The organism is Pseudonocardia sp., assembly GCF_035305885.1.
GTDB lineage: Bacteria > Actinomycetota > Actinomycetes > Mycobacteriales > Pseudonocardiaceae > Pseudonocardia.
On the sequence record NZ_DATGOP010000102.1, the window covers coordinates 1 to 109,802 of the forward strand.

The 109,802-nt window shown below is 74.8% G+C and carries 110 protein-coding genes, 3 pseudogenes and 2 riboswitches (1 of these 115 running past the window's edge); of the genes and pseudogenes, 48 read left to right on the forward strand and 65 right to left on the reverse strand.

The window, feature by feature from the left end:
- The 4 genes and pseudogenes from VKZ81_RS21015 to VKZ81_RS21030 form a co-directional block, all read left to right on the forward strand.
- Positions 1–301, forward strand: a pseudogene (locus VKZ81_RS21015) (hypothetical protein); the annotation flags it as partial.
- Entirely contained in the window at positions 298–1,542 is a 1,245-nt protein-coding gene (locus tag VKZ81_RS21020; protein ID WP_324243339.1) for a glycosyltransferase, read from the forward strand. The pseudogene VKZ81_RS21015 and the gene VKZ81_RS21020, both read left to right, overlap by 4 nt.
- A complete protein-coding gene (locus VKZ81_RS21025) occupies positions 1,539–3,428 on the forward strand; it encodes a right-handed parallel beta-helix repeat-containing protein (protein WP_324243340.1) in 1,890 nt (629 codons plus the stop codon). Before VKZ81_RS21020 ends, VKZ81_RS21025 begins: the two co-directional genes overlap by 4 nt.
- Positions 3,425–4,360: a right-handed parallel beta-helix repeat-containing protein gene (locus tag VKZ81_RS21030; RefSeq protein ID WP_324243341.1), complete on the forward strand. Its 936-nt coding sequence runs from the start codon at positions 3,425–3,427 to the stop codon at positions 4,358–4,360. Before VKZ81_RS21025 ends, VKZ81_RS21030 begins: the two co-directional genes overlap by 4 nt.
- A gap of 10 nt (positions 4,361–4,370) precedes the next feature.
- Here VKZ81_RS21030 and VKZ81_RS21035 read toward each other — a convergent pair whose 3' ends face one another.
- Genes VKZ81_RS21035 through VKZ81_RS21045 form a run of 3 tightly spaced genes read right to left on the reverse strand, consistent with a single transcriptional unit; the run spans position 4,371 to position 6,713 of the window.
- Positions 4,371–5,600, reverse strand: a complete 1,230-nt coding sequence (locus VKZ81_RS21035) for a DUF4232 domain-containing protein (RefSeq protein ID WP_324243342.1) — start codon at positions 5,598–5,600, stop codon at positions 4,371–4,373.
- 2 nt (positions 5,601–5,602) lie between these two features.
- Complete coding sequence (locus VKZ81_RS21040; RefSeq protein ID WP_324243343.1) at positions 5,603–5,965, reverse strand: hypothetical protein; 363 nt, start codon at positions 5,963–5,965, stop codon at positions 5,603–5,605.
- Position 5,966: 1 nt separating this feature from the next.
- Complete coding sequence (locus VKZ81_RS21045; protein ID WP_324243344.1) at positions 5,967–6,713, reverse strand: FadR/GntR family transcriptional regulator; 747 nt, start codon at positions 6,711–6,713, stop codon at positions 5,967–5,969.
- Between the two features lie 293 nt (positions 6,714–7,006).
- Here VKZ81_RS21045 and VKZ81_RS21050 point away from each other — a divergent pair, with 293 nt between their 5' ends.
- The 4 genes from VKZ81_RS21050 to VKZ81_RS21065 are packed head-to-tail and all read left to right on the forward strand — an operon-like array spanning position 7,007 to position 11,300.
- On the forward strand, positions 7,007–8,191 hold the full coding sequence (locus VKZ81_RS21050; protein ID WP_324243345.1) for a mandelate racemase/muconate lactonizing enzyme family protein: 1,185 nt from the start codon (positions 7,007–7,009) through the stop codon (positions 8,189–8,191).
- Positions 8,192–8,193: 2 nt separating this feature from the next.
- On the forward strand, positions 8,194–9,498 hold the full coding sequence (locus VKZ81_RS21055) for an ABC transporter substrate-binding protein (protein WP_324243346.1): 1,305 nt from the start codon (positions 8,194–8,196) through the stop codon (positions 9,496–9,498).
- Positions 9,499–9,501: 3 nt separating this feature from the next.
- A complete protein-coding gene (locus tag VKZ81_RS21060; protein WP_324243347.1) occupies positions 9,502–10,449 on the forward strand; it encodes a carbohydrate ABC transporter permease in 948 nt (315 codons plus the stop codon).
- Positions 10,450–10,451: 2 nt separating this feature from the next.
- On the forward strand, positions 10,452–11,300 hold the full coding sequence (locus VKZ81_RS21065) for a carbohydrate ABC transporter permease (RefSeq protein WP_324243348.1): 849 nt from the start codon (positions 10,452–10,454) through the stop codon (positions 11,298–11,300).
- A gap of 563 nt (positions 11,301–11,863) precedes the next feature.
- Here VKZ81_RS21065 and VKZ81_RS21070 read toward each other — a convergent pair.
- The 5 genes from VKZ81_RS21070 to VKZ81_RS21090 form a co-directional block, all read right to left on the reverse strand.
- On the reverse strand, positions 11,864–13,066 hold the full coding sequence (locus tag VKZ81_RS21070) for an ROK family protein (protein WP_324243349.1): 1,203 nt from the start codon (positions 13,064–13,066) through the stop codon (positions 11,864–11,866).
- Positions 13,063–14,586 (reverse strand): sugar ABC transporter permease, encoded by a 1,524-nt coding sequence (locus tag VKZ81_RS21075; protein ID WP_324243350.1) that lies wholly within the window; start codon positions 14,584–14,586, stop codon positions 13,063–13,065. The genes VKZ81_RS21070 and VKZ81_RS21075 overlap by 4 nt, the downstream gene beginning before the upstream one ends.
- Complete coding sequence (locus VKZ81_RS21080; RefSeq protein WP_324243351.1) at positions 14,586–15,359, reverse strand: ATP-binding cassette domain-containing protein; 774 nt, start codon at positions 15,357–15,359, stop codon at positions 14,586–14,588. Before VKZ81_RS21080 ends, VKZ81_RS21075 begins: the two co-directional genes overlap by 1 nt.
- A 72-nt stretch (positions 15,360–15,431) precedes the next feature.
- On the reverse strand, positions 15,432–16,559 hold the full coding sequence (locus tag VKZ81_RS21085) for a sugar ABC transporter substrate-binding protein (RefSeq protein ID WP_324243352.1): 1,128 nt from the start codon (positions 16,557–16,559) through the stop codon (positions 15,432–15,434).
- A gap of 294 nt (positions 16,560–16,853) precedes the next feature.
- The gene (locus tag VKZ81_RS21090; RefSeq protein WP_324243448.1) at positions 16,854–17,672 is read right to left on the reverse strand and encodes an EamA family transporter; all 819 of its coding nucleotides are present in this window, start codon (positions 17,670–17,672) and stop codon (positions 16,854–16,856) included.
- Positions 17,673–18,027: 355 nt separating this feature from the next.
- Here VKZ81_RS21090 and VKZ81_RS21095 point away from each other — a divergent pair, with 355 nt between their 5' ends.
- Positions 18,028–18,213, forward strand: coding sequence for a DUF7455 domain-containing protein (locus VKZ81_RS21095; RefSeq protein WP_324243353.1), 186 nt, complete (start codon positions 18,028–18,030; stop codon positions 18,211–18,213).
- Positions 18,214–18,478: 265 nt separating this feature from the next.
- Here the strand turns inward: VKZ81_RS21095 and VKZ81_RS21100 are convergent, their stop codons facing one another.
- Positions 18,479–20,194: a DEAD/DEAH box helicase gene (locus VKZ81_RS21100; RefSeq protein WP_324243354.1), complete on the reverse strand. Its 1,716-nt coding sequence runs from the start codon at positions 20,192–20,194 to the stop codon at positions 18,479–18,481.
- Between the two features lie 257 nt (positions 20,195–20,451).
- Here VKZ81_RS21100 and VKZ81_RS21105 point away from each other — a divergent pair, with 257 nt between their 5' ends.
- Positions 20,452–22,128 carry a PHA/PHB synthase family protein gene (locus tag VKZ81_RS21105; protein WP_324243355.1) on the forward strand — a complete coding sequence of 559 codons (1,677 nt, stop codon included), beginning with the start codon at positions 20,452–20,454 and terminating at the stop codon, positions 22,126–22,128.
- A gap of 7 nt (positions 22,129–22,135) precedes the next feature.
- Here the strand turns inward: VKZ81_RS21105 and VKZ81_RS21110 are convergent, their stop codons facing one another.
- Positions 22,136–22,783, reverse strand: coding sequence for a class I SAM-dependent methyltransferase (locus VKZ81_RS21110; protein WP_324243356.1), 648 nt, complete (start codon positions 22,781–22,783; stop codon positions 22,136–22,138).
- A 45-nt stretch (positions 22,784–22,828) separates the two neighbouring features.
- A complete protein-coding gene (locus VKZ81_RS21115) occupies positions 22,829–23,089 on the reverse strand; it encodes a DUF3039 domain-containing protein (protein ID WP_324243357.1) in 261 nt (86 codons plus the stop codon).
- A gap of 10 nt (positions 23,090–23,099) precedes the next feature.
- Between VKZ81_RS21115 and VKZ81_RS21120 the strand changes: the two genes are divergently transcribed.
- Complete coding sequence (locus VKZ81_RS21120) at positions 23,100–24,032, forward strand: pseudouridine-5'-phosphate glycosidase (protein WP_324243449.1); 933 nt, start codon at positions 23,100–23,102, stop codon at positions 24,030–24,032.
- Positions 24,029–24,874: a carbohydrate kinase family protein gene (locus VKZ81_RS21125; protein WP_324243358.1), complete on the forward strand. Its 846-nt coding sequence runs from the start codon at positions 24,029–24,031 to the stop codon at positions 24,872–24,874. The genes VKZ81_RS21120 and VKZ81_RS21125 overlap by 4 nt, the downstream gene beginning before the upstream one ends.
- 120 nt (positions 24,875–24,994) lie before the next feature.
- Here the strand turns inward: VKZ81_RS21125 and VKZ81_RS21130 are convergent, their stop codons facing one another.
- The 8 genes from VKZ81_RS21130 to VKZ81_RS21165 all read right to left on the reverse strand — a co-directional run bounded on the left by VKZ81_RS21130 (position 24,995) and on the right by VKZ81_RS21165 (position 29,748).
- On the reverse strand, positions 24,995–25,696 hold the full coding sequence (locus VKZ81_RS21130) for an ArsR/SmtB family transcription factor (protein WP_324243359.1): 702 nt from the start codon (positions 25,694–25,696) through the stop codon (positions 24,995–24,997).
- A gap of 17 nt (positions 25,697–25,713) precedes the next feature.
- Complete coding sequence (locus tag VKZ81_RS21135) at positions 25,714–26,028, reverse strand: DUF3099 domain-containing protein (protein ID WP_324243360.1); 315 nt, start codon at positions 26,026–26,028, stop codon at positions 25,714–25,716.
- Between the two features lie 68 nt (positions 26,029–26,096).
- Positions 26,097–26,939 (reverse strand): energy-coupling factor ABC transporter ATP-binding protein, encoded by an 843-nt coding sequence (locus tag VKZ81_RS21140; RefSeq protein WP_324243361.1) that lies wholly within the window; start codon positions 26,937–26,939, stop codon positions 26,097–26,099.
- On the reverse strand, positions 26,936–27,670 hold the full coding sequence (gene cbiQ, locus VKZ81_RS21145; protein ID WP_324243362.1) for a cobalt ECF transporter T component CbiQ: 735 nt from the start codon (positions 27,668–27,670) through the stop codon (positions 26,936–26,938). The genes VKZ81_RS21140 and cbiQ overlap by 4 nt, the downstream gene beginning before the upstream one ends.
- Complete coding sequence (locus VKZ81_RS21150) at positions 27,670–27,960, reverse strand: energy-coupling factor ABC transporter substrate-binding protein (protein ID WP_324243363.1); 291 nt, start codon at positions 27,958–27,960, stop codon at positions 27,670–27,672. The genes cbiQ and VKZ81_RS21150 overlap by 1 nt, the downstream gene beginning before the upstream one ends.
- Positions 27,960–28,634 (reverse strand): energy-coupling factor ABC transporter permease, encoded by a 675-nt coding sequence (locus VKZ81_RS21155; protein WP_324243364.1) that lies wholly within the window; start codon positions 28,632–28,634, stop codon positions 27,960–27,962. The genes VKZ81_RS21150 and VKZ81_RS21155 overlap by 1 nt, the downstream gene beginning before the upstream one ends.
- 58 nt (positions 28,635–28,692) lie before the next feature.
- Complete coding sequence (locus tag VKZ81_RS21160) at positions 28,693–29,091, reverse strand: ArsR/SmtB family transcription factor (protein ID WP_324243365.1); 399 nt, start codon at positions 29,089–29,091, stop codon at positions 28,693–28,695.
- Complete coding sequence (locus tag VKZ81_RS21165) at positions 29,092–29,748, reverse strand: HhH-GPD-type base excision DNA repair protein (RefSeq protein ID WP_324243366.1); 657 nt, start codon at positions 29,746–29,748, stop codon at positions 29,092–29,094.
- A gap of 79 nt (positions 29,749–29,827) precedes the next feature.
- Here VKZ81_RS21165 and VKZ81_RS21170 point away from each other — a divergent pair, with 79 nt between their 5' ends.
- From VKZ81_RS21170 to VKZ81_RS21185, 4 genes are all read left to right on the forward strand, one after another.
- Positions 29,828–31,300, forward strand: a complete 1,473-nt coding sequence (locus VKZ81_RS21170; protein WP_324243367.1) for a DUF7782 domain-containing protein — start codon at positions 29,828–29,830, stop codon at positions 31,298–31,300.
- Positions 31,297–31,722 carry a D-aminoacyl-tRNA deacylase gene (dtd, locus tag VKZ81_RS21175; protein WP_324243368.1) on the forward strand — a complete coding sequence of 142 codons (426 nt, stop codon included), beginning with the start codon at positions 31,297–31,299 and terminating at the stop codon, positions 31,720–31,722. The genes VKZ81_RS21170 and dtd overlap by 4 nt, the downstream gene beginning before the upstream one ends.
- A gap of 149 nt (positions 31,723–31,871) precedes the next feature.
- Positions 31,872–32,945 (forward strand): sigma-70 family RNA polymerase sigma factor, encoded by a 1,074-nt coding sequence (locus tag VKZ81_RS21180; protein ID WP_324243369.1) that lies wholly within the window; start codon positions 31,872–31,874, stop codon positions 32,943–32,945.
- 209 nt (positions 32,946–33,154) lie between these two features.
- Positions 33,155–33,667: a flavin reductase family protein gene (locus VKZ81_RS21185; protein WP_324243370.1), complete on the forward strand. Its 513-nt coding sequence runs from the start codon at positions 33,155–33,157 to the stop codon at positions 33,665–33,667.
- 67 nt (positions 33,668–33,734) lie between these two features.
- On the opposite strand, the gene ptsP is transcribed toward VKZ81_RS21185, so the two are convergent.
- From ptsP to VKZ81_RS21205, 4 genes are read right to left on the reverse strand one after another with little or no spacing between them, the layout of a single operon-like run.
- Positions 33,735–36,206 (reverse strand): phosphoenolpyruvate--protein phosphotransferase, encoded by a 2,472-nt coding sequence (gene ptsP / locus VKZ81_RS21190; RefSeq protein ID WP_324243371.1) that lies wholly within the window; start codon positions 36,204–36,206, stop codon positions 33,735–33,737.
- Complete coding sequence (dhaL, locus tag VKZ81_RS21195) at positions 36,203–36,847, reverse strand: dihydroxyacetone kinase subunit DhaL (protein ID WP_324243372.1); 645 nt, start codon at positions 36,845–36,847, stop codon at positions 36,203–36,205. Before dhaL ends, ptsP begins: the two co-directional genes overlap by 4 nt.
- The gene (gene dhaK / locus VKZ81_RS21200; protein ID WP_324243373.1) at positions 36,847–37,848 is read right to left on the reverse strand and encodes a dihydroxyacetone kinase subunit DhaK; all 1,002 of its coding nucleotides are present in this window, start codon (positions 37,846–37,848) and stop codon (positions 36,847–36,849) included. Before dhaK ends, dhaL begins: the two co-directional genes overlap by 1 nt.
- A 39-nt stretch (positions 37,849–37,887) precedes the next feature.
- Positions 37,888–38,496: a TetR/AcrR family transcriptional regulator gene (locus VKZ81_RS21205; protein WP_324243374.1), complete on the reverse strand. Its 609-nt coding sequence runs from the start codon at positions 38,494–38,496 to the stop codon at positions 37,888–37,890.
- A 64-nt stretch (positions 38,497–38,560) separates the two neighbouring features.
- On the opposite strand from VKZ81_RS21205, the gene VKZ81_RS21210 reads away from it, so the two are divergent.
- A complete protein-coding gene (locus tag VKZ81_RS21210; protein ID WP_324243375.1) occupies positions 38,561–39,727 on the forward strand; it encodes an FAD-dependent oxidoreductase in 1,167 nt (388 codons plus the stop codon).
- Positions 39,728–39,785: 58 nt separating this feature from the next.
- On the opposite strand, the gene VKZ81_RS21215 is transcribed toward VKZ81_RS21210, so the two are convergent.
- Together VKZ81_RS21215 and VKZ81_RS21220 are read right to left on the reverse strand one after the other, a co-directional pair.
- Positions 39,786–40,757 carry an endonuclease/exonuclease/phosphatase family protein gene (locus VKZ81_RS21215; RefSeq protein WP_324243376.1) on the reverse strand — a complete coding sequence of 324 codons (972 nt, stop codon included), beginning with the start codon at positions 40,755–40,757 and terminating at the stop codon, positions 39,786–39,788.
- Positions 40,758–40,882: 125 nt separating this feature from the next.
- Positions 40,883–42,103 (reverse strand): PucR family transcriptional regulator, encoded by a 1,221-nt coding sequence (locus VKZ81_RS21220; RefSeq protein ID WP_324243377.1) that lies wholly within the window; start codon positions 42,101–42,103, stop codon positions 40,883–40,885.
- A 161-nt stretch (positions 42,104–42,264) separates the two neighbouring features.
- Between VKZ81_RS21220 and VKZ81_RS21225 the strand changes: the two genes are divergently transcribed.
- The 8 genes from VKZ81_RS21225 (at position 42,265) to VKZ81_RS21260 (ending at position 49,845) form a co-directional block, all read left to right on the forward strand.
- The gene (locus VKZ81_RS21225) at positions 42,265–43,050 is read left to right on the forward strand and encodes an ABC transporter ATP-binding protein (RefSeq protein WP_324243378.1); all 786 of its coding nucleotides are present in this window, start codon (positions 42,265–42,267) and stop codon (positions 43,048–43,050) included.
- A gap of 88 nt (positions 43,051–43,138) precedes the next feature.
- Entirely contained in the window at positions 43,139–43,858 is a 720-nt protein-coding gene (locus tag VKZ81_RS21230; RefSeq protein ID WP_324243379.1) for an ABC transporter ATP-binding protein, read from the forward strand.
- An 8-nt stretch (positions 43,859–43,866) separates the two neighbouring features.
- On the forward strand, positions 43,867–44,745 hold the full coding sequence (locus tag VKZ81_RS21235) for a branched-chain amino acid ABC transporter permease (protein ID WP_324243380.1): 879 nt from the start codon (positions 43,867–43,869) through the stop codon (positions 44,743–44,745).
- Positions 44,745–45,839, forward strand: coding sequence for a branched-chain amino acid ABC transporter permease (locus VKZ81_RS21240; protein WP_324243381.1), 1,095 nt, complete (start codon positions 44,745–44,747; stop codon positions 45,837–45,839). Before VKZ81_RS21235 ends, VKZ81_RS21240 begins: the two co-directional genes overlap by 1 nt.
- Complete coding sequence (locus VKZ81_RS21245) at positions 45,836–47,152, forward strand: ABC transporter substrate-binding protein (protein ID WP_324243382.1); 1,317 nt, start codon at positions 45,836–45,838, stop codon at positions 47,150–47,152. Before VKZ81_RS21240 ends, VKZ81_RS21245 begins: the two co-directional genes overlap by 4 nt.
- Positions 47,153–47,180: 28 nt before the next feature.
- Positions 47,181–48,224 carry an NAD(P)-dependent oxidoreductase gene (locus VKZ81_RS21250; protein ID WP_324243383.1) on the forward strand — a complete coding sequence of 348 codons (1,044 nt, stop codon included), beginning with the start codon at positions 47,181–47,183 and terminating at the stop codon, positions 48,222–48,224.
- Between the two features lie 50 nt (positions 48,225–48,274).
- On the forward strand, positions 48,275–49,243 hold the full coding sequence (locus VKZ81_RS21255; RefSeq protein ID WP_324243384.1) for an ABC transporter substrate-binding protein: 969 nt from the start codon (positions 48,275–48,277) through the stop codon (positions 49,241–49,243).
- A 77-nt stretch (positions 49,244–49,320) separates the two neighbouring features.
- On the forward strand, positions 49,321–49,845 hold the full coding sequence (locus VKZ81_RS21260) for a group II truncated hemoglobin (protein ID WP_324243385.1): 525 nt from the start codon (positions 49,321–49,323) through the stop codon (positions 49,843–49,845).
- On the opposite strand, the gene VKZ81_RS21265 is transcribed toward VKZ81_RS21260, so the two are convergent.
- The 4 genes from VKZ81_RS21265 to idi form a co-directional block, all read right to left on the reverse strand.
- On the reverse strand, positions 49,790–50,920 hold the full coding sequence (locus VKZ81_RS21265) for an NAD(P)/FAD-dependent oxidoreductase (protein ID WP_324243386.1): 1,131 nt from the start codon (positions 50,918–50,920) through the stop codon (positions 49,790–49,792). The two genes, VKZ81_RS21260 and VKZ81_RS21265, sit on opposite strands and share 56 nt — an antisense overlap.
- 450 nt (positions 50,921–51,370) lie before the next feature.
- Entirely contained in the window at positions 51,371–52,366 is a 996-nt protein-coding gene (locus tag VKZ81_RS21270) for a hypothetical protein (RefSeq protein ID WP_324243387.1), read from the reverse strand.
- 2 nt (positions 52,367–52,368) lie between these two features.
- Positions 52,369–53,316, reverse strand: coding sequence for a ribose-phosphate diphosphokinase (locus VKZ81_RS21275; RefSeq protein WP_324243388.1), 948 nt, complete (start codon positions 53,314–53,316; stop codon positions 52,369–52,371).
- Complete coding sequence (idi, locus tag VKZ81_RS21280) at positions 53,313–53,846, reverse strand: isopentenyl-diphosphate Delta-isomerase (RefSeq protein WP_324243389.1); 534 nt, start codon at positions 53,844–53,846, stop codon at positions 53,313–53,315. Before idi ends, VKZ81_RS21275 begins: the two co-directional genes overlap by 4 nt.
- 56 nt (positions 53,847–53,902) lie before the next feature.
- On the opposite strand from idi, the gene VKZ81_RS21285 reads away from it, so the two are divergent.
- A complete protein-coding gene (locus tag VKZ81_RS21285) occupies positions 53,903–54,475 on the forward strand; it encodes a TetR/AcrR family transcriptional regulator (protein ID WP_324243390.1) in 573 nt (190 codons plus the stop codon).
- A complete protein-coding gene (locus VKZ81_RS21290; protein ID WP_324243391.1) occupies positions 54,472–55,662 on the forward strand; it encodes an MFS transporter in 1,191 nt (396 codons plus the stop codon). The genes VKZ81_RS21285 and VKZ81_RS21290 overlap by 4 nt, the downstream gene beginning before the upstream one ends.
- Here VKZ81_RS21290 and VKZ81_RS21295 read toward each other — a convergent pair.
- The 4 genes from VKZ81_RS21295 to VKZ81_RS21310 all read right to left on the reverse strand — a co-directional run bounded on the left by VKZ81_RS21295 (position 55,632) and on the right by VKZ81_RS21310 (position 60,184).
- Positions 55,632–55,976, reverse strand: a complete 345-nt coding sequence (locus VKZ81_RS21295) for an antibiotic biosynthesis monooxygenase family protein (protein WP_324243392.1) — start codon at positions 55,974–55,976, stop codon at positions 55,632–55,634. The genes VKZ81_RS21290 and VKZ81_RS21295 overlap by 31 nt on opposite strands.
- A 571-nt stretch (positions 55,977–56,547) precedes the next feature.
- Entirely contained in the window at positions 56,548–57,396 is an 849-nt protein-coding gene (locus tag VKZ81_RS21300; protein WP_324243393.1) for an amidohydrolase family protein, read from the reverse strand.
- Positions 57,393–59,306, reverse strand: coding sequence for an enoyl-CoA hydratase (locus VKZ81_RS21305; RefSeq protein ID WP_324243394.1), 1,914 nt, complete (start codon positions 59,304–59,306; stop codon positions 57,393–57,395). Before VKZ81_RS21305 ends, VKZ81_RS21300 begins: the two co-directional genes overlap by 4 nt.
- Before the next feature lie 26 nt (positions 59,307–59,332).
- The gene (locus VKZ81_RS21310) at positions 59,333–60,184 is read right to left on the reverse strand and encodes an NAD(P)-dependent oxidoreductase (RefSeq protein WP_324243395.1); all 852 of its coding nucleotides are present in this window, start codon (positions 60,182–60,184) and stop codon (positions 59,333–59,335) included.
- Positions 60,185–60,348: 164 nt separating this feature from the next.
- Here VKZ81_RS21310 and VKZ81_RS21315 point away from each other — a divergent pair, with 164 nt between their 5' ends.
- Together VKZ81_RS21315 and VKZ81_RS21320 are read left to right on the forward strand one after the other, a co-directional pair.
- Positions 60,349–61,035 carry a GntR family transcriptional regulator gene (locus tag VKZ81_RS21315; RefSeq protein ID WP_324243396.1) on the forward strand — a complete coding sequence of 229 codons (687 nt, stop codon included), beginning with the start codon at positions 60,349–60,351 and terminating at the stop codon, positions 61,033–61,035.
- A gap of 48 nt (positions 61,036–61,083) precedes the next feature.
- Complete coding sequence (locus tag VKZ81_RS21320; RefSeq protein WP_324243397.1) at positions 61,084–61,995, forward strand: helix-turn-helix transcriptional regulator; 912 nt, start codon at positions 61,084–61,086, stop codon at positions 61,993–61,995.
- Here VKZ81_RS21320 and VKZ81_RS21325 read toward each other — a convergent pair.
- From VKZ81_RS21325 to VKZ81_RS21335, 3 genes are read right to left on the reverse strand one after another with little or no spacing between them, the layout of a single operon-like run.
- Entirely contained in the window at positions 61,890–62,807 is a 918-nt protein-coding gene (locus VKZ81_RS21325; protein WP_324243398.1) for a fumarylacetoacetate hydrolase family protein, read from the reverse strand. The genes VKZ81_RS21320 and VKZ81_RS21325 overlap by 106 nt on opposite strands.
- Positions 62,807–63,730 carry an MBL fold metallo-hydrolase gene (locus VKZ81_RS21330; RefSeq protein WP_324243399.1) on the reverse strand — a complete coding sequence of 308 codons (924 nt, stop codon included), beginning with the start codon at positions 63,728–63,730 and terminating at the stop codon, positions 62,807–62,809. Before VKZ81_RS21330 ends, VKZ81_RS21325 begins: the two co-directional genes overlap by 1 nt.
- Positions 63,727–64,923 carry an MFS transporter gene (locus tag VKZ81_RS21335; RefSeq protein ID WP_324243400.1) on the reverse strand — a complete coding sequence of 399 codons (1,197 nt, stop codon included), beginning with the start codon at positions 64,921–64,923 and terminating at the stop codon, positions 63,727–63,729. Before VKZ81_RS21335 ends, VKZ81_RS21330 begins: the two co-directional genes overlap by 4 nt.
- Before the next feature lie 95 nt (positions 64,924–65,018).
- On the opposite strand from VKZ81_RS21335, the gene VKZ81_RS21340 reads away from it, so the two are divergent.
- Entirely contained in the window at positions 65,019–65,627 is a 609-nt protein-coding gene (locus VKZ81_RS21340) for a TetR/AcrR family transcriptional regulator (protein ID WP_324243401.1), read from the forward strand.
- On the opposite strand, the gene VKZ81_RS21345 is transcribed toward VKZ81_RS21340, so the two are convergent.
- Positions 65,618–66,127 (reverse strand): hypothetical protein, encoded by a 510-nt coding sequence (locus tag VKZ81_RS21345; protein WP_324243402.1) that lies wholly within the window; start codon positions 66,125–66,127, stop codon positions 65,618–65,620. The two genes, VKZ81_RS21340 and VKZ81_RS21345, sit on opposite strands and share 10 nt — an antisense overlap.
- 166 nt (positions 66,128–66,293) lie before the next feature.
- Here VKZ81_RS21345 and VKZ81_RS21350 point away from each other — a divergent pair, with 166 nt between their 5' ends.
- Positions 66,294–67,457 (forward strand): Gfo/Idh/MocA family protein, encoded by a 1,164-nt coding sequence (locus tag VKZ81_RS21350; RefSeq protein ID WP_324243403.1) that lies wholly within the window; start codon positions 66,294–66,296, stop codon positions 67,455–67,457.
- 96 nt (positions 67,458–67,553) lie between these two features.
- On the opposite strand, the pseudogene VKZ81_RS21355 reads toward VKZ81_RS21350, so the two are convergent.
- Positions 67,554–67,760 (reverse strand): annotated as a pseudogene (locus VKZ81_RS21355) (EamA family transporter); the annotation flags it as partial.
- 23 nt (positions 67,761–67,783) lie between these two features.
- Between VKZ81_RS21355 and VKZ81_RS21360 the strand changes: the two are divergent.
- Entirely contained in the window at positions 67,784–68,251 is a 468-nt protein-coding gene (locus VKZ81_RS21360; protein WP_324243404.1) for an aminotransferase-like domain-containing protein, read from the forward strand.
- 84 nt (positions 68,252–68,335) lie between these two features.
- A complete protein-coding gene (locus VKZ81_RS21365) occupies positions 68,336–69,907 on the forward strand; it encodes a tannase/feruloyl esterase family alpha/beta hydrolase (RefSeq protein WP_324243405.1) in 1,572 nt (523 codons plus the stop codon).
- Positions 69,908–70,003: 96 nt separating this feature from the next.
- On the opposite strand, the gene VKZ81_RS21370 is transcribed toward VKZ81_RS21365, so the two are convergent.
- From VKZ81_RS21370 to VKZ81_RS21410, 9 genes are read right to left on the reverse strand one after another with little or no spacing between them, the layout of a single operon-like run.
- Complete coding sequence (locus tag VKZ81_RS21370) at positions 70,004–71,320, reverse strand: ABC transporter substrate-binding protein (RefSeq protein WP_324243406.1); 1,317 nt, start codon at positions 71,318–71,320, stop codon at positions 70,004–70,006.
- A gap of 9 nt (positions 71,321–71,329) precedes the next feature.
- On the reverse strand, positions 71,330–72,142 hold the full coding sequence (locus VKZ81_RS21375) for a carbohydrate ABC transporter permease (protein WP_324243407.1): 813 nt from the start codon (positions 72,140–72,142) through the stop codon (positions 71,330–71,332).
- Positions 72,139–73,011, reverse strand: a complete 873-nt coding sequence (locus VKZ81_RS21380) for a carbohydrate ABC transporter permease (RefSeq protein ID WP_324243408.1) — start codon at positions 73,009–73,011, stop codon at positions 72,139–72,141. Before VKZ81_RS21380 ends, VKZ81_RS21375 begins: the two co-directional genes overlap by 4 nt.
- Before the next feature lie 38 nt (positions 73,012–73,049).
- Positions 73,050–74,225, reverse strand: a complete 1,176-nt coding sequence (locus VKZ81_RS21385) for an acyl-CoA dehydrogenase family protein (protein ID WP_324243409.1) — start codon at positions 74,223–74,225, stop codon at positions 73,050–73,052.
- Between the two features lie 9 nt (positions 74,226–74,234).
- Positions 74,235–75,428: an SfnB family sulfur acquisition oxidoreductase gene (locus VKZ81_RS21390; protein WP_324243410.1), complete on the reverse strand. Its 1,194-nt coding sequence runs from the start codon at positions 75,426–75,428 to the stop codon at positions 74,235–74,237.
- Positions 75,425–76,804 carry an LLM class flavin-dependent oxidoreductase gene (locus tag VKZ81_RS21395; RefSeq protein WP_324243411.1) on the reverse strand — a complete coding sequence of 460 codons (1,380 nt, stop codon included), beginning with the start codon at positions 76,802–76,804 and terminating at the stop codon, positions 75,425–75,427. Before VKZ81_RS21395 ends, VKZ81_RS21390 begins: the two co-directional genes overlap by 4 nt.
- On the reverse strand, positions 76,801–77,604 hold the full coding sequence (locus VKZ81_RS21400) for a carbohydrate ABC transporter permease (protein ID WP_324243412.1): 804 nt from the start codon (positions 77,602–77,604) through the stop codon (positions 76,801–76,803). Before VKZ81_RS21400 ends, VKZ81_RS21395 begins: the two co-directional genes overlap by 4 nt.
- Positions 77,601–78,539 carry a carbohydrate ABC transporter permease gene (locus VKZ81_RS21405; protein ID WP_324243413.1) on the reverse strand — a complete coding sequence of 313 codons (939 nt, stop codon included), beginning with the start codon at positions 78,537–78,539 and terminating at the stop codon, positions 77,601–77,603. The genes VKZ81_RS21400 and VKZ81_RS21405 overlap by 4 nt, the downstream gene beginning before the upstream one ends.
- Positions 78,536–79,870: an ABC transporter substrate-binding protein gene (locus tag VKZ81_RS21410; RefSeq protein WP_324243414.1), complete on the reverse strand. Its 1,335-nt coding sequence runs from the start codon at positions 79,868–79,870 to the stop codon at positions 78,536–78,538. The genes VKZ81_RS21405 and VKZ81_RS21410 overlap by 4 nt, the downstream gene beginning before the upstream one ends.
- Positions 79,871–80,180: 310 nt before the next feature.
- Here VKZ81_RS21410 and VKZ81_RS21415 point away from each other — a divergent pair, with 310 nt between their 5' ends.
- The gene (locus VKZ81_RS21415; RefSeq protein ID WP_324243415.1) at positions 80,181–81,335 is read left to right on the forward strand and encodes an LLM class flavin-dependent oxidoreductase; all 1,155 of its coding nucleotides are present in this window, start codon (positions 80,181–80,183) and stop codon (positions 81,333–81,335) included.
- A gap of 102 nt (positions 81,336–81,437) precedes the next feature.
- Here the strand turns inward: VKZ81_RS21415 and VKZ81_RS21420 are convergent, their stop codons facing one another.
- The 12 genes from VKZ81_RS21420 to VKZ81_RS21475 all read right to left on the reverse strand — a co-directional run bounded on the left by VKZ81_RS21420 (position 81,438) and on the right by VKZ81_RS21475 (position 94,382).
- The gene (locus VKZ81_RS21420; RefSeq protein WP_324243416.1) at positions 81,438–82,568 is read right to left on the reverse strand and encodes an LLM class flavin-dependent oxidoreductase; all 1,131 of its coding nucleotides are present in this window, start codon (positions 82,566–82,568) and stop codon (positions 81,438–81,440) included.
- Positions 82,569–82,740: 172 nt separating this feature from the next.
- Complete coding sequence (locus VKZ81_RS21425; protein ID WP_324243417.1) at positions 82,741–83,283, reverse strand: NAD(P)H-dependent oxidoreductase; 543 nt, start codon at positions 83,281–83,283, stop codon at positions 82,741–82,743.
- Complete coding sequence (locus VKZ81_RS21430) at positions 83,280–83,750, reverse strand: flavin reductase family protein (protein ID WP_414709437.1); 471 nt, start codon at positions 83,748–83,750, stop codon at positions 83,280–83,282. The genes VKZ81_RS21425 and VKZ81_RS21430 overlap by 4 nt, the downstream gene beginning before the upstream one ends.
- Positions 83,751–83,773: 23 nt before the next feature.
- Positions 83,774–84,592, reverse strand: coding sequence for a DUF1684 domain-containing protein (locus VKZ81_RS21435; protein ID WP_324243419.1), 819 nt, complete (start codon positions 84,590–84,592; stop codon positions 83,774–83,776).
- Positions 84,589–85,902: an LLM class flavin-dependent oxidoreductase gene (locus VKZ81_RS21440; protein ID WP_324243420.1), complete on the reverse strand. Its 1,314-nt coding sequence runs from the start codon at positions 85,900–85,902 to the stop codon at positions 84,589–84,591. Before VKZ81_RS21440 ends, VKZ81_RS21435 begins: the two co-directional genes overlap by 4 nt.
- Positions 85,899–87,032: an LLM class flavin-dependent oxidoreductase gene (locus VKZ81_RS21445; RefSeq protein ID WP_324243421.1), complete on the reverse strand. Its 1,134-nt coding sequence runs from the start codon at positions 87,030–87,032 to the stop codon at positions 85,899–85,901. The genes VKZ81_RS21440 and VKZ81_RS21445 overlap by 4 nt, the downstream gene beginning before the upstream one ends.
- Positions 87,029–88,231 (reverse strand): LLM class flavin-dependent oxidoreductase, encoded by a 1,203-nt coding sequence (locus VKZ81_RS21450; protein ID WP_324243422.1) that lies wholly within the window; start codon positions 88,229–88,231, stop codon positions 87,029–87,031. The genes VKZ81_RS21445 and VKZ81_RS21450 overlap by 4 nt, the downstream gene beginning before the upstream one ends.
- Positions 88,228–89,331, reverse strand: coding sequence for an LLM class flavin-dependent oxidoreductase (locus VKZ81_RS21455; protein ID WP_324243423.1), 1,104 nt, complete (start codon positions 89,329–89,331; stop codon positions 88,228–88,230). Before VKZ81_RS21455 ends, VKZ81_RS21450 begins: the two co-directional genes overlap by 4 nt.
- Positions 89,328–90,974, reverse strand: a complete 1,647-nt coding sequence (locus VKZ81_RS21460) for an ABC transporter ATP-binding protein (protein WP_324243424.1) — start codon at positions 90,972–90,974, stop codon at positions 89,328–89,330. The genes VKZ81_RS21455 and VKZ81_RS21460 overlap by 4 nt, the downstream gene beginning before the upstream one ends.
- Positions 90,971–91,777: an ABC transporter permease gene (locus VKZ81_RS21465; RefSeq protein WP_324243450.1), complete on the reverse strand. Its 807-nt coding sequence runs from the start codon at positions 91,775–91,777 to the stop codon at positions 90,971–90,973. The genes VKZ81_RS21460 and VKZ81_RS21465 overlap by 4 nt, the downstream gene beginning before the upstream one ends.
- 71 nt (positions 91,778–91,848) lie before the next feature.
- Positions 91,849–92,784 (reverse strand): ABC transporter permease, encoded by a 936-nt coding sequence (locus VKZ81_RS21470; RefSeq protein ID WP_324243451.1) that lies wholly within the window; start codon positions 92,782–92,784, stop codon positions 91,849–91,851.
- A 2-nt stretch (positions 92,785–92,786) separates the two neighbouring features.
- Complete coding sequence (locus VKZ81_RS21475) at positions 92,787–94,382, reverse strand: ABC transporter substrate-binding protein (RefSeq protein ID WP_324243425.1); 1,596 nt, start codon at positions 94,380–94,382, stop codon at positions 92,787–92,789.
- Between the two features lie 188 nt (positions 94,383–94,570).
- Positions 94,571–94,665, reverse strand: a riboswitch (SAM riboswitch).
- Positions 94,666–94,806: 141 nt separating this feature from the next.
- Between VKZ81_RS21475 and VKZ81_RS21480 the strand changes: the two genes are divergently transcribed.
- The 5 genes and pseudogenes from VKZ81_RS21480 (at position 94,807) to VKZ81_RS21495 (ending at position 100,260) form a co-directional block, all read left to right on the forward strand.
- The gene (locus VKZ81_RS21480; protein WP_324243426.1) at positions 94,807–95,430 is read left to right on the forward strand and encodes an FAD-dependent oxidoreductase; all 624 of its coding nucleotides are present in this window, start codon (positions 94,807–94,809) and stop codon (positions 95,428–95,430) included.
- A 67-nt stretch (positions 95,431–95,497) separates the two neighbouring features.
- Positions 95,498–96,304: pseudogene (locus tag VKZ81_RS35180) on the forward strand (SAM-dependent methyltransferase); the annotation flags it as partial.
- A gap of 129 nt (positions 96,305–96,433) precedes the next feature.
- A riboswitch (SAM riboswitch) is annotated at positions 96,434–96,547 on the forward strand.
- Between the two features lie 43 nt (positions 96,548–96,590).
- The gene (locus VKZ81_RS21485) at positions 96,591–97,943 is read left to right on the forward strand and encodes an aminotransferase class V-fold PLP-dependent enzyme (protein ID WP_324243427.1); all 1,353 of its coding nucleotides are present in this window, start codon (positions 96,591–96,593) and stop codon (positions 97,941–97,943) included.
- 99 nt (positions 97,944–98,042) lie between these two features.
- On the forward strand, positions 98,043–98,915 hold the full coding sequence (locus tag VKZ81_RS21490; protein WP_414709435.1) for a pentapeptide repeat-containing protein: 873 nt from the start codon (positions 98,043–98,045) through the stop codon (positions 98,913–98,915).
- 109 nt (positions 98,916–99,024) lie between these two features.
- On the forward strand, positions 99,025–100,260 hold the full coding sequence (locus tag VKZ81_RS21495) for a flavin-dependent oxidoreductase (RefSeq protein ID WP_324243429.1): 1,236 nt from the start codon (positions 99,025–99,027) through the stop codon (positions 100,258–100,260).
- A gap of 5 nt (positions 100,261–100,265) precedes the next feature.
- On the opposite strand, the gene VKZ81_RS21500 is transcribed toward VKZ81_RS21495, so the two are convergent.
- Entirely contained in the window at positions 100,266–100,859 is a 594-nt protein-coding gene (locus tag VKZ81_RS21500; RefSeq protein ID WP_324243430.1) for an amino acid synthesis family protein, read from the reverse strand.
- A gap of 52 nt (positions 100,860–100,911) precedes the next feature.
- Positions 100,912–101,652, reverse strand: a complete 741-nt coding sequence (locus VKZ81_RS21505; protein ID WP_324243431.1) for an SDR family NAD(P)-dependent oxidoreductase — start codon at positions 101,650–101,652, stop codon at positions 100,912–100,914.
- A gap of 254 nt (positions 101,653–101,906) precedes the next feature.
- On the opposite strand from VKZ81_RS21505, the gene VKZ81_RS21510 reads away from it, so the two are divergent.
- Complete coding sequence (locus tag VKZ81_RS21510; RefSeq protein WP_324243432.1) at positions 101,907–102,275, forward strand: hypothetical protein; 369 nt, start codon at positions 101,907–101,909, stop codon at positions 102,273–102,275.
- A 12-nt stretch (positions 102,276–102,287) separates the two neighbouring features.
- On the opposite strand, the gene VKZ81_RS21515 is transcribed toward VKZ81_RS21510, so the two are convergent.
- Positions 102,288–102,878: a TetR/AcrR family transcriptional regulator gene (locus tag VKZ81_RS21515; protein ID WP_324243433.1), complete on the reverse strand. Its 591-nt coding sequence runs from the start codon at positions 102,876–102,878 to the stop codon at positions 102,288–102,290.
- 71 nt (positions 102,879–102,949) lie between these two features.
- On the opposite strand from VKZ81_RS21515, the gene VKZ81_RS21520 reads away from it, so the two are divergent.
- From VKZ81_RS21520 to VKZ81_RS21535, 4 genes are all read left to right on the forward strand, one after another.
- A complete protein-coding gene (locus VKZ81_RS21520) occupies positions 102,950–103,777 on the forward strand; it encodes an alpha/beta hydrolase family protein (RefSeq protein WP_324243434.1) in 828 nt (275 codons plus the stop codon).
- Positions 103,774–104,904: a YbfB/YjiJ family MFS transporter gene (locus VKZ81_RS21525; RefSeq protein ID WP_324243435.1), complete on the forward strand. Its 1,131-nt coding sequence runs from the start codon at positions 103,774–103,776 to the stop codon at positions 104,902–104,904. The genes VKZ81_RS21520 and VKZ81_RS21525 overlap by 4 nt, the downstream gene beginning before the upstream one ends.
- 90 nt (positions 104,905–104,994) lie before the next feature.
- Complete coding sequence (locus VKZ81_RS21530) at positions 104,995–105,288, forward strand: hypothetical protein (protein ID WP_324243436.1); 294 nt, start codon at positions 104,995–104,997, stop codon at positions 105,286–105,288.
- Positions 105,289–105,369: 81 nt separating this feature from the next.
- Complete coding sequence (locus VKZ81_RS21535; RefSeq protein WP_324243437.1) at positions 105,370–105,831, forward strand: DoxX family protein; 462 nt, start codon at positions 105,370–105,372, stop codon at positions 105,829–105,831.
- Position 105,832: 1 nt separating this feature from the next.
- Here the strand turns inward: VKZ81_RS21535 and VKZ81_RS21540 are convergent, their stop codons facing one another.
- A complete protein-coding gene (locus VKZ81_RS21540) occupies positions 105,833–106,492 on the reverse strand; it encodes a response regulator transcription factor (protein WP_324243438.1) in 660 nt (219 codons plus the stop codon).
- Entirely contained in the window at positions 106,489–107,610 is a 1,122-nt protein-coding gene (locus VKZ81_RS21545) for a sensor histidine kinase (RefSeq protein ID WP_324243439.1), read from the reverse strand. The genes VKZ81_RS21540 and VKZ81_RS21545 overlap by 4 nt, the downstream gene beginning before the upstream one ends.
- A 133-nt stretch (positions 107,611–107,743) precedes the next feature.
- Here VKZ81_RS21545 and VKZ81_RS21550 point away from each other — a divergent pair, with 133 nt between their 5' ends.
- On the forward strand, positions 107,744–108,148 hold the full coding sequence (locus VKZ81_RS21550) for a hypothetical protein (RefSeq protein ID WP_324243440.1): 405 nt from the start codon (positions 107,744–107,746) through the stop codon (positions 108,146–108,148).
- Here the strand turns inward: VKZ81_RS21550 and VKZ81_RS21555 are convergent.
- Positions 108,135–108,335, reverse strand: a complete 201-nt coding sequence (locus tag VKZ81_RS21555) for a hypothetical protein (protein WP_324243441.1) — start codon at positions 108,333–108,335, stop codon at positions 108,135–108,137. The two genes, VKZ81_RS21550 and VKZ81_RS21555, sit on opposite strands and share 14 nt — an antisense overlap.
- A 211-nt stretch (positions 108,336–108,546) precedes the next feature.
- Between VKZ81_RS21555 and VKZ81_RS21560 the strand changes: the two genes are divergently transcribed.
- The 3 genes from VKZ81_RS21560 to VKZ81_RS21570 all read left to right on the forward strand — a co-directional run.
- Positions 108,547–108,753, forward strand: a complete 207-nt coding sequence (locus VKZ81_RS21560; protein ID WP_324243442.1) for a DUF7455 domain-containing protein — start codon at positions 108,547–108,549, stop codon at positions 108,751–108,753.
- 119 nt (positions 108,754–108,872) lie between these two features.
- The gene (locus VKZ81_RS21565; protein ID WP_324243443.1) at positions 108,873–109,622 is read left to right on the forward strand and encodes an enoyl-CoA hydratase-related protein; all 750 of its coding nucleotides are present in this window, start codon (positions 108,873–108,875) and stop codon (positions 109,620–109,622) included.
- 28 nt (positions 109,623–109,650) lie between these two features.
- Positions 109,651–109,802 carry the 5' end (the start) of a class I SAM-dependent DNA methyltransferase gene (locus VKZ81_RS21570; RefSeq protein ID WP_324243444.1) on the forward strand. Its footprint extends 166 nt past the window's final position, so 152 of the gene's 318 nt are visible here — the first part of the coding sequence; the start codon lies at positions 109,651–109,653; its stop codon lies off the right edge, out of view.

Sequence of the window (109,802 nt, forward strand, 5' to 3'; positions counted from 1 at the left end):
CGTCGACCTCGACCCGATCGCCGCCACCGTCGCGCGCTCCGCGGAGGGCTCGATCAACCCCGAGTACGGCATCCGCGGCGGCGCCCCCTACGGCGGCGTCTGCCTGCCCAAGGACACCCAGGGCTTCCTCGGCTTCGCCGACGCCATCGGCGTCGACATGCCGCTGCTGTCGGCCGTGGTGGAGACCAACGACCGGATCGCCGTGATCGTCGACCACGAGATCGACCGGGTGGCGCACGCCGGCGCCGGCGACCTGCGCGAGCAGAGCACGGCCGCGACGGGACGGCGCGAGTCGGCATGAACCTACCGATCTACTACTACCTGCTCGGCACCCCGCTCGGGGTGCTCGGCCTGATCCGCTGGGGCACCTGGCTGGTGCGGCGGATCCCCGCGGTGGTGTACCAGCCCGTGATCAACGATCACCGGCTGCCGCTGTCGATCGTGGTGCCGGTCTACCAGGAGGACCCGCAGATCCTGGCGACGGCGATCGAGTCGTGGCTCGCCAACGACGTCGAGGAGGTCATCCTCGTCATCGACGCGTCCGACACGTCCAGCCAGGACGTGGCGGCCCGCTACCCGGTCACCGTGCTGATCACGGACGTGCCGGGCAAGCGCGACGCCCTCCGCAGGGGCTGGCGCGCGGCCCGCACCGAGCTGGTGGCCCTGGTCGACTCCGACACCATCTGGGCCGACGACGTGGCGGTCGAGGTGGCCAAGCCGTTCGCCGACCCCCGCATCGGGGGCGTGGGCACCCGCCAGTCCGTCTACGGGTCCACCGGCTTCCTGGCCCGGATCACGGACATGTTCCTCGACCACCGCTACTTCGACGAGAACGCCGCCCAGAGCGTGCTCGGCAAGGCGGTGTCGTGCCTGTCGGGGCGCACCGCGGTGTACCGCCGCGAGCTGCTGCTGGAGATCGAGGACGACTTCATGAACGAGACGTTCTGGGGCGTCCGGTCGCTCTCCGGCGACGACAAGCGGCTCACCACGCTGATCCTGGAGCGGGGCCACCTCACCTACCTGCAGCGCAGCGCGGAGGTGTGGTCCACTTTCCCCGACCGGTGGCGCACGTTCTTCCGCCAGCGGCTGCGCTGGGCGCGCAACACCTGGCGGTCCGACCTGCGCGCGCTGTCGCGGCCGTGGGTGTGGCGCCACCCGTTCCTCGCCTACACGATGATCGACAAGGGCGTCTCGAGCTTCACGCTGCTGCTCGGGCCGATCGCCATGGGCGTCGCCCTGGCCACCCAGAGCTGGGTGTTCGCCGGCGTGCTGCTGTTGTGGTGGCAGGTGAGCCGGGCGGCGAAGCTCGCCCCGCACATCCGGCGCCGGCCCTCGTCGTTCTTCTTCGTGCTCGGCTACGTCGCCGTCTCGTGGGTCATGGCGATCATCAAGATCACCGCCCTGCTCACCATCCGCAAGCAGGCCTGGCTCACCCGCCAGGTCGCGGTGGAGAACGGCGAGGTCGTGCGCACGGCGCAACCGACCGAGGCCCTCGGCGACGAGCACGACAACGTCATCCCCCTGCGGAAGGCCGCGGCATGAGCGGCGACACCACCAGCGGGCGCTGGGTCGGGCGGGTGCTCGCCACCGGCCTGACCGCCGCCGTCGGGCTCGGGCTGACGGCGGGCGTCGCCGCGGCCGATCCGACCGCGGCCCCGGCGGCCACCCAGCCGGTGGCGGCGCCCACCCAGCTCGTCATGCCGGACACGGCGGCGTCGGTGCGCCGGGCGTGGGAGTCCCGCGGGCGGCCGCACCGGATGGCCGTCGTCCGCGACCACCGCATCGACGTCGCCACCGAGGGCCGGGTCACCCGCCAGGTCGGGCGCGCGGGCGGCCCTCTGACCCTCGCGACCCTCGACCGGGCCCTGCCCGCGAACTGGCTCACCCTCGACGGCGACACCGCCACCCTGGACACCACGCTCGTGCTCACCCGGGGCACCTCGCTGCGCCTGGGCGGGAACGGCAGCCCGCGCACCCTCCAGCTCGTCGGCGGCGCCGAGCCGTCGGACGCCGCGTCGATCCACACCGGCGGCGGACGGATCGAGCTCACCGGGGTCACGGTCACCTCGCTCGAGCGCGAGACCGGACAGCCGCTGCCTGCCACCGCGAAGGGCCGCCCGAGCATCGTCGTCTCGGGCGGGGGCCGGCTGGACGCCACCGACGTCACGATCACCGACCTCGGCACGGTGTCGGAGGGCACCCCGGGCGCCGAGGAGGACGGCGCGGCCGCCGTGGAGTTCCGCCGCGGCAGCACCGGCTCCCTGGTGCGCACCACCGTGACGCGGGGCAGCACCGGGGTGAGCCTCTCCCACGCCGAGGGCGTGCGCCTCGAGCAGCTCACCGTCTCCGACAACACCGAGGACGGCCTCGTGCTCGCCGGCGACCGGGGCACCGAGATGAGCGGGATCCGCGCCACCGGCAACGGCGGCAACGGGGTCCTCGCCTCCGGCGAGACCGCTGACCGTCCGGTCACCTCGATCAGCACCAACGCCAACGGCGCGTTCGGCGTCGCCGTGGTCGGCGAGACCGGCACCCGGGTGAGCGACGTCGACACCACCGCCGACGACGCGGGCGGGCTGCGCATCTCCCGCTCCACGGACGTCACGGTCACGAACTACACCGCCACCGACCAGCGGATGGGCGTGTTCACCCACGTCCACAGCACCGGCGTCGTGCTCGACGGGGTGCGGACCATCGGGGGCGGCCGGGGGCTGGTGGTCGAGAAGAGCACCCGCGGGCTGGAGGCGCGCAACTCCACGTTCGACGGCGCCCGCGTCGCGGGCGTGGCCGTGGGCGGCGCCGACGTCGCGCTGAACGCCGTGCACGTGTCCGAGTCGCGGTCCGCTGTGCGGATCGAGCGCGGCGCGCACGACGTCCGCCTGGCCGGGCTCACCGTCGACGGCGGGCGCGACGGGCTGGTCACCGCGGGCGGCACGTCCGGCGTCGTCGTCAGCGACCTGACCGTCAACGACGTCGAGTCGGACGCCGTGCGCAGCTTCACCCCGGACGCGCGGATCACCGGCGCCGCGATCACCGGCGGCGGCACCGGCTTGGACCTCGCGGCGGGCGCAACGATCACGAACACGACGATCGTCGCCGCCCGGGAGGGCATCCGCTCCCGCTCCCCCGAGCCGGTCTACGCGTCCCGGGTCACGGTGGACACCACGGAGCTGGGCGTCAACGCCGCGGAGGGCAGCCCGTTCACCCTGGTCGACTCGAACGTGCACGCGCTGGAGTCCGTGCGCGGCGCGATCGAGCAGCGGGGCACCAACGACCTCAGCCTGCCCCCGCTCAACCTCCTCGGCGCCATCGGCATCCCGCTGATCGTCCTCGCGGTCGTGCTGGAGGAGCTGCACACCCGGCGACAACGGCGCATCGGCGGCACCGCCCGGCGCCGCCGCCCACCGCTCCCGGCGGAGGCGTCGTGAGGTCGCGCATCGTCCGGCTGATCGTCGCGGCCGCGGCCGGGGTGGTCCTGCTCGCCAGCTCGGCGTGGCTGATCGTCATCCGGGCGCCGTCGCGGGCGAGCAGGAAGCTGCGGCCGTCGTCGTGGGCGGTGTCGACGGTGCCCTGCGCGGGGTCCCACGACGTGACGCAGCTGCACTTCCTCGGCCACGGCGACGTCGAGTCCTACGGTCTGTCCTGGCGCACCGCGGGCACCGGCGGGGCGATCACCGACAGCCTCGTGTCGCACCTCTACTACGGCCTCTACACCTACCAGGTGAGCGGGCTCGAGGTGCTCGACAACGAGTTCCGCGACAACGTCCTGTACGGGATCGACCCGCACACCGGGTCGTCGAACCTCGCCATCGAGCGCAACGTCGTGCACGACAACGGCAAGCACGGGATCATCCTCGCCGAGGACTGCGTCGACAGCGTGATCCGCGACAACGTCGTCTACCGCAACGCCCACCACGGGATCGTGCTGTACCTGGGCTCGGACCACAACGTCGTGGCGGGCAACGCGACGTTCGCCAACGCCTCGCAGGGCATCAACGTCAACGAGTCCGCGGGCAACGTGCTGCGCGGCAACGAGGTGTACGGCAACGGCGAGACCGGCGTCGGCGTCACCCAGCTCGCCGAGGGCAACGTCGTCGAGGGCAACCAGGTGCGCGACAACCGGCAGGACGGCGTGCGCGTGGTCAGCGAGTCGGCCGGCACGGCGGTGCGCGACAACGTCATCGCCGGCAACGCCCGCTACGGCGTCTACGTCGACACCAGCGGGGCGGTCGACCTCACCGGCAACACGATCACCGGCAACCGGTCCGGGATCATGTCCACCGGGGCGCCGGTGGCGCCGGAGGACGCCAACGACGTGCGGGGCAACGAGGAGTCCGACGTGGTGGCCGACCGGGGCTGACGGCCCCGGCTCACGGGAAGGCCCGCCACGGCCCCACCTCGATCGTGGCCCCGTCCACCAGGTCGAACGGGGCGGGCCCGGCGCCCAGCGGCACGGTGCTCGGGTCGCCGTCGTCGACGACGACGCGCAGCTCCTGCGGGGTGTCCGCGTCCGCGGCCGCGCCGTGGCCGGCCCAGATCAGCGGGAAGGACGCGCTGCCCCCGGGTGCCAGCCCGACCCGGCCCGCCGGGCCCGGCCCGGCGGTGGGTTCGGTGGTGAGCCGCAGCTCCCGACCGCCCTGGGCGATCGCGACCCCCGGGGTCCCGTCGAGGTAGCAGGGGTGGTCCGCCCGGCTGGTGGCGACGACCGTCACCGCGCGGGTCCCCATCGCTGCGTCCCACCCCGTGGTGCTCCACGCGAGCTCCGCGGGCGCGCAGGCCACCCGGGGGTCGACCGGGGTGCCGGCCGGGGCGGGCGGGGACGACGGCCCCGGGGCCGCCGGGGCGGGCGCTGCGGCCCGCGGCGAGGGGCGCGGCTCGGAGGACGGCGCGGCGCGGTCCACCCGGTCGGCCGCGGTCGACGCCCCGACCACCACCACCGCCGCCGCGCCGAGGACGCCGAGCACGCCCGTCGCGGCGCGCCACGGCCGCACGCCGCCTGCGGCGGCGCGCCGGACCAGCAGGGCCAACGCGACGGCGGCCCCGTCGACGACCGGCACGGCCTCGACCGGCCCGCGCAGCGCGACGACCCACCCCACCACCGCGACGACCGCGACCGCGCCGACGACCAGGCCGGTGCACCACCCCCGGGCCGCCGTCGGCTGCGGGACCGTCCGCCACTGCAGCCCGGTCACCGCGGCGGCGTGCGCCAGCCAGAACACCGTCACCGCCGCCGGGACCGCCTGCTCGGACAGGAGCACCCCGACCAGCGCGAACAACCCCGCGATCGGGCCGACGACCGCGCCGGCGAGCGCGCCCGCCGCCACCTCGGCCCACGCGGGCGCGGGGTGCGGGACCCGCGGGGCCGGCGCCCGGCGCAGCAGCCACCCGGTGCGGAGGAGCCCGGCGAGCACGAGCGCGAGCCCGACCGCCTCGAGCCCCCACCACACCGCGGGCGGCACCGCCGGGTGCGCGGGCCCGTCGTCCGGGTCGAACCCGGGCGGCGAGTACCGCGAGGCGGTGACACCGGCGCCGACCATCACGAACACGCCGGCGGCGGTCCCGGCCACCCAGGGCCCGACCCGCGGGAGGGACGAGGCCATCGCTACGGCTCCGCGGTCCGGTCGAGGCCGGTGATCACGATGTCGAGGCCGGCGCGGAACTCGGCCACGGGGTTGCTGGTGGTGGTCGCGGCGCCGACCAGGCGCGGGTACCGCCCGGGCGGCAGGGCGAGCACCTGGTCGACCAGCCCGCCCCGCTCCCCGCCCGCCACCGCGCTGGCGAACTCGACCTGCGCGAAGCCGTTGGCGAACGCGGTCACCGCGCGGAAGGCGGCGAGCAGCGCCGGTCCCGGTGTGTGCGGCGCCCCGAACCCCATGTTCTTGCCTCGGCCACCCGTCAGCGCGCCGACCGCGAGCAGGATGAGCACGGCGCTCGTGGCATCGAGGGCGCCCCGGCCGCTGATCACCTCACCGTGCCGCGGGTGGGGAGGGTGTGGCGGCGAAGAGGTTGCGCTGCACCTCCGCGCGGTAGCCGGCCAGCGCATTGTCGATGTGGAGGCGCATCGCCGACTCCGCAGCCGCCGGGTCGCCATCGGCGACGGCGTTGGCGACGGCCTGGTGCTCGGACGCGCCTCGACGCATCCCTGCACCGGGCTCGTCGCCGAGCCCGACCGTCAGCACCCGTCGTTTGAGCGTCGTGACCGTCTCCACGATGGATGCCAGGAACGTGTTGTGCGCGGCCTCCGCGAGCGCCTGGTGGAACCGCTCGTCCGACTCGGCGAACGCGGCCGGGTCATCGTCGTGGGCGGCGCTGAGCGTGCGTTCCGCGAGCTCCCGGAGGGCCCGGACCTGCAGCGGGGTGGCGCGCTGAGCTGCCAGCGCCGCTGTCTGCCCCTCGACCGTCCGGCGGCACTCGAACAGCATCTCCACGTGCTCGAGGTTCTCGACCAGCAGACTGCCCCAGACCTCCGGTGGTAGCCGGTCCTCCGGCTGCCCCACGAAGATCCCCGCGCGTTTGCGGACGGTGAGGTGACCGCGCGCACACAGCAGTTTGACGGCCTCGCGGGCCACCGTGTGGCTCACCCCGAGGTCGGCGGCGAGCTGCTTCTCGGTCGGCAACCGGTCGCCCGGGTTCAAGCCGGCCGAGCGGATGTGCGCCAGTATCCGCTCCGCCGCGATCTGGTAGCCCGGGCGGTAGGCCCGCTCATCGGTCACGTCCACCTCACCGTTCCTCGTGCGGCCGCCATCCTCCCGCAGGGCATATTTGATAGCAACCATTGACCCGCGCTCCTCGGGGATCTACTGTCGCGCAGCGTTAGTTGGTATCTAACTGCAGCGGATCAAAGGAGACCGATGCGACCCGACCTCGCCCGGGCAAACGCCGTCCGCTGCTGCCTGACCGCCGCTCCCCGCGCCGTTCCCGGCCCCGCGCAGCGCGGTCCCATCCATCCATGCCCCCCGGCGCCCCGGGACGACCGGCGCGCCGCGGCACGACCCGAGGAGAAGACGTGGTTGCCGTCACCGGTGTGACAACCAGGGTTTTCGAAGTTCCCTACCAACGCCCGATCGGCGACGCCAACGATCCCGTCGGACGCAGTCGGACCACGGCCCTGGCGGTGCAGCTGGAGACCGATGAAGGGCTCACCGGTCTCAGCGTCGGGAACCCGGCGGCCCGCCAGACCGTCATCGAGTTCGCGGAGATGCTCAAAGGCGAGGACCCCGCAGGCGTCCGGGGGCTCTGGCAGCGGATGGTCGATCGCGCTTTCAAGGGCGGTGTCGAGGGGATCGTCAAGGAAGCCATCTGTCACCTCGACGTCGCGCTGTGGGACCTCAAGGCCAAGGCCAACGGCGAGCCGCTGTGGAAGACCCTCGGCGCCTCGTCCGGCCAGGTCCTGGCGTACGCGAGCGGAATCGACATGCCGCTTCCGGACGAGGAGATCACCGCGTTCTACCGGCGGATGGCCGACCACGGGATCACCCTCGGCAAGCTGAAGGTGGGCCGCGACCTCGATTCCGACCTGCGGCGGCTCGAGCTGATGCGCCAGGCCCTGAGCACGGGCGGGCGCACCGCACGCCTGGCCATCGACGCCAACGAGTACTGGTCGCCGAAGGAGGCCGTGCGGTACGTCCGCGAAGTCGAGAAGACCTTCGACCTGGAGTGGTGCGAGGAGCCGACGCGCCGGTGGGACGTGCGCGGTCTGCGCACGGTGTCGCGCCAGATCAGCACCGCCGTCGCCACCGGTGAGAACCTGAACGGCACATGGGACTTCCTCCCCCTCATCCACGGCGAGGCCGTCGACATCGTGCAGGTGGGCCAGTACACGAGCGGCATCACCGGGGCATTGCAGGTGGCGGAGCTCGCGGCGGCGTACGAACTGCCGGTGGCGACCATGAACTGCCCCGGCGACTTCATGGCGCACATCGGAGCGGTCATGCCGCAGCACCTGGGCGTGGAGCTGGTCTGGCCGGGGTGGGACGCGATCGTCGACAACCACCAGGTGGTGGCCGACGGCTGGATCACCCTGAGCGACCGGCCTGGCCACGGGGTGGAGCTGCGCGCGGACGCGGGGCGGTACGAGCTGGCCGAACTCCCGTTCGGCGCAATGGTGTCCACGCAGGGACGGCGCCGCAAGCACTCGTGGTCCGACCACGTCGAGCCGGCCTCACCGGCCACGACGGCCAAGGGGGCGTGACGATGAGTGCCCAGAAGACGAGCATCAGCCGGCGCACCCTGCTCCGCGGAGCGGGACTCGCGGCAGCGGGAACCGCCCTGAGCGCCTGCATCCCGGGACCGGGCACGGGGGGTGGCGGTTCCTCCGGCGGATCGCAGAAGCTGCGCCTGCGCTACTGGGCGTGGGTCGACGACCCGACGTCCCGCGTGCTGAGCGACCTGGCAGACCGGTTCAACGAGAACCACCCGTCGATCGAGGTCGACGTGGAGCTGATGCCGGCGAGCGCCGTGTACGAGCGGCTGCTGGCCGCGATCAACGCGGGCGACCCGCCGGACGCCTCGGCGATCCACGTGAACAACGTTGCGGACATCGCCGCGATGGGCGCGCTGCACCCGCTCGACCAGTACTTCGACGCGATGCCGGACAAGGACGACTTCGTTCCCACCGCCGTCCTGGGTTCCCGCCTCGGAGACGAGAGCGCCCCACTGCACACGATGCCGTGGTACGGGCTGGTCAGCTACCTGTACTACCGGCCCGACTGGTTCCGGGACGCCGGGCTGCCCGAACCGCGGACCACCGACGACTTCGTGTCGGCCTGCCGCGCCGTCACCGACCCGGCTGCGGGCCGGTACGGTTACGGGCTGCGCGGCGCCACCCACGGGCACATCCACTACTTCATCTGGCTCGCGACCCTCGGCGGGCTGGAAGCGGTACAGGGACCCGACGGTGCGCCGGTCTTCCACCAGCCCGAGCACATCGCGGGTACCGACTGGTTCCTGGACCTCGCGCGCACGCACCAGGTCGTGCCGCCCACCGCGTCCGGCGACGGCTTCGAGCAGCTGATGAACAACATGAAGGCAGGCGTCACCGGCACCGCCATCCACCACATCAAATCGTCGGAAACCCTCGTCGCGGCGCTCGGTGCGGAGAACATCCGGGCGGTCCCGATGCCCGTCGGGCCGTCCGGGCGACGTTGGACTGAGTTCGGGCCCAGCATGAACGCGGTCTACGCAGGCGGACAGGATCCCGAGGCCGCGTGGGAGTGGGTGTCCTACCTGGCCTCCCCCGAGGCGATGCGGATCTTCTGCACGGAGGACGGCGGGCTGCCGGTGCGGCAGTCGGTCGGCGCCGACCCGTACTTCCAGGAGAACCCGTTCGCGAAGGTGTCGATCGACAGCCTCCCCGACGCGTACCTCATCCCGTTCACCGAGCGCCCCGGCTACGCACGGCTGGCCGAGCAGACGTGGCCGCAGCTCACCCAGCCCGCCCTGGCCGGCGAGATGACCAGCGCGGAGTTCGCCGGCCGGCTCGCCGAGGACGTGCGGTAGACCGTGAGCGCTGGCGCAACCGCCGGCGTCGCGTCCCGTCGCACCGGCCCCCCGGCCGCGCCGGTGCGGCGGGCCCGCCGCCGACCTCGTGACCTGTTGCTCCCGTACCTGCTGCTGCTCCCGGCCTGCGGCATCGTCGCGCTGGTGGTGGCCTTCCCGATCGTGCAGTCGATCGGCTACAGCCTGCACCACTACAACCTGCGTGAGCCGGACAACGCCTACTTCTCCGGCCTGGACAACTACATCCGGGCGCTGACCGACGAGATGTTCTGGCGCGCGCTGCGGGCGACCGCGATCTGGGTCGGCGCGGTGCTGCCGATCCAATTCGTGATCGGCATGGCGATCGCGGTGCTGATGAACCGGGCCTTCCCCGGTCGGCTCGTGCTGCGCGCCTCCGTCCTGCTGCCGTGGGTTGTACCCAGCGCTGTGGTGGCCCTGCTGTGGCGCTGGCTCCTCGACGGCAACCTCGGCGTCATCAACGACCTGTTGATCCGCGTCGGCATCATCGACACCGGCATCCCGTGGCTGAACGACCCGAGCACCGCCATGGCCGTGGTCGTGATCGCGATGACCTGGCACGGCATGCCGTTCTTCGCGCTGATGCTGCTGGCTGCCCTGCAGGCGGTGCCCGCGGAGATGTACGAGGCTGCACACCTGGACGGTGCCTCCGCCCTCCAGCGGTTCCGCTACATCACCTGGCCCAGCATCATCGACACGATCCGCACGACGACGCTCCTGCGGATCATCTGGCTCGCCAACTCGATCGAGATCATCTGGATCATGACGGCGGGTGGGCCGAACTTCGCGACGACCACTCTGCCGGTGGTCACGTTCTTCGAGGCCGTGCGCGGACTCGACTTCGGTTACGCGTCGGCGGTCAGCGTGCTGCTCGCGCTGATCCTGCTGGCCGTCGTGCACCTCTACGTCCGGCAGATGCGGAAGGACGACTGACCATGGCAACAGCTTCCCCAGCCGCCGCACGGAGGCGCCGCAGCATCGTGGTGATCTGGCTGCTGGCGCTCCCGGTCATCCTGTTGTCCCTCGGTCCGTTCCTGTGGCTGCTGAAGACGTCGCTCGTGCCGGAGTCGCGTATCTTCGTGCGCCCGCTGGAGTACCTGCCGTCGACGGTGACGCTCGAGAACTTCGTGATGCTCTTCGAGCGGATGAACTTCTTCGGCTACTTCGCCAACAGCTTCGTCGTCGCGCTTGGAAGCACCGCGCTCGGACTGATCATCTCGATGTCGTCGAGCTACGCGTTCGCCCGGTTCCGGTTCCGGGGCCGGCGCTTCTTCATGACCCTGTTCCTCGTCATCCCGATGTTCCCGACGGTGCTGATCCTCATCCCGATCTACGACATCATGCGGGTGACGGGGCTGCTGAACACCTACGCGTCGTTGATCGTCGCGTACAGCTCGTTCACGATCCCGTTCGCGGTCTGGATGATGACCGGCTACTTCGCGGCCCTGCCGGTCGAGATGGAGGAAGCCGCCCGGGTGGACGGCTGCAGCCGGTTCGGCGCCTTCGTGCGCGTGCTGCTGCCGACCGCCGTTCCCGGGATCTCGGCGACAGCCCTCTACATCTTCATCGTGTCCTGGAACGAGTACACGTTCGCGGCGATGCTCGCGCAGGACGAGGCGGTGCGCACCTTGCCCGTCGCACTGCAGTTCTTCATCACGGAGTTCACCGTGAACTGGGGGCTGCTGGCCGCCGGAGGCGTGATCGTCTCGCTCCCGGTGATCCTGCTGTTCATCGTGTTGCAGCGGCAGCTGATCGCGGGCCTCACCGCCGGAGCCGTGAAGTAACGGCCGCCCGGGCCGCGCGCTACCTGGACCGGACGGAACCGGGCGAGCGCGGCCGCCCCGGCGGCACGCCACTCCTCGCACGAGGGGCGCGGCCCGGGCCTGCGCCGCCGCGCTCGTCCGGCTGCACGACCGGTACCGCGCCGACCTCGCCGCCATCCGCCGGGACGTCGAGCGCGTGCTCGCCGGGGAGCAGACGGCGCTTCCGGCACGGGAGACCTGGAGGCGCACTGCCTGGCGTTCTGCACCCGGCTGCACGAGCACCACGGCGTCGAGGACTCCACGCTCTTCCCGACCTCGCCCGCGAGCGCCCGAGAGTTGGTGCTGCACCGGCTCGGCGGCGAGCACCGCCAGGTGGCCCGCGGGCTGGACGCCCTCCGGGAGGCCCTCTCCCGGTTCGCGGCCGCCGAGGACCCGGGCGCGGCGCGGGCTGCGCGACGAGGTCGGGCGCCTGACCCGCGTGGTGGAAGCGCACCTGGACCACGAGGAGACCGACCTCGTGCCGCTGCTCGACCGCCCGACGTCCCTCCCCGACGGGGTGTGACCGGCGGCACCCACGGTCGGGCCTACATCGCGCCCAGCACCGGCTCGAACGCCAGCTCCGCGGCCCCGACCAGCTTGGCGTCGCGGCCGAGCGGGCTGGTCTCGATGCGGGTGCCGCCGACCGCCCGGCTGACCAGGCTGCGCTCGTGCACCCGGGCCCGGACGTGGTCGACGACCGCGGGCGGCAGCGCCGTGAACAGGTCCCCGAGCACCACGAGGTCCGGGGCGGTCACGTTGACCACCGTGACGAGGCCGGTCGCGAGCCACTCGGCGAACTCGGCGAGGGGACCGAGGCCGGGGTCCTTCTCCAGGGAGCGCAGCTCGGCGACGATCACACCGCGGGCGGTGTCCTCCGGCAGCCCGAGCGCCCGGCACACGGCCGCCTCCCCCACCTCGGTCTCCCAGCAGCCGCGGTTGCCGCAGTAGCACTCGCGACCACCGGGGCGGACCACGATGTGGCCGATCTCGCCGACGTAGCCCCGGGTGCCCCGCAGCGGGCGGCCGGCCGCGATCACCCCGCCGCCGACGCCGCGGTCGGCGGAGATGTAGACGAGGTCGTCGACGTCGTGGGCCTGGCCCCGGACGTGCTCGGCGAGCGCGCCGAGCTCGGCGTCGTTGGCGACCTGCACCGGGATCCGCAGCACCGCCCCCAGCCGGGTGCCGAGCGCGACGTCGCGCCAGCCGAGGTTGGGCGCCTCGTGGACGAACCCGTCGTCGCGGCGCACCACGCCCGGCACCGACACCGCCGCGGCGCGTGCCGTCACCGCGAGCTCGTCGGCGAGCAGCTGCGCCGACTCCGCGATGTGCGTGATCACCTCGCCCGGCGTGCGGGTGCGGTGGTGCAGGTTCCAGCTGTGCCGGCCGAGCACCTGCCCGCCGAGGCCGACCATGGCCATCGCGACCTGCTCGACGCGCACGTCGATCGCGAGCACGACGGCCGCCTCGGGCTCGGGCAGCACCATGAGGGACGGGCGGCCCGCCCCGTTGCGCTGCGCGGGCACGGCCTCGGTGACGACCCCGGCCTCGGCCAGGCCGTCGACCACCGCCTTGATCGTGCTGCGGTTGAGCCCCAGCTCCGCGGCCAGCGTGGCCCGGGTGCAGGGACCTGCGACGTGCAGCCGGCGCAACAGGGCGGCGCGGTTGTGCCGGCGGGCTTCGTCCGGCCGGGCTCCCGCTGTGCCGGACGGTGCCCCGCCACCGCCGTCACCGCCCCACGTGCGACTCACCTGCCGGCGACCGCCGATCGCCGCCGGGACAGGACGTCGACCCCCGCCGCGAGCAGCAGGACCAGCCCGTTGACGAGGAACACCACCGACGCGGGCTGGCCGAGCAGGCCGAGGCCGTTGTTCACCGTCGCGAGCACCGCGCCGCCGATCACGGCGTTGCTGACCCGCCCGCGGCCGCCGAAGAGCGACGTGCCACCGATGACCGCCGCGCCGACGGCGAACAGCAGGGTGTTGCCGCCGCCGGACGCCGGGGAGACCGACCCGACCTTCGACGAGTAGACGATCGCGCCGAGCGCCGCGCACGCCGAGCCGATGACGAACACCGTGGCCCGCACGCGCGTGACGTCGATGCCGGCCCGGCGCGCCGCCTCCCGGTTGCCGCCGACGGCGTAGACGTGGCGGCCGAAGCGGGTGCGGTCGAGCAGGTAGGTGCCCGCGACCAGCAGCGCCAGCACGATCGGCACCACGTAGGGCACGCCCGCGATCGGCGTGGCGCCCGGCGAGCGGTCGAGCGTGAGCAGGAACGTCGCCACCGCGCCGAGCAACACCACGGCGCCGACCTTCAGCAGCACCAGGCCCGTCGGCTGCGCCACCAGCCCGAGCTTGCGCCGCGACCGCTGCCGGTTGAGCAGCACCGCGGCGTAACCGCCCGCGGCGACCACGAACAGCAGCCAGCTGGCGAACGTCGAGAGGTTCCCGTTGGCCACCGCCATGATCACCGGGTCGCGCAGGCCGAGCGTGCCGCCGTCGCCGATCAGCTGGAGGGTCACGCCCTGCCACGCGATGAACAGCGCGAGCGTGACGACGAACGAGGGCATGCCGAGCTTCGCGACCGCGAATCCGGTGAGGCAGCCGATCGTGATGCCGACGCACACCGCGAGCAGCATCTCGAGCCACGGGTTGGGCGGGAACCCGACCAGCATCAGCACGAGCGCCAGCGCCGAGAGCGCCGCGCCGAACCAGATGCGCAGCATCAGCGCGAGCACGATCGCGAGCACGATCGCCAGGCAGAACAGCACGAAGACCGTGGTGCCCATCCCGCCGAGCAGGTTGCCGCCGCTCACCAGGTGCAGCGCCATCACCGCGGCGGCGAGGCCCGAGGCCGTGCCGGCCGCGAGGTCGATCTCGCCGGTCAGCAGCACGAACACCAGGCCCATCGCGATGATCGTCTGGCCGGCGCCCTGCTGGAGCAGGTTCGCGAGGTTCAGCAGGCTGAGGAACGTGCCGCCCGAGTCGAGCACGGTGAACAGCACGAACAGCGCCGCGAGCCCGAGCAGCGCGGGCAGCGCACCCAGCTCGCCGTTGCGCAGGTTGCGCACGTAGGCCTGGATGGCCTCGCCGGTGGTGCGCGCGGTGGTGTCGATGCCGAAGTCGGCCGCGCGCGCCGACGCGGGCGCGGCGCGCTCCGCCGCCCCGGCGGCACCGGCCGTCCGCTCCACCCGGGTCTCCTCCGTGCGCGTCTTGTCCGCGCCCGTCTCCTCGGGGCGCGACTTCGCGGTGTCGATGTTCTCAGGAGGCATCAGATGGCCACGCTCTCGGGACGCTGCAGGCCGAGGTCACCCGACCGGCCCGCGGTGATCAACTCGACGACCTGGCCGTGGGTCACGTCCTTGGTCTGCACCTGCGCGACCATCCGGCCCAGGTAGAGGGTGGCGATCCGGTCGGCGACCTCGAAGACGTCCGCCATGTTGTGGCTGATGAGCACGACGCCCAGGCCCTGCTCGGCCAGCCTCCGGACCAGGTCGAGCACCTGCCGGGTCTGGGCGACGCCCAGCGCGGCCGTCGGCTCGTCCAGCAGGACGACCTTCGAGTCCCACAGCACGGCCTTCGCGATGGCCACCGTCTGGCGCTGCCCACCCGACAGCGCCGCGACCGGCATCCGGACCGACGTGACGGTGCGCACCGACAGCGACGCGAGGGTGCGCCGGGCCGCCTGCTCCATGTCGGCCTCGTCGAGCAGCCACGGCTTGCCGCGCTCCCGGCCGAGGAACATGTTCTGGACGATGTCGAGGTTGTCGCACAGCGCGAGGTCCTGGTAGACGACCTCGATGCCGAGCCGCGAGGCGTCGGTGGGTCCGTGGATCGTCACCGGCTCACCGGCGAAGCGGATCTCGCCGCTGTCGATCGGGTGGATGCCCGCCACGCACTTGACCAGCGTCGACTTGCCCGCACCGTTGTCGCCGACGAGCGCGGTGACCTCGCCGGCCCGCACGTCGAAGTCGACCTCGTGCAGCACCTGCACGGCGCCGAAGCTCTTGTTCACCCCGCGCAGCTGCAGGATGGGTTCGCTCATGATCTCCTCCGATGCCCGTGCGCGGAGGGCGCCGCTCGTGGCGACGCCCTCCGCACACGCGGGGTCGACGGGTCAGCTGGCGCTGATTCCCAGCTCCTGACACGCCGCGGCGGTCTCCGCGACGCAGATCTCCTCGGCCTTCACCTGGCCGTCGTCGACCACGGTCTTGACGTTGTCCCGCGTGATCAGCTGCGGCTCGAGCAGCACCGACTTGACCTGCCGGTTGCCCTGCGGGTCCTCCACCGAGTCGGTGGCGAGCGCGTCGGCGGCGGCCGTGTCACCGTTCGCGAGGGCCGCGGCGAGCTTCGCGGCCGCCTCGGCCTCCTGCTTGATCGGCTTGTAGACGGTCATGTACTGGTCGCCGCGCAGGATCGCCTGCAGCCCGTCCGGGGTGGCGTCCTGGCCGGTGACCGGGACCTGGCCGTTGAGGCCGTACTTCGCGAGCACGGTGATGATCGCGCCGGCGAGCCCGTCGTTGGCCGCGACGACCCCGTCGACCCGGCCGCCGTTGCCGGTCAGGATCTGCTCGAACGTGGTGCCGCCGATCTGGTTGTCCCAGTCCTCGATCTTCTGGCTCTGCACGAGCGTGTACTCGCCGGACTGGTACTTCGGCCCGAGCACCCGCTGCTGGCCGTTGTAGAACAACGTGGCGTTGTTGTCGGTCGGCGCGCCCTCGATCTCGATGATCTGCGGGTTGGCGACGCCCTTCTCCTCCAGCGCCTGCACCAGGCCCTGACCCTGCAGCTCGCCGACCTTCTCGTTGTCGAACGAGACGTAGTAGTCGCTGGACCCGCCCAGGTTGAGCCGGTCGTAGTCGATGGTCGGGATCCCCTGGGCCTTGGCCTTCGCCGCGACCGCCGAGCCGGACTCGCTGCTGATCGAGGCGATCACGAGCACCTTGACGCCGCTGGCGATCATGCTGTCGGCCAGCGTGGAGAACTTCTGCTCGTCGCCGAGGGCGTTCTGGATGTCGGCGTCGAGCCCCTCGGCACGCATCGCCTCCTCCAGCAGGGGCTTGTCGAAGCCTTCCCACCGCGCGGAGCTCTCGGTCTCCGGGAGGATCACCCCGACCTTGACGCCGCCGGAGGGCGCCTCGCTCTCGGCTGGCGCGGACGGGGCGGCAACGTTCTGGCCACAGGCGGCGAGCACGAGGGCGAATCCCAGCCCTGCGGCCGCGAGCGCGGTTCTCCTGATGCGCATGGTGGTCCTTCCACAGCTGCGGGGAATGTTGTGACCGACAACGTATGCCTCCGATCCGGGTGGCGCCAAGCACACTGGATCGTTACAGGCCGGCCTCGACGGTCACATTTCGGTCTCGTCGGCGGGTATTTGTTGCGACCACCGCGCTTCTGGGCGCCTCGCCGTGCACATGCCCGGTGCAATCGCACGGCAACGGGTGATCGCGTTCGAAGTTCACCCGGACCGTCGCGCGGTCACTCGATCAGGCGGAACCGCATGACAGATCGTGAGGCCTCCGGCGGCTACCGAGCGTCATCATGCTCCCGTTCGGCCCACCGCCTCCGGGGTGTCCCCGTCGCGGGATCGCAGCGCCACGGCCGCAACGACGGCCGCGATGCCGAGCGCCTCCGCGAGCGTCGGGATCTGCGCCAGCCCGAACAGCCCGACCACGGTCGCGGTGGCGGGCAGCAGCGCGAGCAGGACGGCGAACCGGGCCTGCCCCAGCCGGCGCAGCACGACCTGGTCGAGCACGTACGGGATCACGCTCGACAGCACGCCGACCCCCACCGCGAGCAGGAGCACGACCGGGTCCGCCAGCGCCGACAGCGCCCCCGTCCCGCCGAGCAGCAGCAGCGGCGAGAGCACCACGGTGGCCGCCGCGAACCCGACCGTCATGTCGTCCACGCCGTTGCCGGCGGCCGCCACGCGCTTGCCGAGCACGATGTACGCGGCCCACATCGTGGCCGCGCCGAGCGCCCACAAGACCCCCGAAGGGCTGCCTGACCAGCGCACATCCGCGATGAGCAGCACCCCGACCGCGGCCGACAGCAGCGCGGCGACGTCCCGGGGGCGACGGGTGGCCACCGCCGCGACCACCACCGGGCCGCAGAACTCGATCGCCACCGCCGTGCCGAGCGGCAGCCGGGCGATCGCCTCGTAGAACGCGATGTTCATCAGCGCGGTGGCGAGCCCGAACGCGGTGGCCCGCCAGAACCGGGGCCCGCGCCACGCCGCCCGCGCCGGGCGACGCCAGGCCAGCAGCACGAGCGCGGCCCCGAGCAGGCGCAGCACCGCCACCGCGGAGGGCAGCAGCCGCTCGAACAGACCCACGGCGAGCGCAGCGCCGACGTACATCGACAGGGCCCCGACGACGAACAGGAGGGGCGCCGGAACCCGGGTGGCCACGGTGCTGCGCACGTGTGCTCAGAGTAGTCAGCGCAACAGAAGTGTTTACACGGGCAGTGTTGCGGCATCCCGTGAGGGACCGCATCATTCACTCGTAGTCAACTGGATCTGCAGGAGTCACCGAAGCGCTACCAGCGCGACAACGGGCTCGGCCACTCGGACGAGCGTGACGTCCGTCGCGACGCGCCACGGGAACACGTGCAGGGGTGCTGAACGTCTGGGAGAGTGGGCGCACCGCGCGAGCGGTCGTCACAGCAAGCGATCCCGGGTCCACCGCCCGGGGTCGAGACGGAGGGAGACCGCTATGCAGCCAGGAACCCTGACCAGGCCCGCGTTGACCGCCGCTGACCGCTGTGACCGGTGCGGAGCGGCCGCGAAGGTCCGGGCCGTGTTGCCGAAGGGCGGCGAGTTGCTGTTCTGCGGTCACCACGCGCGGGCGCACGCCGACAAGCTCCGCGAGCTGGACATCGACGTGCAGTCGGGCAGTTGACCAGGCCGGCTCCGGCCGGCTGATCAGAGACGACGTCCACGACGGGGCGGGGACCACTGCGGTCCTCGCCCCGTCCTTTTTCGTGTCTCGCCCGCGCTCGGAGCGCGACTCGCACGCACTCTCGGCGCGACTCGCCCACACCGAGAGCGCGACTCGCCCACATCGAGGGCGCGACTCGCCCACATCGAGGGCGCGACTCGCGGAGTGTGGGACTTCTCACGTCGGCGAGTCGCGGGCTGGGTGCGGGCGAGTCGCGCTCGGGGTGTCAACGCCAGGAGCGGAGGGTCGCGATGCGCTCCTCGAGCTGCTCGATGGTCGCCATCGCCGTGGGCGGGCCCCCGCAGGTCTTGCGCAGCTCGCTGTGGATCACGCCGTGCGGCTTGCCGGTGCGGTGGTGGTACAGCGCCACGAGCGTGTTGAGCTCCTTGCGCAGCTTCGCCAGCTGCTCGCGGACGGTCAGCTGGGGCCGCTCGGCCGGTGGGGGCGGCTGCACCGCGGGCGCCTTCTTCTGCGCCCGGGTCATCCACTCCTTCTGCCGCTGGTTGAGCAGCGTGCGCACCTGCTCGGGGTCGAGCAGGCCCGGCAGGCCGATGTAGTCCTCCTCGTCGGCGGAGAACGACGTGCCCTCGTAGATGAGCTGGTCCAGCTCGGCCTGCGCGCCGAGCGCGGTGAACGACTTCTCGTCCTCCCCCGGCTCGTCCTCCCGGCGCTGGGCGCGGGCCAGCAGGTCGTCGTCCCAGCCCTCCTCGCCGCGGTGCGGCTTGCCGAGCACGTGGTCGCGCTGGGCCTCCAGCTCGCTCGCCAGGCCCAGCAGCACCGGCACGCTCGGCAGGAACACCGAGGCGGTCTCGCCCGCCCGCCGCGACCGCACGAACCGGCCGATCGCCTGCGCGAAGAACAGCGGCGTGGACGCGCTCGTGGCGTACACGCCGACCGCGAGCCGCGGCACGTCGACGCCCTCGGACACCATCCGGACCGCCACCATCCAGCGGTCGTCGGACTCGGCGAACCGGGCGATGCGCTCGGAGGCCCCGGCCTCGTCGGAGAGCACGACGACCGGGGGCGTGCCGGTGATGCCGGCGAGGATGTCGGCGTAGGCGCGCGCGGTGGTCTGGTCGGAGGCGATGACGAGCCCGCCCGCGTCGGGCATCCCGCCGGTCCGGTGGGCGGTGAGCCTGCGGTCGGCCGCCGACAGCACCGCGGGGATCCACTCGCCCGCCGGGTCGAGCGCGGTGCGCCAGGCCCGCGCGGTCTGCTCGGCGGTCATGGGCTCGCCGAGCCGGGCGGTCATCTCCTCCCCCGCGCTCGTGCGCCAGCTCGACGTGCCGGAGTAGGCGAGGAACACGACCGGGCGCACGACGCCGTCGGCGAGGGCCTCGGCGTAGCCGTAGGAGTGGTCGGCGCGGCTGCGCAGCGTGCCGTCGGCGTCGGGGACGTACTCGACGAACGGGATCGGGTTGTCGTCGCTGCGGAACGGCGTCCCGGTGAGGCAGAGCCTGCGGGTGGCGCCCTCGAACGCCTCCCGCACGCCGTCGCCCCACGAACGCGCGTCGCCCGCGTGGTGGATCTCGTCGAGGATCACCAGCGTGCGCCGGTTCTCGGTGCGGGCGCGGTGCAGCAACGGGTGGGACGCGACGCCGGCGTAGGTGACCGCGATACCCCGGTAGTCGGCCGAGGTGGCCCCGGTGGAGTTGCGGAAGTCGGGGTCGATCGGGATGCCGACGCCCGCCGCCGCGGCGGCCCACTGGTGCTTGAGGTGCTCGGTGGGCGTCACCACGGTGATCGCCTCGATCACCCGGTCGGCCAGCAGCTCGGAGGCCACCCGCAGCGCGAACGTCGTCTTACCGGCGCCGGGGGTCGCGACGGCGAGGAAGTCCTTCGGGGAGGCCGCGAGGTAGCGGGCGAGCGCGCTGCGCTGCCACGCGCGCAACGGCCGGGCGGAGGGAGCGATCTGCTGGGACTGAGGGGTCGGTGCGGACACACATCTCCCTGACGTCTCGACTGCTCACCGAACGGCCCGGTGCGCAGGACCCCGCGTCGACACCGTTGAGGTCGCGGGGAGCGGCTGCGGGGCGCGGATCAGGTTAACCGCCGCGGGGCGCGGAACCGGTGGGACCCGCCGATGGTGCATCCTGACCGCGGACGCCGCCGTCCGGCCCTCCGGGTGGGCGCCGGCCCGCCCCGCGGCGGGAGCTGGGACGATGCCCGCCACCGCCGCCGGCCACCGAGGAGCCCGCGATGACCGACCAGCACCAGCCCGCGACGGCCGCCGCCGAGGCCGCCGCCACGGGCCTGGACGCGCTGATCGGCCAGTGGCCGTCGGGACCGCTGGGCGTGCTGCCGGCGGGCCCGGCGGTACGGATGGCGGCCGCGCTCGCGGCCCGACCCGGCGCCCTGGTCCGGCGCGGCGCGGGCCTCGCCGCCGAGCTGGCCCGCATCGGTGCGGGGCGCTCCCGGGTGCTGCCGGGCGCCGACGACGAGCGCTACGCCGACCCGGCGTGGACGCGCAACCCGCTCCTGCGCCGCCTCGCCCAGGCCCACCTCGCGGCGAGCGCCTCGGCCGAGGCGCTCGTGTCCGACGCCGGGCTGGGCGCGGACGACGAGGCCCGGCTGCGCGCCGCCGTCTCCCTGTTGTCCGGGGCGCTGTCCCCGGCCGCGTCGCCGCTGAACCCGGCCGTGTGGCGGGCGGCGGCGGGCAGCGGCGGGGCGAGCGCGGTGCGCGGGGCCCGCAGGCTCGTGGCCGACGTGAGCGCCCCGCCGCGCGCCCCCGTGCCCGCCGCGGGCCCGCTCGAGGTGGGGTCGGACGTCGGAGCCACGGCGGGTGCGGTCGTGCTGCGCACGCCCGTCTTCGAGCTCATCCAGTACCTGCCGCGGACCGAGCTCGTGCACGACGTGCCGCTGCTCGTCGTGCCGCCGGTGCTGAACCGCTTCTACCTCGCCGACCTCGCGCCGGGGCGCAGCTTCGTCGAGCACCACGTGCGGGCGGGCGTCCAGGTGTTCGCCCTGTCGTGGCGCAACCCGCAGCGCGCGCACGCCGACTGGGACCTCGACACCTACGGCCGCGCCGTGCTCGAGGCGATGGACGCCGCCCAGCACGTGGCCCGCACGGAGCAGGTGTCCCTGATGGCCTTCGGCGCGGGCGGCACGATCACCGCGATGCTGCTCGCCCACCTCGCCGCGACCGGCGCCCAGCACCGCGTCGCGGCGGTGACGCTCGCCGGCGCCGCGCTCGACGCCGTCGGCCGGCCGCCGGAACCGCTGGCGGCCCGGGTGGCCGTGGCCGAGTCGCAGCGCACCGGCCACCTCGACGGCCGCCCGCTGCTCGCCGAGCTGGCCCGCCGGGCTCCCGACGCCCTGCTGTGGCCGCAGGCCGTGCGCACCTACCTGTGCGGCGACGAACCGCCGTCGTCGGAGGTGTTGTTCTGGCTCACCGACACCACCCGAGCGCCCGCGGGGCTGCACCGCGACCTCGTCGACGTCGCCCTGCGGACCCCGCTGTCGGTCCCGGGCGCGGCGAGCCTGCTCGGCACCCCGCTCGACCTCGCGAAGGTCGACCGCGACTGCTACGTGGTCGCGGGCGCCGGCGACCCGGTCACGCCGTGGCGCGCCACGTACGCGGCGGCGGGCCTGTTCGGCGGCGCGTGCCGGTTCGTGCTCGCGACGGGCGGGCACGCGGCGTCGCTGGTCAGCCCGCCGGACGGCGTCGGGGCGGGCTACCGGGCGGCGGCAGCGGTGCCCGGCGAGCCGGAGCGCTGGCACGCCGGCACGGAGGAGGAGCCGGGGTCGTGGTGGGCCGACCACCTGACCTGGCTCACCGCGCGCAGCGGCCCGCTGCGCGACGCCCCGCCCGAGCTCGGCGGGCGCGGGATGCACGCGCTCGCCCCCGCGCCGGGGGCGTACGTGCTGGACCGCTAGCGGCCCGTCAGGCGGCCTCCGGCACCCGGGCGACGGCCAGCCGGTAGGACGAGTGGCTGGTGCCGCGCATCGTGGTGAGCTCTTCGATCTCGACACCCGCGTCGGCGAACGCCTTGCGGAACTCGTGCTCGTAGGTCACGCGCCCGAAGTGGATCGTGGTGACGTGCTGGGCGAGCGGCTTCGCCCACTCCAGCAACGCGTTGCGCCGGTGGTGGAACGTCTGCGTGGCGAACAGCCGCCCGCCCGGGGCGAGCAGGGAGGCCACGTGCGCGATGGCGGCGGCCGGGTCGGGCAGCAGCATCAGGCTGGCGCTGAAGTACACCGCGTCGTAGGGCCCGCCGCGGTGGTCGTAGACCGAGCCGAGCACCGGGGTGACGCGCCCGGTGAGGCCGGCCCGCTCGAGCGCCGCCCGGCACCGCGCGAGGTAGTCGCGGTCGATGTCGAGGCCGACGACGGTGAGGTCCTTCGCCCGCACCAGGTCGGCGCACCGCGCGAGCGCGGCCCCGGTTCCGATGCCCACGTCGAGCAGCCGCGCGCCGTGCGGGAGCCGCGTGAGCACCTCCCGGTACCACGTCGCCGTCATCCCGGCGATCACGCGGTCGTACACCCAGGCGCGGACGGCACTGCGCAGGGGAACCCGGTCGGAGGACGACATGCCGCCGGGTACCCCGCTGGGTTCGTCGGTCAACTGCCCGGCCGCTCAGTCCCCGCCGCCGTCGCCGTCGTCCTTCCGGAAGGTGTCGTAGATCTCCTTGCACTCCGGGCAGACGGGCGAACCGGGCTTGGGCGACCGCGTGACGGGGAACGTCGCGCCGCACAACGCGACCACGTGGCTGCCGAGCACCGCGCTTTCGGCGATCTTCGCCTTCTTCACGTAGTGGAACAGCTTCGGCGTGTCGTCACCCGAGGTCTCCGTACCCTCGGGCCGGGTGTCGACGTCGGGCAGAACCTGCGTGGCCATGTCATCCATGATGCCCCACGTGTCCGTTCCCGTCTCCCCACGTGATCCGTTGCGGATCTCACCCGAGGTCGCCGACGCCGTCGCGGCCGGCCGCCCCGTCGTCGCCCTGGAGAGCACGCTGCTCGCCCACGGCCTCCCGGCCCCGCAGAACCGCGCGGCGGCCGAGGAGCTGGAGGACGCCGTCCGCGCGAACGGCGCCGTCCCCGCCACCGTCGCCGTCCTCGACGGGGAGGCCAAGGTCGGGCTGAGCGCCGCCGAGCTGGACCGCGTGTGCGCGGGCGGGCTCGCGAAGCTCTCGGCGCGCGACCTCGGCGCCGCGGTGGGCCTGCGCCGCGACGGTGCCACCACCGTCGCGGCCACGGCCGCGCTGGCGCACGCCGCGGGCGTGCAGGTGTTCGCGACCGGCGGGCTGGGCGGCGTGCACCGCGGAGCGCGGGAGAGCTGGGACGTCTCCGCCGACCTCGCCGCGCTCGCCACCACCCCGGTGCTCGTCGTCTGCTCGGGGGTGAAGTCGATCCTCGACGTGCCGGCGACCCTCGAGGTGCTCGAGACCGAGTCGGTGCCCGTGCTCGGCTACCGCACCGACGCCTTCCCCGGCTTCTACCGGCGCGACTCCGGCCACCCGGTGCCGTGGCGGGCCGACACGCCCGCCGAGGCCGCCGCCGTGTGGCGGGCGCACCGGGCGCTGGGCAGGCCATCGGGCGCCGTGCTGGCGCAGCCGGTGCCCGCCGATGCCGAGCTGGACGCCGTGCTGCACGACCGGCTGCTCGACGAGGGCCTCGCGCTGGTGGCCTCGCGCGGCGTCACCGGCAAGGACGTGACGCCGGTGCTGCTCGAGCACTTCCACAGCGGCAGCGGCGGCGCGAGCCTGAAGGCCAACCTCGCCCTGGTGCGGGCCAACGCCGAGCTCGCCGCGCAGGTGGCGGCGGCGCTCGCCGCATGACCCGGCCCCGGGTCGTCGTGGTGGGCGACGTCGCGGTCGACGTCCTCGTCGAGCCGTGCTCGCCCGCGGTCGCGGGGGCCGACGTGCCTGCCCGGATCCGCATGCGCGCGGGCGGGGCGGGCGCGAACACCGCCGCGTGGCTCGCCCACCTCGGCGCCGACGTCACGCTCGTCGCGCGCGTCGGCGACGACCCGGCCGGCCGCGGCGCGGTCGACGACCTGCGGGCCGCCGGGGTCCGCGTGGCAGCGGCCGTCGATCCGGACCTGCCGACCTGCACGGTGGTCGTCCTGCTCGTCGACGGCGACCGCACGATGCTGTCCGACCGCGGCGCCGCGGGCCGGCTCTCCCCCGCCGACCTGCCCGCCGTCGACGCCGCCGACCACCTCCACCTATCCGGCTACGTGCTGCTCGACCCGGCGACGCGCGCGGCCGGCCGGGCGGCGCTGGACCGGGCGCGCGCCGCCGGGCTCACCACGTCGGTCGACCCGCAGGCCGCCCCCGCGCTCGGGCCCGGGTTCCTCGACGACGTGCGCGGCGTCGACCTGCTGCTGCCGAACGCGGCGGAGCTGGCCGCGCTCGGCGGGCTCGACGGGGTGCGCGCCGCGACGGGGGCCGTCGCGGCGACCGACGGCCCCGGCCCGGCGCGCTGGACCGACCGGAACGGGACCTGGACCGCCGAGCCGCCGCCTGCCGACGTGGTGGACCCGACGGGGGCGGGGGACGCCTTCGACGCGGGCGTGCTCGTCGCCTGGCTCGGTGGGGCGGACCCGGCGGCCGCCCTCGCGGCGGGCTGCGCCGCCGGAGCCGCCGCGGTCGGTCGCCTCGGCGCGCGGCCCCGCTGACCAGCGGCGGCCGGGCTGACCGCCTGCTGGTGGCGCCGCGCGCCCCGGGCGGGCAGGCGCCGGCCTGCCCGTGAGCGCCTGCCCGGAGGGGCCGCAGAGCACAGGTCGCCCCGGGGCGGCTCAGGCACCCACCGCCGCGAGGTCGAGCGCCAGCCACTCGTCGAGCCCTCGGCTGCCCCCCGGCGTCACGCGCACCACCCGGCTCGCCTCGGCCAGCCGCAGCCAGCCCAGCTCGATCAGCCTGCTGGTGAGCGCCGCGCCGAGGCTGCCGGCCAGGTGGTGGCGCCGCTCGCTCCAGTCCATGCAGGCGCGCGCCAGCGGGCGGCGGCGGCGTTCGAGCCGCTCGACCACGACCCCGATCTGCGCGAGCACCGCGGGCGCCGCCGGGCCGAGGGCGTAGCCGCCGTCGCCGCCCGGCACGAGGACCCCGCGGGCGGTGAGCGCCTCGGCGAGCGCGACGCCGGCCGTGCCCGCCAGGTGCTCGTAGCACATGCGCGCCCGCCGCAGGTTCTGCCCGCGCACGGCCGCCCGCAGCGAGGTCACCCGCTCCGGCGGCGCGAGCACCATCAGCGCCTCGAGGGCGTCGGCCACCGCGTTCGCGAGCCGGTACAGCCGCTGCCGCCCGCTGGGCTCGACGAGCAGCAGGCCGCCGTCGACGAGCTTGCGCAGGTGGGCGCTCGCCAGCGACGGGGACGCGCCCGCGGCGTCGGCGAGCGCGGACGCCGACATCGGGCGGCCGCCCAGCAGGGCGAGGAGCATCGCGGCGCGCGTCCGGTCGGCCAGCAGGGAGCCGATGCGCGCGATCTCCGCCTCTCCCGGCACGGGACGGACCTCGTGGGTCACCCGTCGATGACGGGGTGCTCGCGCTGCTCGAGCTGGCGGCGGTCGGGTCGGTAGCGGTGGGGGCGCTCCGCCTTCTTCGGCAGCCGGTCGTTGGCGACGAGGACGGCCACCCACGGCAGCGGGATCGACAGCACCAGCAGCGTCACCGCCAGCCACGGGATCTGGTAGCAGGCGGCGGCGGCGATCATGAACGGGATCCGCATCCCCATCATGACCTTGTAGCGCCGCTTGCGGATCGCGAGCTCCTCCTCGTAGGAGCGGCCCGCGTCCGTGATGAGCACCGGGTCGGCTGCGCGCTGCGGGTTCGGCACGATTCTCCCTCTGGCACCGGCTGTGCCGTCGCGCTCCATCGTGCCACTCGGGGAGGGTGGCGTCTGCCCTACCCGCCCGCGGGTTTCGCCGGCTGTTCTTCGAGCAGCGCGTGCAGCTCGGCGGCGGTGCGGGGTCGCGCGTCACAGCCGGTGGCGCGCAACAGCCGGTGCACGGCGGGCGCCCACGCCGGCCCGAGCCGCGCTTCGCGCAGCAGCTCCGCGTCGCCGAGCACCTCGTCCGCGGGCCCGGTCCGCACCCGGCCGTCCGCGACCACGGCGACCTCGTCGGCCCAGCGGTGGGCGAGGTCGACGTCGTGGGTGGACAGCACCGGTGTCGTGCCGCCCGCCTCGAGCGCGGCGAGGGTGGCCAGCAGCGCCTCGACGCCCGCGGGGTCGAGGCCCGCGGTGGGCTCGTCGAGCACGAGCAGCCGCGGCGTCATCGCGACGGCGCCCGCGATCGCCACCCGCTTCTTCTGCCCGAACGACAGCAGGTGCGGGGGCCGGTCGGCGACGTCGGTGAGGCCCAGCGCGGCGAGGGCGGCGTCCACGCGGGCCCGCACCTCGGCCTCGTCCAGACCCATGTTGACCGGGCCGAACGACACGTCCTGGGCCACGGTGGCGGCGAAGAGCTGGTCGTCGGGGTCCTGCAGCACCAGCTGCACCTGCGTGCGCAGCGCGGTGCGGCCCGCCCGGGTGCGCCGCACCGGGACCCCGTCGAGCAGCACCTCGCCCGCGTCCGGGGTGAGCGCCCCGGCGAGCAGGCGGAACAGCGTGGTCTTCCCGCCGCCGTTGGGCCCGAGGACGGCGACCCGGCGCCCGGCGTGCAGCTCCAGGTCGGCGCCGGTGAGGACCGGACGGCCGCGCTCGTAGCCGAAGTGCAGGCCGCGGGCCTGCAGCACCGGGGACGTCACGCGACCACCAGCGTCAGGGAGACGACGGCCGCGAGCAGCACGCCGGTCGCCGCGAGGAACCTCCGGGAGAGGTGCTGCCGCGGCAGCAGCACCCGCAGCGATGCGGCGTCGCCGCGCAGGTCGAGGCCCTGCTCCATCCGCCGGGCCCGCTCGAACGCGCTGACGAACACCGCCCCGGCCTGTCCGGCGACCGACCGGAACGTGGTGCGCACGGAGCGGAACCCGAGCCGGCCCGCCTGCGCCGCGCGCACCGCGGCGGCGCGGTCGAGCAGCAGGAACAGCAGCCGGTAGACCAGCCCGGCGACGTCGACCACGGCCGCAGGGACCCCGAGCCGGGCGAGCCGCGGCAGGGCGTCGGCGAGCGGGGTGGTCGCCGCGAACAGCAGCAGGCACAGCAGGGCCGCCGTGGCGCGTCCGGTGAGCGCGAGCGCGGCGCCCACGCCACCGGGGTCGAACCGCACGAGCCCCGGGCCGCCCACCGAGAACAGCAGCGGCACCGCGCCCACCACGACGAACACCAGGGGGGCGCGCACGGCGCGCAGCAGCCGGCCCGGCCCGACGCCCGCCGGGCCGAGCAGCAGCGCCAGCGCCACCGCGCCGACGACGAGGGCGCCCGGCCACGCGGGCAGCGCGACGGCGCAGCACAGCAGGCCGAAGGCGAGCACCGCCTTCTCCCCCGGGTGGCGGTGGCGCCACGGGCCCGTGCAGGCGAGCGCGTCGAGCGCGGGCATCAGGCGGGCGGGTCCACGCGCCGGCGCCTGCCGCGCGCCACGCCGAACACGTAGCCCAGCGCCGCCCCGCCGAGCGCCGCCTGCAGCGCGAACAGCCCGGACGCCGTCTCGGCCGACGGCTCGAACACCGGGGCGAACCACGGCTGGTAACCGCTGTCGTCGATGCGCTCCACGGCCACGCCGTCGGCGCCGGCGAACTCGGTGTCGCTGCCGATGAACAGCAGCGGCACCGCCGCGAGCACCACGACGCCGAGGACGAGCAGCCAGTTGGTCAGGCCGAACCGCGACATCATGCCTCCTGGCGGGCGGGGCGGATGCCGAGCCGGGCCAGCTCGGCCGGGCCGATCCGGGTGAGCAGCCGCACGACCAGCACGGTCAGCAGGCCCTCGCTCGCGGCGAGGGGGATCTGGGTCACGGCGAAGATCGCGAGGAACTCCGCGAGCGCGCCCGGCACGCCGGACGCCGCGTCCGGGTGGGCGATGGCGAGCTGGACGGCCGTGGTGCAGTAGGTGGACAGGTCGGCGAGCGCCGCGCCCAGGAACACCGCGATCGACAGGCCGCCGCCGAGCCCGCGCACCAGCGAGTAGACGCCGTAGGCGACCCACGGGCCGACCACGGCCATCGAGAAGGCGTTCGCCCCCAGCGTGGTGATCCCGCCGTGGGCGAGCAGCAGCGCCTGGAAGGTCAGCACGATCGTGCCGAGCAACGCCATCACGGGTGGTCGGAACAGGATCGCGCCGAGGCCGGTGCCGGTCGGGTGCGAGCTGGAGCCGGTGACCGAGGGCAGCTTCAGCGCCGAGAGCACGAACGCGAACGCACCGGCCGCGCCGAGCAGCAGCCGGGTCTCGGGCTCCTGGCGCACCTGCCGGACGACGGCGCGCGCCCCGTGCACCACGAACGGGGCGGCCACGGCGGTCCAGGCCACGGCGTGCAGCGGCGGCAGGTACCCCTCGGCGATGTGCACCGGCGGACATTAAGCCGACGGCGCGCCCGCCATCAAGTCTGAACAGTCATTCAATCGTTCAGCGGTGATCGCCGCCGTGGGCGTGCAGCACGACGTCGCCGACCACGCCCTCGAACACCACGTCCAGCAGGCGCGTGGTGAGCTCGCCGGTGACCCGGTAGCGCACGAGCCGCCCCTGCCGGTGCGCGCTGACCATGCCGTGCGCACGCAGCAGCCGCAGCGCGTGCGAGACGGCGCTGTCGCTCATCCCGACGGCGAACGCGAGGTCGGAGACGCACAGGTCGCCCGCGTGGTGCAGCGCGAGCAGGATGCTGAGCCGGTTGACGTCGCCCAGCGCGTCGAGCACGGCGGCCGCGCGCTGCAGCTTCTCGGCGTCGGCGAGCACGGCCGCGGCGTCGCACACCTGGCCGGGGTCGATCACCCGCGCGTCGCGGCGGGCCGCCGGGACCCGGTGCACTCAGCCTCCAGCCTTCGCCGCGTTCTTCGCGGCGCTGTTCTTCGCGGCGCTGTTCTTCATTGCGGCCTTCTTGGCCTGCTTGTACTCCCGGACCTGGGCGAGCGAGGCGGCGTCGACGACGTCGGCGACCGAGCGGTGCACCCCCTCCTCGCCGTAGCCGCCCGCCGCCTCCCGCCAGCCCGGCGGGGTGACGCCGCGCTGTTTGCCCAACAGGGCGGTGAAGATCTGCGCCTTCTGCGTGCCGAAGCCGGGGAGCGCCGAGAGCCTGCCGAACAGCTCGCGGCCGTCGGTGACGTCGCTCCAGATCCGGGAGGCGTCGCCGTCGTAGTCCTCGACGATCGCGGCGGCGAGCGCCTGCACCCGCCCGGCCATCGAGCCCGGGTAGCGGTGCACCGCGGGCGGGCCGCGGAAGACCTGGACGAGCGCCTCGGGGTCGTACGCGGCGAGCTGCCGGGCGTCGAGCCGGTCGACGCCGAGCCGCTGGGCGATCAGGGCCGGGCCCGCGAACGCGCGCTCCATCGGGAACTGCTGGTCGAGCAGCATGCCGATCAGCAGGGCCAGCGGATCGCGGTCGAGCAGCGCGTCGGCTTCGGCGTCCTGGGCGAGACAGAGGGCCACGACCGGAGGGTAGCGCCGCTGCGGGCCCGGTGAGGACATCGGACGAGATCGGGGCGCGGTTGCGGCACGTCGTCAGGGGGTCGCGGTGCGCGAGCGGGCGGCGCGCGAGACTTGGGCCGTGCTTCCCGATCTCTCCCCCCGTGCCGCAGAGGCGCTGCGCACCGCGTTCCGGCGCGCCCACTACACCACCGACGGCGTGCGCGAGCTGCTCGGCCCGTCCGCGCACGCCGCCCTCGGCCGCGGCGAGATCGAGCCCGCCGCCCGGGCCACCCGCGACGGCGGCGAGCTGGGCGTGCTGGTGCGGCTGCTCCTGCTCGGGTTCGCGGAGCCGGACGCCGCCGTCGCCGCCGCGCTCGCCCCGCTCGCGCCCGCCGACGCGGCGGCCGCGGGCCTGCTCGCCCCGGCCGACGGTGGCTGGCGGGCCGCGCTGGACGTGCGGCCGTACGGGGACTCCGACGGCGACTGGTGGGTGCTGTCCGACCTGGACAACCGCCGCCAGGAGCGCGACCACGTCACCGGGGTCGGGGCCGCGTCGCTGACGCTGGCCGCCGCCACGGTGCGCCGCCCGGTCCGCTCGCTGCTCGACCTCGGCACCGGCTGCGGGGTGCAGGCCCTGCACGCGAGCCGGCACGCCGAGGCCGTCACGGCCACCGACGTCGCCCCACGGGCGCTCGCGATGGCCAGGGCGACGTTCGTGCTCAACGACGTCGACGTCGAGCTGCTCGAGGGGCCGTGGATGGAGCCGGTGGCCGGGCGCCGGTTCGACCAGATCGTGTCCAACCCGCCGTTCGTGCCGGGCCCGGCGCGGGTCGACTACGTCTACCGCGACTCGGGCGAGGACGGCGACGCCGCGCTCGCCGCGCTCCTGCGCGCCCTGCCCGGGCACCTCGAGCCCGGCGGCGTGGCCCAGCTGCTCGGCTCGTGGCTGCACGTGCGCGGCCAGGACTGGCCGGACCGGGTGCGGTCGTGGCTGCCGCCCGGGGTCGACGCGTGGGTGGTGCAGCGGGAGGTGTCCGACCCGGCGCTGCACGTCGGCACCTGGCAGCGCGACGCGGGGCTCGACGTCGCCTCCCCCGAGGCGCGGGCGCAGGCGGGCGCCTGGCTGGACTGGATGGAGCGGGAGCGCGTCGAGGCGGTCGGGTTCGGCTACCTGACGGTGCGGCGCACGGACGGGGAACCGGCGGTGGTGTTCGAGGACCTGCTGGGCGACGTGCCCGACCCGCTCGGCCCGGAGACCGAGGGCTGGCTGGACCGCGTCGACTGGCTGCGCGCGCACGCCAGCGACGAGGCCCTGCTCGCCGCGCCGCTGGCGGTGGCGCCGTCGGTGGTGCTGGAGACCCATTCACACCCGGGCCCCGAGGGGTGGACCGAGATCTCCCAGGCGGTCATGCGGGTGGACGGCCCGCGTTGGCGGCACGAGGTCGACGGCCCGGCCGCCGCGCTGCTGGCCGGCTGCCAGGGCACGCTCGCGCTGGGCGAGCTCGTCGAGCTGCTCGCCGTCGCGCACGACCGGCCGGTGGACGAGCTGGTGGCCGCCGTGCTGCCCGCGGTGCGCGAGTTCGTCCGGCACGGGGTGCTGGTGCCGGCATGAGGGCGGTGGTGGCGCGGGTCGTGCGGGCCGCGGTGCGGGTGGACGGCGAGGTCGTCGGCGCGATCGACGGCCCGGGGCTGCTCGTCCTGCTCGGGGTGCACCGCGACGACACCGCCGACGCGGTTCCCGTGATGGCCCGCAAGCTGCACGAGCTGAGGATCCTGAAGGGCGAGGTCTCGTGCGCCGACGTGGGCGCCCCGCTGCTCGTGGTGAGCCAATTCACGCTCTACGGCGAAACCCGCAAGGGGCGGCGCCCGTCGTGGTCGGCGGCCGCCCCGCCGGAGCGGGCCGAGCCCCTGGTCGACGCGGTCGTGGCGGCTCTGCGGGAGCGCGGAGCCACCGTGGCCACGGGTGTTTTCGGGGCGATGATGGAAGTGGAGTCGGTGAACGACGGCCCGTTCACGGTGCTCGTCGAGGTGTAAGTCGCGGCGCTGAGGGCACGCTGAGAGTGCAGGAGCGCACACTACCGTCCCGGGAACGATATGAGCGCAGGGTGCGTTGACCCCCGTGAGAGCCCTGGGCGGCAGCTGAAGCCAACGCCCCGCCCGGGTCGCGCAAGGGGAGGACCACCATGACAGCGCCCACCATCAACGGGCCGAAGACCCGTCGGCCCGTCATCCCGGGCCAGCGTACCGACTCCGACCCACTGGAGACCACTGCTGGCGATGTTTCCGAGGTTTCCGAGGAGATCAACCCCGAGATCTCCGCGGAGGACCTCGACGCACAGAGCCCCGCGGCCGACCTGGTCCGCGTGTACCTGAACGGCATCGGCAAGACCGCCCTGCTCACGGCCGCGCAGGAGGTGGAGCTGGCCAAGCGCATCGAGGCCGGCGTCTTCGCGCAGCACGTGCTCGACGAGGCGGAGCCCGGAACGCTGGACAAGCAGTACGAGGCCGACCTGCGTGCGATCGTCCGCGACGGCCAGCGGGCCCGCAACCACCTGCTCGAGGCCAACCTGCGCCTGGTCGTGTCGCTGGCCAAGCGCTACACCGGCCGCGGCATGCCGCTGCTGGACCTGATCCAGGAGGGCAACCTCGGCCTGATCCGCGCGGTCGAGAAGTTCGACTACACGAAGGGCTTCAAGTTCTCGACCTACGCCACCTGGTGGATCCGCCAGGCCATCACGCGCGGCCTGGCCGACCAGGCGCGCACCATCCGCCTGCCGGTCCACCTCGTCGAGCAGGTGAACAAGCTCGCGCGCATCAAGCGCGACCTGCACCAGAAGCTCGGCCGTGACGCCACCCACGAGGAGCTCGCGGCGGAGTCGGGCATCGACGAGGAGAAGATCGCCGACCTGCTCGACCACGCCCGCGACCCGGTCAGCCTGGACATGCCGGTCGGGTCCGAGGAGGAGGCACCGCTCGGCGACTTCATCGAGGACGGCGAGGCCGCCGACGCCGAGAACACGGTGATCTCCCACCTGCTGCACGAGGACCTGCGCCGCGTGCTCGCCACGCTCGAGGAGCGCGAGCAGCAGGTGATCCGGATGCGCTACGGCCTCGACGACGGCCAGCCGCGCACCCTCGACCAGATCGGCCGCCAGTTCGGGCTGTCCCGCGAGCGGGTCCGCCAGATCGAGCGCGAGGTCATGGCCAAGCTGCGGATCGGCGAGCGCGCCGAGCGCCTGCGGGCCTACGCGAGCTGACCCGGTTCGCCTGACCGGCGCCACCCGAATGGGCTCCCCGTGAGCCGGGTGGCGCCGGCCAGCGCACTGTGTACCTGCTCTGCCGGTGCACCCCGGACGGGGCACACCGGCGTTCTATCGACTTCACCCCAACGGGTGGCAGCGGTCGTGATCGGTCGTGATCCGCGGCTCGGCCGCGGCAGCGACGGCGTCCCCTAGGCTGCAGGGCCATGGGGGTTCCCGCCGGACGCGTCTCGCCCGCCGTCATGCGGGAGGTGCTCGGGCACTTCGTGTCGGGGATCGTCGTGGTCACCGCGGCCACCCCGGACGGCCCGAGCGGATTCACCTGCCAGTCGTTCGCGTCCCTGTCGCTGGACCCGCCGTTGGTGAGCTTCGCGCCGGCCCGCACGTCCACCACGTGGCCGCGGATCCGGGCGGCCGACACCTTCTGCGTCAACGTGCTCGCCGCCGACCAGCAGGAGCTGTCCATCGGGTTCGCCCGCTCGGCGGGTGACGGGGTGGACAAGTTCGCCGGCGTGGCGTGGCGGCCGAGCCCGTCGGGTTCCCCGGTGCTGGAGGGCGTCAGCGCCTGGATCGACTGCACCCTCTGGAACGAGTACGACGGCGGCGACCACACCATCGCCGTGGGGCGGGTGCTCGACCTCGGGGCCACCCCCGACCGGCCGCCGCTGCTGTACTACCGCGGCCGGTACGGCGTCGCCGCGGACCACCCCGAGGGCTGACCGCACCCAGCCCGCGACTCGCCGACACCCCGGCGAGTCGCGGGCTGGGAGTGCGCGAGTCGCGGGCTCAGTGCGCCTCGCGGACCGCCGCGGGGCCCTCGGCGGTGAGGGCGTCGGCGGCGCGGCGGGCGGCGTCCCCGGCGTCCAGCTCCCGCACCACCTGCTTCGCGGCCGGGACCGCGGGCGGCGCCGTGCTGAGCTCGCGCACCCCGAGGCCGACCAGGAGCTCCGCGGCCACGGGGTCGGCGGCGGCCTCGCCGCACACCGCGACGAGCACCCGCTCCCCCGCCGCCCGGCACACGGCGTCGACGAGCCGGAGCACGCCCGGGTCGAGCGGGTCGGCGATCGCCGCGACGGCCGGGTTGCCCCGCTCGGCGGCCAGCGCGTACTGCGTGAGGTCGTTGGTGCCGATGCTGAAGAAGTCCACGTGCGGCGCGAACGCGGCCGCCTTCAGCGCCGTCGCCGGCACCTCCACCATGATCCCGACCTGCAGTCCCGACGGCGTGCCGCGGCCATCGGCGGCGATCGCGGCGTCGAGGGCCGCGCGGGCGGCGACCAGCTCGTCGACCGCGGCGACCATGGGGAACATGACGCTCACCGGCGCCTCGTGCGCCACGCGGACGGCGGCGAGCAGCTGGTCGGCGAGCAGGCCGGGGAACCCCTCGGCGAGCCGGATGCCCCGCATCCCCAGGAACGGGTTGGCCTCGGCAGGCAGCGGCAGGTAGGGCAGCGGCTTGTCGCCGCCGACGTCGAGCGTGCGCAGCGTGATCCGCCGCCCGCCCACCGCCTCGGCGATCTCCCGGTACGCCGCCTCCTGCTCGTCGACGTCCGGCGCCTCGGTGCGGCCGAGGAACAGGAACTCGGTGCGCAGCAGCCCCACCAGGTCGGCCCCGGAGGCCGCCGCATCCGCGGCGTCGGCCGGGGAGCCGACGTTGGCGCCCACGAGCACCGAGACGCCGTCGCGGGTCGCGGCGGGCGCGGTCGCCTCCCGCCGGGCCCGCTCCTGTCGCTCCGCCTGCGCGGCGGCCCGCGCGCGGAAGGCGTTCAGCACGTCCGGCGCGGGGTCGACGACCACCTCGCCCGCGGTGCCGTCGACGACGATCGGGGTGCCGTCGGGCACCTCGAGCACGGAGGGACCGGCCGCGACGACCGCGGGCACCCCGCGGGCCCGCAGCAGGATCGCGCTGTGCGCGGTGGGGCTGCCGCCCGCGAGCACGACGCCCGCCACCCGGTCCCGGTCCAGTGCCGCGGCCTGCGCGGGGGCGAGGTCGTCGGCGACCAGGACGGCCGCGGACCCGCCGTCGTCGAGCGGGGCGAGCTCCGGGCCCCCGACCAGCGCCCGCAGCACCTGTGCGGACACGGCGCGCACGTCCGCGGCCCGCGCGGCCAGGTAGGGGTCGGGTACCGCCTCCCACGCGGCCGCGACGCGTTCCGCGGCGTCGGCCCACGCACGCGGCGCCGACGCGCCCGCGTCGATCCGGGACCGGGCGTCGTCGAGCAGGGCCGGGTCGTCGAGCAGGACGAGGTGGGCGTCGAAGATCGCCGCCTCGTCGGCCCCCAGCTCCCGGGCGGCGGCGTCGCGCCCGGCGCGGATCTCGGCGGCGACCACGGGCAGCGCGGCGTCCAGGCGCGCCCGCTCGGCCGCCGGGTCGCCCGCGGGCTCGTCCGGGACGACCGGCGCGGGCGGCTCGGCCGCCCGCTTCGGCCCGATGCCGATCCCGGGTGCCGCCGGGAGCGGGCCGCCGCCCGCCCGCGCCGCGGGCCGCGCCGCTGCGGGTGCCGGTAGGGCGGGGGCGGCGGTCAGCGGCTCGTCGAAGTGCCGGGCCGCGAGGCCCAGCACGGCCTCGAGCGCCGCGGACGCGCCCGGCCCGGTCGCGGACACCTCGACCCGGTGCCCGGCGAGCGCGCCGAGCGCGGTCAGCCCGGCGAGGCTCGCCGCGGGGATCCAGTCCGACCCGGTGGTCGCGTTGCGGACCCGGACCTCGGCCCCGTCCAGCCCCCGAACGAGCGCGGCGAGCCGGGCCGCCGGGCGGGCGTGCAACCCGTGCGGGTTGGCGACGGTGAACTCGGCGACCTCTCCCGCGGCCGCCTGGCCCGCGCTCGGGGCGCCGGCCTCCGGGCCGCCGCCCAGCTGGGCGAGCTTGCCCCCGAGCGCCGCCGCGGCCTCGGCCGCCACCTCCTCGCGGCCCGCCCCACCCGCCGCCGTGACGGCCGCGACGACGAGCCCCTCGACGAGCGGGGCCGGGCAGAGCACCACGCGGTCGCGGGCGTCCGGGTCGTCGAGCAGGTCGAGCGCCATCTCGGCGGAGAGCACCGCGCTGCCCAGGTCCATCAGCACGACGACGCCCGCCCCGGAGTCGGCCGCGCCGATCGCGGAGGCGATCGCGACGGCGTCGGTGCCGAACGTGGTCTGGTCCAGCCCGGCCGCCACCTCGATCGCGAGGTCGCCGCCCGGGGCCATCTCGCGCGCCAGCGCCACCGCGGCGTCGGCCAGCGCCCGGCTGTGCGAGACGACGACGAGCCCGACCCGCTCGCTCACGCCAGCGCGTCCGCGGCCGCCTGCAGGAGCAGGGTCGCCGAGGTGGCCCCGGGGTCCTGGTGGCCGATGCTGCGCTCGCCGAGGTAGCTCGCGCGGCCCTTGCGCGCCAGCATCGGGATGGTGGCGTCGCGGCCGGCCGCTGCGGCGTCCGCGGCGGCCTGCAGCGCACCGGCGGGGTTCTCCCCGCCGAGCGCGGCGTCCAGCGCGTCGACGGCCGGGGCGAGCGCGTCGTACATCGTCTTGTCGCCCGCCTCCGCCTTGCCGCGCGCGACCACGCCGTCGACCCCGGCCCGCAGCGCCGCCGCGAACAGCTTCTGGTCGACGGTCTCGGCGTCGCCGATCGCGGTGGCCATCCGCAGGAAGAACGTGCCGTAGAGCGGGCCGCTCGCGCCGCCGACGGTGCTGACCAGCGTCATCCCGGTTTGCTTCAGCAGCGCGGCCGGGCCGGTCGCCGAGCCCTCGTCGAGCTTGGCGAGCACCGCCTTGAGCCCGCGGTTCATGTTGGCGCCGTGGTCGGCGTCGCCGATCGCCGAGTCGAGCCGGGTGAGCTCCTGCTCGTGCTCGGCGATGGCGGCGGCGAAGGCGCGGATCCAGCGCTCGATGGCGGCCGCGTCGATCGCGGCGAGCTCCTCGGCCGCCATCAGACCCCCCACCGCAGGCCGGGCGTGCGCACCGGCGCGTCCCACAGCCGCAGCAGCTCGTCGTCCATCTTCAGCAGCGTGACCGAACAGCCCGCCATCTCCAGGCTCGTGATGTAGGGACCCACCAGCGACCGGGCGACGGGGATCCCGGCCTTGTTCAGGATCCGCGACACCTCGTTGTACATCAGGTACAGCTCCATCAGCGGCGTTCCGCCCATCCCGTTGACGAACAGGAGCGTGCCCCCGTCCCCGGTGAAGTCGTGGTCGGAGAGGATCGGCTCCACCAGCATCTCGGCGACCTCGCGCGCGGGCGCGAGCGGCACCCGCTGCCGTCCCGGTTCGCCGTGGATCCCGATCCCGATCTCCATCTGGTCGTCGGGGAGGTCGAACGTCGGCCTGCCCGCCGCGGGCACGGTGCACGAGGTGAGGGCCATGCCCATGCTGCGCCCCTGCTCGTTGACGCGGCGGGCGATCGCGGCGACCCCGGCGAGGTCGCGACCCTCGTCCGCGGCGGCGCCCGCGAGCTTCTCGACCAGCACGGTGACGCCGACGCCGCGCCGGCCCGCGGTGTAGAGGCTGTCCTGCACGGCGACGTCGTCGTTGGTGACGACCGAGACGACCTCGACCCCGGTCTCGGCCGCGGCGAGCTCGGCGGCCATCTCGAAGTTCATGACGTCGCCGGTGTAGTTCTTCACGATGTGCAGCACGCCGGCGCCGCCGTCGATGCCGCGGGTGGCCTCGAGCATCTGGTCGGGCACCGGTGAGGTGAACACCTCCCCCGCGCAGGCGGCGTCGAGCATGCCGGGCCCGACGAAGCCGGCGTGCAGCGGCTCGTGCCCCGATCCGCCGCCGGACAGCAGGCCGACCTTGCCCTGCACGGGTGCGTCCGCCCGGTAGACGATCTTGTGTTCGAGGTCGACCCGGAGATCGGGGTGGGCCGCGGCCATACCGCTCAAGGCCTCGGTCACGACGTCGGCAGGATCGTTGATCAGCTTCTTCACGCCGGCCCTCCGCATCGAGTGGGGACGATCTCGCGGACACTACGACTCGAACGTGTCGCGCGCCACGTCCCCAGGTAGGGCAACGCCCGGCTGGGCCAGCAGCACTCGTCCCAACGCCGGACGGAACCGGGCCTCGACCTCCCCCGGATCGCGTGGGCCCCGGATCAGCGTCGTGAACATCAGGCCCTCCAGCGTGGCCAAGACCTCCTCGGCGGAGCGGGCCGGGTCGGTGGCGCCGAGCGTCCGCAGCACCTCGGCGGCGAACCCGCGGACGGTGTCGCCCGCCCGCAGCAGCACCTCGCGCAACTGCGGGTCGCGCAGGGCGGCGAGGTTCAGCTCGTAGCGGGCCACCGTGCGGTACCGCTGGGTGGTGACCCTCGAGACCGAGATGTCGACGAGGGCGTCGAACACGCCGCGCCCCGCCTCGGCGACGGCGCGGATGGCCCGTCCCTCGATGCCGAAGTCGAGCTCCACCAGCCGCTCCACGCACCCCGCCACCAGCGCGGACCGGCTGCGGAAGTAGTACGACGTGCTGCCCTGCGGGATGCCCGCGGCAGCGTCGACGGCGCGGTGCGTGAGGCCCCGCATGCCGTGCTCGGCGATCACGTGCAGGGCGCCGTCGAGGATCTGGGTGCGGCGGTCGGGCATGGGTCCTCTACATCTGTAGAACCGGATGGGGTACGGTCGACTCTACAGACGTAGAGGGGGACTCATGCACATCGCCGTGATCGGGGCCGGCCTCGGGGGGTTGGCGGCCGCGGTGGCCGCCGACCGGGCCGGGCACACCGTGACCGTCCTGGAACGCGCGCCGGCGCCACGGGAGGCGGGCGCGGGCATCGCGATCATGCCGAACGGCGTGCTCGCGCTCGACGCCCTCGGCGTCGGGGAGCCGGTGCGGGCGCAGGCCTGCGCGGGCGACACCGGCGGCGGGATGCGGGACCGCCACGGCAACCCGCTGCTGACCACCGAGCTGGCCACCGTGCGGGAGCGGGCGGGGGCCCCGCTCGTGGTGGTCCGCCGGTCCTGGCTGCACCGCCTGCTCCTCGACGCGCTCGCGCCGGGGATCGTGCTCACCGCGTCCCCGGTCAAGCAGCTGCGCGACGCGGGCGACCACGTCGAGCTGCGCACGGGCGGCGGCCCGGTGCACGCCGATGCGGTCGTCGTCGCCGACGGGGCGCGCAGCGCACTGCGGTCCGCGCTGCTGCCCCGCCACCCCGGCCTGCAGGGATCGGGCGAGTTCGCGGCGCGCGCGATCGCACCCGCCGCGCCGGCCGGCGTCGCGCTGCCGGTGGGCGAGCTGATCGATCACCGCACCGGCGACCGCTTCGGCTGCTTCCCGCTCGCCGACGGCGGCGTCTACTGGTTCTCCAGCTCGCACGAACCCGCCCCGGCCGACCCGGCGGAGCGGCACCGCTGGCTGCGCGAGCGCCGGTCCGGGTGGCACCCGGCGACGGTCGGGCTGATCGAGGCCACCGCGCCCGACGCGGTGCACGTGGTGGAGACCGCACAGCTGGTCCGGCCGCTGCCCACCCTCGTCAAGGGGCGGGTCGCGCTGCTCGGCGACGCCGCGCACGCGATGACGCCCGACCTGGGGCAGGGCGCCTGCCAGGCGTTCGAGGACGCAGCCACGCTGGGTGCCGTGCTCGACCGGGTGGGGCCCGCCGACGTGCCCGCCGCGCTGCGCGAGTACGACGCCGTGCGCCGGCCGCGCACGGCGAGCGTGCAGCGCGAGTGCCGCCGCGTGCACCGGTTGCTGGGCCTCACCGGCTGGCGCGGTCGGCTGCGTGACACGGCGCTGCGCCTGGTGCCGTCCGGGCTCGCCGTGCGCTCGCTCGCCGCCCAGTACCGCTTCGACATCCGCAGCAGCGTCCCGGCGTAGGCGCCCCAGCCGGCCGGCGTCGGCCAGGCGAGCGGACGCGGGCCGGCCGGCACCCGGCTCAGCCGGGCAGGCGGACCCGGGCCAGCACCGCCCGGTGGTCGGTGCCGGCGAGGTCGACCACCTCGAACCGCGTGGTCTCGGCGCCGGCGGGGACGAGCACGTGGTCGATCTGGATGCCGAGCCACCGCGGGGCGCCCGCCGGGAACGTGCCGACCAGCCAACGCCCGGTGCCCTCGGCCGCGCTGCGGCAGCCGCCCAACGCGGCCTGCAGCGCGGGGTGGTCGAACGTGGCGTTGAAGTCGCCCACCACGAGCGGCGCGACCGGTCCCGTGGTCCAGGACCGCACGAGCGCCAGCTCGTCGTGCCACCACGTGGTGCTGCGCCGCGACATCGGCGCGGTGGGGTGCACCGCGTAGAGGGTGCGTTCGCCCAGGATGCCGCCGGTGGCCTCCAGGTGCGGCAGCCGCATCCCGCGGCCCCGCACCACCCGCACGTCGCCCGCCCGCTCGCCGACCAGCAGGGTGACGTCGTAGCCGTCGCGGCGGCCGTCGTCGGCGGCCACCCAGGCGCGGTAGCCGAGCCCGGCCAGCAACGGCATGAGCTTGTCGCGGAAGTCGGCGCCCGCCTCGGGCAACACCACGAAGTCCGGGCGCTCGTCGGCCACGAGCGCGGCGAGCGCACCGGTGTCGGCGCGGCCGTGGCGGACGTTGGCGGTGAGGACGGTGACGTCGCCCTCCCCCGGCGCGGCGGCGGGCCGACGGGCGGCGCGGCGCGCGACGGGAGCGCCCGCGGCGACCCCGGCCGCGGCGAGACCCGCGGCGAGGACCCGGGTGCGGGGCGCGAGCAACGCCGCCCCGGCGAGCGCGGCCACCGCCGCGTGCGGCCGCCAGGCCTGCCCGACCGCGGCGAACGTGGCCCGGCCGCCGCGCGCGAGCGCCGCGGCCATGTAGGTCTTCTGCTCGACCAACGGCCGGAGGCGCCGCGGGACGAGCGGGCGCACCAGCGCGGTCAGCAGCGGTACCAGGGCCATGGGGGCCGGAGTCCTTCCTCGGGGGCGCCCGGCGAAGCGGCGGCGGGCATCCGGTCAACGTCCGCGGCGCGCGGCCGGTTCCTCGGCTGCCGGCCGCGCCCGGGCACCCCACGGTATCGCCCCGATCATGAGCCCGGTCGGAGGCGGGCGGCCAGCACCCCGAGGGTCAGCATGAGGCGGTCGCGGGGGTCGGCGATCGAGCGGCCGGTGGCGGCCTCGATGCGGCGCATCCGGTAGATCACCGTGTTGCGGTGGCAGAAGAGGGCGGCGGCCGCGTGCGTGGGTGAGCCGCCCGCGGCGAGCAGCTCCTCGAGGGTGCGCAGGAGCGTGTCCCGGTCGGCGGGCGGCAGGTCGAGCAGGCCGCCGAGCCCGGCCCGCGCCACGCGGGGGGCGAGCTCGGGGCTGTCGGCGAGCAGCGCCTCGGGCAGCCGCTCGTCCAGCTCGGCGAGTCCGGGGCCGTCGAGGGTGCGGGCCGCGGTGTGCGCGAGCCGGTAGGCCGTGTCGACGGCGGCCAGGCCGTCGACCACCGGGGAGACGCCCACGCGGCCGGTCGCGCACGGGCGCAGCGCGTCCAGCACGACCCGCGGGGAGCGGGTGCCCAGCGCGGCGACGCCGACCTCGTCGCGGGGCCGCAGGAACCAGGCCGACGCGACGCCGACGCCGGCGAGCGCCTCCTGCGGGCCGCGCAGCGCGTCCTCCCCGGACGGGTCGACCGGCGCGACGACGCACAGCACCGGCCCGGTCTCCGGGAGCCCGAGCACGGCCGCGGCGTCACGCAGGAACACCGGGTCGCTGCCCCGGCCCTCGATGAGCCCGTTGAGGACGGCGTGGCGGCGGCCCAGGTCGTGGCTGTGGGCGCGCAGCTCCTCCTGCCGGTAGGCCTTCACGAGCGCCGACGAGCTGCTGTCGTTGACCCGCCACACGTAGGTCGCCGCGTCGAGCAACGCGTCGTCGTAGCGGCCGTCGAACCGGCGCCGCGAGACCTCCAGCAGCGCCTCCCACAGCACCCGCCCGCCCAGCCGGTACGCGCGCAGCACCACCTCGAGGGGCACGCCGTCGCGGGCCCGCTTCCGCCCGGTCTCGCAGGAGGTGTCCTCGGGGTCGACGCCGTCGGGCACCCGGTCGGCGATCACCTGGACGCCGCGTTCGAGGTTGGCCCGGCAGGCGGCACGCAGCTCCTCGACCATGTTCCGCTCGGTGTAGCCGGGTTCGCGCTGCAGCACCAGGACGGTGAGCCGGTCGGCGAGGCCGTCGATGTCGTCCAGCAGCGCCTCGCCCAGCACGCGCAGCGCCTCGTCCGCGTCCGGCGGCAGCCGACGACCCTGCTGGCGCCCCGTGGGCAACATCCCGGCAGATTGCAGCAGCGCGCACAGCGTCGTCCAGCCCTCCGGGCGCCCCGCCCAGATTCCGGCTGTGGATGTTGGGCGGCGCGCCCATGGCGTTCGTTGGGCACGGCGCCCAAAGTGTGGAACCGGTCACCGCTGACAGCCCGGGAGGACGCACCGTCGTGAACCCACCCGCCGAGGACGTCCCGGTGTTCGCGGTGGAGCGGGTCGGCGTGCGGTTCGGCGGGCTCGTGGCGCTCGACGACGTGTCGCTGTCGGTCGCGGGCGGCGCCGTCCACGGCGTGATCGGCCCGAACGGCGCGGGCAAGACCACCCTGTTCAACGTCTGCTGCGGGTTCGTGCGCCCCGACACCGGCCAGGTGCTGCGGCACGGCCGCCCGGTGCGCGACCTGCGCCCGCACCGGCTCGCGGGGATGGGCATCGCCCGCACCCTGCAGGGCGTCGGGCTGTTCCGCGGGCTGACGGTGGTCGAGAACGTCATGGTCGGCGCCGACCGGCACCGCCGCGCCGGGTTCGGCTCCACCCTGTTCGCGCTCCCCCGCTCCGACCGCGACGAGGACGCCCTGCGCGAGCGCGCGATGGCGGCGCTCGCGGAGCTGGGCGCCGACGCCTACGCCGACCGGCTGCCCGGCAGCCTTCCCTACGCCGTGCAGAAGCGGGTGGCGCTCGCCCGCGCGCTCGCCGCGGACCCCGACCTGCTGCTGCTCGACGAGCCGGCGAGCGGCCTCGGCGCCGAGGAGATGGAGGAGCTGGGCGCGCTGATCCGCGGGCTCACCTCCCGGATGTCGGTGGTGCTGGTGGAGCACCACATGGACCTGGTGATGGCGGTCTGCGACCGCATCACGGTGCTCGACTTCGGGCGGGTGGTGGCCGAGGGCACGCCGGAGGAGATCCGCGACGACGAGGCGGTCGTCGCCGCGTACCTGGGTGAGGAGGCGCGGCGGTGAGGGCGGCGGCGGCGAAAGTGCAGGAAAGCCACACTCCTGAACCTGGGGTACAGCGATGTGGCTTTCCTGAAATCCCGGGAGGCCTGCCATGAGCACCGGCAGGCTCGAGGTGCGCGGGCTCACCACCGCCTACGGGGCCGTCGTCGCCCTGGACGGGGTCGACCTCGTCGCGGAGCCGGGGCGGATCACCGCCGTGCTGGGGGCGAACGGCGCGGGCAAGACCACGCTGCTGCGCACGGTCTCCGGGCTCGTGCGGCCGCAGGCGGGCGCGGTGCTGCTCGACGGCGCCGACCTCACCCGCGCCGCCGCGGAGCAGATCGCCCGGGCCGGGATCGCCCACGTCCCCGAGGGCCGTGGCGTGATCACCGAGCTGACGGTCGAGGAGAACCTGCGCCTCGGCGCGATGCTCGGGGCGTCCCGGCAGCGCACCGACCGCGGGCTCGCGCAGGTCTACGAGATGTTCCCGCCGCTCGCGCAGCGCCGCCGCCGCGAGGCGCACACGCTCTCCGGCGGCGAGCGGCAGATGCTGGTGATCGGGCGCGCGCTGCTGTCCGGCCCGTCCGTGCTGCTGCTGGACGAGCCGTCGCTGGGGCTCGCGCCGCGGATCGTGGCGCAGATCTTCGAGCTGCTGCGCGGTCTCGTCGACGCCGAGGGCACCACCGTGCTGCTGGTGGAGCAGAACGCCCGCAGCGCCCTGTCCATCGCCGACGTCGGGGTCGTTCTGAACCTCGGCCGGGTGGTCGCCCAGGACAGCGCCGCCACCCTCGCCGCCGACGCCGCCCTCCGCCACGCCTACCTCGGGTTCTAGGGAGCGCGATGCAGCAGTTCCTCAACGTCACGCTGACCGGCATCGGCCAGGGCGCGGTCTACGCCGCGTTCGCGCTGGCGCTGGTGCTGATCTGGCGCTCGACCCGCATCGTCAACTTCGCCCAGGGCGCGATGGGCATGTTCACCACCTACCTCGCGCTGACGCTGATCGAGGCCGGCCAGTCGTACTGGGTCGGGCTCGTGGTGGCGCTTTCGTCCGGGCTGGTGTTGGGGGCGGCGGTCGAGCGGCTGGTGATCCGCCGCGTCGAGGGCGGCCCCGAGCTCAACGCCGTGATCGTCACGCTCGGGCTGTTCGTGGCGCTGCAGGCGCTCGCCGCGATCCTGTTCGGCTCGACGTTCCGTTCCTTCCCCGCCCCGTTCGACCTGCGCGGGTTCACCGTCGGCGGGGTCAACATCGCGCTCACCCCCAACAGCATCTACGTGATCGGCGCGGTCCTGGTCGTGATGCTCGCGCTGGTGGCGCTGTTCCGCTTCACCGACCTCGGCCTGAAGATGCGCGCCGCCGCGTTCAACCAGGAGGTCTCCCGGCTGCTCGGCGTGCCGGTCGGGCGGATGCTCACGCTGGGGTGGGCGCTCGCCGCGGTCGTCGGATCCCTCGCCGGGCTGCTCATCGCGGGCGGGAACCTGGTCTTCCCCGCCTACATGGACGCCGTCATCGTCTACGGGTTCGTGGCCGCGGTGCTCGGCGGCCTCGACTCCCCCGGCGGCGCCGTCGTCGGCGGGCTCACGATCGGGCTGCTGCTGTCCTACGTGAGCGGGTACCTGGGCAGCGAGCTGGTCGCGCTGGCGGCGCTCGCGATCCTCGTGGCCGTGCTGCTGGTGCGCCCGCAGGGCCTCTTCGCGCGCACCGCGGCGAGGAGGGTCTGATGGTCCAGCAGACCGAACGGCCCGCCGCCCGGCCCGCCCCGCCGCTCACCCGCCGGCTGCGCTGGCGGCCCCGCTCCACGCTCGCCCGCCACGGGCTCGCGGTCCTCCTCGCGCTGGTCGCGGTGGTGGTCGTGGTGGAGACCACCAGCCCGTTCCGCAACTCGCAGCTCGCGACGATGTCCTACTACGCGATCGCCGCGGCCGGGCTCACCGTCCTCACCGGGCTGAACGGGCAGATCTCGCTGGGCCACGGCGCGCTGATGGCCGTCGGCGCCTACACGACCGGGCTGCTGCTCGGCCCGGACGGCGAGGGCGCCCCACCGCTGCCGCTGGTCATGCTCGCCGCCGCGGCCGTGACGGCGCTGGTCGGGGCGGTGGTCGGGGCGGCGGCCGCCCGGCTGCACGGCCCGTACCTCGCCGGTGCCACGCTGGCGCTGGCCGTGGCCGTGCCGGGGCTCGCCATCTACTTCGACCACCCGCTCGGCGGCGAACAGGGCCTGCGCATCGCCTCGCCGGACGTCCCCGACTGGTTCGACGCCGCGATCTGGTTCTTGTTCGCCCACGAGACGCCCGGCGCGAAGTACCTCGCCTACCTCGGCTGGGGCACGCTGCTGCTGGTCCTGCTGCTGCTCGCCAACCTCATGGCGGGCCGTGTCGGGCGGGTGTGGCGCGCGGTGCGCGACGACGAGGTGGCCGCCGAGCTCGCGGGCATCCGGCTGGGCCGGGTGCGGGTGCTGGCGTTCGTCGTGAGCGCCGCCTGCGCGGGCCTGGCGGGCGCGGTGCTCGGGGTCGTGGTCCGCCTCGCCGCGCCGAGCGGGTTCACGATCGTGCTGTCGCTCGGGCTGCTCACCGCCGTGGTCGTCGGCGGGCTGGGCAGCCTCACCGGCGCGCTGCTCGGCAGCGCGCTGCTGGTGTTCCTGCCGCCCGCGGTCACCAACCTCGGCATCGGCGCCGGGCTGGACGGCACGCAGGCGGCGCAGCTCGCCCCGTTCGTCTACGGCGTCGTGCTGGTCCTCGTGATGCTGCTGGCCCCGTCCGGGGCGGTGGGCGTGCTGAAGACGGTCTGGGGTCGCCGGAGGAGGTCACCACGATGAAGGCAAGGGCTCTCTGCGCCGCGGTGGCGGCGGTGCTGCTGCTCAGCTCCTGCGGCGCCGGTGGGCGCCCGCAAGGGGGTGGGGGCGGCGACGGCGAGGCGGAGGTCGGCATCACGCCGACGTCGGTGAAGGTCGGCGCCCACTTCCCGCTCACCGGCGTGGCCGCGCCGGGCTACAGCGAGATCCCGACGGGCGCGAAGGCCTACTTCGACTTCGTCAACGCCCACGGCGGCGTGCACGGCCGCCAGATCGAGTACATCTTCCGCGACGACGCCTACAACCCGACCCAGACCAGCCAGGTCGTCAACGAGCTGGTGCTGCAGGACCAGGTGTTCGCGATCGTGGGCGGGCTGGGCACGCCCACCCACTCGGCGGTGCTCGACTACCTCAACGGCGAGGGCGTGCCCGACCTGTTCGTCTCCTCCGGCTCGCTGCTGTGGGACCAGCCGCAGGAGAACCCGATGACGTTCGGCTGGCAGCCGGACTACGAGGTCGAGGCCAAGATCATCGGGCAGTACGTGGCGCAGAACTTCCCCGACGCCCGGGTCGGGCTGTTCCTGCAGGACGACGACCTCGGCCGCGACGCCGAGATCGGGGCGCGCCGCTACCTGGAGGACCAGATCGTGGCCGCCGAGCGGTACACGCCCGGCAACACCGACGTGGCGCCGCAGATCGCCGCGCTGCAGGCGGCGGGCGCCGACCTCGTGATCGGGTTCAACGTGCCGTCGTACACGGCGCTGTCGCAGCTGCAGTCGCTTCGGCTGAACTACACGCCGCAGTGGATCTACTCCAACATCGGCTCCGACCCGGCGCTCGTCGGCTCGCTGCTCGCCCGCTTCTCCGAGGGCGCCGTGACCGACGCCGGGCTCCTGGAGGGCGTGCTGACCACCGAGTACCTGCCCGGCGTCGACACCCCGGAGAGCCCGTGGACGCAGCTGTTCCAGCGCGTCTGGGACGAGCACGGCGGCGAGGGCGAGCTCACCAACTACCGCATCTACGGCATGGCCGAGGCGTACACGTTCGTGCAGGCGCTGCAGGCCGCCGGCCCGAACCCGACGCGTGAGGGCATCGTCGAGGCGGTCGAGCGGGTGGGTTCGACGTTCACCGGGCCGTGGGTGGCGCCGTTCCGCTACTCGGCCGACCGGCACGCGGGCATCTCCGGCGTACGGGTCTCGCGGATCACCGGCGGCGGCACCGAGTTCCTCACCCCGGTGCTGGTCACCGACAACGGCGACGCCCCGATCACCGAGCTCGCCGAGGAGCCCGCCCCGCCGCCCGCGGACGGCGTCCCGGACGTGCAGCCGGCGAGCTGACGCCGGGACCGGCGTAGATCCACCGCACGTGCCGGAGGTCCTGTTCGGACGGGAGGAGTTCAACCCCGGCCTGCCGTGGACGCGGCTGCAACCGCTGCTTCCCGGGTGGCGGATCCGCGGCTGCCGGGCCGCGGAGCCGGCCGCGCACGTGGACGGCGCCGACGTGGTCTGCCCGTTCGGGGCGGAGGTCGGCGCCGAGGTGATCGCGCGCGGGCCGTTCGGGCTGATCCAGCAGTACGGCGTCGGGCTGGACCGGGTGGACGTGGACGCCGCCACCGAGGCGGGCGTCTGGGTCTGCCGGCTGCCTGGCGACCGGACCGGCAACGCCGACAGCGTGGCCGAGCTCGCGGTGCTGCACGTGCTCGCGCTGCCGCGCCGGCTCGACGACGCGCGGTCCGCGCTGGCAGCCGGGCGGTGGGGGCAGCCGGTGGGCCGGTCGCTGCTCGGCACGACCACCGTGCTGGTCGGCCTCGGCGTGATCGGCACGGCCGTGGCGCGCCGGCTCGCCGGGTTCGGCACGCGCCTGGTGGGGGTGCGGGCGCGGCCGGAGCTGGGCGGGCCGGAGCCGGTGGAGCGGGTGGTGGGGCCGGACGCGCTGCTCGACGTCCAAGCCGAGGCGGACGTCGTGGTCTGCTGCGCGATGGGCTCGCCCGAGACCGGGAACCTGTTCGACGCACGGGCGTTCGAGGCGGTCAAGCCGGGTGCCGTGTTCGTCAACGTGGCGCGCGGGAGCCTCGTCGACGAGCCCGCGCTGGTGGCCGCGCTCGACTCCGGGCGGGTCTGCGCGGCGGGCCTCGACGTGCACGCGGCCGAGCCGGCCGACCCCGCCGGCCCGTTGCTCACCCACCCCCGGGGTGCTGGCCACCCCACACGTCGCGGGCCTCACCGAGGAGATGTTCCGGCGCAGCGGCGAGCTGTTCACGGACAACCTGCTCCGGTGGTGGGGCGGCGAGGGGCCGCGGTGGGCGGTGAACCGCCCCGCGGCGCAGCGCCGGCCGGCGCGCCCCGCCTGACCCACCGGGTCACCGGGCCTCGCGGGTGTGAAGCGGATCTCCGTAGCGCGGCGTCGTGATCGTGAGCCTTCGCAATTAAGGTGAGGCGGTCCTAATCGATGGAGACCGCATGCGACTGATCGGCCTGCTCCTCTGCGGCCTGCTGGCCGTCACGGCCTGCTCCACCCCGGCGCCCGAGCCCACCGGCACCGGGGGCTGGTCGTACACCGACGACCTCGGCAACACCGTCACGCTCGACGAGCGTCCCACCCGCATCGCCGGGCTCACCGACGTCGTCGCATCGCTGTGGAACTACGGGATCGAGCCCGTCGCCGCGTTCGGCTACACCGCCATCAGCCAGGACCAGCGCTTCGCAGGACGCGACCTGTCCGGCGTCACCGAGCTCGGCATGATGTACGGCCAGATCGACCTCGAGGCGCTCGCCGCGGCCGAGCCGGACCTGATCGTCACGCACGCCTACCCCGTCGACGCGGCCGGCACGATCGACCCGCAGCAGCCGCTCTACGGCTTCGCCGACCTCGCCCAGCAGGAGGCGGTCGCCCGGATCGCCCCGATCGTGGCGATCACGATGGACGGCTCGGCGGTGCAGGTCATCGACCGCACCGCGCAGCTGGCGCTCGCCCTCGGCGCCGACCCGGCCGTGGTCACCGGCGCCCGCGCCGAGTACGACGCCGCGGCCGACCGGCTGCGCGCCGCGGCGACGTCCGGGCTGCAGGTGCTCGTGGTGGCCGCCTACCCCGACGAGGGCTTCTACGTCGCGAAGGCGCCTGACGACCCGGCGCTCACGTCCTACGCCGACCTCGGCGTCAACTTCGTCGACCCGGGCGGCACCGACTACTACTGGGAAGTCGTGAGCTGGGAGAACGTCGGTTCGCTCCCGGCCGACGTCGTGCTCGAGTCGCAGCTCGACGAGATGACCGCGGAGCAGATCATCGCCCAGCCGACGTTCGCGCGGACCCCCGCCGGGCAGGCCCGCCAGGTCTACCCCTGGGTGTTCGCGAGCATGGACTACGCCGCGCAGGCCGCGTACATGAACGAGTTGGCCGGGCACCTGGAGTCCGCGCGCAAGGTGGCGTGATCGGGCGCTCTCCGCGCTGATGCCGGTGACCGCCCTCCTGCGCCGTGCGGCGGTGGAGACCCGGGGAGGAGGCTCCCGTGGCCGACGACGTTCCCACCCTCTACGAGTGGTGCGGCGGTTCCGCCGCGCTGCACCGCCTGACCGACGTCTTCTACGAGAAGGTGCTCGCCGACCCGGTGCTCGAACCGCTCTTCCGGAACATGAGCCCGGACCACCAGGACCACGTGGCCCGCTGGTTCGGCGAGGTGTTCCACGGCCCCACCGAGTACACCGACCAGCTCGGCGGCTACCCGGCGATGCTCGCCCACCACATCGGGCTCGCGATCACCGAGGAGCAGCGGGCGCGCTGGGCCCAGCTGATCGCGCAGAGCGCCGACGGGGCCGGACTGGCCGACGACCCGGAGTTCCGCTCGGCGTTCGTCACCTACGTCGAGTGGGGCACGCGGATCGCGAAGGCGAACTCGGCGCCGGGCGCCGACCCGCCCACCGACTACCCGACGCCGCGGTGGGGCTGGGGCGAGGCGCCGCCCCCACCCGCTGACCGCTTCAGGCGAGCGCCCGGCCGCCCGCGAGGAGCGCGACGGTCGGGTGGCGCAGGCTGAACCCGCCCGCCCCGCGGACGACGGCCTCCTTGACCGCCGCGGCGACGCGGCCGGTGAGCATCGGGCCGACCGGACTGCCCCCGCGGGCGTACTGGAAGAGGCCGTCCTTGCGCCCGAGGCTGATGCACTGGCCGTCGTACGCGACGGCCAGCTGCCGCGGGGTGCGGCCGGCCAGGCGGTCGGTGATCGCGCGGACCGCGCAGGCGCCGGCCAGCCCGCCGGGCCCGCAGCCCATGCGCATCTCGCGGCCTTCGGCGTCGCGGGCGGCGCCGGCGTCCCCGATCGCGTAGACCTCGGGGTGCGACACCGACCGCATCGTGCCGTCGACCAGGATGCGCCCGTTGTCCCCGACGGCGAGGCCCGCCTCGCGGGCCAACGGCGGCACCCGGAAGCCGGTGGTCCAGACGACCACGTCCGCGTCGACGCGCTCGCCCTGCTCGAGCAGCAGGCCGTCGGGGCCGACCTTCGCGACCGGCGCGTGCTCGTGCAGCCGGATCCCGAAGCGATCGAACGTGCGGTACAGGTGCTCCTGGCCGCGCTCGGACAGGGCAGGGCCCAGCCGGCCCGCGCTGACCAGCCGCACGGTCCGGTCCGGGTGGGACTCGGCCAGCTCGGTGGCGACCTCGATGCCGGTGAGCCCGCCGCCGACCACGGCGACCGTCGAGGCGGCGCGCATCCGGTCCTGCAGCTGCACGGCCCGCTCGGCGTCGGCCACGGCGACGGCGTGCTCGGCCGCACCGGGGACGGCGTCCAGGTCGGCGGTGCTGCCCAGCGCGTACACCAGGAGGTCGTAGCCGATCGGCTCGGCCCCGCTCGCGAGCTCCACCTCCCGCCGGTCCGGATCGATCCGGGTGACCCGGTCCACGACGAGCCGGATGCCGGTGCCCGCGACCAGGTCGCGTAGCGGCGTGCCGCGCACCGGCTGCCCGGCGGCGAGCTGGTGGTTGCGCATCCGCTCCACGAACCGGTCCCTGTCGTTGACGAGCGTGACGGGGGCGCGCCTGGCGAGGAGCTTCGCGGCGGTGAGGCCGGTGTAGCCGGCGCCGAGGACGACGATGTGCGGTGTCGGTGTCATGCCCACGAGACGCCCGCGCCGCCACTCGTGTGACGTGACGCGCGTCACCCCCGCTTGCGCCTCGAGGACGCGCACCCCGCCCGCGGTCGGCACCTCCCGCCGGAGCCGGCACCCCGCGGCGCCGAGCAGGGCGGGCTCGGCCGCGGTGCGCGGACCGCCGGCGAGTCGCGCTTCGGGTGCGCGCGAGTCGCGGGCTCGATGTCGGCGAGTCGTCAGCAGCCACCCTGGTGTGGCGCAGGTTCGAGGTACCGGCCGCGAGCTGCTGCGCGATCCGCACCAGCGCCGAGGTGTCGTCACCGATGACCCGGCCGATCGCCCGCACCTTCCGCGGAACCCGCCTCCTGGCGGCGCCGCACGCGAACCGGGCAGGCCTCTCCGGCGAGGTCGCACGGCAGGTTCCGCGGAACCGAAACGGGAGGCCGCTTCCGGTCGGCGCTTCGCCGGCTGCGCTCAGAACCCGCCGATGGCCGCCGTGGCCTCCTCCAGCTCCGGGAGGAAGGCGAGCGTGGCGGCGGTGCGGGCGCGGAGATCGCCCGGGCCGCGCACGCCGACCAGCTCGGCGAGCGCGGCCGAGAAGTCGGGGGCGTCCGGGCGGTCGCCGAGGATCCGCTCGCAACGGGCGAACGTGGCGACGATCCAGAACACCGCCTCGCGGTGGTCCCCGGCGGCGACGAGCGCGCGGCTGCCGTCGATCGCGACGGGCCGCGCCTGCGCGCTGATGTCCGACGCGAAGGGGAACCGGGTCGGCCCGACCGCGGCGGCCTCGTCGAAGACCACGGCCAGCCGGTCGAGGTGGCCGACCACCACCTCGGCATCGACGTCCGCGCACCCGAGCAGCCCCAGCATCCGGGCGTAGAGGCCGGACTCCTCACCGAGGACGGCGCGGGCACGCCGGTACCGCGTCCGGACGGTCGGCCGTTCGCCCGCCGCGACGAGCACCGCGACCGCCACGAGGCTCGCCGGGAACAGCCAGGCCAGCACCTGCTGCGGCCACGGCGCCGCCTCGTCGCGGGCGGCGAGGCGCGTGCGCACCGCGGCGAGCACGTCCGCGACCCGCTTTCGCACGGCGGCGGGCGACCGGAAGGTCGGCGCGATGTGGGCGCGGAGCCCGCCCAGCAGCCCTGTCGGGTCGGAGAGGATCGCGTCCGGGCCGGCGAACGACGGGGCGAGGTAGTGGGTGGCCGCCACCTTCTCCGGGTCGGCGAGGGCCGACACCGGCAGGTAGGTGACGTCCAGCAGCGCCCCGCGGTGGCGGATCTTGCCCGGCTTCGGCGGCGCGACCGGCCCGGCGAGCAGAACCGTGACGTCGACGTCCGACCACGCGGGCTGCACCTCGTCGAGCGACCGGTCCGCGGCGGACCCGGTGAGGAACGCCCCGCGGAAGCCCGGCCCGGCGTGGTGGCGCACCCAGTGCAGCGCGGCGGCCCGCGCCTGTCCCGCGAGCACCCTCAGTGCTGCTCGTCGAACAGCACGCTCACCGACTCGCCGTTGTGGATCCGCCGCATCGCCTCGGCGAGCGCGGGGGCGACCGAGAGCACGGTGAGCTTCGGGGCCTGGTCGGCACCCGGTACCGGCACCGTGTTGGTGCAGACGATCTCGGTGACGTCGTCGCGCTTGCCGATCCGCTCCAGCGCCCCGTCGGCGAACAGCCCGTGGGTGCAGGCCACCCGGGCCGAGGCGATGTCGTGCTCGGCGAGCCGGTCGAGCAGCTCGATGATCGTGCTGCCGCGGGCGATCTCGTCGTCGAGCACGACGACGTCCTTGCCGCGCACGTCGCCGATGATCGAGCTGATCACGACCTTGTCGTCGGAGATCCGCTCCTTCGCGCCCGCCGCGACGGGCAGGCCGAGCAGGCGGGCGAAGCGCGAGGCCTCCTTGGCGTTGCCGAGGTCGGGCGACACGACGACGGTGTTGGACAGGTCGCCCTTGCGGAAGTGGCGGGCCAACTCGTGCAGGGCGTGCAGGTGGTCGACCGGCACGCCGAAGAACCCGTGGACCTGCGGCGAGTGCAGCGTCATCGTCAGCACCCGGTTGGCTCCCGCGGTCTGCAGCAGGTCGGCCATCAGCCGGGCGCCGATCGAGATCCGCGGCGCCCCCTTCTTGTCCGAGCGGGCGTAGGCGAAGTGCGGCATCACCACGGTGATCCGGGCCGCGGACGCACCCCGCGCCGCGTCGAGCATCAGCAGCAGCTCGACCAGGTGCTCCTGCACCGGCGGGCACAGCGGCTGGACGATGAACACGTCCCGCTCGCGGCAGTTGGCCAGGAGCTGGACCTCCAGGCAGTCGTTGGCGAACCGGGTGACCCGCGAGGGCGCGAGCGGCACCTCCAGGTGGTGGCAGATCGCCGCGGCCAGCTCCCGGTGGGCCGAGCCACTGAAGATCGTGATCTCCCTCATGGCATCCCCCAGTCGGCGCGCCGGGCGTCCAGCAGCGGGGCCTGCAGCTGGGCCCATGGCGAGAGCTCACCCGCCGCGGCCGCCGCCACGAACGCGTCCCAGCTCCACCACTCCACGGACTCGACCTCGTCCGGCCGGGCCCGCGGCTCCCCCACCAGCGTGCACACGTAGACCGGGCACAGCTCGTTCTCCTCGATGCCCCCCGCCTGCGCGCGGTAGGCGAAGTCCGGCAGCACGAGCCGCAGGTCGACGGCGCCGAGGCCGAGCTCGTCGGCGAGCCGCCGCCGCACCGCGTCCTCCACCGCCTCCCCCGGGCCGGGGTGGCCGCAACAGGTGTTGGTGCGCACGCCGGGGAACGTGGCCTTGTGCCGTGCCCTCCGCGTGACGAGCAGCCGACCGTCCCGGTCGAACCCGTAGCAGGAGAACGCGAGGTGCAGCGGGGTGGTGGCGCCGTGGACGGTGGCCTTGTCGGCGGTGCCGATGGCGCGCCCTTCGTCGTCGAGGAGCACGACCTGCTCGGGAGGGCTCACGGGTCCACGGTAGACGATCCGTTGCATTCATACATACATGCATGTATGAAAAGGGGGTGCGCCGAACCGCCGAGGACACCGCCGCCACCAGGGCCGCGCTCGTCGACGCCGCGCTGTTCGCCTTCGCCCGCGAGGGCATCGACCGGGCCACGCTCGCCGGCATCGCCGAGGCCGCCGGCGTCACCCGAGGCGCGGTCTACCACCACTTCGCCGACAAGGAGGCGCTGCTCGCCGCCGTGTTCTCCGAGACGTGGGACGCCGTCGCCGCCCCGGTCTGGGCCGAGCTCGACGCGCCGGGGGTTCCGCTCGCGGACCGGCTCGAGGCGTTCGCGCTGGCCTGGCTCGACGCGCTGCACGACGATCCCCGGTTCACGGCGTTGATGGCGGTGAGCCTGCGCGCCGCGACCCCGCCGGAAGCGGTCACGCAGAAGGCAGCGGGCCTGCGCGTGTGGCGCGACCGGCTGCTCGACGCGCTGTCGGCCGACCCGCTCACCGACCCGGAACCGGCCGCGGCCCACCTGATGGCCTGGCTCACCGGCACCGCCCTGCTCGCCGCCCACGACCCCGCCCTCGTCCCCCCGGCCGACGCGGCGAGCGTGCGGCCCGTCCTCGCAGGGATGCTTCCGTGACCCCCGCCACCCCGACCCGCCCGCGCGCCGCCGTCGCGGTCGTCGCCCTCGCCCTGGCCGTGGACATGTTCCTCTACGGCAGCCTCGTCCCGCTGCTGCCCGTGCTCCCCGCCGTCGCGGGGTCCTCGGGCGCGGCCGGTCTGCTCTTCGCGGCCTACGCCGTGGCGCTGCTCGTCGCGACGCCGGTCGTGGGCCGCTGGGTCGACCGCGCCGGCCCCCGCGGGCCACTGCTCGCGGGCCTCGTCGCGCTCGCCGTCGCCACGGCGCTGTTCGCGGTCGTGGTCGACGTACCCGGCACGGCGGGGCTCGTCGCGCTCTCACTCGCCCGGGTCGCGCAGGGCCTCGCCGCGGCCGCGAGCTGGGCGGCCGGCCTCGCGCTGATCGCGAGCACCCACCCGCCCGAGCGGCGCGGCACCGTGATGGGGCTCGCGCTCTCGGCGGTCGGGGTCGGCGTGCTGCTCGGGCCCGCCGTCTCGGGCGTGCTGGCCGACGCGTTCGGGCCCCGGGCGCCGTTCGTGCTCGTCGCGGTGCTGGCCGCGGCCGACGCGGTGGCACGGATCATCTGGGTCGGGCCCACCGCCGGCGCGCCGGGGTCCACCCCGCTGCGGGTGGTCGCACACGGGCCGCGGGCCGGGCTGATGATCGGGCTCACCGCGCTGGGGGCGGCCGCGATCGCGTTCGCCGAGCCGGTGCTGCCGCTGCACCTGGCCGTGCTCGGGCTCGGGTCCACCGCCATCGGGCTGGTCTTCGGCGCCGCCGCGCTGCTCGGCGGCCTCGCCGCGCCGCTCGCCGGGATCATGACCGACCGGATCGGCGCCGGGCGGATGGCCGCGCTCGGCACGTTCGTGGCGGCCGCCGGGTTCGTGCTCTGCGGGCTGCCCGTCGCCGCCGGGTCGATCGCGGGCGTGCTCCTGGTCGGCGTCGGCGCCCAGCTCGTGCTCGCGCCCACCCTCGTGCTGATCGGGACGCTGGCCGAGCACATCCGCCCGCCCGCCTACGGGGCGGCGTACGCCCTGTACAACCTGGCCTACACGGCGGGGCTCGCCGTCGCCCCGCTCGCCGCGGGCACCGCGGCCGCGCTCGCCGGTGTCGCGGCCACGACGATCGCCGCCGCGGTCGTCTCCGCGGCCACCGGGATCTGGCTGCTGCGGCCGCGCTACCGCAGCTCGGAGGAGCGCTTGTCGTAGTCGCGGGTGACCGTCGCGACCCGCACGCGGTAGTCGCGGTACCACGTCTCCCGCCCCCGCTTCTGCGCCACGAGGTGCGCGGCGTGCTGCTTCCACGCCCGGGCCGACTCCTCGTCGCGCCAGTAGGAGACCGTGATGCCGATGCCGTCGCGGGCGGACTCGAACCCGAGGTAGCCGGGCTGCTGCGCGGCGAGCCGCCCCATCTCCTCGGCCGTCGCGCCGTAGCCGTCGTCGCCGTCCGCGCGGATCGACGTGAAGATCACGGCCACGTAGGGGGGCTCCGGGGTGTCGGCGATGGCGGGCGCGTCGGTCATGGCCCCACTGTGATCGTCGGCCAGGCCCGGACGCCAGCGAGTTCCGACGTCACCCGCAACGGCCGTCCCGGTCGCCGAGGTGCGCCCCGTGCCGCGACACCGACGAGCACGTCGGCGAGCACGTCGGCGAGGACCGACCCGACGCCGACGACCTGCCGGACCACCGTGGCTGACCGACCGGCACCGGGCGTGCTCGACGCCTGCACCTGCATCGACCTCGACACGCTGGACCCGGGTGTCCTCCCGGCCGTCCCCGAACCCACCGCCATCACCGTGGCGGAGCTCCACCAGGGCGTCGCGACGGCCGCGGACGTCGCGACGAGAGCTGCTCGAACAGAGCTGCCCGGCATGCCGTCGCGGAGTTCGATCCCGCTGCCGCTCGATCGTGGCGCGGCGGCGCGATGCGGCCCTGGTGGCGATGACCGTGGCCGCCGACCGCAACCCGCGACCGCGCCGCCTCGACCTGGTGATCGCGGCGATCGCGTCGTCGCGCGGGCTGGTCCTGTTCACGCGCAACGGGGACGACTCCGGTCACCTCGGCGACACGCTCGACGTCGTCGTCCGACCGGCCTCAGCAGCGGGGCAGGCGGTACCAGCGCCGCGCCGTCCCGGCCCGCACCTGCGCCAGGCCCGCCTCGTCGACCCCGGCGGCGACGACCGCCGCCTCCAGGTCGCGCAGGGCGGTGCCGTAGTCGGCACGCACGGTGACGACGGGCCAGTTGCTCGCCAACATCAGCCGGTCGGGCCCGAACGCGGCCACCGCGCGCGCGACGGCCGCTGTGATCGCGACACGGTGCCACCGCGGCCACACCCCGAGCAGGTCGACCCCGATCGAGAGCTTGAGCGCCACGTTCGGGCAGCTCGCCAGCGCGGCGAGGCGGGCGGCCCACGGGTCGAGGTCACCGGTCTCCAGCGGCGGGCGCGCCATGTGATCGACGACGATCCGCAGCTCGGGCACCCGCCGCGCGAGCGCGACCACCGCCTCGACCTGCTCCTCGGTCACGGCGACGACGTCCCACGCGAGCTCGGCGGCGGCCAGCTCGGCCATGAGCCCCGGGTCGAGCCAGTCGAGCGGCTCGCGGGCGACGAGCATGCGCACGCCGCACCAGCGGGCGCGGTCGGCGCGGGCGAGCTCGGCGCGGGCCGCGGCCGGGTCGTCGAGCGGCAGCCAGCCGACGACGCCCGCGACCGGGCGGAACGCGGCCGCGTAGGCGGCGAGCCGGTCGTTCTCCGCCGCGGTGTCGACCGACTCGACGAGCACGGTCGACTCGACGCCCGCCTGCGCCATCAGCGGCGCGAGGTCGTCGGGCTCGAAGTCGGCCGCCAGCTCCGTGTGCGCCGGGTCGCGCCAGGGCTGCTCCTGCAGCGCCGTCCGCCAGAAGTGGTGGTGCGTGTCGATCAGCCCGACCTGCCCGCTCACGAGCCGCTCCAGCGCGGCTTGCGCCGGGCGACGAACGCGGCGACGCCCTCGCGGAAGTCGGCGCTGCCGTAGCAGTCGGCGATCACGTCGTCGGCGTCGACGTCGACCGCGGACAGCCTGCGGTCGATCTCCTTGAGCCCGGCCAGGGTGCGCGGGGCGCCGGACGCGAGCCGCTGCGCGAGATCCGCCGCGGCGGCGTCGAGCTCCTCCGGCGGGACGACGGCGTGCACGAACCCGGCGGTCGCCGCCTCCGCCGCGTCGATGGTGCGGGCGGTGAGCAGCATGCCCATCGTGCGCGAGACGCCGAGACGGCGCTGCAGCCGGGCCACGACGGCGGGGGCGAGCACGTTGCCGAGCGTCCGCGCGATCGGTGCGCCGAACACGGCGCGGTCGCTGGCCACCAGCACGTCGCAGCACGCGGCGAGGGCGAGCCCGCCGCCGACCGCGGGCCCGTCCACCACGCCCAGCACGGGCACCGGCACGGCGAGGAGGTCGTCGAGCACCGCGCCGACCCTCCGCTCGTAGTCGAGCCCGTCGGCGGCGCTGGTGAACTCGGTGAACTGCGCGATGTCCGTACCCGCCGCGAACGCCTCCCCCGCCCCGCGCAGCACCACCACCCGCAGGTCGGCGTCCGAGCGCGCCTCGACGCACAGCCGCTGCAGCTCGTCGTACATCTCCCAGGTGAGCGCGTTGCGCCGGGCCGGGTTGGACAGCTCGACGTGCAGGACGGGCCCGTCGCGCCTGCTGCGGACGGTCCCCCGCTCCGGCTCCGGCGCCTCGACGCGGGAGAGCACCTCGTCGTTGTGCTGGCCGAGCAGCGGCGGGGGCGTGCGGACCGTCGGCGGGGTGCCCGACATGTGCAGCGGCGAGGACAGCACGCGGATCCGCCCGTCGACCGGGTGCTCCACCGTCGAGACCATCCCCCGCGCCTTCACGTGCGGGTCCTCCTCGAGGACCTGCTGGTAGTCCTGGATCGGCCCGGCGGGCACGCCCGCGGCGAGCAGCCGCTCGACCCACGCGGCGGTGTCGTCGGCGGCGAGGCGGCGCTCCAGCTCGGCCTCCAGCTCGGCGCGGTGGGCCATCCGGTCGTCGTTGGTGGCGAAGCGCGGGTCGGCGGCGAGCTCCGGCGCGTCGAGGGCCTTGCACAGCCGCTGCCAGAGCCGCTCGTTGTTGGCCCCGACGGTGATGTAGCCGTCGCGGGTGGCGAGCGCCTGGTACGGCGCCGACATCCGGTGGGCGGAGCCCAGGGCTTGCGGGGCCCGCCCGGTGGCCCAGAACTCCGTCGACTCCCACACCGACAACGCCACCGCCGCCTCGAACAGCGAGGTCTCGACGTACTGGCCCTGCCCGGTGCGCTGCCGCGCCGCCCACGCGGCGAGGATCCCGACCGCGGTGAACAGGCCAGCCCCGAGGTCGGCGAGCGGGATGCCGGACTTCACCGGCCGGTCCCCCGGCTCCCCCGTCACGCTCATGACCCCGGACATCGCCTGCGCGATGAGGTCGTAACCGGGGCGGTCGGCGTAGGGACCGGTCTGGCCGAACCCGGACACGCTCGCGTAGATCAGGCCGGGGTTGAGCGGGCGGAGCGCCTCGTAGTCGACCCCGAGCTTCGCGGCGACGCCCGGCCGCCAGTTCTCGACGACGACGTCGGCGGAGCGCGCCAGCTCGTGGAACGTCGCCCGCCCGGCGTCGGACTTGAGGTCGAGGGTGATGCTGCGCTTGTTGCGGTTGAGCGCGTGGAACGCGCCGGGGTGGGCCATCGCCGAGCGCGTCTGGTCGCCGGACTCGGGGTTCTCGACCTTGATCACGTCGGCCCCGAGGTCGGCGAGGATCATCGTGCAGAACGGGCCGGCCATCACCTGGGTGAGGTCGAGCACGGTCATGCCGGCGAGTGCACCCTCGTTCGCCATGCGTCTCCCTTCGAACTGGTGACGGGTCACCGGCCTGGATCCCGGGCGGCGGCCGCGTGCGCCTCCACCCGTGCCGCGAGCGTCTGCGCCAGCCACCCGGCGAGGGGCACCGGCACGTCCGCGGCGCGCGCGGCCTGCACGACCTCGGAGAGGTCCTTGCTCCACGGCCGGGCGGACACCGGCGTGCCGCTCGCGTCGTAGGCCGCGGCCGTGCGGTCCCAGAAGTCGAGGTTGCGCACGTGCCACGAGTCGGCGAGGCCGGTCGAGAACACGGTGAGCAGGGCATCGGTGCGCACGCCGTGGGCCGACGCGAGGTCGATCGCCTCGTACAGCCCGGCGAGGTTGGCGAACATCGCGAGCTGGTGTGCGAGCTTCGTGGCCGCACCGGCCCCGACCGGCCCGACGTGGAACACCGGGTCGCCGACGGCGTCCAGCAGCGGGCGCAGCCGCTCCAGCGCGGCCGCGTCACCACCCGCCATCACGGTGAGCGTGCCCGCAGCCGCGCGCTCGGCTCCCCCGCTGACGGGCGCGTCGACCACGTCGACACCCCGACCCGCGGCGCGTTCGGCCAGGCGGATCGCGGTCTGCGGCAGCACCGTGCTGTGCACGACCGCGGCCCGCCCGGGGCGGTCGATCGCGAGGTAGGCGTCGAGAACCTGTTCGACGGCGGCGTCGTCGGGCACGGCGAGCACCAGCACGTCGCGGTCGGCGAGGGCGGCGGCGTCCGGCGCCGCGGCCGCACCGAGCTCGACGAGGGGTCCGGCGCGTTCCGGCACGGTGTCGAACACGGCGAGGTCGAAACCCGCGCGCACGAGCGTGCCGGCCATCGGGCGGCCGAGGTTGCCCAGGCCAGCGAACCCGACCGAGCGTCCTGCCATCAGGCGCCTGCCTGCGCGATCGTCATCGAGCGCCTTTCGCGTCGCGGGGCATCGACTATTGTCTACAACGGCCCTCGGCACGGGCGCAAGCACCGGCCCCCCGCCGCCCCCCGCCCGGGCGTGCGGGATGCTGGGCCCCGAAGGGAAAGCAACGGGAGGGCGGCATGACCGGCGTCGGCGAGCGGATCGACCCGCCCAGCCTGGTCGCGCTGGCCGCCGAGTCGATCCGCAAGATGATCCTCTCCGGGGCGCTCGCGCCCGGGGAGCGGCTGATCGAGGAGCGGCTCACCGAGCAGCTCGGCATCAGCCGCCCGCCGCTGCGGGAGGCGCTGCGGCTGCTGCAGAACGACGGTCTGGTCGTCACGCGCCCGCGCTACGGCTCCACCGTCGCCACCCTGACCGACCAGGACGTCTTCGAGATCCTCACCCTGCGCAGCGGCCTGGAGCGGATGGCCGTCGAGCTGGGCGTCCCGGTCACCGACCGCTCCCGCCTGGCCGCCTGCCACGAGGCGCTGGAGCGGATGGAGCGCAACGCCCGCGACCACGACCGCGGCGCGCTCGTCGAGAGCGCCTACGCGTTCCACGCCTCGATCGTCGCGCTCGCCGGGCACCGCAGGCTCTCGGACATCTACCGCTCGGTGCAGCAACAGATGATGCTGTGCATGTCCCGCAACCTGGACGTGCGGGAGCGCTACTACGAGACCCTCGACGAGAACGTCGCCCGCCACCGCCACCTGCTCGAGCTGATCGAGGCCGGCGACCCGCAGGCCGTGCTCGCCGAGCTGGCCGTGCACGGGGAGCGCACGTTCGCCGAGCACGGCGCCCCCGAGACCGCCGACCGCGCGCCATGACCTGCCGGGTCATGGCGACCGCGCCCGCGCGCCGGTAGAACTCGGACGGTGGAGGTCGGCGAGCTGCTGCGGGAATGGCGCCGCCGGCGCAGGCTGAGCCAGCTCGACCTCGCGATCCAGGCCGACGTCTCCTCGCGGCACATCAGCTTCGTCGAGACCGGCCGCACGGTCCCGAGCCGCCGCATGGTCCTGCACCTCGCCGAGCACCTGCAGGTCCCGCTGCGGGAGCGCAACCGGCTGCTCGTCGCGGCGGGCTACGCGCCGGTGTTTCGGGAACGCCCGCTCGACGCCCCCGACCTGCGGGCCGCGCGGCAGGCGCTGCGCCAGATCCTGCGCGCGCACCTGCCCAACCCGGCGGTGGTGGTCGACCGCCGCTGGAACCTGCTGCTCGCCAACGACGCGGCGCGCGTCCTGCTCGCGGGCGCGGCGCCCGCGCTGCTCGAACCACCGGTCAACATGATGCGGCTGGGCCTGCACCCGGACGGGTTCGCCCGCCGCCTGGTCAACGAGGCGCAGGTGCGCCGCTTCCTGCTGTCGCGGCTGGCCCGCCAGGCCCACCAGACCGGCGACCCGGAGCTGCTCGCCCTGCACGCCGAGCTCGCCGGCCACGGTGACGGTGACGACGAGCCGCCGGACCCGGCCGAGATCGCGATGCCGCTGCGGATCACCTACGACCGGGCCGAGCCGTCGTTCCTCAGCACGATCACCACGTTCGGCGCCGCGTTCGACATCACCCTCGACGACATCGTCGTCGAGGCTCTCTACCCCCACCGACGCCGCGACGGCGGCCGCGCTGCAGGAGTTCGGCACCCGCGAGGGGTGGAGCGCCGCCCCCTGAGCGCGGCCGGCCGAGGTCAGGTCAGGGGAACCACGTCCGGGCCGGGGACGATCCGGCCCGTCAGCGCCCCGAGCTGCTCCACCTCGATCGTCACGACGTCACCGGGCTTCAGCCACGGGTAGGCCTCCGAGCCGTGCAGGCCCGACAGCTCCAGCAGGCAGCCGGTGCCGACCGTGCCGCTGCCGATCACGTCGCCCGGCAGCAGCCGGGTGCCGCGGGAGGCGTAGGCGAGCATCTGCCCGAACGACCAGTGGATGTCGGCCCAGCTGCCGCCGCCGGTGTCGCGGCCGTTGACCGCCGCCCGCATCGCGAGCCGGAAGCCCTTGCCCTCGCGGTACGGCTCCAGCTCGTCCGGGGTGACGAGCACCGGGCCGAGGCTGGTGGCGCCGTCCTTGCCCTTCGCCGGGCCCAGCCCGGCCGTCGACTCGCGCTGCTGCACGTCCCGCGCCGACCAGTCGCAGAAGATCGTGTAGCCGGCGATGTGCGACTCCGCCTGCGCGGGCGAGAGGTCGCTGCCCGCGCGCCCGACGACCGCGGCCACCTCCACCTCGTAGTCGAAGGCCGCGCACCCGGGCGAGATCGGGACCTCGGCGTCGGGGCCGAGGATCGCCGCCGGGTTGGAGAAGTAGAACACCGGCTGCTCGAACCACACCGGCGGCACCCGCTCCCGGCCCAGCGCGCGCAGCGCGTTGCGCAGGTGCTCCTCGAACGACAGGAAGTCGCGCACCGACGGCGGCCGCGGGATCGGCGCCGCGAGCTGCACGTCGGCGAGCTCGACCACCTCCACCGGGTCGGACAGCGCCCGCTCCCCCGCGGCCGAAAGCCCCGACTCGATCAGCTCCAGCAGCGTGCCGTCCAGCCCGTGCACGCGCCCGTCCTGCAGCAGCCCGGGGCGCTCGCCGCCGGCCGCCGTGCGATATGTGACCCAGCGCATCAGGCGTAGCACCCTATCGGTCCGCCGTGGAAGGCGATCATGTCCGGCCACACCGAGTCGAGCGGGATGCGCGTGCCCAGCGGGTTGCCGTCCAGCTCGTTGTAGGCGCGGTGCAGGTTGCCGACGAGCCGCTCGCTCTCCTGCCACGAGGCGAACCGGTTGTCCTTCTCGGCGGTCGCGGCCTCGAGCGGCGTGTGCCCCGCGGCGTGGTGCTCGCGCGCGACGGCGTCGACGAACGCGGCGTACTCGGCCAGGTCGTCGAGCAGCGCGGGAATCTCCTCGCCCCGGCACACCGGCCCGTGGCCCGGCACGAGGACCTCCGGCTCCAGCGCGCGGATCCGGTCGAGGGCGGGCCGGTATCCCGCGACGCTGCCCTCGACGAGGAACGGCTGGCCGCCCGCGAACGCGAGGTCCCCGGAGAAGAGCACCCGCTCCTCCGGCAACCACACGATCACGTCGCTGCGGGTGTGGGCCGGCCCGACGTGGACCAGCTCCACCCGCCGCTCCCCGAGGTGCAGCGTCATGGCCTCGGTGAACGTGAGGTCCGGCGGGCGGATCTCGATCCGGCCGTAGTCGGGCCCGGTGAGCACCTGCGCGGCGACGAGCCCCGCGGCCAGCACGTCCTCGCGGCAGGTGACGTGGCCGATGACCGGCGTCTGCTCCGGGACGAGCCAGTTGCCGTAGGTGTGGTCACCGTGGTGGTGGGTGTTGACCAGCCCCCGCGGCTGCCCCGGGCAGACCTCCGCGACCGCGGCGAACAGCGCCCGGTTGCGCGACTCGGTGGACGTGGTGTCGACGAGCAGGTGCCCGGTGTCCCCGGCCACCGCTCCGGTGTTGTTGATCATCCAGCTGCCGTCGGGCTGGACGTAGGCGAACACGCCCGGTGCGAGCTCGGCCAGCTCGGGCGGGGGCATCGTGGTCATGCGGTCCTCTCGGGTACGGCGGTGGGGACGTCGGTGCGGGGCAGCAGGAACGTCAGCAGGCCGGCCGCGGCGAAGAACGCCGCGCAGACCAGCAGGCCACCGGACAGGCCGATGACCCCGGCCACGGCGGCGAGCCCGAACGGCGCGAACGCCGACACCCCGCGGCCGACGTTGAAGCAGAACCCGGCCCCGGTGGTGCGGATCCGGGTGGGGAACAGCTCTCCGATGTAGGAGCCGAACAGGCCGGTGAACGCCGCGAAGAACGCGAACAGCGGGCCGAACCACAGCAGCGCGGTCTGGTTGGTGGTCAGCGCGTAGAGCGGGAGGGTCACCGCCACGCCCAGCAGCGAGACGATGATCGCCGAGCGGCGCCCGATCCGGTCCGCGATGAGGCCGAACGCGTTGTAGCCGACGAACATGCCGAGGTTCAGCACGGTCATGAAGACTGCCACCGTCGCGGTCGGGATGCCGCGGTCCTGCGCGAGGTAGGTCGGCAGCCAGGTCGAACCGCCCCACCACCCGGTGAGGGCGAGCCCGGCCACGAGGGTGGCGACGATCGTCCGGCGCCGCACGTCCTTCGCGAAGATCTCGGTGACCGACACCCGGCCGCCCGCGTCGGCGGCCTTCACCTCGCTCCACGCCGACGACTCCGGGAACAGCGGGATCACCACCAGCAGCGGCAGGACCACCCCGGCGCCCGCGACGAAGAACATCAGCCGCCAGTCGGGCAGGAACACGCCGGAGAGCACGGCCGCCACCACGCCGCCGATCGGGAAGCTGCTCAGCACGAACGCCGCGGCCCGGCCGCGGGACTCGCTGGGCCACGTCTCGACGACGTACGCCGACACCACGCCCCACACCCCGCCGAGCCCGAATCCGGCGACGAACCGCAGCAGCAGGAACAGCTCGAAGTTCGGCACCACCGCGAGCGCCGCGGTGAACACCCCGAACGTCGTGAGCGAGGCGACCAGCGCGGTCTTGCGGCCGAAGTTGTCGGAGACGTAGCCCGCGAGCACGCTGGACAGGCCGATGCCGAGCAGCGTCGCGGTGGCGAGCAGGCCGCCCTGGGCCGGGCTGAGCTGCAGGTCCTCGCGGATCGCCGGGAGCGCCAGGGACAGCAGGATGATCTCCATCGCGTCGAACATGTAGGCGAGGAAGCTGCCGCCCAGGACCACCCACCGCATGCGCCGCATCGCGTCTCCCCTTCGAGCCGGTGCCTCCCGACTGTACGGACGTCCAGTCAGTCGGGTCAATATCCGACTGGACGCTCGTGCAGTACGGTGGCGGCATGCCGGACGACGCGGGGCCGCCACCGGAGAGGCGGGAGCGGATCCTGGACGCCGCGGAGCGGGTGTTCGCCGAGTCCGGCTACCACGCCACGACGCTGCGCCAGGTCGCCGCGGCCGCCGGGGTGCAGCTGTCGCTGGTCGGCTACCACTTCCCGTCCAAGCTCGAGCTCTACGTCGCCGTCTTCGCCCGCCGCCAGCACGTCAACGAGGAGCGCCTGCGGCTGCTGCGCGAGATCGACGACTTCGCGGCGCCGGACGCGCTGGAGCGGATCGTCGCCGCGTTCATGGACCCGGTGGTCGCGCTCGCCGAGGAGGGCGCCTGGTACCGCAGGCTGGTGCTGCGGGAGGCCGCCGACCCGTCGAGCATGCAGCGGCCCGTGATCCGCGAGATGTTCGACCCCATGGCGCGCGAGTTCATCGCCGCCCTGCGGCGCGCGCTGCCGGGCAAGCCGCCGGGCTTCTACGAGTGGAGCTACCTGTTCGCGGTGGGCGCGCTCACCCAGAGCGCCTTCGACGACCGGATCGGCAACCTCTCCGACGCTCCCCCGCCCGCCTCGAGCACCGAGCTGCTCCGCTCGTTCATCACCGCGGGGTGGCGCTACGGCTGACCGGCCTCGTCCGGTGCGAGGATCCGGCGCGGGGTCGCGGCCCGGGGCGCGGGCGTGGGCGTCGGGGGCGGTGCCGCCGCGGCGCGCGGGCCGGTGGTCGGCAGGGCGGTGGTGGGAACGGTGCGCATGGCGGCGAGCGGCGCCGGGGCGGGGCCGGGACACGCCTCGCCCTCCTCGACCACGCCCAGCTCGACGACGGTGCCCGCCGGGGCGGGGACCGGCCCGGGGTCCTGCGTGCAGACGACCCACGTGCGGCCGACGGGCCGCGCGCGGTGGCGCAGCGCGTCGCGGGGGGCGGCGGCGAACCCCGCGGCGTCCAGCGCGGCCGTCGCGACGTCGAGCGGTGTGCCGACCACGTCGGGGACCGGCAGCCGGACCGGCGGCTGGGCGGCGAGCGGCGCGTCGACCGCGCCTGCGCAGCCCGCGAGCGCGGCCGCGGTCAACCCGGCGGCCGCGAGCCGGACCGCGCGGCCCGCCGGGGCGGAACCAGAACGTGACACGGTGGAGCTCCTGAACGGGGTACGGCCGCCGCGCCGTGCGGGGGAGCTGCCGCGGCGAGCCGTGGTGCTGGGGGCATCAGGTGCTCGCAGTTGCCCGCGGCCGCGTTACGCCCGCCCCCGCCGCCCGCGTGACGTAGGCTGGCAACCGCTTTCCGTTGGGAGGACCATGACGGTGGACGCAGCGCCGCGCGTCGCCCTGCTGGGCGTGCACGGCTTCGGACGGGTGCACCTGGACGGGCTCCTGCGCGTCGCCGGCACCGGTGCGGTGCGGGTGGCCGGCCTCGCCGACCCGCGACCGCCCGATCCCGACGCCCTCGAGCGGGTGCGGGCCCTGCCCGGCGGCGCGGACGTGCCGGTGCTCGCCGACGCAGCCGAGCTGCTCGACCGGGTCCGCCCCGACGTCACGATCGTCTCGACGCCGATCCACACCCACCTGCCGCTCGCGCGGCTCGCGCTCGCGGCGGGGTCGCACCTGTACGTGGAGAAGCCCCCGACCGCGTCGATGGAGCAGTTCCGCGCGCTGGTGGCGGAGGCCGCCGCGGCGGGGCGGGTGTGCCAGGTCGGGTTCCAGTCGTTCGGCTCCCACGCCCTCGCGCACGCCGCTCGGCTGGTCGCCGACGGCGCGGTCGGGCGGGTGCGCGGGATCGGGGTGCACGGGGCGTGGGTGAGGGAGCGCTCCTACTTCACCCGCGCCGCGTGGGCGGGTCGCATGGAGCTCGACGGCGCGCCGGTCACCGACGGCGCGCTCACCAACCCGTTCGCGCACGCCACCGCGTCGGCGCTGCGCGTCGCCGGGGTGGCCGACGACGCCGAGGTCGCGGTCGAGCTGGAGCGCTACCGGGTCCTCTCCCCCGAGAGCGACGACACGGCCGCGGCCCGGCTCACGGTGGACGGGCTGCCGATCGTCGTGGCCGTCACCCTGTGCGCGCCCGACCAGTCGCCGCCGCGGATCGTCGTGCACGGCGAGCGGGGCAGGCTGGAGCTCGAGTACACCACCGACACGCTCACCGGGCGCACGGCCGACGGCGCGGAGGTCAGCGGGCCACCGGGGCGGGCCCCGCTGCTGGACAACCTGGTGGCCCACCTCGCCGACCCGGCGGTGCCGCTGCTCGCCCCGCTCGCCGCGTGCGCGCCGTTCATGCACCTGCTGGAGGCGGTGCGGCGCGACGGCCCGGCCCGCCCGCTGCCCGCGGAGGCGGTGGTGCTGCTCGACGGCCGCCCCGTCCTGCCGGACGCGGCCGCGCTCGTGCGCGACTGCGCGGAGAACCTCAGCCTGTTCTCGGAGCTCGACCCGCCGTGGCCCGCTGCGCGCGGTGCCCTCGCCGGATAGTGGCCCTCCCCCGGACCGGATGCGCACGGCCGCCGCGGCGCAGAGGATCACCGCGACGCCGCCGAGCCCGGTCGGCCAGGTCAGCTCCTCGCCGAGCAGCAGCGCCGCCCAGCCGATCGTGAGCACGGGCTGCACCAGTTGCACCTGGCTCACCCGCGCCATCGGCCCGATGGCGAGCCCCCGGTACCAGGCGAAGAAGCCGAGGTACATGCTCACCACCCCGAGGTAGGCGAACGCCGCCCACTCCGCCGGGGACGCCGACGGCGGCTCCGCCAGCGCCGAGGCGCCCGCCAGCGCGACCATCAGCGGGGCGGAGGTCGCCGTCGGTGCGGGTCGCGGCCGTGGTGGCCCGCGGTCCGGTGCGCGACCGGATCCTGTCCGACCGCGGCGCCGAGTCGATGTACGTGAGCGACGTGCTGCAGGCCGCCGCGCTCGACGTCGTCACCCAGCGCGGCTGGCACGCGCACCTGCGCCACCTCGGCCGCCAGCTGCGGGCCCGCCGGGACCTGCTGGTCGAAAGCCTCGCCGAGCACGTGCCGGACGCGCAGCTCGACCACGTGCCCCGCGGCGGCCTGCACCTGTGGGTGCGCCTGCCCGAGGGCACCGACGCCGAGCGGCTGACCCGCGACTGCGAGGCCGAGGGCGTGCTGATCGCGCCGGGCACGGAGTGGTTCCCCGCCGAGCCCGCGGGCGCCTACGTGCGCCTCAACTACTCGGGGCCCGCGCCGGAGCGCTTCCCCGACGGCGCGCGCGTGATCGCGGCCGCGCTCGCCCGTCAGGCCGGCGCCGTGTGACGCGCTGACCTGCGACAAGTGTCGTAGCGCGGGTGAGCCGGTTGCGCGTGGTGGGCCGCTCGCGCAGGCGCCTACGTTCCGGGTGTGCGATGGCGCCGGGTCAGCAGCGTTGCGGCAGCGCTCCTCGCGACCGGGCTGGCGGCGGCCTGCAGCTCCGCGCCCGCGCCGGCCTCGCCCCCGCTGCCCGAGCGCTCCTGCGACGCCCTGCGCGAGCTGGCGCGGCCCGCCACGACCGTGGCGGAGGCCCACGAGGACCCGGGCGACGCCACCACGCCGCGGTCCTGCCGGGTGACGCTGACCGTCACCGACCCGGTCGACGACGGTGTGGTCACCGTGTGGGTGTACCTGCCGGTGGACGGCTGGAACGGGCGGTTCCAGGCCGTGGGCGGCGGCGGGTTCCTCGGCGGCGACCCGGAACGGCTGCTCGAGCCGTTGCGCGCCGGCTACGCCGCGGCGGCGACCGACGCCGGGCACACCGGCCCGACGGCGGACTTCGCGCTGGACGCCACCGGCAACCCGAACTGGCCCGCGATCGAGGACTTCGGCCACGAGGGCGTCCACGACATGACCCTCGCGGCGAAAGACGTCATCCGCGCCTTCTACGGCAGCGACCCCGCTCGCTCGTACTTCAACGGCTGCTCCACCGGCGGCCGCCAGGGCGTGATGGAGGCCCAGCGCCACCCCGAGGAGTACGACGGGATCGCCGCCGGCGCCCCGGTCATCAACTTCCCGGAGATGCAGACGGGCCAGATCTGGGGCCAGGTCGTCATGCTGTCGGCGGGCAACCCGGTGCCGGCGTGCAAGTTCGAGGCCGCGCTCGCGGCGGCGGTCGAGGCCTGCGACACCCTCGGCGACGGGGTCGTCGACGGGGTGATCGGCGACCCGCTCGCCTGCCGGTTCGACCCGGGCACGCTGGTCGGCCGGGAGACGCCGTGCGGCGCGATCACCGCGGCCGACGCCGAGGTGATCCGGCGGATCGGCGAGGGCCCGCGCCGGACCGACGGCCGCTTCCTCTGGTACGGGCTCGCGCCGGGCGCCCCGTTCGCCGGGCTGCACGACACCGAGGAGGTCGACGGGCGGCTCGTGGGCAAGCCGTTCCAGTACGACCTGTGGTGGTTCGGGCTCTTCCTCGCCCACGACCGCGGCTGGGACTGGACGACGCTCACCCCCGCCTCGTTCGAGGCGTTCTTCGACCAGGCCGTCCGCACCTACGACGACGTGCTCGGGGCGGCCGACCCCGACCTGTCGGCGTTCGCCGACTCCGGCGGCAAGCTGCTGCTCTGGCACGGCGCCGCCGACTTCGGGGTCCCGTTCCAGGGCACCGTCGACTACTACGAGCGGGTGCGGGCGACGCTCGGTCCCGAGCAGGCGAGCGAGTTCGTGCGCCTGTTCCTCGCGCCGGGGGTCGGGCACTGCCGGGGCGGCGCGGGCGCCCAGCCGGCCGACCCGCTCGGCGCGCTCGTGGAGTGGGTCGAGAACGGCACCGCGCCCGAGACCCTGGCCGGGGTGCGGCTCGACGAGAACGGGGCCACCACCGCGACCCGCCCGATCTGCCCGTACCCGACCGTCGCCCGCTGGAACGGCGAGGGCGACCCCGACGACGCCGCGAGCTACGCCTGCGCCGAGGCGACCCGCATGCCGGTCGCGGGCCCCTGAGACACCGCTCCCCGGCGAAGTTCAGGAAAGCCACATCCATGAAGCTGCACTTCGTGAATGTGGCTTTCCTGAAGTCACCTCAGCGCTGAAGTCACCTCAGCGCAGCGCGGCGTTGCCCACCTCCTGGGCCTGGGCCAGGCCCTCCGCCACCGGGGTTCGGCCGGCGAAGACCTCGTTGAGCACGGGGTTGAACGCGGTGGAGGCGGCCTCGAACTTCGGCCCGAACGGGGCGGGGATCGTCTCCGTGCCGCCTGCGTCGCCGAAGAACCGCGTGTCGACGCCCTGGCCCTCCCAGTAGTCGTAGAAGGCCTGCTGCGCGGCGGTGACGGCGGGCAGCGCGGCGCCCTCCTCACCGAGGTAGGAGGCGCCCTCCTCCGAGCCGATCCAGCGCAGCACCTTCAGGATCGCGTCGCGGCGCGGGCTGTCGGCGTTGCCGGCGGCGATCACGCTGTTGACGACGCTGACCCGGCCCTGCGGCCCGGCGACGAGCGGCGCGATGCCCCACTCGAACGTGGCCCCGTCGCCGACGTTCTTGAGGTTGTAGGTGCCGGACTGGAACAGCGCCATCTTGCCCTGCAGGAACTGGTCGCGGCTGAAGTCCGGGTTGTCGTTGGTGTCGGCGGCCGACGGCGCCACGTGGTGGGTGTTGACCAGCTTGACCATGTAGTCGAACGCCTCGACCGTCTTCGGGTCGGTGAACGTGAGCGTCCCGTCGTCGGCCTGGATGCGCCCGCCGTTGGAGCCGACGAAGTTGTAGTAGATCGCCTGCAGGTCGCGGGCGGCGTTGAAGCCGTACTGGGTGATCGCGCCCGGGTCGAAGTCCGGCTGGTCGGCGGTGCGGCCCGCGCTGTCGCGGGTGAGCTTGCGGACCGCGGGCAGGAACGTGTCGGCGGACGGGTCGGTCGGGTGCCAGGTCAGGTCGTTCGGGTCGACGCCCGCGGCCTCGACCAACGCCTTGTTGTAGTAGACGGCGATGCGCCCGTCGGTGAGGGCGGGCACGCCCCACAGCGTGCCGTTCCGCGAGTACTGCTCCACCGCGGCGGGCACCCAGCCCGCCTGCAGGTCGGCGAGCTCGCGGCCGACGTCGATCAGCTTCCCCTGGTCGGCGAGCGCCCCGAAGTTGGAGCTGTTGAGCCAGTAGATGTCGTCGACCGTGCCGCCCGCGACGTCGAGGGGCAGCCGGACGAAGTAGTCCTTCCACGGCACGACGTCGAGCTGCACCTGGATGTCCGGGTTCTGCCGCGTGAACTCGTCGAACGACTGCTCGTACGCGGCGGCGACCTGGTCGTCCCACAGGCGCACGGTGACGGTGGTGACGCCCTCGGCGGAGGGCGCGTCATCGGGTCCGGCGGGCGAGCAGGCCGCCAGGGCGAGCGCGGCGACGGCGGCCGCGACGAGTGCGCGCATTCCCATGCAGAACTCCTACCGGAATCCGGTGATCGTGATCGAGCGGACGACGTGGCGCTGGAACACCAGGAACAGGATCATGAGGGGCAGGATCGCGATCGTCGTCGCGGCCATGACGATCGTCCAGTTGGAGTTGTACTGCGACTGCAACGCTGACGTCGCCACCGTGAGCACCTGCCACTGCCGCCCGCTGGTGATCACCAGCGGCCACAGGAAGCTGTTCCAGTGGGTGACCACGGTGATGATCGAGAGCGTGGCGAGGATCGGCCGGCTCACCGGGACGACGACGTGCCACAGGATCCGCAGCGTCCCGGCGCCGTCGAGCTTCGCCGCGTCGAGCAGGTCGCCCGGGATGCCGCGGAAGTACTCGCGCAGCAGGAAGATCCCGTACGGGTGCCCGAAGACGTACGGGAGCACGAGCGCCCAGAACGTGTTGCGGATGCCCAGGTCGGAGAACAGGGCGTAGAGCGGGATGATCGTGACGATCTGGGGCACCATCAAGGTGGCCAGGTACACCCAGAACAGCGCGTCGCGGCCGGGGAAGCGCAGCCGGGCGAACGCGTAGGCGGCGAACACCGAGAACACCAGCTGCCCGGCCAGGATCACGGCCACCACCTGCGCGGTGACCACGGTCGGAGCGATGAAGTCGTAGCGCTCGCCGAACAGCTCGGCGAAGTTGGCGAGCGTGGGCGGGTCGGGCGGGGCGAGCACGGGTTCCGACGCGAACTGCCGCGGCGACTTCAGCGCCGTGGCGAGCCCGAGCAGGAACGGGCCGAGCGTCACGACCGCGCCCAGCCCGAGCAGCAGGTACGTCGCGGCGGCCCTCATGTCGTGAGCTCGTAGGTCGTGCGGCGGGCGAACCACCGCTGCTGGACGACGGTGACCGCGACGAGCAGCACGAACAGCACCAGCGCCATCACCGCGGCCTGCCCGACCGCGCGCTGCTCGAACGCCTCGTAGTAGATGCGCCCCGCGACGACGTCGGTGACGCCCTGCGGCCCGCCGTCGGGGGTGAGCGCGTAGACGGAGTCGAACACCTGGAACGTCGCGATGACCTGCGTGACCAGCACGAAGAACGTGGTGGGCCGCAGCAGCGGCAGCGTGATCCGCCAGAAGCGCTGCCACGGGCCCGCGCCGTCGAGCATCGCGGCCTCGTGCACGGTGTCCGGGATGGCGCGCAGCCCCGCGGAGAAGAACAGCGCGACGTAGCCGACGTGCGTCCACACCGTCACCGCCGCGACCGACGGCAGCGCGAGCGCGGGGTCGGCGAGCCACTCGACGCGGCGGCCGATCAGCGCGTTGAGCGCGCCGTCGGTGGGGGCGAGCACCCAGCTCCACAGCACGCCGAGCGCGAGCGGCGCGCAGATCCACGGCAGCACGTAGATCACCCGGAACGCGCCCGACCCGGGCAGGCCCCGGTTGAGCAGCAGCGCCACGACCAGCCCGAGCACGGTCTGCGCCGGGATCACGATCGCGACGAACACCGCGGTGATCAGCAGGGAGCGGGCGAACCGCCCGTCGGCGGCCACCGCCACCACGTTGTCGAACCCGACGAACGTGCGCGGTCCGATCAGGTCCCAGCGCTGCAGGGCGAGCACCGCGACGACGAGGATCGGCAGCACCAGGAAGGCGCTGATCCCGAACAGGCTCGGGGCGAGCAGCAGGTACGCCGTGCGCGTCTCCCGCCGTTGTGCCACACCCGCCCCCCGAGCTCCCGGCGCGTCATCCCATCAGATCACGTGTACAGCGTGAACTCCGGGTACGTCCCGTTGAGGAAATGATCACCCACCTCGCGGCGCTTGTACGCGACGGGGTCGTGCAGCGTGTGGGTGCGCACGTTGCGCCAGAACCGGTCCAGCCCGACCTTGTTGCTCGTGGCCCGCGCCCCGGTCACCTCGAAGATCGTGTTGGTGACGTCGAGGGCGACGTCGGTGGAGACCACCTTGAGCGCGGCCACGTGCTCGGCGAGCTCGCCGCGGGCCTCCCAGGTGAGGTCGTCGCCCGCGGCGTCGGCGCGGTCGAGGTGGTCGGCCACGTCGTCGGCGAGCGCCTCCACCGCCCGGGTGGCGGCGACGAGGCGGCCGTAGGTGGCGAGCACGTACGGGTCGGCCGTCGCGCTCGGGCTGTCCGACAGCAGCCACGGCCGGGACGTGGTGCGGGTGTAGTCGCGCGCCGTCGCCAGTGCGCCCTGCGCGACGCCGAGGTAGAACGCCCCGAACACCGCCTGGATCGCGGGCGTCACCAGCGAGGCGCGCGGGGTGGCCGCGCCCGCGCCGAGGCCGCCGAGAACCTGCTCCGGGGTGATCGCGACGTCGGTGAAGGTGACGCTCCCGCTGGCCGACAGGCGCTGGCCGAGGTTGTCCCAGTCGCCGCCGGGCACGAGGCCGGGCGCGTCGCCCCGCACCACGACGAGCAGGTGCGTGCCCGCATCGGGGCCGGACTCGACGACCCCGGACACCACCGAGGCGTCCCCCACCGACACCCCGGTCGCGAACGTCTTGCGGCCGTTGAGCCGGTAGCCGTCGCCGTCGGGGACGAGCACGAGGTCCGGGTCGGTGGGGTTGACCGCGTCGCCCCACAGCCACTGCTCCGCCGCCGACCGCGGGCCCCACGCCCCCAGCCCGCCGACCCACCACAGGTTGGCGACGTTGACGTAGTGGTAGCCGAGCAGCTGGGCGATCGAGCCGTCGGCCACCGCGATCTCGCGGACCACCCGCAGCGCGGTGGCCCAGCCCAGGCCCGCACCGCCGACGGACGCGGGCAGCAGCAGGGCGGGCAGGCCGGCGTCGCGCAGCAGCCGGGCCTCGGCGACCGGCTCGGCGTTGGCCCGGTCGCGGTCGAGGGCGTCCTTGGCGAGGACGGCGGCCACGCCGCGGGCCGCCTCGACCGCCTGCTCGTGGGTGAGGCTCACGAACTCCTCCTAGACCAGGCCGCTCGGGGGCGGCGGGACGTCGTTCAGGGCGTGGTTGCCGATGTGGAAGACCTTCATCCGGCGCGGGTCGTGCAGCGTGTGGGTGCGCGCGTTGCGCCAGTGGCGGTGCAGGTTGAGCTCCTGGGCGCTGGCCCGGGCCCCGATGAGGGCGAACACGTCGCTCGCCACGCTCACGGCGGCGCGGTCGGTCTCGGCCCGGGCCGCCGCGACCGCGACGGAGGCCTCCGCGGCCGACTCGACGGTCGGTGCGGCCCGCGCCGCGTCGAGCGCGTCGCCCGCCTCGTGCAGCAGGGCGGCCGCGGTGCGCACCCGCAGGGCGAGCTCGCCGAACTCCTGGATGATCAGCGGGTCGTCCGCGGGCCGGTCCACGGTCGACTCGATGCCGGGCCGGGCGATGCGCCGGACGAGGTCCTTCGCGTCGCGCAGCGCCGCCCGCGCGATGCCCAGGTCGACCCCGGCGTGCAGGTAGTTGCCGAACGCGCCGAACACCTCCGGCCGCTCGAAGATCGTCCAGACCGGCACCACCCAGTCGGCCGGGATCACGACCTGGTCGAACCGCACCGTGCCGCTGCCGGTGGTGCGCTGCCCCATCCCGTGCCAGTCGTCCTCGACCGTGACGCCGGGCGCGTCGGCGGGCACCCACGCGGCGACCAGGCGGCCGTCCGGGTCGTTGGCGTAGATCGGGATCCAGGGCGCGAACGGCGAGCCGGTCGCGTAGTACTTGGTGCCGTCGACGAGCACGTCGCCGCCGGGGCGCGGCTCGAACCGGATGGCGTAGTCGCGGGGGCTCTTGGTGCCCCGCTCCGACAGCGCGTTGCCGAAGTGCCGCCCGGCGAGCACCTCGGCGAAGAAGAACTCCTTCTGCGCCGGGCTCGCCGCCTCGCGCAGGACCTCCACGAAGAAGAAGTGGTTCTGCGGGATCTGACCGACGCTGGCGTCGCCCTCGGCGAGCACGGCCATCAGCTCGCCCATCGTGCGGGCCGAGACGTCGGCGCCGCCGTGCTCGCGCGGCACCGTCACCCCGAGCAGGCCGGACGCGGCGAGCGCGGCGACCTCGGCGCGCGGCAGCCTGCGCTGCGCGTCCCGCTCGCTGTCGCCGGTGGCGAGCTCGGCGGCGAGGTCGCGGGCGACCGCGAGCGCCTCGGCGTCGCCGGTGATCACCCGGGCGGCGGTCGCGGTCATCGCGACACCGCCTTCGCGGCGAAGCGGGCGCCGGGGTGGTCGGGGCGCAGCCGCACCTGCCCCGGCCCGTAGAGCTCCTCGCGCAGCGTGCTGCCCGCGTAGCGCTCGGGCACCAGGCCGCGGCGGCGCAGCTCGGGCACCACCAGCTCGACCAGGTCGACGAACGTGCCGGGGGTGATCGCGTAGGCGAGGTTGAACCCGTCGACGTCGGCGACCTCGACCCAGCGCTCCATCTCGTCGACGACCGTCTCCGGGCTGCCGACCACGACGACGCCCATGCCGCCGATGCCGACCCACTCGGCGATGTCGCGGGGCGTCCAGTCCCGGTCCGGGTCCACGGTGGTGAACGCCTCGACGGCGCTGCGCACGGCTTCGGTCTCGGCGTAGCGCAGCGGCTCGTCGGGGTCCATCCGCGACAGGTCGAGCCCGCTCCAGCCGCCGTAGAGGGTGAGCGCGCCCTCCAGGCTCACGTAGCGGCGGTACTCCTCGTACTTGGCCTGCGCCTCCTCGTCGGTGGCGGCCGTGATCACGGTCATCAGCGAGAAGAACTTGATCGAGCGCGGGTCGCGGCCCAGCTCGGCGGCGAGCCTGCGGGTCTCGGCGATCGAGCGGCCGAGGATCTCCGGGCGGGTCGCCGTGGTGAAGATGCCCTCGGCGTGGCCGGCGGCGAACCGGCGGCCCCGCGGCGACGCGCCCGCCTGGAAGATCACCGGGGTGCGCTGGGGCGACGGCTCGGTGAGCGCGATGCCGGGCACGTCGAAGTAGCGGCCGTGGTGGCCGATCGGGTGCACCTTCTCCGGGTCGGCGTAGACGCCCGCGGCCTTGTCCAGCCGCACCGCGTCGTCCTCCCAGGAGCCCTCCCAGAGCTTGTAGACGACCTCCATGAACTCGTCGGCCACGTCGTAGCGCTGGTCGTGGGGTACCTGGTGCTCCAGGCCGAGGTTGCGGGCCGCCGACTCCAGGTAGGAGGTGACGACGTTCCAGGCGATCCGCCCCTGCGTGTAGTGGTCGAGCGTGGCGAACCGGCGGGCGAACGCGTACGGCTTCTCGTAGGTCAGCGAGACGGTCACGCCGAAGCCGAGGTGCTCGGTGACCGCGGCCATCGCGGGGACGGCCAGCGTCGGGTCGCCGACGGGCACCTGCGCGCCGTCGCGGATCGCGGTCTCGGGGCCGCCGCGGTAGACGTCGTAGACCCCGAGCACGTCGGCGATGAACAGGCTGGTGAAGCCGCCGCGCTCCAACAGCTGGGCGAGGTCGGTCCAGTAGCTCAGGTCGCGGTAGCGGTGCGACTGGTCGTCGGGGTGCCGCCACAGGCCGGGCGCCTGGTGCCCGGCGCAGGTCATGTCGAAGGCGTTGAGATGGATCCGGCGAGTCAACGGACAGCTCCCTGGGAGAGGCCGCCGACCAGCGCCCGCTGGGCGAGGACGGCGAGGACGTACACGGGCACGATCGCGACCAGCGAGGCCGCGGCCTGCTGCCCGAACTGCACGGTGCGGTCGCCCTGGAACAGCGACAGGCCGACGGTGAGCGTCTGGGCGGACGGGGACTGGGCGAACGACACCGCGAACAGGAACTCGTTGTAGGCGAGGAAGAAGCAGACCAGCGACGCCGCCACCAGGCCCGGCACGATCAGCGGCAGCACCACCCGGCGCAGGCCCGCCGCGACGGACAGGCCGTCGACCCAGGCCGCCTCCTCGACCTCGGCGGGCACGCGGCGGACGAACCCGTCGAGCAGCCACACCGCGACCGGCACGTTCGCCAGGCCGTTGACCAGGGCGAGCCCCACCACCGAGTTGGTCAGCCCGACCGACTTCAGCAGGAAGTACAGCGGCAGCACCGCGACGATCGGCGGGGCGCAGTAGGCGGCGAGCAGGGCCGAGTGCAGGCGCTTGCCGGAGCGACCCGCGCGGGCGGTGACGTACGCGGTCGGCACGGCGACGAGCGCCGTGAGCAGGGTGGCGCCGAGCGCGACCACCCAGGAGTTGGCGAGCATCTGCGCGAGCGGCACGGTCTGGAACGCCGCGGGCCAGTTGTCCCAGCGCACCCGCTCGGGCAGCCAGCCGCCGTTCTGCACGTCGTCGACCCCGCGCAGCGAGAGGGACACGAGGAACACCACCGGGGCGATCGCGAGCAGCGCCGCCACGGCGAGCACGGCGCGGGAGGCGGCGGCCCTCATGCGTCCCCCCGGGTGTGGCGCGTGACCAACCCGGCGGCGCCGAGCACCACGCCGACGAGCAACCCGAGGACGATCGTCTCGGCCGCGGCCGTGCCGACCTCGAAGCTGCCGCGGAACGCGGTGCGGAACACCTCGAAGCTCGCGACGATCGTCGAGACCCCCGGCCCGCCCGCGGTGACCACCGCGACCAGGTCGAACACCTTGAACGCGATCACCAGCTGCAGCACGGCCGCGGCGAGCACCGTCGGCGCGACCACCGGCGCCACCACCGAACGCAGCGTGCGCCACCAGCCCGCCCCGTCGAGCGCGGCGGCCTCCCACAGCTCGGCGGGCACCCCGAGCAGGGCCGCGTAGACGAGCAGGAGCACCAGCGGCGCCCACTGCCACGCGTGGGTGACGACGAGCGTCGCGAACGCACCCACGCCGGACCCGAGCGGGTTGAAGCCGGAGACGCCGAGCGCGTCCCACAGCCCGGTGAGCCCGCCGCCGACCGGGGCGAGCAGCAGCTTCCACGCCACGCCGACCGACACCGGCGGCGTGACCATCGGCAGCAGCAGCACCGCGCCCAGCAGCCCGAACCGGCCGCCGCGCGCCTGCAGCGCGAGCGCCCCGGCCGTGCCCGCGACCACGGCGAGCGCGGTGGCGAACACCGCGAACAGCGCCGACCGCACCAGCGACCCGCCGAACGCCACCGACTCGGCGGCGGCGACGAAGTTGTCGAACCCCACGAACCCGCGCAGCGGCCGGGCCAGCGACGAGTCGGTCAACGCCAGCGCGAGCCCGGCCGCCGCCGGGTAAAGGCCGGTGATCAGCAGCGACACCACGGCGGGGATCGCGAGCCACCGGGGGACCCGATGGCCGGCCCGCCGCTGCGCACGCGTCCGCGCCCGCGCCGCCGGGGCACCGGTCGCCGGGCGCTCGAGCGTCGCCGTCACGTCAGCGCCCGCTCCCAGCTCGCCTGCGCGTTGGCCAGCGACTGCTGCGGCGTCTGGGCTCCGGAGATGGCGAGCGCCAGCTGGTCGACGAGGTCCTGCAGCAGCCGGGGCGCGTCGGTGTCCTTCGGCCACACCAGCGGGGAGCCGGTCAGCGCCTGTCGGATGACCTCGGTGGCCGGTGCGGTCGCGGCGGCGTACTCCGGGGACTCCAGGGTGCTGCGCCGGGCCGGGTCGATGCCGGCACCCGCGGTGCTCGCCAGCAGCAGGTTGCGGGTGCGGTCGGTCGCCCACAGCACGAACGCCGCCGCCTGCGCCGGGTCGGCCGCGGCGGTGGACACGCCGAGCCCGAAGCCGGCGTTGAGCGCGGTGCGGTGCTCGGTGTTGGAGCCGCCGACCGGTAGCGGCACCACGCCCCACTTGTCGACGATCTGCGAGCTCGCCGGGTCCTGCGCCTTGAGCCCCAGGTCGGTCCAGGTGTCCAGCATCGCGGCCTGGCCGGACAGGAACGCCGAGTTGGCCTGGTCGAAGCCGATCTGCAGCGGGGTCGGCAGCGCGTAGGGGGCGACGTCGACCAGGTGCTGCAGCGCGGCGTGCGCCGCGTCCGACGTGAGCGCCGGGGCGCCGTCCGGGCCGAGCAGCGAGCCGCCGTATCCGGCGAGGCGGTTGATGAACGAGCAGCCGAGGATCATCGGCACCTGCTGGCCCTCGACCACCGCCCCGTAGACGGAGCCGCCGCTGCGCTCGGTGATGGTGCGCGCCGCGGCGTCGTACTCGTCCCAGGTTCGCGGCGGTTCGAGGCCGTAGGTCTCGAAGACCTCGCGGTTGTAGTAGAGGACGTGCACGTCGCCGTCGAACGGCACGCCGTAGCGGCGGCCGTCGAGCAGCGTGTAGGCGTCGTAGACCGAGCGCAGGAAATCCGACGTGTCGACCGCGGCGAGCTGGTCGGTCAGGTCGACCAATGCGCCGGCGTCCACGAGCGCGCCGAGGCCGAAGTAGAAGTAGTCGAACACGTCGAACTGCCCGGCGCCGCCCTGCACGTCCAGGATCTGTTGGCTCGTGAGCTGGTCGTAGGGCACCGCGGTCGTTTCCAGCCTGCCCCCGAACTCGCGCTCGAACGCGGGCGCGAGCAGTTCGGTGAACGCCAGCACGTGCGGCTGGTTCACCATCGCGCGGATCGTCGCGCCCGTCAGGTCGGCGGTCTCGCCCGCGGGCAGGGCCGTGGTCGAGCCGCCGTCGCCGCAGGCGGCCAGCAGCGGGCCGAGGCCGACGACGGCGCCCGCGCCGAGGGCGGAACGCAGCAGCAGACGACGGGAGAGCACGGGGGAGGGCATGCGGGGCTCCGGGGAACGAGCAGGGACGAACGACGAGGCGTCAGGCCGGACAGACCGCCGTGCTCGTGCGGCAGAAGTCGACGTGGTGGCGACGGACCAGCACAACCGAGAACGGTAGGGAAAAAGGCTTCCGCGATCAAAGCTCCGACGTTTTTGCGACGGACATCACGCCGATTTGTCGGGACAACTCCGGGCCCCGTCCACACGGTGGAACAACAATGTCCGGACGATTGCCGACGTTTGCATTCGCGCCGCCGCCGTGCTGCATTGGAAATGCTTTCTGTGCCCGTTCGGCGAGGAGAGATCCTTCGTGTCCCTGACCGCTCACTGGTTCCTGCCCACCTACGGCGACGGCCGCCAGCTCGTCGGCGGCGGCCACGGCGTCGGCGTCGGCTCGGCGGGCGGCGTGCGCCCGGCCTCGATCGGCTACCTGACCCAGGTCGCCAGGGCGGCCGAACAGGTCGGGTTCGCAGGCGCCCTCACCCCCACCGGGGCGTGGTGCGAGGACGCCTGGCTCACCACCGCGATGCTGGTCGGCGAGACCGAGCGGCTGAAGTTCCTCGTCGCGTTCCGGCCGGGCTTCGTCTCCCCCACGCTCGCTGCCCAGATGGCGGCCACCTACCAGCGCCACTCCGGCGGGCGGCTGCTGCTCAACGTCGTCACCGGCGGCGAGCCGGCCGAGCAGCGCGCCTACGGCGACTTCCTCGACAAGGACGCCCGCTACCGCCGCACCGCCGAGTTCCTGCAGGTGGTGCGGGCGCTGTGGCGCGGGGAGCGGGTCGAGCTGACCGGCGAGCACCTGCGCGTCGAGGGCGCTCACCTCGACCGGCTGCCCGACCCGGTGCCGCCGCTGTACTTCGGCGGCTCCTCCCCCGCCGCCCTGCGGGTGGCCGCCGAGCACGTCGACGTCTACCTGACCTGGGGCGAGCCGCCGGCGCAGGTCGCGGAGAAGATCACGGCCGTGCGGGCGCTCGCCGCCGAGCACGGCCGCACCGTCCGCTTCGGCATCCGCCTGCACGTGATCACGCGGGACACCTCGGAGCAGGCGTGGGCGCACGCCGAGTCGCTGCTCGCGGCGATCGACCCGGCCACGATCGAGCGGGTGCAGGCCGGGCTCGCGCGCAGCGAGTCGGAGGGCCAGCGGCGCATGCGCGCCCTGCACGGCGGGTCGACGGCCGACCTCGAGGTGTCCCCGAACCTGTGGGCGGGCGTCGGCCTCGTGCGGGGTGGCGCGGGCACCGCCCTCGTCGGCAGCCACACCGAGGTGGCCGACCGCATCGCCGAGTACCACGCGCTGGGCATCGACGAGTTCGTGCTCTCCGGCCACCCCCACCTCGAGGAGGCCTGGTGGGTGGGCGAGGGCGTGTTGCCGATCCTGCAGCGGCGCGGGTTGTGGGAGCCGCCGGGTGGCGGGGAGCTCGTGCCGGGCCGGGCCCGGACGGTTCCGTTCGCGGCCGCTCGGTGACCGCGGTGCGGGCCGTCGGTGGGTTCCGCGGGACCCGATCCGCGTTGCCGCTGGGGGCGGGCGAGCGCGATACCCGCTGCGCCGGGCGGCGCGAAGGCGAGCTCAACTGGGCGAGGTCGTTCCGCGACCGGTGCGGCCGACGACGGCTTCGCGCCGGACGGACGGGATGACCTCGTCGCGGAAGAGCCGCAGGGAGCGCAGCGCGATGTCGGGGTCCAGCGAGCCCCATGCGAAGGCGCCCGCGAGGTAGTTCACCTCCCCGCAGGTGACCGCTTCACCGACCTGCGCGCTCACCGTCTCCGGCGAGCCGACGAACAGCTTCTGTTCGGCGACCAGCCGGTCGAAGTCGAGCGGCTCGGAGAACCGCTCGCTGCCGTGCTTGCGCCACAAGTGGGTGAAGTTCGTGTGGTGGTCGGCGAACGCCGCGCGACCGACGGCGAGCGCTTCCTCGTCGGTCGGTGCGACCAGCACGTGGCGCATCACACCGAAGCGCGGCGCCCGGCCCGGCAGGCTGCAGCGGGCCCGGCCCCGCGCCTCCGATTCCGAGAACCGCTCGGCGAAGATCCGGCGCTGCTCGCGGACCACCTCCAGGGGCGGGGAGACGAAGCCGAACCCGAACAGCACGTTGTAGCCCTGCTCGCCGAGCCGTGGGATCGACGCCGGGTTGGACGTCGGGTACCACAGCGGCGGATGGGGCCGCTGGCGCGCTGTGACGTGCAGATCGACCTCGTCAGCGGTCGTTCCGTCTCCGGCCGGCCGCCGGAACCGGCCGGTCTCCAGCGCCTCGAGGATGCTCGGGACGAGCAGATCGAACCGTTGCGCGGCCTCCGGCGGGGTCAGCCCGTACATCGCGGCCTCGTACGGGGACGATCCCCTGCCCACGCCGATGTCGAGCCGGCCGTGGCTGAGCTGGTCGAGCATGGCGATCTCCTCGACCAACCGCAGCGGGTCGTAGAGCGGCACGACGAAGGTCGTGGGCGCGAGGCGGATGCGCTCGGTCGCCCGCGCCGCGGCGGCGACGAACACCGCCGGGGACGGGGCGAGCCCGAGCGGGGTGCCGTGGTGCTCGGCCAGGTGGTAGACGGCGAACCCACCCTGGTCGGCTTCGGCGAGGATCCGCAGCCGCGCGTCGTACACCTCACCCGCCGTCAGCCCGGGGTGGGCGTCGACCCAGTCGAAGAGACCGAACTCGAGGTCGAACCGTGGTTCCTGGCCGGCCGGTTCCGCAGACATGCGATCACCCTCGTCGATCCGAACGCGCACCGCCACGGCGAAGCAGCCGCATCCGGAGCGCAACCCGGGGTCGGCCGGCAGCCCGGGCGTCTCGAACGTTCGGTCAGCGCCGGCCCGAGCCGGCCCTTCGGCCGGCCCCGCCGTCACGCCGACAGCGGGGCCGCGCCCGCCCTCAGATCTGCGGCGTGATGGCCTGCAACGCCCCCGACCCCCGCACCGCCGCCGCGAGGTCGACCAGCGCCGCCCCGTGCGCCGCGGCGAGCTCGGCGCTCTGGTCGGTGAGGGTGGTGCGGTCGACGTAGCCGCCGTGGTCGAGGTACAGGCCCGGGGAGAGCACCTGCACCGCGAAGAAACCGGCGAGCACGTTCCGCAGGTCGCCGAGGGCGAGGTAGTGGTGGCCGCTCGCCCCGGTGAGGACGGTGGCGGCCGCCTTGCCCTGCAGCGGGGCCGTGGACTCGCCCCACTTGCCGCGCTCGGTGCGCTCGAGCAGGTCCTTCAGCAGGGCGCTGTAGGTGGCCCGGTAGATCGGGCTGCCGAACACCACGGCGTCGGCGTCGCCGAACGCGTCGATCACCGCCTCGACGCCCGCCTCGGACAGTTCGATGATCGACGTGGTCGCGCCCGCCTTCTCCGCGCCGGCGAGCACGCCGGCCACGGCGGTGGCGGTGCGGCCACCCGGCTCCGGTCCCGCCACCACGCCCAGTACCCGTGTCATCGGTCCTCCTCGATGTGCCTGGCCAGACCGTAACGGCCCCGGTGGTACAGCAGCGGGGGCCGGGTCGGGTCGGCGCCGAGGTCGCGCACCCGGCCGACGACGATCGTGTGGTCGCCGCCGTCGTACTCCCGCCACAGGGTGCACGCGATCCACGCGCACGCGCCGTCGAGCACCGGCGCGCCCTCCGGGCCCGGCCACCAGCTCACGCCGGCGAACTTGTCCACGCCCGAACGCGCGAAGCCCGCCGACAGGTGCTGCTGGCCCGCCGAGAGGACGTTGACGCAGAACGCCCCGGTCTCGCGGATCCGCGGCCACGTCGACGACGTGCGTGCCGGTGCGAAGCTGACCAGCGCCGGCTCCAGCGAGAGCGATGCGAAGGACTGGCAGGTGAACCCGAGCGGTCCGGACGGGCCCGACGCGGTCACGACCACGATGCCGGATGCGAAATGCCCGAGGACTTCCCGCATCGTCGCGGGTTCGACCGTGACCGTCACGCCTGCAGGTCGGGTCGCGGCGGGGTCCGCTCCCCCGCCTCCACGGCCACCGACAACCGGTTCTCCGCGGGCGGGAGCGGGCAGGTCGCGTAGGCGGTGAACGCGCACGGCAGGTTGACCGTGCGGTTGAAGTCGATCGTGACGCGGCCGTCGGCGTCCGGGTCGGGCAGCGCGACCGAGCGCCCGCCGCCGTAGCTGCTCGTTCCCGAGGTCGCGTCGCGGAAGTGCAGCGTGAGACCGCCGGTCTTGCCCGGGAACGCGATCAGCTCGTGCTCGGCGCCGCCGAGCGCGAAGCGGACGACGCCGACCGCGGTCGGGAAGTGCTGCAGCCCGTCCACGACGGCCCCCACGGTGAGCCGCTTCGGCTCGGGGTAGGGCTCGAACCGGCCCTCGACCACCCACCGCTCGTCCACGTCGAACGCGGGCGCACCGGTGAACGCGGTGCGGGTGATCGCCTTCGGGTCGCGCACCCGCAGCGCGTAGTCGTCGGTGCGGCGGATGACCTCCACCCGCCGCTCGCCGATCTCGACGAGCACGCCGGGCTGCCCGTCGACGGGCTCCAGCCGGACGGTGCCGGTGACCGGGGCGCCGTCGAGCGCCGGGCCGTTCTCCGCGTCGCCGTCGGCGGTCAGCTCCACCCCGCCGTCACCGGTGGCGCGCCAGGTGCCGGGGATGCCGTCGAAGGCGCGGCCGGTGTCGTCGAGCCAGTGCAGGGCGGTGAGGCTGAGCCAGCCGTGCGGGGTGCGCAGCTGCTCCTCGCGCTCGCGGTGCCATGCGTCCCACTCCTGCCGGAGCGGGCTCTCGGTGGTGGTCACGCGCTCTCCTTCCGGTTCAGCGGTGCGTGCGGGTGGCGCAGTCCGAGGTGGTCGCGCAGGGTGGGTCCGGTGTACTCGGTCCGGTAGCTGCCGAGGTCCTGCAGCTCCGGGACGACCTCGTCGACGAACCGGTCCAGGCCGCCGGGGGTCAGGTGCGGCACCAGGATGAAGCCGTCGCAGGCGTCGCGCTGCACGTACTCGTCCATCTGGACGGCGACGGTGCGGGGGGTGCCGATGAACGACTGGCGCGCGGTCTTGTCGATCACGACCTCGCGGATCGACAGGCCGCCGTGGGCCTCGGCGTAGTCGCGCCACTCCTGGGCGACGGCGCGCGGGTCGCGGACGTGCCGCACCCGGCCGCGGGTGATCGAGACGTTGTCGACGTCGGGTTCGACGTCGGGCAGCGGGCCGTCGGGGTCGTAGTCCGACAGCTCGCGGCCCCAGATCTGCTCCAGGAACGCGATCGCGGTCTGCGGCGAGACCTGCTGGCGGCGGATCCGCGCGGCCTCCTCGCGCGCCTCCTCGTCGGTGTCGCCGAGCACGAACGTGACGCCCGGCAGGATCTTGAGGTCCGAGTCGCCGCGGCCGTGCTGCGGGAGCCGGGACTTGACGTCGGAGTAGAACGCCCGGCCGGCCTCGAGGGTGCCGTGGATGGTGAAGATCGCGTCGGCCGTGGCGGCGGCGAAGTCGCGGCCCTCCGCGGAGTCCCCGGCCTGGATCAGCACCGGGTGGCCCTGCGGCAGCGGGGCGAGCGGGAACCGGCCCCGCACGTCGAAGTGGCGGCCGTGGTGCTCGACCTCCTCGCCGTTCGAGTCCCACAGCGCCCTCGTCACGGCCGCGGCCTCGGCCGCCCGCTCGTAACGCTGCTCGCGCGGCAGGAACCCGCCCCGGCGGAAGTTCTCGCCGGTGAACGCGTCCGACGTGGTGACCATGTTCCACGCCGCCCGGCCCCCGGAGAGGTGGTCGAGCGAGGCGAACTGGACGGCGAGCTCGTAGGGCTCGTTGAAGGTCGTGTTGATCGTGGCGGCGAGCCCGATCCGGGAGGTGACGGCGGCGAGCGCCGACAGCACGGTGAACGAGTCCGGCCTGCCCACGACGTCGAGGTCGTGGATGCGGCCGCGGTGCTCGCGCAGCCGCAGCCCCTCGGCGAGGAACACGAAGTCCATCAGCCCGCGCTCGGCGTTCTGCGCGAAGTGCACGAACGAGGAGAAGTCGGTCTGGCTGCCGGCCCGGGGGTCGCTCCAGACCGTGGTGTTGTTGACGCCCGGGAAGTGGGCGCCCAGGTGGATCTGCTTCTTCGGCGCGCTCACGAGGTCGCTCCAGCGAAGTGGTTGGCCGGACGGGGCAGCCCGAACCGGGCGCGCAACGAGCCGCCCGCGGAGCCGGTGCGCAGCAGGCCGCGCCCGGCGAGCAGCGGGACGACCTGGTCGGCCACGACGCCGAGGTCGGCGGGCAGCACGAGCGGGATCAGCGTCACGCCGTCGGCGGCGAAGGTGCGCACCGCGGCGCCGATGAGGTCGGCGAGGTCGGTGGGCGCGCCGAGCACGCGCACCGACGACGGGGGCAGCTCGGTGCGCGCGAGGCGGTCGAGCTCGGCGAGGTCGCGGCGGGCCCGGTCGCGGTCCGCGGCGAGGTGCACCTCGACGTCGAGCAGCACGGTGACGTCGTCGGGGTCGCGCCCGGCGGCGGCGACGGCCTGCCGGATCCGCTGTCGGGCGTCGGCGGCCGCGGTGAGGTCCGGGGCCGAGATCCGCACGACGTCGGCCCAGCGCGCGGCCACCGGGAGCGCCTCGTCCTCGTCGGCCCGCAGCACGACCAGCGGGTGTCCCTGCGGCGGGCGCGGGGTGATCGACGGGCCCTTCACGGAGAAGAACTCGCCTTCGAAGTCGATGTAGTGCAGCTTGTCGCGGTCGATGTAGCGCCCGGTCGCGGCGTCGCGGATGACCGCGTCGTCCTCCCAGGAGTCCCACAGCCGCACCACGACCTCGACGGCGTCGGCCGCCTCCCGCCACAGCACGTCCGGGGGCGCCGCCGGCTTGCGACCGAACAGGTCCGCCTCGGCCTGGGTGCGCGAGACCGCGGGCTCCCAGCCCGCGCGCCCGGAGGAGACGATGTCGAGCGTCGCGATGGCCTTGGAGATGTGGAACGGCTCGGTGTGCGTCACGGTCGCGGTGGGCACCAGGCCGATCCCGGGCACCACCGGCGCGATCCGCGCCGCCAGCGACACGGCGTCGAGCAGCGGGCCGTCCGCGTGGAACGTGTGGGGCAGCAGCACCATGTCGAGGCCGCGGCGCGCGGCCGTGCGCGCCAGCGCCGCGTGGTGGGCCGGGTCGAACGCCGCCGACGGGGCGAGCTTCGCCCAGCGGGCGGCCGCGGGGTGGCGGCCCGCCACGGTGAGCTCGACGGCGAGGTGCATCCGCGCCTCGGTGAAGGGACTCATCGAACGCTCGCCTCCGGATGTGACTCCTGCGCGGTGGAACCCGTCCGGGCTCCCGCGTGTTCCGCCCACGCGTCGGCGAGCAGCTCGGTGCTGCGCACGCGGTCGGCGTGGTCGGTGGTGATCGTGGTGACCAGCAGCTCGTCCGCGCCGGTCACGCGGGCCAGGGTGGTGAGCCGGTCGACGACGGCCTCGGGCGTGCCGACGAACTGGGTCTCCACCCGGTCGGCGACGATCGCCCGCTCGGCCGGGGTCCACTCGCGGGCCGCGGCCTGCTCCGGGGTGACGTAGGGCCGGGCGCCCACGCCGGTGCGGATGTCGAGCACCCACTGCGCGTACGGCGCGGCCAGCCGTTCGGCGCGCTCCTGGGTCTCGGCGACGACGACGTCGGCGGAGACCACCACGTACGGCGCCGCGAGCCGGGCCGACGGGCGGAACGCGCGGCGGTAGGCGTCGACGGTGTCGAGCACCGTGCTCGGCGAGGTGTGGTAGCTCGCCGCGAACGGCAGCCCCCGCGTCCCCGCGACCCGCGCGCTCTCGCCCGCGCTCGAGCCGAGGATCCACACGTCGAGGTCGGCGCCCTCGGCGGCGGGCACCGTGACCGGCGTCCCGTCCGGGCGCCGGGCGGCGCCGCCGATGAAGTCGAGGATCGACCCGACCTGCGCGTCGTAGTCCGGCGCCGGGTCGTCGGGGCGGATCCCGATCAGCCCCGCGAGGTGCACGTACGTCGACAGGTCGCCGCGGAACCGAGCCGGCGGCGGGACCAGCAGCCCGTCCACCACCCGGGCCGGCGGCAGCGGGGGCGGCTCGGCGTCCGGCGCGGGCGCCGAGCCGGCCAGCCGCAGGATCTTGTGCAGGTCGAACCGGCCGAGCCCCAGGTCCACCCGGCCCGGGTGCAGCGCGGCCACCGTGCCGAACTGCTCGACCGCCTGCAGCGGCGAGGTCACCGGCAGCTGCACCGCGGCCGACCCCACGCGGATCCGGGACGTGGCCGAGGCGATCAGCCCCACCAGCACCCCGGGCGACGACGAGGCCACCCCGGACGCGAGGTGGTGCTCGGCCACCCAGTACCGCCGGTAGCCCGCCCGCTCGGCGGCCCGGGCGAGGTCGACCGAGTTGCGCAGGGCGTCGGCCCCCGTGCCGCCGTGCGGCACCGGGGACAGGTCGAGGATCGACAGCGGGATCGAGCCGTGGACCGTCACGCCGACGCCCCCACCGGCTCGTCGGCCGGGCGCGCGTCGTCCGGGTCGCGGGGCACCGCGCCCGCGAGCGGGCGGCTCGGCACGGCGGCGCGCAGCGCGGGCGCCACCTCGGCCTGGAACAGCTCCAGCTGCTCGCGCTGCTGCCGCGGGGTCAGACCGTCGCCGTCGAGGCCGATGTGGATCACCTCGTGGCGGAACACCTCGTGGTAGCGCAGCACCTTGTCGACGATCTGCTGCGGGCTGCCGACCAGGGCGGACGAGCGCTCGACGAAGTCCTCGACGGTTCCGAAGACCACCGGCAGCCCGAACCGCTCCGCCGTGGCGAGCCGCGCCGCGTAGGCGGGCCGGAACTCCTCGATCGCCTGCTGCGAGGTCCGCGCGATGTGGAAGGCGGCCGTGCCCGCGCCGACGAGCGCGGCGGCCGGGTCGTGGCCGTGGGCCGCCCAGCGTTCCCGGTAGTAGGCGATCAGCTCGGCGTAGGGCTCGATCGGGTTGGTGACGTTGGCCGAGAACAGCGGGTCGCCGTAGCGCGCCGCGACCTCGACCGACTCGCGGCTGGTGGCGCTGCCGTGCCAGACGCGGATCGGGTGCTGGCGCGGCGGCGGCCACGTCTCGGCGTCCACCAGCGGCGGGCGGAACCGGCCGCTCCACGTGGTGCGCTCCTCACGCCACAGCCTGCGGAACAGCTCGTAGCCCTCGGCGTTGCGGTCCCACTGGTCCTCGGTGGTCACTGCGAACAGCTGGGCCTGCGCCGCGCCGTTGCCCTTGCCGATGATCAGCTCGAGGCGGCCGTCGGCGAGCTGGTCGAGGGTCGCGTAGTCCTCGTAGGCGCGCACCGGGTCGAGCAGCGCCAGCGTGGTGACGCCGGTGAACAGCGTGATCCGCGACGTGCGGGCCGCGATGTGCGACAGCACCACCGGCGGGGCCGACGACAGGAACGGCCGCTCGTGCCGCTCCCCCACCGCGTAGCCGTCGAACCCGAGCTCCTCGGCGAGGACCGCGTTCTCGACCACCCGGTGCAGGCGGGCGTTCGGCGTCGGGGTCCGCCCGGTGACCGGGTCCGGCCCGTTCGCGATCAGCGTGAGCACGAGGACCTTCATGCCGTCTCCTCCAGGACGCGCCGCCCCGCGATCGCGGCGAGCAGCTCGCGCGTGTAGTCGTGCTGCGGGTCGGCGAAGAGCCGCTCGGTGGGCGCGACCTCGAGCAGCCTCCCGTCGCGCAGCACGCCGACGCGGTGCGCGATCCGGCGCACCACCGCCAGGTCGTGGGAGATGAACAGGTAGGTCAGGCCCGCATCGGCCTGCAGCTCGGCGAGCAGGTCCAGCACCTGCGCCGACACGCTGACGTCGAGCGCCGACACCGGCTCGTCGCACACCACGAGGTCGGGCGAGAGGGCGAGGGCGCGCGCGATCGCCACGCGCTGGCGCTGCCCGCCCGACAGCTCGGCGGGTTTGCGGTCGAGCACCGACTGCGGCAGCGCGACCCGGTCCACCAGCTCCGCCGCGCGCGCCCGGCGCGCCCGGGCGTCGCCCACCCGGAACGCCCGCAGCGGCTCGGCGATCACCTCGGCGATGGAGAAACGCGGGTCCAGCGAGGCGTACGGGTTCTGGTAGATCAGCTGGGCGCGCCTGCGCAGCTCGCGCCAGGCCCGCCCGCGCACGCGGGTGATGTCGGTGCCGTCGAACTCCACCGTGCCCGAGGTGGGGTCGGCCAGCCGCAGCACCAGCCGGGCGGTGGTCGACTTGCCCGACCCCGACTCGCCGACCAGCGCGAAGGTCTCCCCGCGGGCGATGGAGAAGCTCACCCCGTCCACCGCGCGGAGGCGCTTGCCGCCCAGCGGGAACTCCTTGACCAGGTCGCGCACCCGCACCAGCGGCTCCTCCGCGGGCGCGGGCGCGGGGGCGGTGCGCGGGACCGCGCGCAGCCCGGGCGCGGCCTCGAGCAGGCGCCGGGTGTACGGGTCCCGCGGCGCGGCGAGCACCTCCCGCACCGGGCCCTGCTCGACCACCTTGCCGCCGTTCATGACGACGAGCCGGTCGGCGCGGTCGGCGGCCACCCCGAGGTCGTGGGTGATCAGCAGCACGGCCGTGCCGGAGGCGCGGACGAGCTCGTCGAGGCGGTCGAGGATGTGCCGCTGCACGGTGGCGTCGAGGGCGCTGGTCGGCTCGTCGGCGACGAGCAGCTGCGGGCGTGCGGCGACCGCGATCGCGATGAGCACGCGCTGGCGCATGCCGCCCGACAGCTCGTGCGGGTACTGCCGCGCCCGCGCCTCGGGGTCGGGCAGGCCCGCCTCGGCGAGCAGCTCGACGGCCCGGGCCGGGGCGCTGCGCCGGTCCGCGAGGCCGTGCACGGTGAGCGCCTCCGCGACCTGCGCCCCGACCCGCTGCACCGGGTTGAGCGCGACGCCGGGGTCCTGCGGCACCAGCCCGATGCGCCGGCCGCGCACCGTGCGCCACGCCCGCTCGGACAGCCCGGTGAGCTCCTGGTCGTCGAGGGTGATCCGGCCGGCGTCGACCCGCCCGGTGCCCGGGAGCAACCCGGTGACGGCGTGCGCGAGCGTCGACTTCCCGGAGCCGGACTCGCCGACCACCGCGACGACCTCGCCCGGGGCGACGCCGAGCGACACGCCCCGCACGGCGGCGATCGGTCCACCGCCGGTGGAGTAGGAGACCCGCAGGTCGGTGACCTCGAGCAGGCTCGTCGGCCGTGCCGTCGACCGGGCCGGCGTCGGCTGTGCCGTCATCGGCGGCGCTCCCCGTCCAGGGCGCGGGAGATCCGGTTCACCGCGAGCACCGCGGCCGCGATCGCGGCTCCGGGGATCGCGCACAGCCACCACGCCACGGCCATGTAGTTGCGGCCCTCGGCCACCAGCGAGCCCCACTCGGGGGCGGGCGGCGGCGCGCCGTAGCCGAGGAACGACAGCGACGACACCGCGAGGATCGCGAGGCCGAACTCCAGGATCGCGAGTACCAGCACCGGGCCGGCCGCGTTCGGCAGCACGTGCCGCAGCAGCGTCGCGTACCAGCGGGTGCCGACCGACCGTGCCGCCTCGACGTAGACGGACTGGCGCACCCGCAGCGTCTCGGCGCGCATCACGCGCGCGAAGCTGGCGACGCTCGCCACCCCCACCGCGATCGCGACCTTCACCGTGCCGTAGCCGAGCGCGGTGATCAGCGCGAGCGACAGCAGCACCGCGGGCACCGCGAGCAGCACGTCGACCACCCGCATGAGCATCTCGTCGACCCAGCCGCGGACGAACCCGGCGACCACGCCGATCAGGCCGCCGACGACGAGCGCGACCGTCACCGCGATCAGCGTGGCCTGCAGCGACAGCACCGCGCCGTGCACGACCCGCGTGTAGACGTCACGGCCGAGGTAGTCGGTGCCGAACAGGCCGCCCGCGCCGGGCGGCTGCAGGGCCCGGGCCGGTTCGCCCACGGCCGGGTCGCCGGGCGCGAGCACCTGCGGCGCGAACGCCGCGAGCACCACCAGCGCCACGTAGAGCACGGAGACGACGAGCCCCGGCCTGCGCAGGAAGAACCGCAGCCTGCTCTCCCGGCGCGGGGGCGCCTCGTCGACGTCGGGAGCGACCACCGGCTCCCGGACCAGCAGTTCGGTCACGAGGTCACCCCCACCCGCGGGTCGAGCAGCGGGTAGATCAGGTCCACCGCCAGGTTCACCAGCACGAACACCGTCGCGGCGAACACCACGATCCCCTGCACGAGCGGGATGTCCTGCACGCCGACGGCCGCGACCGTGAGCCGGCCCAGCCCGGGCCGGGTGAACACGGTCTCGACGACCACCGATCCGGCCAGCAGGTTGCCGACGACGTAGCCGAGGACGGTCAGCGCGGGCAGCGCGGCGTTGCGCAGCGCGTGCCGCAGGTGGATACCGGGGCGGCCGACGCCCTTGGCGCGCGCCGTCGTGACGTACGGCTCGCCGAGCGCCTGGGTCAGGCTCTTCGCGAGCACCTGCGCGACCAGCGCCCCGGTCGGCAGGCCGAGGGTGATCGCGGGCAGCACGAGCGCGGCGGGCCCGTTCGCGCCGACCGACGGGAAGAGCCCCAGCCCGAACGCGAAGACCTGCACCAAGAGCAGGCCCACCCAGAACACCGGCAGCGAGGCGGCGAGCGACGGCAGCGCCATCAGCAGCTGCCGCAGCCACAGCGCGCGCGTGTAGGTCGCGACCAGCGCGACCGAGCCGCCGAACAGCACCGCCACCACGAGGCCCGCCGCCGAGATCTGCAGCGTCGGCGGCAGCGCCTCGAGGATCGCCGCGCGCACGTCCTGCCCGTTCTGGATCGACGTGCCGAAGTCGCCGGTGACCGCCGCCAGCAGCCGCTGCCCGTACTGGACCAGCACCGGCTGGTCCAGCCCGTAGCGGGCGCGCAGGGCGTCGAGCTCCTCGGGGGGCAGGGGTTCGCCGTCGAGGCCGCCGCTCGCCATCGTCGCCACCGGGTCGCCCGGCAGCAGGTAGAGCACCACGAACGAGACGGTGAACGCCGCCCAGAGCACCCCGACGGCCGCGAGCAGCCGCCGGAGCAGGTAGCGCAGCGTCACGGCTGCACCTTCCACGCGTCGTGCAGCTGGATGCGCGAGCTCGCGTCGAACAGGACCCCCTGCACGTCGGCCGCGACGCCGAGCACGGTGGTCAGCTCGACCACCGGGATCGTGTGCCGCTCCCGCACCAGCAGCTCCTGGGCCTGGGCGACGGTGGCGAACCGGGCGGCCGGGTCGACCTGCGCCGCCTGCTCGGCGAGCAGCTCGTCGAGCGGGCCCGGCGAGAGCCGGAAGAAGTTGTTGCCCGCCGTCGAGTACTGGGTGCGCAGGATGTCCGGGTCGGCGCGGGTGAGGTTGCCCCAGTTCGCGACGAACTGGCCGGACTGCTGGATCGGGTTGCTCTCGGAGATCGGCCGCTCCCGCAGCTGCAGGTCGATGCCGACCTCGCGCACCTGCTGCTGGATGAGCTCCACGGTGGCCCGGTTGGCGGGCGAGTTGGAGTACCAGGTGAGCTCCACCGACAGCGGCGCGCCGTCCTTCACCCGGATCCCGTCCGGGCCGGGCAGCCAGCCGGCCGCGTCGAGCACGGCCTGCGCCCGCGCCGGGTCGTGCGCGAGCAGCGCGGACTGGTCGGCGTACCCGGGGGTGGTCGAGGCGAGCGCGCTGGTGGCGGGCTTGGTCTGCGACGTGTAGACGGTGGCGACGATCTCGGCGCGGTCGATCGCGAGCGAGAGCGCCTCGCGCACCGCCGGGTCCGCGCCGAGCGGCGTGGCCTGGTTGAACGTGATGCCGAACGGGACCCCGGGGTTGGCCCGGCCCAGCAGCTGCACCCCCGCCGCGGCGAGCAGGGCCTCGTCCTGCTTGGCGATGTTGCCGATCGCGTCGACCTCGCCGGACTGCAGGCTGCCCACCCGCACCCCCGACTCGGGCACGATCCGGAACTCGACGCGGTCGAGGTGGGCCTCGCCCTGCGACTGCCACAGCTGCGAGCCCCACGCGTACCCGGGCCGCTTGGCGAGCACGATCGACTCGTCGCGGGTGTAGGACTCGATCACGAACGGCCCGGAGCCGATCACCGACGCGCAGCGCTCGTCGTCGCTCTTCGCCACGGTCGCGGGCGACAGGATGCCGAGGCTGTGCGTCGAGGTGCCCTGCAGGAACTGCACGTTCGGGCGGTCGAACGACACCGTGAACCGCGTCGGGCTCTCCACGGTGGTGCCCGCGTAGCCGGCGAGGTAGCCCTTCGGGAGCGTGCCGCGGGGGCCGAGCCGCGGGACGGCGTCGAAGTTGGCCTTGACGGCCTCGGCGTCGAGCGGGGTGCCGTCCGAGAACGTCACGCCCTCGCGGAGGGTGAACGTGTAGGCGGTGGCGTCGGCGTTGCTCTCCCAGCTCGTGGCGAGCCACGGCCGCAGCTCACCGGTGGCCGGGTCCTGGTCGGTGAGCGAGTCGACCACCTGGCGCAGCGAGTAGATCGTGTCGTTGCTGGCGACCTGCTGGGGGTCGACGCAGCCCTGGTCGCTGCTCACGGCGAACCGCAGGGTGCCGCCCGGCTGCGGGACACCGGGATCGGCGGTGCTCGCGGCGGGCGTCGAGCCGCACGCGGCGAGCAGGAGCGCGGTGGCGGCGAGCCACGGTGCGAGGGATCGGGGCATGACGGTCCTTCTCGGGAATACGCGCAGGAATCGGCATCGCCGCATGGCGCGGCGGTGTGCGAAGGGATCAGGGATGGAGTTCCGTCAGCCCCGACAGAGAGCCGCGCACGTCCGGCACAGATCGACGTGACGGCGCCACGCATGCCACGTCGTGCGCTCCTCGATCCGTTCCCGACCTGGCACGGCGACCTCCATCGCTCCCGGCGGTAGCACCCTCTCCCGTCGGCGCGGGGGGTTGCTGCGGCGTCGTCGAGCCGGGTCTCTCGGCCGCTCTGGATGGCGTCTTGATTGCGCTTCGAACTTACGTAGCGATCGCATCGTTTTTCAAGCGGTGTGGCCGGAACCATTGCACGGCAAATGACCGGACAATTCGGCGCGCAAATGTCCGTGCGTTGACACGGCGGCGGGCCCGCTGCGTACCGTGGTGATCCGCGCACCGGGAGAGCTGGAGGCCGCCGTGCCCTGTCCACCGAGCCTGCTGGAACCGAGCCCGACCGCCCTGCCGACCCTCACCACCGACGTCGCCGTCGTCGGCGCCGAAGCCGCCGGAGCCGCCACCGCGTGGCACCTCGCCCGCCGCGGCCTGCGCGTCACGCTGCTGGAACGGCGCCCGGCGGGCGAGGTCTGGCGCTCGGCGGGGCCGTCGCCCTGGACCGACGCGGGGCTCCCCAGCAGGCTCGCCTCCGAGGCCGCCCGCCTGTGGCGGCAGGTCGAGCTGGCCACCGGTGCGACGTTGCTGCACGTCGTGGGCGGGGTGCGGCAGGTGCGCGCCGATCAGGCGACCGCCGCGCTCACCGCGGCGGCGACGGCGTGGGGCGCCGAGCTGCGCCACTGCGACGAGGTCGTCGGTATCGAGGGCGCAGCCGTCGAGGGCGCAGCCGTCGAGAGGACAGCCGGGGCGCTGGTGCGGACCCGCAGCGTCACCGTTTCCGCGGCCCGGGTCGTGCTCGCGGGCGCCGGACCGGCCGCGCTGCACGACGGCGGTGCCGCGGCGGTCGGGACCGTCACGACCGCGGGGTGCTTCGCCATCCCGGCGCTGACCTGCTGAGGGCGGGCCCGCGATCCCTCGCGGACCCGGCGGACCGGCGCCGTCCCGTTCTACGCTCGCGTGATCGATCTGCGACCGGACCCGGGGGCAACGTGGCAGACGACGGCATCGCGACCGACGTCCCGACGTCCCGACGTCCGCCCGCGCCTACGGCTGGCTGCTCGGCGGTACGGAGAACTTCGCCGTCGACAGGGCGTTCATGAAGGCCACGCTCGAGGTCTTCCCCGCCTGCCTGGACATCGCCCGGGAGAACCGGCGCTTCCTCCACCGAGCCGTCCGCTACCTGACCGAAGAGGCGGGGATCAGGCAGTTCCTCGACATGGGCTGCGGGTTGCCCACGAACGACAACGTGCACCAGGTGGCGCGGCGGTACCGCGATGACGCGCGCGTCGCGTACGTCGACATCGACCCGACCGTGCTCGCCCACGCCCGCGCGTCGCTGGCCGGCGACGACTCGACCGTGGTCGTCCGCGCCGACATGCGCGACCCCGAGGCGGTCCTCACGAACCCGGACGTGCTCCGCGTGATCGACCTCGGCGAACCGGTCGCGGTGCTGTTCTGTTCCGTCGGCCACCACATCCTCGACGAGTCCGACCCGCGCGCCGTGCTGCACGGGGTGATCGACCGAGCCGTTCCCGGCAGCTACCTGGCCTTCTCGCAGGTGGTCTGCGACGACGCCGACCGCGGTGCCCGGTTCGAGGAATCGATCAACGAGTTCGGGATCCCGTGGCGCAACCGTTCCGCGGCGGAGATCGACGCGCTGCTGTCCGGGCTGGATCCGGTGGAGCCGGGGCTGGTGAACCTCCGGGACTGGCGCCCCACCGACGACCAACCGCCGCTCGCGCCGGTACCCGCCGAGATCGCGCAGTACGACGGCGCGTCCCGCTCCGACCCCTCGATCTACGAGTACGGCGGGGTGCTCCGCACGGGCCGACGACGCGCACCGGCGGCGGCAGAAGATCCGCTTGACCGATCACCACGTCCGCCCGTAACCTCCCCCGCAGGTCAAGAGCGCCAGTGCGAAGCCCCGGCTCGCTGGCCGGCAACCCTCCTCCGCGGTGGGGTGCTCCGGGTGACGACCAGGCCGCCGTGCAACCACGGTCGGCAAGCGCGGACCCGACATCCGTCCGGGTCCACCGAGTGGGTCCGGAGGACCTTCGATGACCGCTGTGCTGTCCAGCCGCCGCGGCACCTGTGCCCCGGCGACCGTCACCGGCGCGGACCTGCGGGTCCCGCTCGTCACCGGCGGGCGGGTGCGCTACGCCAACCTCGACCTCGCCGCCAGCGCCCCCGCGCTGACCGCGGTGGCCGACCACGTGTCCGCCCTGCTGCCCTACTACGCGAGCGTCCACCGCGGCGCCGGCTACGCGTCGCAGGTCTGCACCGCCGTGCTGGAGAAGGCGCGCGAGACGGTCGCGACGTTCGTGGGTGCCCGCGCCGACGACGTCGTCGTGTTCACGCGCAACACCACCGACGCGCTGAACCTGCTGGCCGGGTGCGTGCCGGGGCCGGTGCTGCGGCTCGACGTCGAGCACCACGCCAACCTGCTGGCGTGGGGCGGCGGCCGGGTGCTGCGCGCCGCGTCCACCGTCGAGCAGACCCTCGCCGACCTGCGCGACGCCCTCGCCGCCGACCGGCCCGCGCTGCTCGCCGTCACCGGGGCGTCCAACGTCACCGGCGAGGTGCTGCCGATCGCGGAGATCGCGAAGATCGCCCACGCCGCGGGCGCGCGGGTGGCCGTCGACGCCGCCCAGCTCGCGCCGCACCGCCGCGTCGACATCGCCGCGTCCGGCGTCGACTACCTGGCCCTGTCCGGGCACAAGCTCTACGCCCCCTTCGGGGCGGGGGCGCTGGTCGGGCGGCGGGATTGGCTCGACGTCGCCCCGCCGCACCTGTCCGGCGGCGGCGCGGTGCACGCGGTCACCGCGCCCGCCGAGGGGGGCGCCGCCGAGGTGACGTGGGCACCCGCGCCGCACCGGCACGAGGCGGGCACCCCGAACGTGCTCGGCGCCGCCGCGCTCGCGGAGGCCTGCCGGGTGCTGCCCGGCGCGCTCGACCCGGCCCACGAGGCCGCGCTGCTGCACCGGCTCGAGACCGGCCTCGCGAGGGTGCCGGGCGTGCGGACGCTGCGGATCTGGCCCGACAGCACCGACCGCGTCGCGGTGAGCACGTTCGTGGTGGACGGGCACCCGGCCGGGCTCGTGGCGGCCTACCTGTCGGCGGAGCACGGGATCGGCGTGCGGGACGGGAAGTTCTGCGCCCACCCCCTGCTGGCCCGCCTCGCCGGCACCCCGGACGCCTCCGCGGTGCGCGCCAGCCTCGGCCTCGGCACGACGGTGGAGGACGTGGACCGGCTGATCGGGGCCGTCGAGCGGCTCGTGGCCGACGGCCCGGCGTGGGAGTACGCCGTCGTCGACGGCCGCTGGAGCCCGGTGCCCGATCCACGCGGGACGGACCCGCTCGGCCTCGGCGTCCCCGCCGGCCCCACCGCTGCGGGCTGCGGCGGCCGCTAGGCCGAACTTCAGGAAAGCCACATTCACGAAGCCCACGTTCATGAATGTGGCTTTCCTGAAGTTCGGGAGCCTGAACCCCGGGGGCCGCCCGCGACCACAATGGGTGTGGTGCACGAACCCCTCACCGCCGACTGCTCGCGCTGCGCGGGCCTGTGCTGCGTCGCGCTGCCGTTCGCGGCGTCGGCCGACTTCGCCGTCGACAAGGCCGCCGGCACACCGTGCGGGCACCTGCAGCCCGACTTCCGCTGCGGCATCCACGACGGCCTGCGCGAGGCCGGCTACCCCGGCTGCACGGTGTTCGACTGCTTCGGCGCGGGGCAGCGGGTCGTCCAGGTGACGTTCGGCGGGCGGGACTGGCGGCGCCACCCCGAGCTCGCAGGGCCGATGTTCGCGGTGTTCCCGGTGGTGCGCGTGCTGCACGAACTGCTGCGCCACCTCACGGAGGCCCGGGCGCTCCCCGCGGCCGCCCCGTTCGCCGCGGACCTCGACGCCGCCCTCGCCGAGACCGACCGGCTGGCCGCGGGCACCCCCGACGAGCTCGCCGCGCTGGACGTGGAGCCGCACCGGCGGGCGGTGGCCGACCTGCTGGGGCGGGTGAGCGACCTCGCGAGGACGCCGGGCCGGGGCCCGGACCGGCGCGGGGCCCAGCTCCTGGGCGCCCGGCTGCGGGGCGCCGACCTGCGCCGGGCGAGCTTCCGCGGCGCGCTGCTCGTCGGCGCCGACCTGCGCGGCGCGGACCTGCGTGAGGCCGACCTGCTGGGCGCGGACCTGCGCGGGGCCGACCTCGCGGGCGCCGACCTGCGCGACGCGCTCTTCCTCACCGGCCCGCAGCTCACGGCGGCCCGGGGCGACGCCGCCACGCGGCTCCCGGTGGGGCTGCCGCGCCCGGCGCACTGGGAGGGCGGGGTGCGCGGGCCCGCGAAGCGGGGACGGCGCCGCGCCCGCCGTCCCACGCGCTCCACCCGGCGGTAGAGCACGGCGGCATCGCCGATATCCGGCCAGGTCACGCGGGGCGTTCGTCGGTTTTTCGGCGGTCCCGGCGGGTTCCGCCGATCGGACCGTCGCGCTAGCGTCTCTTCGGGTGAAGGTGCTGATCGCGGGGGCCGGCATCGGGGGGCTCACCACCGCCCTGTTCCTGCACGATGCCGGGATCGAGTGCGAGATCTTCGAACGGAGCACCGAGATCCGCGAGCTGGGGGTCGGGATCAACTGCCTGCCCCACGCCGTCGGGCCGCTCGCCCGGCTGGGCCTGCTGGAGCGGCTCGACGAGGTCGCGATCCGGACCGAGGAGCTGTTCTACTGCCACCGGCTCGGCCAGGTGATCATGCGCAGGCCGTGCGGCCTCGCCGCGGGGTTCGACGTCCCGCAGTTCTCGGTGCACCGCGGCCGGCTGCAGGGGGTGCTGCTGCGGGCGGTCCGGGAGCGCCTCGGCCCGGACGCGGTGCACACCGGGCACCGGTTCGTCGGGTTCGACCAGGACGACCGCGGCGTCCGGGTGCGGTTCGCCGGGCCGTCCGGGGAGCCGCTCGGCGAGCGCGAGGGCGACGTGCTGCTCGGCGCCGACGGCATCCACTCGGCGGTGCGCGCCACGTTCTACCCGGACGAGGGCCCGCCGCGCTGGAACGGCGTCATGATGTGGCGGGGGGCCACCGACTGGCCGCCGTTCCTCACCGGCCGCTCGATGATCATCGCCGGCGGCACCGCCGCCAAGCTGGTGCTCTACCCGATCGGCCGGGGCAGCTCGCCCGACACCGTGCTCACGAACTGGGCCGTCTGCATCCGCACCGGCGAACCGGGCGACGCCCCGCCGCGCCGGGAGGACTGGTCGCGCCCGGGCGACCCGGCCGAGCTCGCCCCGCACCTCGGGCGCTTCGCCGTGCCGCACATCGACCTGGAGGGCCTGGTCGAGGCGACGCCGGTGTTCTACGAGTACCCGATGGTCGACCGCGACCCCCTGCCCCGGTGGAGCCACGGCCGCGTCACCCTCCTCGGCGACGCGGCGCACGCGATGTTCCCGATGGGCTCCAACGGCGCGGGCCAGGCCGTGCTCGACGCCGTGTCGTTGGCCCGCCACCTGTCGTCGGGGGCCGACCCGGAGGCCGCGCTGGCGGCCTACGAGGAGGAGCGGCTGCCCGCCACCCGGGAGATCGTCCTGCGCAACCGGGTCGGCGGCCCGGAGATGGTGATCGACGAGGTGGAGCGGCGCGCCCCGGACGGCTTCGACCGGCTCGACGACGTGATCGACCCCGCCGAGCTGGAGGAGATCGTCCGCAGCTACACCGCCGTGTCCACCGGGGCGCAGGCGGCCCGCCGGTAGGCCGGTCAGCCGAACGACTCGACGAGGGCGTCCACCTCGGCCTGGGTGGGCCCTTTCGAGCGGGCGTTCGGCCGCGGCCCGGTCGTGTAGCCCACGAGCAGCAGGAGCTCCTCGGGGCGTGGGGAGTCGGCGACCGTGACCGTGAGCGTGTCCATCGCATCGAGGTCCCACGCCTCGTCGAGCGGCCCGAAGACGAGGTCGATCGGCGTGCCCGCCACGCCGATCTTCGCGTTGCCGGGGATCAGGACCTTCCCGCGGCGCAGGGTGGCGCGCATGGCCATGCCCAGCCGCGGGTGGATCAGCGCGGCCCCGTGCTCCGGGTCTCCCGCCGTCCCGATGAGCGCCGCCTTGCCGTAGGCGCGGATGCCCGCCGGGTCGCCGATCCGCTCGAGCGCCCGCCTCGTGAGCTGCTCGCCGAGGGCCTCCGACAGCTCGACCAGCGGCGCGATGTCCGCCGTCGCGGGCGCGCCCGCGAGCGGGTTCGGTGCGACCGCGCCCGCCACCACGCGGGTCAGCGGTGGTGAGACCGTCCGCCCCGACTCCTCGTGCACCTGCTCTTCGACCTGCACGAACTTCCGTACGACCGGCTGCGCTGCCATGTCCCTCCTCCGGGTCCCGGGGCTCGTCACACCCCCGATCCCACCCGCTCCGTCAGGCGAACACCACTCCCCCGTCGACGACGACGGTCTGGCCGGTCATGAAGCCCGCCGCGTCGGAGACGAGGAACAGCACGGCCCCGACCAGGTCGTCGGGCACCATCTCCCGCGCCAGCGCCCGCCCGCCCGCGGCGGCGGCGATGTAGGCGTCGTCGTTGAGCGCGCGGGTGGCCGCGTCGCTGACCAGCCCGGGCGCCACGGCGTTCACGGTGATGCGGTCGGGCCCCAGCTCGCGCGCCGCCGCACGGGTCAAGCCCTCGACCGCGGCCTTCGAGGCCACGTAGTGGGCGAACCCCGGCACGCCCATGCGCGCGGTGGACGAGGAGATGTTGACGATCCGCCCGCCGCCGGCCGCGCGCATCGCGGGCACGACCGCCTTGATCCCCTGCCACGTGCCCCGCACGTTGACCCGCAGGACGGTGTCCCAGTCCTCGCACGCGAGGTCGGTGAGCGGGCGCTTCGCCCCGAGCGCCCGGTAGATCGCGGCGTTGTTGACCAGCGCGTCCACCCGGCCGTTCGCCCGCGCCACCACGGCGGCCCAGTCGTCGTCGCTGGTCACGTCGGCGGGGACGAAGGCGCAGCCCGTCTCCCGGGCGAGCGCGGCGCCGGCCTCGGCCTCGGCCGGGACGTCGGCTGCGATCACGTCCGCCCCGGCCGCGGCGAGGGAGCGGACGAAGCGTGCGCCGATGTCCCCGGCCGCCCCCGTGACGACCACCGTCTGGCCCTCGAGCTGCATGCAGGACTCCGTTCGTTCGCGCAGCGTCACGGGGCGAGTGCACCACCCCGCGGGGCAGGGCCGCCACGCCACGTCCGCCCCGCGGATGGCGAGATCCACGCGCACCGCGTCCGGTTCGCGTCTTTCGCCGGACGCGCCGCTCGTCGACCATCCACGTGCGTTCCGAAGATCACTTGGCGGGCTCGTGCCGCGCGATCCCGGTTCGCGACGGGAATCGGATCGGCGTTCGCGCCGTCAGGAGGATCTGGACGTCCATGAAACGCGTTCTCGCTGTTCTCGCCGCCCTCTCGATCGCCATGCTCGCTCTGGCCGGCAGCGCCGCGGCCGAAGCGACCTGCAACCGCGGCCACCTCTGCCTGTACCGCGACATCGAACTCGAGCCCCACCCGCTTTCCCTCTGGATCGACAACGGCACCCTCCGCTCCTGCGTGCCGGTCGACGTCCAGGACGGCCACTGGTCGTCGGCGAACAACCAGTCCGACTACACCGTCGAGCTCTGGAACCTGAAGGGGACCGGCTCGAAGCAGCTCGTCGCCACGCTGCGCCCCGGGCAGAAGATCATGTACTTCGGCGCCGCCGGGAACGACCGGGTGGACCGGGTGTGGAATCTGACCTGTGCCTGACCGCCGACCCGATCAGGTCCCGGAGCGCGCGGCCGCCAGCAGCGTGAGGGCGGCGGCGCGGGCCTGCTCCGCCGTCCCCGCGACGCGGTGGTGGGCGGCCACCACCGTGGCGCCCTCGACCAGCACCAGCAGCTGCCGGCCCAGCGCGTCGGGGTCGGCGGCGCGGGCGCGGGCGGCGATGCCGGTGAACAGGTCGAGGTAGCGCGCGAGGTGCCGCTCGGTGCGGGCGCGCACGGCGTCGACGTGGTGCTGGGCCGCGGCGTTCACCATCGCGCAGCCGCGGAACCCCGGCTCGGCGTACCAGCGGCCGAGCGCGTCGAACACGGCGGCGAGCTGGTCGGCCGGGTCGGGCCCGGCCGCCTCGACGGCCGCCGCCATCCAGGCGTGCACCCGCTCGCTGCGCCGTTCCAGCACGGCCTCGACGAGCCCGTCCTTCGTGCCGAAGTGCCGGTAGAGCGTCTCCTTCGAGATGCCGAGGCGGGCGCACAGCTCGGCCACGCCCACGCCGTCGAGCCCCCGCTCGTACAGCAGCGGCGTGGCCGCCTCGACGATGGCGGCCCGGGTGCGGGCGGGGTCGATCGTCGAACCCTTGGGGACCGGCATGCCCAAGATAGTACCGATCGGTTCGACCGCCTGGTACCGTACCGATCGGTTCGATCTCTCGGGGAGGACGCATGACGGACCCGCTCGCCACCGACCCGCCCGGCGACCCGGAGTTCCCCGCCGACACGCGCGCCGTGGTCTTCCCGAGCGGCGGCGAGCAGCTGCTCGGGGTGCTGCACGTGCCCGTGGGCCCGGGGCCGCACCCGACCGTCGTGCTGCTGCACGGCTTCCCCGGCATCGAACGCAACTTCGACCTCGCCCAGGTGCTGCGCCGGGCCGGGTACGCCGCGCTGGTCTTCCACTACCGCGGCTCGTGGGGCATGGGCGGGAGGTGGTCGTGGGGCCACGTGCTGGAGGACGCCGCCGCCGTCGTGGCCGCGCTGCGCGACCCCGCCACGGCAGCCGCGCACCGGCTGGATCCGGGGCGGGTGGCGCTGGTCGGCCACAGCCTCGGGGGGTTCGTCGCGCTCATGACCGCGGCGGCGGACCCGGCGGTGACGGCGACCGTGTCGGTGGCCGGGTTCGACTTCGGCACGGCGGCCGCGATCTGCCGGGCAGATCCGGCCGCCCGGGCGGGGTGGGTCGAGGCGTTCGCCGGTGAGCTCCTCCCGCTGCGGGGCACCAGCGGCGAGGCGCTCGTGGCCGAGATGGAGGCGGCGGGCGACGCGTGGCGGCTGGGCGGCCTCGCGCCCCGGTTGGCCGGGCGTCCCGTGCTGCTGGTCGGCACGGGCCGCGACCCGGTCACCCCGCACGCGGTGCACCACGACCCCGTCGTCGGGGCCTACCGCGCGGCGGGCGTCCGCCTGCAGCACCACGTCCTCCCCACCGACCACGCCCTGTCGGACCACCGCGTGGCGCTGGCCCGCACGGTCCTGGGCTTCCTCCGGACGGCCACGTGACCCGGGCGCTGCTGCTGTCGCTGGGTACCGCGTCCGCCCTCGGGTTCGGCCGGTTCGCCTACGGCCTGCTGCTGCCCGCGATGCGCGACGACCTGGGCTGGAGCCTCACCGAGGCCGGGGCGATGAACACCGCCAACGGGCTCGGCTACCTGGTGGGCGCGATGGCGGCGGCCGCCGTCGTCCGCGCCCTCGGCACCGCCACCGCGTTCCGGTCCGGCATGGCCCTCACCGCGCTCTCGCTCGGCGCCACCGCACTGACCAGCGACTTCGCCCTGCTGCTCGGGATCAGGGCGATCTCGGGGGCGACCGGGGCGGTCGTCTTCATCGCGGGCGGGGTGATCGCGGCGCGGCTCGCGGCCGCTGCCTCGTCCGGCACTCCGCTCACGATCTTCTTCGCCGGGGCCGGGCTGGGCATCGCCGTCAGCGGCGCGGCGATCCCGGGCCTGGGCTCCGACTGGCGCGCGGGCTGGGTGGGCCTCGCGGCCGCGGCCGCCGTCGCGACGGCGGCGAGCTGGGCGGCGGCGCGCACCGGCGGAGACCCGCCTGTGCGGTCCGGCGGACGGGCGCACGTGCTCCCGCTGTGGCGGGTCGCCGTGCCCTACGTGCTCTTCGCGACCGGCTACATCACCTACATCACGTTCCTGTCGGCCCACCTCGCCGAGCACGCGGCCCCGGCCGCGCAGGTGGCGCTCGTCTGGACCGCGATGGGGCTCGCCGTGATCGCCGCGCCCGCGCTGTGGAGCCGCCCGGTCGTGAGCTGGCCCGGTGGCACGGCGCTGGCCGCGCTGCTGGGGATCCTCGCCGCGGGCGCGGCGCTCGCGCTGGCCTCCGCGGCGCTGCCGGTCGTGCTCGCCTCCGTCGTCCTCTACGGCGCGACGTTCATGGCGGTGCCCGCGGCCGTCACCGCGCGGGTCCGCGCCGCCGTCCCGGCGCAGGACTGGACGGCGACGATCGCCGCGCTCACCACCCTGTTCGCGGCCGGGCAGACCGCGGGCCCGTGGCTCGCGGGCGTCGTCGCCGACCACACCTCGACCGGCGCCACGGTGACGTGGACCGCGGTGCTGTGCGCGGCCGGTGCGGCGATCGCCGTCACCGAGCGCTCGCGGCACCCCGCGCCGCGGCGCTGATCCCCGGGTGGGATCCGGGGGATGACCAGGGGTGGATCGGGGGTGAACCCCATGTTCCGGGCCGGACCGGGGCCGGGAGCATCTGGTGTCATGCGGCACCACGGAGACCAGCCCCCGGCGTCGGAGCCCCGCAGCTTCGCGATGCACGCCAACCAGCAGATCGACGTCGCGGTCCAGCACCTGCTCGACGCCTTGAACGCGGCCGCGGAGGACGCCGCCCGGATCGGCGCCGCCGACACCGGCGCCCGCCGGGCCGCCGCGGCGCTCCTCGACGCCCGCATCGCGGTGCACCAGGCGATCACCGCCGCCGGTCGGGCGCTCGCCGACCGCGAGCGCAGCGTCGACGTGCCCGCCGGCCTCGTCCCCGTCCCGGACGCCGCTTAGTCCGCGGCAGCGGACCGATGAGTTCTCGCCAGGTCGACGGTCATATCCCCGCACCAGCTGTTGGGAACGCTAGAAAGCGGGATGACCATGACGACGTCGAACCCCCTCGGCTCCCGGACCGCACGGGACCTCGTCCTCCTCCTGGCCCGGGTCGGGCTGGGCATCATCATGATCGGCCACGCGGCGCTGATGCACGGCCTCGGCGGAAGCCTGTCCGGCATCGGTGAGATGTGGGCCGCGACCGCGGTGCCCCTGCCCACCCTGAGCGGCCCGGCCGTCGTCCTGTTCGAGTACGTCGGCGGCGCCGCGATGATCCTCGGCCTCGGGGTGCCGATCGTCGGCGTGCTGATGGCGCTGACCATGGTCGGCGCCTGGGTCTTCGTGCACACCAGCCCGCTGTTCTCCATGGACGCCAACGGACCCGAGCTGGTCATCTCGCTCGCGCTGCTCAGCCTGGTCCTGGCCGCGCTCGGCTCCGGCCGGTTCGGGCTCGACCACCTGATCACCGGCCGGCGCGGGCACCGGGTCGTCGCGGGCGCGTGACTCACGCGCCCGGCGCCGCCAGCCCCGACTCGTACGCGATCACCACGAGCTGCGCCCGGTCCCGGGCGCCCAGCTTGGTCAGCAGCCTGCTGACGTAGGTGCGCGCCGTGGCGGGGCTGATGGACAGCGCTCCGCCGATCTCCGCGTTCGACTCCCCGAGCGCGACCCGCTGCAGCACCTCCCGCTCGCGGTCGGTGAGCCCGGCCACGAGCTCCGGCCGGGTCGTGCGGCGCAGCTGCCCGGCGAGCGCCCGCATGACGGTGCCGGTGACCGCGGGCGACAGCAGCGCATCGCCCGCCGCGACCCGCCTGATCCCCTCCCTCAGTTCCGCCGGGGCGACGTCTTTCAGCAGGTAGCCCGCGGCCCCGGCTCGGATCGCGTTCATGACGTTCTCGTCCTCGTCGAACGTCGTGAGCACGACGACCCGCACGTCGGCGAGCGCGGGGTCCGCCACGATCGCCTTCGTCGCCGCGATCCCGTCCATGACCGGCATCCGGATGTCCATGAGGACGACGTCCGGCCGGTGCTGGCGAACCACGCCCAGCCCGTTGCGCCCGTCGGCGGCCTCGCCGACCACCTCGATGTCGCCGTCCTTCTCGGCCAGGGTGCGCAGCCCGGTGCGGACGAGCTCCTGGTCGTCGACCAGCACGACCCTGATCACGGCGCGGGCCTCGCCGGGATGCGGGCCTCGACGGTGAACCCGTCCTGCGACCGGGTCCGCAGGGTCCCGCCGAGCAGGCGGACCCGTTCGGCCATCCCGGCCAGGCCGTGACCGCGGCCGTCGCCGTCGCCGGTGGCCCCCGTGCCGTCGTCGCGGATGCGCAGCTGCAGCACGTCGTCGCGCAGCTCGGCCGACACCTCCACCCGCCGGGCGTGCGCGTGCTTGACCACGTTCGTGAGCGCCTCCTGCACGATCCGGTACGCCGCGGCGTCGACCTGCGGGGACAGCGCGCCCGGTGCGACGTCGACCCGTGTGCTCACCTCGAGGCCTGCGCCGCGGATCGCGTCGACGAGGTCGCCGACGGCGGAGAGCGAGAGCACCTCCAGCTCGGCGCCCGGCGTCCGCAGCAGCCGCACCGTGGACCGCAGGTCGCGCAGCGTCTGACCGCTGGCCTCCCGGATCCGCTCGACCGCCTCGGCGGCGGGGCTGCCGGGCTCGACCGCCTCGGCGGCGACGCCCGCGTGCAACGAGATCACCGACATCGTGTGGCCGACCGTATCGTGCAGGTCGCGCGAGATCCGTTCGCGCTCGCGTTGCACCCGCCACTCGGCCTCCCGTTCCAGCTGGACGGCGGTCAGCCGCGCGATCTCGCGCCGGCTTCGGAAGCTGTAGCCGAGCGCCGTCGCCGCGGCGATCAGCGCGATGTTCGACACCGCCTCGTAGCCGATCAGGACGGCGAGCGACTCGCCCTCGGCCACGCGGAAGTAGAACGAGACCACCAGCGTGACGACCCCGGTGCCGATCGCCCACCCCGTGCGCCCGGCGTCCGCGGCCGAGAACAGCGCGGTGACCACCGGGAGGGCGACGCCGATCGGCGGGTAGTCGAAGACGTAGTAGGCGAAGAGCCCCAGCGTGGTCAGCACGAGCACCGCGCGGGGCGCCCGCCTGCGCAGCAGCATGAGCGCGCCGAACCCGGCCGCGAACAGGTACGCCCCGAGGTCCGGCGGCCGCCCGCCACCCTGCGCCGCGGCGATGACGAGCGCGATCCCGAGCGCCACCGCGGTGCCGAGCAGCGCGTCGACCACGGCGGGGGGAACCCGATCGTCTGCCGAGGCCACGTCGATCAGCGTATGGGCCCGACCCGGGCCCCGGCATCGCTCCGAAGCGTATGCGGGTGTCGCCCCGAAGCGACCCGACGTCGCGATCGCGGACCGATTCGCACACCGCGCGCGGCTCCTAGCGTCCGGTGGCGTGGAAACGCTCAAGAACCTGCACTGGCCGCTCGTGCTCGGCCTCGGCGCGCTGGCGCTGGTCCGCCCGCTGATCCGCGTCGTCACCGACCCGGGCGGGACCTCCGACGCGCCCGCGGTCGCCATCACCGTCACGCTGCTGATCTCGGTCGTGTGGATCGCCGTCGTCGGGTGGACGAACGTGGCGCACCCCGTGCTGACGCTGGTGTGCGCGGGCCTCGTCTACGGGGCGGCGTCGATCCTGCTGTCGGCGATCCTGTCCCCGCTCCTCACCGGCGAGCTGCAGGGACCGCTCGCCACGCCGCTCGGGATCGTCCCGGTGCTGGTCACCAACGCGGTGTGGGGGCTCGTGACCGGGGCGCTCGCGGCGCTGGTCCGCAGGTCGCGGGCGGTCAGGCGCCGGTGAGCACGTCGTCGAGCACGCCCTGCCGCACGTCTGCGACGAGCGCGGCGAGCTGCTCGAGGCTCATCCGGATCTCCTGACCGAAGTCGTCGGTGATCACGACGCGGCGCTCCGGCGGGGCGGCGTCGTCGAGGTGCAGCTGCGGGCAGCCGCAGTTGCACTGGCCGCAGAAGGTGGCGATGTGGCGCATGACGTCCTCCACGGGGTGGATCGGGCGGTGCGGTCGCAGGAGGAGGTCGCCCGCTGCGGCTCCCCCGGTTCCGCGGCGCCGCCCGGTTCGCCCGTTCGGGTCGCGGGGGCCCGCGAAGTGGGGTCAGCCCCCATCGGTCGTAGTGCCAGCGGGATAGCCGCACCGGCTCCCCGCCCGGACCCTTGGTGGTGACACCCGGAAGGGGAGCGAGATGAGCACCACGACTCCTGCGAGCGAGCGGCGCCCGGTCGTCCCGGCCCCGCTCAACCGGTCCGAACGTTGCGACCGCTGCGGCGCGGCGGCCCTCGTTCAGGTCACGCTGCAGACCGGTGGCGAGCTGAACTTCTGCGGCCACCACGCCCGCAAGCACGCCGCCCGGCTGCTGGAGATCGGCGCGGGCATGCGTTCCGCCCTCTGACCCCGCGGCACGACACGACCCGAGCCCGGTCGATCGGCGACCGGGCTCACGGCTATCGTCGAGGGTCCGCTCACCCGGGGGACCACCGCGATGCTTTCCGTCCGTTCCGGGGCGGCGCCGTGACGGTCCGCGTGGACCGGCGGGGCGCCGTCCGCCTCCTCACCCTCGACCGGCCGGAGAAGCGCAACGCGTTCGACGCCGCCATGACCGCGGCGCTGGACGCCGCGCTCAACGAGGTCGAGGACGACGACGCCGCGCTCGTCGCCGTCCTGACCGGCGGGCCGGACTTCTTCTCCGCGGGAACCGACGTCCGCGCGTGGGCGGGCGAGCCGACCGAGCGGGGCGGGCCCTACGGGATCGCCGGCCGCCGGATGCGCAAGCCGCTGATCGCCGCGGTCGAGGGGTTCGCCGCAGGCGGCGGGTTCGAGATCGCGCTGTCCGCCACGATGATCGTCGCCTCGCGCACCGCGACGTTCTCCTTCCCCGAGGTCGGGCTGGGCCTGGTCGCCGAGTGCGGCGGCCTGTTCCGCGGGCCGCGGGCGCTGCCGCTCAACGTCGCCCGCGAGCTCCTCCTCACCGGCGACCCGCTGCCCGCCCGGCGCGCGTACGAGCTGGGCCTGGTGAACCGCCTGACCGAGCCCGGCCGGGCCGTCGAGGAGGCCCTCGCGCTGGCGGAGCGGATCGCGTCCAGGGCGCCGGTCGCGGTCCGGGAGACGCTGCGCGCGGTCGAGGCAGGCTACGCGAACGCCGACGAGCACGGGTGGGCCGAGACCGCCCGCGCGCGGGAAGGGGCGCGCGCGTCGGCCGACGCCGCCGAGGGCGTGGCCGCCTTCCTGGAGCGGCGCCCGGCCCGGTTCACCGGGCGGTGAGGCGGGTGGCGGACCGGCTCGTCGAGGCGTGGGAGCGCAGCGCGGGCGAGTGGGCGGCGTGGGCCCGCGCACGCCCGGCCAGGACGTGCACTTCGAGCTGCTCAACTGGCCCGCCTACCAGCGGCTGCTGCCCGCGCCGGGACGGCTCACCCTCGACCTGGGCTGCGGCGAGGGCCGGCT

What these genes read in the sequence shown, in the direction of transcription:
- VKZ81_RS21020 (WP_324243339.1), top strand. Translation starts at nt 298, where the DNA reads ATGAACCTACCGATCTACTACTACCTGCTCGGCACCCCGCTCGGGGTG.
- VKZ81_RS21025 (WP_324243340.1), top strand. Translation starts at nt 1,539, where the DNA reads ATGAGCGGCGACACCACCAGCGGGCGCTGGGTCGGGCGGGTGCTCGCC.
- VKZ81_RS21035 (WP_324243342.1), bottom strand. Translation starts at nt 5,600, where the DNA reads ATGGCCTCGTCCCTCCCGCGGGTCGGGCCCTGGGTGGCCGGGACCGCC.
- VKZ81_RS21055 (WP_324243346.1), top strand. Translation starts at nt 8,194, where the DNA reads ATGAGTGCCCAGAAGACGAGCATCAGCCGGCGCACCCTGCTCCGCGGA.
- VKZ81_RS21065 (WP_324243348.1), top strand. Translation starts at nt 10,452, where the DNA reads ATGGCAACAGCTTCCCCAGCCGCCGCACGGAGGCGCCGCAGCATCGTG.
- VKZ81_RS21075 (WP_324243350.1), bottom strand. Translation starts at nt 14,586, where the DNA reads ATGCCTCCTGAGAACATCGACACCGCGAAGTCGCGCCCCGAGGAGACG.
- VKZ81_RS21080 (WP_324243351.1), bottom strand. Translation starts at nt 15,359, where the DNA reads ATGAGCGAACCCATCCTGCAGCTGCGCGGGGTGAACAAGAGCTTCGGC.
- VKZ81_RS21085 (WP_324243352.1), bottom strand. Translation starts at nt 16,559, where the DNA reads ATGCGCATCAGGAGAACCGCGCTCGCGGCCGCAGGGCTGGGATTCGCC.
- VKZ81_RS21090 (WP_324243448.1), bottom strand. Translation starts at nt 17,672, where the DNA reads ATGTACGTCGGCGCTGCGCTCGCCGTGGGTCTGTTCGAGCGGCTGCTG.
- VKZ81_RS21095 (WP_324243353.1), top strand. Translation starts at nt 18,028, where the DNA reads ATGCAGCCAGGAACCCTGACCAGGCCCGCGTTGACCGCCGCTGACCGC.
- VKZ81_RS21105 (WP_324243355.1), top strand. Translation starts at nt 20,452, where the DNA reads ATGACCGACCAGCACCAGCCCGCGACGGCCGCCGCCGAGGCCGCCGCC.
- VKZ81_RS21110 (WP_324243356.1), bottom strand. Translation starts at nt 22,783, where the DNA reads ATGTCGTCCTCCGACCGGGTTCCCCTGCGCAGTGCCGTCCGCGCCTGG.
- VKZ81_RS21115 (WP_324243357.1), bottom strand. Translation starts at nt 23,089, where the DNA reads ATGGCCACGCAGGTTCTGCCCGACGTCGACACCCGGCCCGAGGGTACG.
- VKZ81_RS21120 (WP_324243449.1), top strand. Translation starts at nt 23,100, where the DNA reads ATGCCCCACGTGTCCGTTCCCGTCTCCCCACGTGATCCGTTGCGGATC.
- VKZ81_RS21125 (WP_324243358.1), top strand. Translation starts at nt 24,029, where the DNA reads ATGACCCGGCCCCGGGTCGTCGTGGTGGGCGACGTCGCGGTCGACGTC.
- cbiQ (WP_324243362.1), bottom strand. Translation starts at nt 27,670, where the DNA reads ATGCCCGCGCTCGACGCGCTCGCCTGCACGGGCCCGTGGCGCCACCGC.
- VKZ81_RS21150 (WP_324243363.1), bottom strand. Translation starts at nt 27,960, where the DNA reads ATGTCGCGGTTCGGCCTGACCAACTGGCTGCTCGTCCTCGGCGTCGTG.
- VKZ81_RS21165 (WP_324243366.1), bottom strand. Translation starts at nt 29,748, where the DNA reads ATGTCCTCACCGGGCCCGCAGCGGCGCTACCCTCCGGTCGTGGCCCTC.
- dtd (WP_324243368.1), top strand. Translation starts at nt 31,297, where the DNA reads ATGAGGGCGGTGGTGGCGCGGGTCGTGCGGGCCGCGGTGCGGGTGGAC.
- VKZ81_RS21180 (WP_324243369.1), top strand. Translation starts at nt 31,872, where the DNA reads ATGACAGCGCCCACCATCAACGGGCCGAAGACCCGTCGGCCCGTCATC.
- VKZ81_RS21185 (WP_324243370.1), top strand. Translation starts at nt 33,155, where the DNA reads ATGGGGGTTCCCGCCGGACGCGTCTCGCCCGCCGTCATGCGGGAGGTG.
- dhaL (WP_324243372.1), bottom strand. Translation starts at nt 36,847, where the DNA reads ATGGCGGCCGAGGAGCTCGCCGCGATCGACGCGGCCGCCATCGAGCGC.
- VKZ81_RS21205 (WP_324243374.1), bottom strand. Translation starts at nt 38,496, where the DNA reads ATGCCCGACCGCCGCACCCAGATCCTCGACGGCGCCCTGCACGTGATC.
- VKZ81_RS21210 (WP_324243375.1), top strand. Translation starts at nt 38,561, where the DNA reads ATGCACATCGCCGTGATCGGGGCCGGCCTCGGGGGGTTGGCGGCCGCG.
- VKZ81_RS21215 (WP_324243376.1), bottom strand. Translation starts at nt 40,757, where the DNA reads ATGGCCCTGGTACCGCTGCTGACCGCGCTGGTGCGCCCGCTCGTCCCG.
- VKZ81_RS21220 (WP_324243377.1), bottom strand. Translation starts at nt 42,103, where the DNA reads ATGTTGCCCACGGGGCGCCAGCAGGGTCGTCGGCTGCCGCCGGACGCG.
- VKZ81_RS21230 (WP_324243379.1), top strand. Translation starts at nt 43,139, where the DNA reads ATGAGCACCGGCAGGCTCGAGGTGCGCGGGCTCACCACCGCCTACGGG.
- VKZ81_RS21235 (WP_324243380.1), top strand. Translation starts at nt 43,867, where the DNA reads ATGCAGCAGTTCCTCAACGTCACGCTGACCGGCATCGGCCAGGGCGCG.
- VKZ81_RS21240 (WP_324243381.1), top strand. Translation starts at nt 44,745, where the DNA reads ATGGTCCAGCAGACCGAACGGCCCGCCGCCCGGCCCGCCCCGCCGCTC.
- VKZ81_RS21245 (WP_324243382.1), top strand. Translation starts at nt 45,836, where the DNA reads ATGAAGGCAAGGGCTCTCTGCGCCGCGGTGGCGGCGGTGCTGCTGCTC.
- VKZ81_RS21255 (WP_324243384.1), top strand. Translation starts at nt 48,275, where the DNA reads ATGCGACTGATCGGCCTGCTCCTCTGCGGCCTGCTGGCCGTCACGGCC.
- VKZ81_RS21265 (WP_324243386.1), bottom strand. Translation starts at nt 50,920, where the DNA reads ATGACACCGACACCGCACATCGTCGTCCTCGGCGCCGGCTACACCGGC.
- VKZ81_RS21275 (WP_324243388.1), bottom strand. Translation starts at nt 53,316, where the DNA reads ATGAGGGAGATCACGATCTTCAGTGGCTCGGCCCACCGGGAGCTGGCC.
- VKZ81_RS21295 (WP_324243392.1), bottom strand. Translation starts at nt 55,976, where the DNA reads ATGACCGACGCGCCCGCCATCGCCGACACCCCGGAGCCCCCCTACGTG.
- VKZ81_RS21305 (WP_324243394.1), bottom strand. Translation starts at nt 59,306, where the DNA reads ATGGCGAACGAGGGTGCACTCGCCGGCATGACCGTGCTCGACCTCACC.
- VKZ81_RS21310 (WP_324243395.1), bottom strand. Translation starts at nt 60,184, where the DNA reads ATGGCAGGACGCTCGGTCGGGTTCGCTGGCCTGGGCAACCTCGGCCGC.
- VKZ81_RS21315 (WP_324243396.1), top strand. Translation starts at nt 60,349, where the DNA reads ATGACCGGCGTCGGCGAGCGGATCGACCCGCCCAGCCTGGTCGCGCTG.
- VKZ81_RS21325 (WP_324243398.1), bottom strand. Translation starts at nt 62,807, where the DNA reads ATGCGCTGGGTCACATATCGCACGGCGGCCGGCGGCGAGCGCCCCGGG.
- VKZ81_RS21330 (WP_324243399.1), bottom strand. Translation starts at nt 63,730, where the DNA reads ATGACCACGATGCCCCCGCCCGAGCTGGCCGAGCTCGCACCGGGCGTG.
- VKZ81_RS21335 (WP_324243400.1), bottom strand. Translation starts at nt 64,923, where the DNA reads ATGCGGCGCATGCGGTGGGTGGTCCTGGGCGGCAGCTTCCTCGCCTAC.
- VKZ81_RS21340 (WP_324243401.1), top strand. Translation starts at nt 65,019, where the DNA reads ATGCCGGACGACGCGGGGCCGCCACCGGAGAGGCGGGAGCGGATCCTG.
- VKZ81_RS21350 (WP_324243403.1), top strand. Translation starts at nt 66,294, where the DNA reads ATGACGGTGGACGCAGCGCCGCGCGTCGCCCTGCTGGGCGTGCACGGC.
- VKZ81_RS21370 (WP_324243406.1), bottom strand. Translation starts at nt 71,320, where the DNA reads ATGGGAATGCGCGCACTCGTCGCGGCCGCCGTCGCCGCGCTCGCCCTG.
- VKZ81_RS21375 (WP_324243407.1), bottom strand. Translation starts at nt 72,142, where the DNA reads ATGAGGGCCGCCGCGACGTACCTGCTGCTCGGGCTGGGCGCGGTCGTG.
- VKZ81_RS21390 (WP_324243410.1), bottom strand. Translation starts at nt 75,428, where the DNA reads ATGACCGCGACCGCCGCCCGGGTGATCACCGGCGACGCCGAGGCGCTC.
- VKZ81_RS21400 (WP_324243412.1), bottom strand. Translation starts at nt 77,604, where the DNA reads ATGAGGGCCGCCGCCTCCCGCGCCGTGCTCGCCGTGGCGGCGCTGCTC.
- VKZ81_RS21410 (WP_324243414.1), bottom strand. Translation starts at nt 79,870, where the DNA reads ATGCCCTCCCCCGTGCTCTCCCGTCGTCTGCTGCTGCGTTCCGCCCTC.
- VKZ81_RS21420 (WP_324243416.1), bottom strand. Translation starts at nt 82,568, where the DNA reads ATGTCTGCGGAACCGGCCGGCCAGGAACCACGGTTCGACCTCGAGTTC.
- VKZ81_RS21425 (WP_324243417.1), bottom strand. Translation starts at nt 83,283, where the DNA reads ATGACACGGGTACTGGGCGTGGTGGCGGGACCGGAGCCGGGTGGCCGC.
- VKZ81_RS21430 (WP_414709437.1), bottom strand. Translation starts at nt 83,750, where the DNA reads ATGCGGGAAGTCCTCGGGCATTTCGCATCCGGCATCGTGGTCGTGACC.
- VKZ81_RS21445 (WP_324243421.1), bottom strand. Translation starts at nt 87,032, where the DNA reads ATGAGTCCCTTCACCGAGGCGCGGATGCACCTCGCCGTCGAGCTCACC.
- VKZ81_RS21455 (WP_324243423.1), bottom strand. Translation starts at nt 89,331, where the DNA reads ATGAAGGTCCTCGTGCTCACGCTGATCGCGAACGGGCCGGACCCGGTC.
- VKZ81_RS21460 (WP_324243424.1), bottom strand. Translation starts at nt 90,974, where the DNA reads ATGACGGCACAGCCGACGCCGGCCCGGTCGACGGCACGGCCGACGAGC.
- VKZ81_RS21475 (WP_324243425.1), bottom strand. Translation starts at nt 94,382, where the DNA reads ATGCCCCGATCCCTCGCACCGTGGCTCGCCGCCACCGCGCTCCTGCTC.
- VKZ81_RS21485 (WP_324243427.1), top strand. Translation starts at nt 96,591, where the DNA reads ATGACCGCTGTGCTGTCCAGCCGCCGCGGCACCTGTGCCCCGGCGACC.
- VKZ81_RS21490 (WP_414709435.1), top strand. Translation starts at nt 98,043, where the DNA reads ATGGGTGTGGTGCACGAACCCCTCACCGCCGACTGCTCGCGCTGCGCG.
- VKZ81_RS21500 (WP_324243430.1), bottom strand. Translation starts at nt 100,859, where the DNA reads ATGGCAGCGCAGCCGGTCGTACGGAAGTTCGTGCAGGTCGAAGAGCAG.
- VKZ81_RS21505 (WP_324243431.1), bottom strand. Translation starts at nt 101,652, where the DNA reads ATGCAGCTCGAGGGCCAGACGGTGGTCGTCACGGGGGCGGCCGGGGAC.
- VKZ81_RS21510 (WP_324243432.1), top strand. Translation starts at nt 101,907, where the DNA reads ATGAAACGCGTTCTCGCTGTTCTCGCCGCCCTCTCGATCGCCATGCTC.
- VKZ81_RS21515 (WP_324243433.1), bottom strand. Translation starts at nt 102,878, where the DNA reads ATGCCGGTCCCCAAGGGTTCGACGATCGACCCCGCCCGCACCCGGGCC.
- VKZ81_RS21520 (WP_324243434.1), top strand. Translation starts at nt 102,950, where the DNA reads ATGACGGACCCGCTCGCCACCGACCCGCCCGGCGACCCGGAGTTCCCC.
- VKZ81_RS21530 (WP_324243436.1), top strand. Translation starts at nt 104,995, where the DNA reads ATGCGGCACCACGGAGACCAGCCCCCGGCGTCGGAGCCCCGCAGCTTC.
- VKZ81_RS21535 (WP_324243437.1), top strand. Translation starts at nt 105,370, where the DNA reads ATGACCATGACGACGTCGAACCCCCTCGGCTCCCGGACCGCACGGGAC.
- VKZ81_RS21555 (WP_324243441.1), bottom strand. Translation starts at nt 108,335, where the DNA reads ATGCGCCACATCGCCACCTTCTGCGGCCAGTGCAACTGCGGCTGCCCG.
- VKZ81_RS21560 (WP_324243442.1), top strand. Translation starts at nt 108,547, where the DNA reads ATGAGCACCACGACTCCTGCGAGCGAGCGGCGCCCGGTCGTCCCGGCC.